The organism is Saccharibacillus sacchari DSM 19268, from assembly GCF_000585395.1.
Classification (GTDB): Bacteria; Bacillota; Bacilli; order Paenibacillales; family Paenibacillaceae; genus Saccharibacillus; species Saccharibacillus sacchari.
Map to the genome: position 1 here is coordinate 5,887,631 of NZ_KK073875.1, position 115,343 is coordinate 6,002,973.

Below are 115,343 nucleotides of genomic sequence, written 5' to 3' on the forward strand. Positions count from 1 at the left end.
CGTTTAAAAGAAAGCACGATGTGCTCGTTTAAAACGTTGGCGATTCTTGATTGCTCAAGAATCTTATATTCTCACGATGATCTTCATCATCGCGACTCACTTACTGTTCAGTTTTCAAGGAGCAAACCGTGTTGATTTGTTTCTTTCGTTCGGCGCCGTTTGTCTCAGCGGCGACTTTTATATCCTATCACAGTTTCAAGCAGTTCGTCAAGCACTTTTTTTAAAAGTTTTTTCGAAGCTTGTTTGCGATGTATTACTCTCAGCAACTTAGCACTGAGCGCCTTTGAAGGGCGAGATTTAATTTATCACATATTCGAACTTACCGTCAACCCTTTTTCGAAATTTCATCCGTTTTCATTTTTCATATGCTTGCTAAACCCGCATCAATTCGCGCTATAACGTATTTCTTCACTGTGCGGACTGCTTTTGCCTTCACGCGGCCATTGCTTGATCAGGGAACGATAAACCAGTTTACGCACTACCATCGGCAGCTCTTTTTTTACGTATTGCAGATCGGGGTGACGAACCAATTCTTCAATGGTCCACGGAATTCTGCGACTGCGAAGAACGCGAATCAGGAGTTCCGAGCATGCGGCCATTTTGGACATGACGGAGAATTCGCAGGCCAACAGCACCAATTCAACCCGTTCTTGCAATGTCTCTTGGCTGAATGCAAGTTGCTCATACAATTTGTAGACCTGGGCGCTATAGGCTCGAACCTGATTCCAAATCGTCTTTTCCGGATATACCGATTTTTGCACCAACTCGATACAAGCCCAATGATGCAGTGCTTTGAGCGTACTGTAATAAGCATCCATCTCGTGCCCTTCCGTCAAATGACGCTTGGCTTCTACGTAATTCCGAAGAAAACGCGAGAACTCGAAAAACAACCGTTGTTCCTGAAGCGGCTGTTCAAAATGTTCAACTTGTTGTCTCAAGTGCAGAATTTGCCCGTTCACGTCGTCTATCACTTCTCCCTGTAAAAAATAATGAACCAACGAACGGTTCTCGCCGGTCACGATCCATTTCTTCAATTCCTCAGCTTGCAGGCTCAAAAAGTGATAATGAACGCCGTTTTCTACACGATGATGCGTCTGAACGTCTTCGTGAGGGGAATCGAAAATCAGAAACACCAACACGTCAAAGTCCTGAAGCAGCGCGCCGTGAAACTTCCCTCCGGGCCGATAACAAGCGACAGCTCCCAGAGGAAGAGAATCTTTTTTTGTCCAATCGTTAAAAGTAAATGGGCTCAAGGTCAACTCCTCCTTGCATTTGGGCCGCCTGGACGTCCGGTTATTTAGAAAAAAGGCAATGCGTACCGATTATGGCCGTTACACCTTATTCTACGCCGGACGATCCATTCCTTCTTCAAGAGAGAGCCCGTAAAAAAATGCACGAAGTGCCCATGACAACCTCTTCTTACTTTTCATTGATCGTGCGCAGCACTTTCCAAGCTTCGGCCGAAGCAAAACTGCGGGTCCAACTGGCCACTCCGGCAAGCTCGTGCTTTTTCGCCAATTCAATCCGCCTTGCCAATGAGCCCCCGTCTTCCAGCCAAACACGCTTTTTCGTACCGTCCTCTTTATCTTCGTATTCCGCGTAATTTTGTCCGATGTCTTCAAGAAGTTCCTGTTTGGCACCATTCTCAGTGAGGAGTCGTTGCGAACTTTCCATCCCGATCGCAGAAGAGGAGACTTTAGTCTCGCCATTCTCTTCAGTCTCCGTCCATACGCGCGTGTACAGCGGAATACCGAGTACCAGCTTGGAAGCCGGAACGTTATCCTCTTCCAAAATCCGTGTAACAGAAGTCTCGACCCAAGGTAAAGAAGCCACAGAGCCCGCATTCGGACTGCTCGCCCAATGTTCGTCGTAAGCCATGACCATCATAAAGTCCACGGTTTCTCCCAGTGCTCGTCGATCCAGGAAGGCCGACCACATCTCGCTGTTCGACTTTGGCGTTACATCAACAGAAACGATCAATCCGGCTTGATGCGCCTGAACGGTAAATTCGCGCACGAATTCGACGAACGGCTCTTTATCTTCGGTGTATACATTTTCAAAATCGAGATTGATTCCGTCCAGCTTATATTCGGCGGCGTAATCCAGCACCTGACGTATCGCTACGGCACGCGTGCTGTAGTCGCTTAACATATCCCGCGTCCAATCCGCCTCGAAGCTGTTGCTGAACAGTCCCCATACCTGCTTATCGCGATTATGGGCACGTCCCACATAGGCGGAGTCGGCTTTGCTTTTCACATTGCCCGCGCTGTCTTTCAGCTCGAACCAGGTCGGACTGACGACATTGATGCCTTGCATTTCTTCGATCACGTCCGGACTCGGTTTACGCTCGTAGACCGCTTCCCAGGCGAGGTTAATCTTTTTGTCGGACCATTCTTTGGCTGCGGCAGTCTCGGCGACTTCGAGCACCGGTACCTTTTCCTCGCCGCCGATCTTCACTTCGTCTGCCGGGATATAGCCTGAGCGGCCTTCGTCGGTCTGCGCGTACAACCAGCCGTCTTGCTCGCTCCAAATTCGTAGCGGCGTGCCGTCTTCGAGATCGGCGACAGCCGGAGCTTTGATCGTGTGGTCGCTTCGAAGTTTCGGTGAGCTGAACAGCCCACCGTCTGTTGCCGATCCCGTACGAAACTCATTGCCGGCTTTAAGCACAATGACACTCCCGTCCGGACTTTCTTCCGCGATTTGAATGCCGTACAGCTGTTCGAGAGGTTCCACGGGTATGTATAGCATGCCGTCCGATTCCTCCAAGGAGGAGCCGAGTGCATAACTTTCCCCATTGAGCCTAGCCTGTTCATCTCCCTGAGTCATCACAAGAAGTTCGCTTGGCGTAGTCAAAATTGCGGTTTCTCCATCAGGATCGCCATAAGCGTAGGCATTGATTTGTTCACGCACTAACGGTAAAGGCAGCTTTAGCGTATCCCCGCTCCCGCGTGCCGTATAACCGCTCCATTGTCCTTCTATAAAAACAGGCTTTTTCTGCCCGATCCATTCCGGTTCTTCATGCGAGAAGTTCGGCAAGAACTGCCATGCCCCCCAACCTGCACCTACAAGCACAATACCGAGCAGAATTATTCTGCCCGGACGTTTCTTTTTACGAGTACGCGTGCGTTTTTGTCTGCTTCCTATCACTTCACAACCGCAACCCTTCTGCATGATCGCAAGAATACGCCATAAAAAAAAGCGCGGGAGCCTTCTCGGCTCCACACGCCCTATTGTAAGCAAACGTCAATGTTCACTGCAACCTTTGCATACTCCATACACTTCCAAACGATGTCCTTTGACTGTAAATCCTGTTGATTTCGCCGCAGCATGTTCAACTTCCGCCAAGTAAGGATGATGGAAATCTTCGATCTTGCCGCACTTCTCACAGATAATATGATAATGCTCGCTGACGTTCGCATCGAATCGGCTGGAGTTGTCTCCATACGTGAGTTCGTGTATCATTCCGGCTTCGATGAGCATCTTGAGATTGTTATAAACGGTAGCGACGCTCATGCTTGGAAACTGCGGACACAACGCGCGGTAGATCTCGTCCGCGGTCGGATGCCCCATGTTTTCCATCAGGTAGGTCAAAATGGCATGTCGTTGGGGAGTGATGCGCACACCGTTGATTTTCAACTGTTCCAAAGCATGCTGTACACGTGTCGTCATCCCGTTCTCCTCCTCGCCGTAATTCCTTAGATTACTCTCCATTGTAAGGTTTGTGAATATTTTTTGTCAACGTGTCAATCGATCAGCTCGCTATTCACTCGCTGCGAAAAATATTCAGGTCTCCGTTGCCGTCCACTTTTACCGTGAAATCTCCGTCTCCGTAAGTCCCGCTGAGCGTCCGGTCTTCAATCGCAAACGGCAGTTCGCTGCGAATGTCCCCATAGCCGTTCGAACCGTCCATCCGATAATCCCCCCGGTCAGGCAGAGTCAGATCGATTCGTCCTACTGCGCTATACACCGACCAATTCCCGCGCACGACACGAGAGTTGATGGCGATGTTGCCGTTGAGGCTTTGTGCGGATAGCCCAAAGTTGACGCCATTGATCTCGATGCTGCCGTTGCGGGTATCCGCGGCAATATCGCCAATGGTTCCGTTCGTTGTTATGTTGCCCAGAATCGTAGTGAGGTTGGCTGAACCGGAAATATTTGCGCTCTCGATATCTCCCTGTTGGGTCTCGGCTTTTACGTTGCCGGCGACGGTCGAGAGTTTGACGCTGCCTTTTGACGTCGATGCCGAAACATTTCCGCTCACATTGGTGAAATCCAGATTCCCTCCGCCGGTTTGCACAGCGATGGAGCGAAGAGCCTGAACGCCATTCAAAGTGACGGAACCTCCATTGGTGCGGATGTCCATATCAAAGCTTCGTTCGGGCGGGAGTAAAATTTCCAGATCGATCCGCGGCTGGCGGCGTCCCGAAGTCCCGTAAGACTGTGAATCGGTTGTGACCGCCAGCGTCTCGCCTTCTTTGATCTTCACGCCGGTTTTTTCGGCAATGGCCTTCGCTTCTTCGGGTTCGGCCTGATCGACCCAGACTGTACTCCGCACGCGAATTCGGTCGGAAAAACCGCGGCGAACGATAATATCTCCATTGATGCCTTCGACGGTCAAGCCGGTCATCTCCAGCGTTGCCGCGAGATCGACCGAAGGCTTGGCGAACTTATTGCCTTCCGCTTCGCTGAATTCGATGCCGGAGGTGGTCAGATCCATACTTACCCGATTCCATAGATGGAGATAATGATTTTGCTGGGTGACGATAAAGACGGAGGCGCTAAGCAGAGCAGCTACCAATATGCCGGCAAAATCGATGCGGAAGCGTCGTCCTCCGCCCCGGCGACGGAACACCAGCAGCATGACGACATACTCGATTCCCCAAACGACAAAGATCGCAGGCCACCAGCGAAGCAGCTCCAGCATATCGTCGCGTCCGCGCAGCTCGTCGCCAAGCAATAGCAGCCCGACGGAGACGAGCACGATCGCCGCCGTCCAGCGGCCGATACGGATTTTAGGATTCATGGCGTCTCCTCCCCTCTGTTACGGGCGACTGCTTGGGTTCGGCTGACGGGGAAGAAGCAGGCTGTTTGGCTGCTTGGCGTACGCCGAAAGCTTGAACGGTCGCAAAAATAAGGCCGATTGCAACAAGAGCAATGGCTGCCGTTTCTCTTCCGTAAAGCTCGATCAACTGCCGGAACCAGAGAGGACGACTATGCAGGATCAGCAATACCGCACCTTCGCCGACCAGAATCAAAGCAAACACCATGCTTTTTCGCCAATTCCGAAATTCATTCTCTACCGTGCGCCGACGTTCGTTGACCCGATCCGTCGCTTGCAGCACATCGTATAAATTATAGAAGTAAATGATCGGAATGGTCAGGCCGAGCAAAATCAAGAGAGGAACGTTTATTTGGATACCCGTAGCCGAAAAGTACAATAATGCTTCGATCACGAGCAGAATCGACAACATGAAAGAAACACCTTTTTGAATCAATCCCAGATAAAGATGTCCCGCACCGGGAATAACGGCGGATAAGATACAAGCAATGGTGGTTCTTTTTTGACGCAAAGTTTTGCTCTTCTTGTGCTTTTTATCGGTTTTGCCCATGATCCGGATCTCCTTTCGCCCAGCATGATCGGTAGCCTGAAAGTGAATTACTCGATCGCAACCGAATACACGCCTTCCATATTCAGCAGTTGGTGGGTCATCTCGGCCGGGTCCATTCGCTTTTCCGAGGTCAGGTGCATGGTGATTTCCGCTGCCGAACTACCTTCCGATTCGGAGACCGGAGCATCGCTTTTGACGTGGACTTCCATTTTGCGGATGCGCACTTCGCGTTCTTTCATGAAGTCGGAGACTTTCTCCATCAGACCGTTCCCTGTTCGCCCGCGCACGGTTACGACATGGGTATGGTGCCCTCGAATGTAACGCTGCTCTACGACGTTCAGTACAAGCAGGGTTAAAAATACGAATAACGTGGTGAGTATGGCGGCAAAATAAAATCCTGCGCCTACCGCCAAACCGATCGCGGCTACGACCCAAAGCGAAGCTGCGGTAGTCAGGCCCGTAATCGACTTGCCCGTAAACAAAATCGTTCCCGCTCCCAAAAAGCCGATACCCGAAATAACGGCGGTCGCCAAACGCGCCGGATCGACCCGCACGCTCGGCTGATCGACGAAAGCGACAAAGCCGTACATGGAAAGCAGCATAATGAGCGCCGAGCCGACGGAAACGAGAATATGGGTGCGAAGTCCGGCGGCATGGCTGGAGCGTTCGCGCTCCCAGCCGATCAGACCGCCGAGCAGCACCGCGGCTACAATGCGCAGAAAAATGTGTGTGTTGTCGATAATCCAAGGATCAGTCATGTGCTTCCTTACTCCTTCTTTTCGGAAATTGCGAGATCAGTGCGGTTCTATCGTTCCGTTTTGCGGCGCATCGTGGTTAATTCAACACCGGGGGCAACATATTCTTTTCGAAAAGGAACAAACCCAAAGCTTTGGTATAAACGCATTGCAGGTTCGTTCATGGAGCCCGTCGATACGATATAGGTTTTGAAGTCCGGATAATGCGCAAAGATGTACCGGATCAACTTTGTCGCGATTCCTTGCCTGAAAAAGTTGGGGTCCACCATCATTCTTGTCAGCGTCAATTCGCCCGGATACTCTTCTTCGACCGCGATGGCGCCTACCAGTTCTCCGGCTTCGGTCATATATCCGTAAAACGTATCGCTGCTGCGCTTCAAGCTATCGACGGTATCGGCCAAAGGCGGAATTTCATCAAACCCGATCCGTTTGGCCTCCAAACGATAAGCCGTCGTTTGCAACCGAAATAACGCTTCGACTAATGAATGATCTTCCATATTCAATTTATCGATCATCGCCATTCTCTTCGCATCTCCTTATCATTAACCGAATTTCCGACTTTCGCTCGGAACCTATTAGCTTGACCAAGCTACTTTAGATGAATATAGAAGAGAAAAGGACACGTTCGCAAGCGAACGTGTCCTTTTAACGGCTCCGGTACCTTGTCTACGTCCATTGTAGCATGACGCGGATGACAAGTTTGAACGGAGCCTGAAGAAGCCGTATTTTCGATCAGCCTTGCAGCAGTTCCACGAGCAGTTTGTTGACCAGTCCCGGATTAGCTTTGCCTTTACTCTGCTTCATGACTTGACCGACCAGGAACCCGATCGCTTTGTCCTTACCGGCACGATAATCCTCGACCGACTGCGGATTTGCAGCAACGACTTCGACGACGATCGCCTTGATCGCGCCTTCGTCGCTGATTTGAACCAGACCTTGTTCTTCAACGATTTGCTGCGGAAGCTTGCCGCTTTGCAGCATTTCTTTGAAGACGGTTTTGGCGATTTTGTTGCTGACGGTGCCTTTGCCGATCAAGCCGACCAGTTCGCCCAAGCCTTGACCCGTAATCGGAACGGCATTCAGCTCAAGTCCGCTTGTATTCAGATGGCCGAGCAGATCGCCCATGATCCAGTTGGAGACGGATTTGGCATCGTCGGTATGCTTCAGGCTTTCTTCGAACAAATCGGCCAGCGGTTTGGACGACGTAATGACCTGTGCATCATAAGCGGGCAGGCTGTAGTCCGCGCTGTAACGCGCTTTGCGCGCATCCGGCAGTTCGGGAATTCCGGCTTGAATCGTCGTTTTCCATTCTTCGCCAATTTCGACGGAAACCAGATCCGGGTCCGGGAAATAACGGTAGTCATGCGCTTCTTCTTTGCCGCGCATGGACAGCGTTACGCCTTTGGCTTCGTCCCAGCGGCGGGTTTCCTGAACAACGACGCCGCCTTCGTCCAGAATTTCGGCTTGACGGATTTCTTCGTACTCCAAACCGCGCTGCACGCCGCGGAAAGAGTTCATGTTTTTGAGTTCAGCGCGGATGCCGAATTCTTTTTGGCCTTTCGGACGAAGACTGATGTTGGCGTCGCAGCGCAGCGAGCCTTCTTCCATTTTCACGTCCGATACTTCGCAGTACTGCATGATCGCGCGCATTTTTTCCAGATAAGCACGAGCTTCTTCAGGCGAAGACAGTTCTGGCTCAGATACGATCTCGACTAGCGGCGTTCCAACGCGGTTAAAGTCAACCAACGAGCCGAAAGCGCCCGTGTGCGTCAGTTTACCCGCGTCTTCTTCGAGGTGAAGACGCGTGATGCCGATTCGTTTTGTTTTGCCGTCGACTTCGATATCAATCCAGCCGTGCTCGCCGATCGGACGGGCTGCCTGCGAAATCTGATAAGCTTTCGGCGAATCGGGATAGAAATAGTTTTTCCGGTCAAAGTGGCTGATATCCGCAATCTGGCAGTTCAGCGCCATCGCCGCTTTTACCGCATATTCAACGGCTTGGCGGTTCAGTACCGGCAGCACGCCGGGATGCCCCAAGCAAACCGGGCAAGTATGCGTATTGGGCGGAGCTCCGAATTCGGTAGAGCAACCGCAGAAGATCTTCGTATTCGTGTGCAGCTCGACGTGCACTTCGAGTCCGACGACCGTTTCGTATTGTACGGTGGACATAACAAGCGTTTCCTCCTTCTTAAGCACGCGGATTAAATCTGCGGGCGGCGTTTGTGATGATCGGTATTCTGCTCGAATGCGTGCGAGACGCGCAGTACGGTCTGTTCGTCGAACGGCTTGCCGATGATCTGAAGACCAACCGGCATTTCGTCCACGAAACCGCAAGGGATGCTGATTGCCGGCACGCCTGCAAGGCTGACCGGAATCGTCAAAATATCGTTCAGATACATCGTGAGCGGATCATCCGTTTGCGAACCGATCGCGAATGCCGTTGTCGGTGCCGTAGGACCTACGATGACATCGAATTTTTCGAACACTTGATCGAAGTCCTGCTTGATCAGCGTACGGACTTTTTGCGCCTTCAAGTAGTACGCATCGTAATAACCGGAACTGAGCGCATAAGTTCCCAGCATAATGCGGCGCTTCACTTCATCGCCGAAACCTTCGCTTCTCGATTTCAAATAGAGATCAAGCAGGTTATCCGGATTTTCGGCGCGGACGCCGTAACGAACGCCGTCGAAACGAGCCAGGTTGGACGAAGCTTCCGAAGAAGACAGCAGATAGTAAGCTGCCAATGCGTATTCCGTATGCGGCAGCGAAACTTCTTCCCATGTCGCGCCCAAAGCCTCAAGCTGCTTGATTGCGGCCAATACGGATTCCTTAACCTGCGGATCGACGCCTTCCCCCATATACTCTTTCGGTACGGCAATGCGAAGTCCCTTGATATCGCCTGTCAGTGCACACGCGTAGTCCGGCACATCCACGTTGGCCGATGTCGAATCGCGGTCATCATGCCCGGCGATCGCTTGAAGCACATAAGCCGAATCTTCGACGGTACGCGTAACCGGACCGATCTGATCCAGCGAGGATGCGAAAGCAACCAGGCCGAAGCGCGATACGAGACCGTAAGTCGGCTTCAAACCGACTACGCCGCAGTACGAAGCGGGCTGACGAATCGAACCGCCCGTATCCGAACCGAGCGTGAAGTAAACTTCGCCCGCTGCGACCGCTGCCGCCGAACCGCCGCTCGAACCGCCCGGAACGCGATCCAGGTTCCACGGATTACGTACCGGGTAGAAGCTGGAATTCTCGTTCGAGCCGCCCATCGCGAACTCGTCCATATTCAACTTGCCAATCGTTACGCTATCTTCCGAACGCAATTTTTTGACGACTGTGGCATCATAAACCGGATCAAAGTTACGCAGGAATTGGCTGGCACACGTAGTACGCAGACCTTCCGTCACGATATTGTCCTTGATTCCCGCAGGCAGACCGAATAGCAGTCCGCGCTTTTCGCCGGCTGCCAGCTTTTGATCCAGCTTTGCCGCAGAAGCAAGAGCGCCTTCTTCATCGACGGTCAAAAATGCTTTTACTTTCTCGTCCCGTTCCCCTACTTTTTGCAGGGAATCCTTGACCAGCTCGGTCACGGACAGTTCGCCGGCTTGCAGCCGACTTTGAATCTCCCGAAGTCCCAAATCGAACAATGTCACTATCGCACCTCCGCGTTGATCATTAGCTATTCGTTATTGCCGAGTCAGTCCAGCACAGCCGGTACAAGGAACTGCCCGTCTTCGTCTTCGGGCGCATTATGCAGCACCTTCTCGATCGGCAGACTTTCATGTACCTTGTCTTCGCGCATAACACTATGCAGCGGCAGCACATGCGTCGTCGGTTCCACGCCTTCCGTATCCAGCTCATCCAACTTTTCCGCATATTGCAGAATCGCGCTCAGCTGCTCGGCGAACATTCCTTTTTCTTCGTCGCTTACGTTCAACCGTGCCAACTTGGCCACGTGCTCGACCTGTTCCACCGTAATTTTCATGTTAAGTTCTCCTATCATTTAAAGGGTTAAAGTGCCGAAACTCCTCAACGTCCCCATTATAGGTTAGCAACCCGCAAAAATCTAGGGCGCGTACATCCTAGCAGTCTGTCGAGAAAGTCACGTGTGCGGGGGAAGCGAGAAGACTGCGAGAGAAATTCGTTCAAGACGCTGTCTCACTCGGAAACGTCGATTAAAATTTTAGTGGAATCTTTCCGAGTTCAAAGGCGTCTTTCACTGAATTTCTCTCTCCGTCTTCTCGCTTCCAGCTACGTTTGGCTTTCTCGACACTTTGAATCTGGGGCGTGTACGCTCTGTACCTTGTCGACACTAAAGGTAAGTTACTAGACCATCCCGAAGTCGGCAAAGCCGCTTCCCCAAGCTTTTCCGCTGTGCGAAACCAAGTTCGCACAGCCCTAATAAAGAAAAAAGCCGGCAGCAGCCGGCTTCATATGTAGGGAAAGTCAGGTTCGTATAAGGCTGCTCGGCAGAGGAGTCATTTCAGTGTAGGAGTTGCGGCGTATGCCGCAGCGTTCGCCTTTGAAATCGGGAAATCTCAAATGTAATCCAATTCAAATTTCCCGATTTCAACACGCGACCGAAACGAAATGACTCCGGCGCCCCTAAGCCTTACCTTACGAACAGGACCTTCCCGGCAATTAAAAGCCGGCAGCAGCCGACATCAAATCCATGCCCGCAAATTAATCCGCTTGATAAACTCCGCCTGCGTCATCGGCTCTGCCGACGCTTCAGCATCCGCTTCAAGCGTTTCTCCGCCTTCTTCTTCGCCGTTCATCACTTGATAAAACAGCTTCTCATTGTGCGTCGCCAACGCGTAATCAATCAATGCGGCGCGCTCGACCTGATCAGCCTCGAAACGCAACACACTTTCTTCCGGCTCGATGTCTTTTTCCGTTACGAAAAAGTTGCGGTTAGCCTGCGGGATTCGAACGATATAATCGAAAGCGTTATCCGGATTACGGTCATAAGCGATCAAGTAGCCGTATTCTCCCACAGGGAGATTCTGCTCGAAGACATCCGCGACGATCACGATTTTTTCTCCCAGATGAAGCATTGTTTCTCCCCCTCGGTCGTCATCTACAAAGCCTGGCCCTCCCGGGTCTTTCCGGCTCCATGGTTCACCCACTCATGAAAATGAATGTAATGCAAATGCTTAGCTTATATCGTACTAAAAAAAGGTTTTGCTGTCCACGCCAACGGCTCACTTTATGTAGGTTTTAAACAAAAATGTAGTCAAAATTTCCCGATTGGCCTTTATCTCGGGTCTTCTCCATTCCGAATCCGGCTCAAACGTTCATGCCAGGGCTGGTTTACACGCCCGTCTTGAAGCTTGGCCGAATTCCAGGCGCGCACAAAAACTCCACCGTCTTCATGTCGATACGTCGGCTTTTCTTCTCGAACCTCCATCCGTTTTGTCTCCACGATCGGTTCCGACTCTGTTCGCCGTTCCGGTACGAGTCTCGGCTTTTCCCTTTTCTCCGTGTCAAAAGGCTTGGCTCCGTCCACTTTGCTCATATCCCCCTTGAATGTTACCGGATGTACATCCATCCATATTGGATTAAACGCGCACTTCGGTCATCTGATTGCCAATTTAATCGTTAAAAAGCAAAAAAAAGAACGCAAACCGGGATTGAATCCTCAGCTTGCGTGCTTCGCAGGCATAATGCGTATAACGGATCTTAAATGGCCAACGGCCATGTCCGCAACGAACGCGTATTCACTTTGATCCTATCGAGAAACAAGGTACTGGTGAGTAGACCTTGAGAGCGTCTTCTCCAAGTATCTCGTGCCAGGACGGATGTTCAATAGCTGTATCTTACTACCGCTACATTGCCTTGTCCAGCTTTTTAGGCACAAGCCATCGAATTTACAAAGCGGGAACGAACGGGTTGTTCGCCTTCTCGTAACCGATTTTCGTACGGGGTCCGTGGCCTGGATAGACGACCGTTTCATCCGGCAGCTTGTACAGTTTCAAACGAATCGAATCGACCAAATCCCCTTGTCGACCGCCGTACAAATCCGTGCGGCCTACGCCTTCGCGGAACAGGACATCGCCGGCGAACAAGTCTTTGCCGCACAGGAAGCTTACGCTGCCCGGCGAGTGACCCGGTGTATGCAGCACTTTGAACTCGTTGCCGATCAGGCTCAACGTCTGTCCTTGGGCCAGCGCAAACTCGGCAGGGTCGGTGGTGATGGGACCGCCAAGATCGGACCACATGGCGGAACCGTTATGTTTGGCATCGGTCAACCAATCGGCTTCCAGATCATGCAGATAGACCGGGCAACCTTTCGCTTTGCGAAGCTCTTCGACGCCGCCCATATGATCGAAATGGGCATGGGTGAGCAGGATCGCTTCCACATGCAGATGTTCCACTCGGCGCATCAACGCGGCCGGGTTCATGCCGGGATCGATCACGACGGCTTTCAGATCATCTTCGCCGCGCAGCAGATAGGCATTCGTTTGCAGCGGTCCCAGATTGAATGTCTCGACTCTCAGCATCTTAGACCTCCGACAGAAGCGTGCGCAGTTCGTGCACGATCACTTCATGAATGGATGTGCCTTCCCCGTAACGCTCCATCATCTGCTCGCGGACGACTTTCATGTTATCCGCATAGTCCGCAGCTTCGCGGTCCGGATTCTCTGCTTTGAACTTGCGCATCAGCTCTTGAACTTTCTCCGGACGCGGTCCCCATTGCAGCAAAGGTTCGCCGTCTTCATTCGCAAAGATTACGATCGGCACGGAGCGGCCGCCCATCGTCAAATACTCGTCCATCAAGTCGAAGTTCTGTTCCAAAATCAAAACGTCGACAGGAATGTCGGCAGCCTCCAATACCCGGAACACGACAGGCACGTTGCGCGCGACATCGCCGCACCAGTCAGCTGCTAAAATAACGGTTCTCAGATCGGTACGCGAGCGCAAGCCTTCGAAGAAAACTCGGTCCTCGTCCTTTTTCCAAGTGAAATCGCGGTAGCCTGTTTCGAACGGTTCTTTGTTTTTTTCCATGGAGTCGATGAAGCCTTGCGGGGTCAAACCGGTTCCGAATCGGGATTTCAAATTGGATTTGCTCATGTTGTTCCCTCTTTTCTTCATTTGTATGGATGTTGACATAGACATTAATCAAGCTCTCGCTTTTTTGCGACGGGTCAGGACCGCTTTGACGATCAGATACACCAGCATCAGGAACACGGCTCCCAAAATGATCGGTACCACATAAGGCGCCGCTTTTTCATCGATATGCTCCCATTGTCCGCCAAGCTGATAACCGAGGAACACGAACAAGACAGACCATGGAATAACGGCCAATGTCGTCAGAACCGTAAAGCGCCAGGTAGGCATCTTGGCCAAGCCCGCGGGAATAGAGATCGCATGCCGAACAACCGGGATAAAACGACCGCTGAAAATAATGCCGGCTCCGTACTTATTAAACCATGACTCCGCATGGTCGATGTGCGATTCTTTGATGAAAATGTATTTGCCGAACCGATTCAGAACCGGACGACCGCCGTAGCGGCTGATCCAATAAATGAACAACTGGGCAAACACGCCGCCGATCGTCCCGAACAACACGGCTCCCCAGAAGTTGATATCCCCCGAGTAGACCAGAAATCCTCCGTAAGCCAAAACGATCTCGCTGGGAATGACTTCGACCATCAAGCCGAACATGATGCCGAAATAACCCAACCCTTGAATCCATGCAAAAAGCTGCGAAACGATATCCGTAATAAAATTCAACGTTTTCCCTCTTTCCTCCGCTTTACTGCGCCGACCCGAAAAAATACGAGAGGCGAACAGGCTTAGCTTTTACTGACTAGGTAACTTTCAGATCGTCGAAGGGGCAGGCAAACGGTCGCTTAGCGCTTTTTCCAAATACGGAGAAGCACCAAGGAAGCCGCGGAACGCTTCGTACTCGCGCCATAGGGCCGCCGTGTCCTGAGCGTCCGATTTGACCGCGCGGATCAGGATGTTTTTCGGCGTATGCTCCATATCGATGAATTCGAGCAGCTGCGTTTTGTACCCGACGATATCAAGCAGCTTGGCCCTGATCGCGTCGGTCGCGAGCGCCGAAAAACGTTCTTTCAGGATACCGTGCGAAAGCAGAGGCTCCAACAGATCGTTTTGTACCTGCGAAAAAAGTTCATGTTGGCAGCACGGGACGGACAGAATCGCCGAAGCGCCCCAACGTACCGCTTTTTCCAAAGCCGCGTCGGTTGCGGTGTCGCATGCATGCAGCGTGATCACCATATCCACGGCGTCGAATTCGTCATAGTCGGCGATATCGCCGATGCGGAAATGCAGCCCGTCATAGTTCAGCGTCCGGGCCAGAGATTCGCAATGCTCGATAACATCTGCTTTCAAATCAAGTCCCACTACGTTCAACTCGAATTTTTCCTGTACGGCCAGATAATGATACAGAGCGAAGGTCAGATACGATTTGCCGCAGCCGAAGTCGACGATCGTCAGTTTGCGGTCTTTGGGCAGAGCAGGCAAAATGTCCCGCACCATCTCCAGGAATCGATTGATCTGACGGAACTTGTCGTATTTGGCGGCCAACACGCGACCTTTGTCGTTCATGACGCCCAGCTCTACCAGAAAAGGAACAGGTTCGCCTTCCTCCAGCACATACGTTTTTTTGCGATTATGCGCCAGATTGGCAGCTTGTTTTTTGGTCGGCGCTTTTTTCAAAATGCCCAGCTTGCCTTTTTTGCTGACCAGCACCTGATAATCGGCTTCCAGCGTGCAGAACAATCCTTGTCGCATTTCCTCTTCCAACAGAAGAGAGATGCGCGGCAAAGCTTGTTCAAGCGTCAAGTTTTCATGCGTGACTTTTTTCTCGTAATGATAAGCCAGTTGGTAATGCAGTTCATTCTTCAGCATAAGCGGCTTGACGGCGACTTTACTGTACGTTTCGTCATCTTTTCGCCGCGGTTGGCTGAGGGTCGCCGTAATCAGTTTGCCTTCCGGCAGCACGGCGTTCAGCAGTTCGTTCATGTTTTGCATAGGTGGTTCTCATCCTCTCGGGCACGGCGCCTTTATTCATCCTGCAGCGCTTCAATGCCTTCTTCCAATTCTTCGCGAGTCAGTCCGCCAGCCTGAAGAATATCCGCTTCAAGCCCGGACAGTCTGGCGTAAAACATTCTTCCTTCTTCCAGCGCGTTCGTGTCGTTTTCGGGACTGGCGTTCAGCATGCGGTACATCGCGTCTTCGGCCTGTACATAGCGCCCTTCGCGTTCTTCGTACAGCATGACAAGACGCTCGGCATCCGCAGGCAAACGGTAACGTTCCAGCAGGGCAGACAGCTCCGTAATTCGTGTCGGATAATCGACGAGTTCCCGACTGCCCCCGTTAAGTGCCGCGTACATGTACAGATGCAGCGCTTTGATTCGGGAAGCCGCGGCCTCTTGTTCATCGCCCATATTTTCGCGAATTTCTCCGTTTTCTTGCAACATGCGCGCCACGAGCTGAAGACTCTCGGCATCCACGCCCTCGCGCTGACGGAACAACTGAATCAATTCCTCGGGCGGTAAGGAACGCAGCATTTGCTCGCTCATGCGAAAATTGCGCTTCAGCAATCCGTCGAGTTTTTCCAGCGCCTGTTCGTTCTTCTGCTCGCGGCGAAGGCCCAGCATGGCTCCGACAGCCTCGGTCATTTCCTCGATCATCCGGGTTAAATAATCTTTTCTTAACAATCCGATCCCACCTTTAGGTTAGACAAGGTCTACAAACTTTCGGCAAATGAAGCGATGTGGCGGGCCAACTCCTGCGGCGCTTCAAACAAGCTCATATGGCCGCAGCCTTCGATCACGAATTTGGAAGTATGCGCATTTTCGGCGGCAAACGCTTTTTCCGGCGGCGCGATCCCGTCTTCGCTGCCTGCAATCAGAAGGATCGGGAGCTTCGATTCGCGAATGACGTGTCCGCGATCCGGCCGTTCCCGCATCGCAAGCGCGGCACCGGCCGCACCTTCGGGCTTGGTGTCATAACCGATCTGCAGGACGCGATCCAGCTCGGCAGGCATGTGCGCCGCGGCGTTCGGAGCAAACCAATTAGGCGCGGATTGTTCGACGAAAGGTTTTGTCCCTTCACGCAGCACGCGTTCGGCAACCGCCGTACGCTTTTCTTTTCCGGCCTCGTCATCGGGTAACGGCATAGAGTGTACCAATCCGAAGGCCCGCAGCCGTTCCGGGTAACGCTCCGCGAACGATAATGCCGTGTAGCCGCCCATGGAATGGCCCAGCAATATTGCTTGTTCGATGTCGAGCACGTCGAGCAGCTGCAATACGCCGTCTGCCAACTGCTCAATCGTATAAGGGCCTGTCGGAGCTTCCGACTCGCCGTGGCCCAGCAAATCGGGCACGATGCAGCGAAAATGTCCTTCCAGCATCGGCACGACCCTCTCCCAATAATCCGCGTTGCCTACAAAACCGTGCAGCAGCACCAATACGGGGCCTTCTCCCCGATCCGCATAACGAATCGGAAGACCCGTCTGTTCCTTTCGTTGCATATTAACGCCTTCTTTCTTTATCGTTTATCCGCTTATGCTTCCGAAACTTCAATCCGCGGATTCATGCCGAATGATCGTTTCGCGGCCTCCGCGGTCTGTTCGACAAGCTGTAAAACCAGTCCCAGCGACGCCGTTTGCAACGCTTGATAAGGCTTGGGGCCATGACTGTTAACGACCGCCGCGATGCTGTAGTGGCCCACCGGAGCAAACGAGCCTTTCATCGCCCCTGCAGGTGTTAAAGCGCTTCGGGTCGCTATTATTTTCCCGATCGATCCAGGTTTCCCCAAACAGGCATCAAACGCGACAATGGTCAGTCCATCCGGTAGCGCAGATACAATCTTCTCCAGGTTAGTCGCATCGCAAGGATCTTCCAATGTGCCGACAACGCGCGGAAATCCTGCGGCTTGCAATCGGCTGCCCACGAGCGGACCAAAAGCATCGCCGCTTGAGCGGTCCGTGCCTATACATAAAAATAGAAGTTCGTCCGGGCGATAACTTGCCGCGACTTCCGCAAACAGTTCACGGAAATCCGCAAAGCGATCCGCCCGCCTCTCCTCGCCGGTCTTAGCCCATACCGATTCGCTTATACTCACTATTCATTCCCACCTCTTGCACTGTCTTCCCTTACATAAAGATCGCACTTCGATTTTATCGCACTTGTAGGGGTTTCTGCAAAAAAGGATGAGTCGGCAGTCGGTTCGTGCTACAATGAGGAATCATGAGCCGTCGAAGCCGCGCATTTTTTCCGATCTCCAAGGTGACGAAAGCGCATCAGTCTCCTCGACGAATTGCCTGCCGGAAGGAGATTATACATGGATTTGTCCAACAAAACCCAGGAAAATGTGGAGTACATGATCGAAGAAATCAAAAATAAGCTTCGAATGGCTTCCGGAGCGGCGATGCAGCCGTCTTCGTTTTCGGTCGACCAGTACGATGATATTTTTGACGTATACGATCTGATCATGAACAAACCTAACCTTAGCATTTCCGAAGTTGAAGCGATTGCCTCCGAACTGGGGCGTCTGCGCAGAAAATAAGCAGACAAGTGCCGTAGACCTCTTAGAACCCGCATCTTTCGTTAAGCCCGGCCTTTTATGCTCTTTTTTGAGCAAAAGGCCGGGCTTTTGCTTTTCCTTGCTTCCGAAATTCAAGCTTACGCCTGCTCTATACCGCACCGCTCTCCATGTTTCAGGGTGAAAGAGGACGTTTATATAGCAATTAAGAGCGGCTGCGCAACTGGACCAAGACCAGGCGCAAGCGAGAAAGCCGGGAGCGGAGGTGAGCCGGATGTGGGGAGTGGTGATTAGCCTGATTATGGCGATCGTCATCGGATTTATCGGAAATGCGTTGGCTGACAACAGGATGCCAGGTGGAATCATTGGGGCTGCCGTTGCCGGGCTTGCCGGAGCTTGGATTGGCAATCTGCTGTTTGGTAGTTTCGGTCCTAACATTGCAGGCTTCGCCATTATCCCGGCTATACTCGGAACGGCGATCTTCGTTTTGATTCTCGGTCTCATTGCTACACTGTTCAGGCGCGCAGCTTAGAAGGTTCAATCTACGGAAGCAGTTAAGCAGATTCAACCACAGCGATCCATGGCCGAACGGCCCATGACTACATTTGAGGAGTGATTTTAGATGAATGAAGCAGAGAGAGATTATCCGGTACAAAGCGGTTCGACTTTTGCAAAGGGTCTTTTGATCGGAGGTCTGATCGGCGCAGCAGCAGCTCTGCTGTTCGCTCCTAAGCCGGGACGTGACCTTCGCAGCGATATCTCCGATCAAATCGGTGTCGCTACGGACAAAACAAAAGGCGCGGCAAGCACAATTGGCCTGAAAGCCAAAGATACCGCTACGGTTGTAGGCGAAAAAGCAAAAACGGCAACCACGGTCGTCAGCGACAAAGCGAAAGCCGCAGCTGAAATCGTAAGCGATAAAGCGACTACATTGGCTCAATCGGTTTCCGAAAAAACATCCAACGTCGTTCAATCCGTACGCAAAAACAGCGCCGACGTTGCCGAATCCGTAAAAGAAGCTTCGGCCGATGTGGGCGAAACGGTAAAAGCCGCTTCTGCCGACGTTGCAAACGAAGCCGCAAAAGCGGACAAGGAAATCATGAAAGAAACGGCTGACAAGGCGGAAGAAACGAAGAATGAAATCAAATCGTTGAATTCCGGTTCGCCAACAGGCGAAAAACCTGTCCTGTAACTCTAAGGAATCTCACCAAAAGCCGGCTGATTCAGCCGGCTTTTTTTATCGAACTCCATTCTCTTTTTCTTCCGTAATTCGATCCTTTATTTCTTCCCAAGTGCCGCGAAGCTCAAGCCTATCCAGATTACTAACATACACGAAAGCGGGGGATTTCCATGTCACCAACCGAAACTCGGCCCAATTCGGGCGATCGTTTCGCTAGCGGCACGATCGAACAAAACGAACGAACAAATGACGGTACGCTCCGTCCGCAGGATTTGTCCAAAGATCATCCGTTTGAACTTCGTCATGAAGTGTCCCGTTTGAATAAGCAGCTGGAGGATATCTCGGTGGCTTTGAAAAAGGGAGACTTCAAAGACCTTGTCGAAAATTATACGGATTGGAAAAGGCGCATAATCTCCAACTTTACCGCCGGCATTGCCAGAGGTCTCGGCTTATCGGTCGGCACTGTAGTCGTGATCGCTTTATTGACCTGGATCGCTTCGGTGATGGCGAGCCTTGGCGTTCCTTACGTCAGCGACTTCTTCGACTATGTCGGAAGCTTGATCCAGCAAGGCCGCAATGGCGCATCTTAAGCGCTGTCGCCAATGTGTATAACAGACAAAAAAGAACGCAAAATGGCCATGTCGTCTTCTCCTTAAAGGGAATAGGACACGGCCATTTTATGATGAACTTGGATCGTTATTTTCATAACGAGGAAGAATTGGACATGATCTGCTTAAGCTTTTCTGTGGCCCGTTTTTGAATTCGGGACACGCTCATTTGGGAAACGCCAAGCTTTTGCGCAATGGCACGCTGCGACTGACCTTCCTGGAAGGCGAGCAGCAGCACTTTCTGCTCCTGCTCCTTCAACTGGCTAAGCGCCTGTTGAAGGTCCATGCGCCGTTCGACAGTATCATAGTCGTTGACGTCCGAACTAATCAACTCGCCGAGCGTTGCTGCGCTTTCCTCTTGAGAAAGCGGAGAATCGAGAGAAACGTAATGGTAGCATTCGCGTCCAGCCAACACTTCCACGGTTTCTTCGACGCTCAAATCAAGATATTGCGCGATTTCTTTGACATCGGGTGAACGCTCCAGACGAACCGTCAATTCGTCGATCGCCTGCTGAACAAGCGCTCCTTTTTCCTTGATTCGTCTCGGCACCTGTATGTACCATGATTTGTCTCGCAAAAAGTTCTTCATATGCCCGATCATACTTTTCATCGCATAGGGCTCAAAAGGAATCCCCAATTGAATGTCATACTGTTGAAGCAGGCGAATCAATGCCATTTGACCAACCTGATACAAGTCTTCGTAAAGATCAGGCCGATTTCTGGCAATCTTGCCTGCGGCCATCTTCACCATCGGTTCATACTTTTTGATCAGTACCGTGGCGATTTCGTTGTCCTTGGTCTGCTGATATTCCCAAATCAAGGACACCGCTTCGGACATGGATTCAGGCGGGGTCACTTTATCATTCATACTTTCTCCTCACTCCTGGTGAGACGCTTGGTCAAAACGACCTGCGTTCCTTTTCCGCTCTCGCTGGCAACGTTAACGTCGTCCATGAGAGCTTGCATCAGATAGAAACCAAGACCGCCGATTTCCACATCATGCAAATCTTTGTCGTGCAGCGTAGGGGCAGTATCGGAAGGTTCGTTGCCCGGCAACGAGAAGCTTACGCCTTCATCCTTGACTGTAATCGTAAGTTCTTCTCTGGTAACGCCAAAGACAACTTCCACTAATCCTCCTTCCTGTCCGTACGCATATAAAACTGAGTTATTGCAAGCTTCCGACACGGCAACTTTCATATCCTCGATGTCTTCATAGGAAAAGCCCATCTTGGACGCGATGCCGTACAGGTTCAGCCGTACAATATCCACGTAGTCGGCGGTAGCCGGTAAGTTGAGGGTAACGGTTTGATCTGCTTTCATGCGTTGTTCGATCCTTTCCTATTGGGAATTCTCTTGGGGTTCAAAAAATTTGGCGATGCCTGTCATGTCGAACAGCTTTTGAATTTGTGTCGGCACTTCTTCTACGCTGAACGAAGCGTTCACGGAATGCCGTGCTTTCAAAATGGACAACAGAATCCCAATCCCCGTACTGTCGATATACTTCAATTCTTTCAAATTGATGGCCAAGTCGACCTTGGAATCCCCTACAAGCGGCTCCATGACAAGACGAAAATCCGGTGCTACGGATAAATCGAGTTCCCCACTCAGGTATACCGTATTTTTTCCTTCTTCAGAAACCGTTCTAGCATTGAACTTGTCGTTTTTATTTGTGGTCATAGACATTCTCCCTAAAAAAATGTTTTCTAAGCTTATTAAACATAAACCAAGCGATTGAAACGAAAGCCGACAGATCCATTCCCGCAAGCCGCAGCCCGAAAAGACACTTGTACCGCTTTAATGAGCGGCTTTTTTTATCGGATAACCACGGTATGCGGACAAGTGACGCGCAATCACTTGCTTGATTCCGGCCATCTTGACCGGTTTGCTGATGTAATCGTCCATCCCGGCTTCAAGGCAGCGCGACTGAATGTCGTTCATCACGTTCGCCGTCATCGCTACGATCACGGGACCTGCTCCCGCCGGGAACCGTTCCCGAATTTTTCTCGTTGCTTCGATACCGTCCATCACAGGCATTTGCAAATCCATGAATACATAATCATAAGACTGGTCATCCAACATCTGAAGGGCCTGTTCTCCGTCTTCCGCGGCTGCGGCAGACACATCCATCTTGCCTAACATGCTGAGCATCAGCTTACGGTTAACGGGGTGGTCGTCCACAATCAATACGGATGCGGGAACCGCCATTTCCTCATGCAGTACGTTCAAGGCTTCGTTTCGAAACGGACTGGGCTCTTCGGGTTGAAAAGCTTGAACCTGGATCGTGAAGACGAAAGTAGCTCCTCCTTCGTCCATGGCCTCGACAGAAATATCGCCGCCCATCATTTCGACCAACGTTTTGCAAATGGCCAAGCCAAGTCCCGTACCGCCATACTTTCGAGTCATGGAAGAATCGAGCTGAGAGAACGGTTGGAACAAACGATGGACTTTTTCGGGCGAAATGCCGATTCCCGTGTCCTTAACCGCAAATTCCAACGTCAATCGGTCGTCTTCTTCTGCTCGTTTGGATACGACCAGGTAAATGCCGCCTTGATCGGTAAACTTCACGGCATTCGCCACTAGGTTAATCAGCACCTGCCGCAAACGGGTCATGTCGCCGTATAAGAGCTCCGGCACCGACTCCTCCGTAAAGTATACCATCTCTAAGTTCTTTCGAGTCGTTTCCATCGTAAACAGATTAAAAACTTCGCTAATGCATGTTTTCAGTTCAAAAGGATGCTCTTCAAGCTCCATCTTGCCGGATTCCATTTTGGTGAAGTCCAAGATATCGTTGATGACCGTTACGAGTGCATCCGCACTGCCGCGGATAATCTCCGTGTACTCCTTTTGTTCCGGCTTCAGTTCTGTCTCCATCAACAAGTCGATCATACCGATAACCCCATTCATCGGCGTGCGAATTTCATGGCTCATCATGGCCAGGAACTCCGTTTTCGCCTTGGCTGCGATCTCGGCCGCTTCTTTCGCCTTGACCAGCTCTTCGTTGATCTTCTCCAACTCTTGCGTCTTCTGATGCAGGAGCGTGGTCTGATCCTTCAGACGCTTATTGGCCAAATACATGCTAACGAACCCCTCAATTTTTGATTTCAAAATTTGGGGGATGAACGGTTTTACCATATAATCGATCGCGCCCGCGGAGTAGCCCGCAAACAAATGCTCGGATTCCTTGCTGTTGGCCGAGATAAAGATGATCGGAATATCTTTTGTTTTTTCTCTGGCCTTGACGAGCTTTGCAGTCTCGATGCCATCCATGCCCGGCATCTGCACATCGAGCACAATAACCGCAAATTCGTCTTTCAGCAGGCAGCGAAGCGCTTCTTCGCCCGAAGTCGCCTTCACAAGCGTATAGCGCTCACTCCCCAAAACGGCTTCCAAAGCGAGCAAGTTCTCCGGACGGTCGTCGACCAGCAGGATATGAATGGGCTCTTGAACCACCATGGAATCCCCCTACGCTTTCTATTTAATCTTCCGGTAGATCTTCTCGACCCGATCCAGCGGCTCATAACAGTCACTGAATTGAGTGAAATGAATAGACTCTTTCGAACCGAGAACCAAAATGCCGAAACGGCTGAGGCTCTCATAAAAAAGTCCATGTACCTGATCCCGGAGCGTATCATTGAAATAAATCATAACGTTCCGGCAAAAGATGACGTTAAATTCATTAAAGGAACGGTCGGTTGCCAGATTATGCTCGGCAAAGATGATGTTTTTACGCAGATAAGGTTGAAGCATGACCGAATTGTACTTGGCGGTGTAGTAGTCCGAAAAAGACTGCGTACCTCCGGCTTCCAAATAATTTTTCGTGTATAGCTTCATTTTCTCGATCCCGTAAATCCCTTCTTTGGCCTGCTTAAGCGAACGGTCGTTCATGTCAGTGGCATAAATGCGCGCCTTGTCGTACAATCCCTCTTCATGCAGCAGGATCGCCATGGAATAGACTTCTTCTCCCGTCGAACAACCGGCGTGCCAGATTCGGATGTACGGATAAGTTCGCAGGATCGGAACAACTTCGCGGCGAAACGTACGGAACAATTCAGGATCGCGAAACATTTCGGTGACCGGGATCGAAAGGCTCTGCACCATGCGCTCGAAACAGGATCGATCGTGCAGTACTTTATTTTGAAGCTGGGAGATCGTATCGAGGTTCTCCGCGTGTACATGATGCCAAATCCGACGCATGAGCGACGGCTTGGCGTAATTCCGAAAGTCGTATCCGTATAATCGGTGAACCCCTTCAAGCAGAAGATCCGCTTCAATGGTCTCGCGCTCGCTTAAGTCGGAACCGTTTTCCGGTATAGTCGTTTCCTGAAATCCATCGAATGTCATAGGTTCAACCTCAGCTTATCTAAAAATCGTGTTTAATCTTTGTTTATTACCCAAAATTTTCGTTTACGAATACAACCAAACGCGCATCAACGAAAGAAGCTGTTCCGTTTGTATCGGTTTTTTAACATAATCGGATGCTCCGGCCTCGATACACTTGCTTCGATCTTCTTTCATCGCCTTCGCCGTCAACGCAATGATCGGAATCCGCTCGAACTCGGGCAGCTGCCGAATTCGGCGCATCGCTTCGTAACCGTCCATCTCCGGCATCATCATATCCATCAAAATCAAGTCGAAATCTTGATGATTTTCGAGAATTTCAAGCGCCTCGCGCCCGTTCTCGGCAAAGGTCACATCCATTCGGTAACCTTCGAGCACGCTCGATAACGCGAATACGTTTCGCACGTCATCGTCGACGAGAAGAATTTTCTTTCCTTCGAACAGCGTTTCTTTGTTATGCAGCTTTTGAAGGATTTTCCGCTTGTCTTCCGGCAAGTCGGCTTCGACGCGATGCAGGAACAACGTGGTCTCGTCGAGCAAGCGTTCCGGAGATTTGACGTCTTTGACGATGATGGATTCCGCGTATTGCCGCAGTTTGGTTTCTTCTTTGGCATCGAGGTCTTTGCCGGTATAAATGATGATCGGCAGGTCGCGCAGGCGTTCGTCTTCGCGAATCCGATCCAGCATCTCGAACCCGGTCATATCGGACAGCATCAGGTCCAATACCATGCAGTCGTAATGATGACGCTGCAATTCTTCCAGCGCTTGCGTTCCGGTCGCTACGGCTTTGATCGCCACGTCGTCGTGTCCGATCAACTCGATGATGGCATGGCGCTGCACGTCGTCGTCCTCGACGATCAGCAGATGCTTGAGTCCTTTGTCCGCGTACGAACCGATGGAGGAAAAGGCCCGTTCCAGCCCTTCTTTGTCGGCCGGTTTTTTCAGATAGGCGATTGCGCCCATCATCAATCCCTGCTTCACGTCATCGACGACGGATACGACATGGACCGGAATATGACGCGTCTCGGAGCTGCTTTTCAGCTCGCTCAAGATCGTCCAACCGTCGATTACCGGAAGCTGGATATCAAGAATGATCGCATCCGGCATGCGGCTGCGCGCCGTTTCGAGACCGGTATCGCCTTGTACCTCGACAATCGCTTTGTAGCCGTTGCCGCGCGCCATGTCGCGCAGAATGACGGCGAATTTCGGATCGTCTTCGATGATCAGCAGCACTTTGTCATGCGGGTTCACGCTATCGCGATCGTCTTCGATCTCCGGACGGTGCGGTTTTGGCGCGATCGGTTCGACCGCCGCCGGCTTGCCGCGCTTCGATATCAATCGTTCGTCTGCATCCGGTTGAAGAACCTGCATTGCGGCGTTGGTTTTATCCACCGAATCTTCCCCGGACGCGTAAGTGGTCAACTTCGGCACGTAAAGCGTGAAGCGGCTGCCTCTGCCGTCTTCGCTTTCAAGCTCGATGCCGCCTCCGAGCAGCTTCGCCAGTTCGCGGCTGATCGAAAGTCCCAGGCCGGTGCCGCCGTATTTGCGGCTGGTCGTGCCGTCGACTTGTTGGAAAGCTTCGAATACGATATCCGTTTTATCCTGCGGAATGCCGATGCCGGTATCGATAACGGAAAATTCGATAAATTTCCGCTTTTTCTCCAAATGCTCCGGCAAATGTTCGGGCTTCGCTTCTTGAACCTGGAAGGTTACCGAGCCTTCTGAAGTGAATTTGAATGCGTTGGACAGCAAGTTGCGCAGCACTTGTTTGAGTCGATGCCCGTCGGTCAGCAGCGTGCTCGGCAAATGGGCCGTATCGACTTCGATGTTCAAATCGATGCCTTTTTTCTCCGCGACCGCCGAGAAATTGTTGGCGACGAACGTCGTGATTTCATCAAATTCTACCGGTTCGCGATTTAATTCCATCTTACCTGCGTCCACTTTGGACAAATCCAAAATTTCGTCGATCATTTTGAGCAAATCGGCACCGGACATGTAGATCGTCTGCGCGTATTCCACTTGCTTCGGTTCCAGGTTGCCTTGTTTATTTTCCGCAAGCAGCTGCGACAAAATCAGCAAACTATTTAGCGGCGTGCGAAGCTCATGCGACATATTGGCCAAAAACTCGGATTTGTATTTGCTTGATACCGCCAACTGCATCGTCTGGCGCTCCAGCTGTACCCGGGCATGCTCGACTTCGCGGTTTTTTTCTTCCGTCTCATGCACTTGTTCTTCCAAAGCGCGGGTCTTGGCGATCAACTCGGTATTGAAATGTTCGAGTTCTTCTTGCTGACGCTGGAGCAGTTCTTCGGATCGTTTAAGCGCGTCGGTTTGCGATTCGAGGCTTTCGTTCGAACGTTTGAGTTCTTCCTGCTGCGTCTGAAGTTCTTCCGATTGACATTGAAGTTCTTCGGTCAGCGCCTGCGACTCGCGCAGCAATTCTTCGACGCGCAGGCGTCCGTTGATGTTGTTCAAGATGACGCCCAGGTTGGTCATCAACTGATCAAGCAATTGGCGCTGAAGTTCGTTGAACGGCGTGAGGGAAGCGATTTCGAACACGCCGATGAGTTCGCCTTCCGCCAAAATCGGATGAATCAGGATTTGCGCGGAACGGCTTTCGCCGAGTGCGGAGTGAATATGAATGTACTGTTGGGACGCTTCTTCCAGCACGATGATCCGACGGTCCGCCGCGCTTTGCCCAAGCAGCCCTTCGCCTACTTCGAACGAAGATTTGGATTTGGACGTTTTTCTATCCGCAAAAGCGTACGTGCCGTACAAACTCATTTCGTTCGGATTTTTCACGTCGGCCAAATACAAAGCTCCGTACTCGGCTCCCAACACGGGCGTGAACTCGCTGACGAATGTTTGCGACACCTTTTCCAGAGACATGATTCCTTTCAATACATCGGTGATCCGGGCCATGTTCGAATTGATCCAGGCTTGATTGTTTTGCGCTTCCGCGTAAGCCCGTTCGATCGCCTGCTTTTCTTCGATATCCTCGGCCATCTGCTGGAACACGAGCGCTACGCTGCCGATCTCGTCCTTAGACTTGACTTTAATGCGGCGAATCGCTTTTAAACGACCTTTTCCGAAGCTTGAAATCATCATGGAAACGGTATTCAGCCCTCGGGTCACGCTAGGAACGATCCACATCATGATGCCTAATCCCAGAATGAGGCCTACCGCAAGAAATGCCGTCGTGATCTGCGTGGAACGCGTATAAGCTTCTTTGACCGCATCGACTTCCGACTCGACTTGCAGATCCTGATAGCTCGCCAGTTCGTTGATGGAACTCAATGCCGCACGCTGCAACTCGATGCCGGCGGAATTCCGATAAGCCAAAGCTTCCGCCGTTTCTCCGTTTTCGAGCAGTTGCATCAAATCAGCTTCGTACTTGGAGAAGTTTTCCCAACTTGTTCCCACGTTTTGCACGAGACGCCTTTCTTCCGCCGAGCCCGTCTCGGACGTAATCGAGTCCCAATAACGTTCCGCGCGTTCTTTGGAATTTTCGATAAACAGCCGGCTTTCCGAGAGATTCGATGACTGCCCGCCTAACAGCTGCCCCGCCAACTCTGTAGCAATGCCGTTAATCTCGCCTCTCATCCCGCTGCTATAACGAACTTTCAAATAACGCTCCTGATAAACACGGTCGATCTGATCGTTCATGTAGCTCATTCGGTCGTAGCTCGCTAACGACAACGACAACATAATGAGGAGGAGTGCGGAAAAACCGATGACCAGCTTGGCCTTTATTTTCATTTACTCAGCCGCTCCTTCTTTCAATGAAATCCATACCAGACATTTGTCGTCGTCTTGCTCGGCATCGGGTTCGCCCACGAAAAACGTCTCTTCCATGCGAGGTTTATCGAAGGCGTGTCCCCCTTTAAGGTGAGAAACAAGAAATGCCAACTGATCTTCCTGTTCGCCGTCCACTGCTTCAAGCAATCCGTCGGTGTAAAGGACCAGATGGCTTTCGTCTTCGTAAGAAACGGTTTGCGGTTCCGCATCGATTCGGTCAAACAATCCTACCGGGTGGGAAGAACGCTCCAACTTGACCACTTCTTCGCCGCGGAACAACAGTCCCGGAGGATGACCCGCGTTTACATAATCGATTCGCTTGAAACGAGTATCGACGACCATGTAAATGGCGGTGAAGTAATACTGAATCAATTGATTTTCGATATGCAATTGATTGAAGCGACGGTTCAGCTCCTGAATGACTTTTTCCGGGTCCACATAGGTCACGACCGTATCTTTCAGTACCGAAGCGATAAACATGGTAAACAACGACGAAGAGATGCCGTGTCCCATCATATCGAGCAAAATGATGCCGTAGCGCCCGTCTCCCAGCGGATACCACGCATACAAGTCTCCGGCCAACTCGAACGAAGGTTTGTACAGAGCATCGATTCCGATATTCTGGTCGTTGACGGGAAGGCTTAATACGGCGTTTTGAACCATTGCCGCAAGCTTGAGCTCGTCTTGAATACGCTGATCGCGCTCCTTGTGCCAGTCTTTTTCCTGCTTCAGACGCAAAGCAAGACGAATGCGGGCCATCAGCTCAACTTTATTGATGGGTTTGGTCACATAGTCGCCTGCCCCGGCATCGAGAGCTTCGGCCAACTTTTTGGAATCGCCTACGGCGGTCACCATAATAATAGGAATATCGCGCAAGTGCTCATACGTTTGAACAATACGGCAAGCTTCGATTCCGTCCATCTCCGGCATCATCATGTCCAGCAAAATCAGATCGATGTCCGAATGTTTCGTTTTCACTTGCGGGTCGAGATCGGCTACTCCAAGAATGGCGAACATTTCCCGGGCGGAAGCCGCAATCTCGATGTTTCGATATTCTTCTTTTTTCAAAATTTCGCGAATAATAATGACATTGGTAGGATTGTCGTCGACAACTAGAATCTTCATAATCCTCTCCCTCTTGCGTTAACCGCTTTATAATACTGGATCTCTAACCTTATCCAACCTGTTTATCAACATCTTGTAAAAGATTCCACAAACATAGATAAGGAATGGGACGCAAGGTTCCCATTCCTTATCTATACCTCGAATCCGCCAAAAGGCGGCAAATCGATAAGGGAGGCGCTCCCGTCCTTCAGATCGCCGGTGTCAGAGCGACAACCAAAACCTTCCCCGTCTCAAGTTGTTCTTCATAATACGCAGATTCCTCTTCGGAAAAACCCATGCCGGCAATGCGTTCACGCAATTCTTCTGCACTGGATCTGAAGATTTGCGTTCCTTTCAGATCAGGCTCGTTCGAATGGGAAAGAATAGGCTGGACTCCTGCGGCTTCAGCCGTCAGTTCCGTATGACCGTCGTCATACGCAAGGACAAACAATTGATCGCCGGTATAACCCGTCATTCGAAGTTCACGAATCGTTTCGACCGCTTGAATGCCGTTTTCTACAATTTTCGCATAAGCCTTGGCATTGGCAGCATCCATAATTTACGCGCGCTCCTTTGCAAATAGCCATAAAACGGGCACAAACAGTTATTTACCCGCATAGCCGGAGTTTGAATCATGTTATACCGAAGTATTATCAAATAAATCAACACTGCGAACTTCGCCGCTTAGAGGATCGATAAATACTTTGATTGCCTGTCCGTCATGTTCATAACCGAAGCCGTCATCTGCGGTGAAATCGGGCATGCCCAGTTGTTCCCGAATTTGATCCGCATCCATCGGCAGTTCGCGGCCGTTAAGATTAAAATGACCCGTACTGCCCGGCACCGATACGTAGTAAATCCAATCTTCATAAGCTCCGACTTTCACATTCCCGTAATTGTGTTCGTCTCCGGCCATATAGGCGGAAGTTTTGTCGGAAGCCTCGCCGTACAGGCGATCTGCATCTTGGATACGGTCTTGAAGAGTGAGTCCATTCAGCGTCTCCAAACCTGATTGGGACGGATAGGCAGAAACCGAAAGTGGTTCGGAAGCCGTAAAAGCGGATGTAACAATCGTCGGCGCGTTCACCGCAGCCGCGGCATGAGAAGGAGCAAGGTCCGGCGTCGAAAAAGAAGATAACATTCCGGTTAGCAGCATCATGATCGTAAACATTGTTCTCATCCTTTCGTTTCGCTTCAAGGACTCCGGCAGCCTAACTTTACGCGGTCCAGTGACGCACAAACGACGATTGTTCCTTTTTTAAATGGAATTACGCAAGCTTAACGGCGGAATTTCTGCCATACCGCGGCGCCTGTGTCGATCCATTTCACAACCTTTTGTACGCCTACGCCTTCTCCGCTGCGCCCTTCCGTTCCATAGGTCGCTTTATAGCTTTGGACTGCCGGGCTTTCTTCGGATTCCGGAAGCAATGCCGCGCCTCCGTTTTCCCGTTTTTGCTTTTCTTTGTTTTCGCGATGGTGTTTGGCTTTTTCGATCATGCGATGCGAATATTGTTGGCTGACCAGAGTAACTTCATTCAGAAGCTGCCCCAGGTTTTTAACCGATTCCATGACCGGATCCAACTGCTTCAGCTTGTGGTTCGCGTCCAACGTAATATCGTTGGTATGACGAATGATCTGCTTCACTTCGTAAGTCAACTCGTCCATCGTTTTCTGTACTTCTTTCAACGTCTGCGCCGTATTTTCCAGCGTCTTGGTTCCGGCCTGCAGTGTTTTGATCAAGAAAATGACAAGCACCGCAAAAGCCACCGCTACAATCACCAAAGCCCATTGCCAAACCACATGTAAAACCTCGCTTTCTCTACACCCATTATTTTGTTTGCCTTCGAAACTTCTCTTGCTTTACTGCATAGTTACCCTGAGCTTTTTTGCACGAAACAAAAGAGAAAATGCATGCGTTACCATACGAGTAAGCATTGTTTCAATATGAAAACGCCAGGTTAATTGGAGTCTACGAGACAACGGAAACGAAAGCCGAACACGTAACGAATTCCTTCTATTATTAATATAATGCCAAGGATATTCAAAACTTCTTTGCTCCTTTCGATCCCGTCGGGAAAGAAAGTTTGCTATGAAGGCGCGTAGGGTATTCGTTTCTGCATCGGCTTTAATTGATTCGTGGCGTTTCATGTTTTTAAAATTTGAAAAAGGAAGGTGACACTCATGTTGAAATGGTCTTTGGTGTTGCTTGTCATCGCGGTCGTGCTGGGAATTTTCGGATTCGTCGGCATTATCGAAGCGGCAGCAGCGATTTTCAAAGTTTTGTTCTGGGTATTTTTGGCTCTGTTCGTTATTTCTTTGTTCTTCGGCCGCGGACGATCTGGACGATCTACCCGGTAACCAACGAAAACAAGGTTTTGTTTCCTAGCCGCTCCTTCGGGGGCGGTTTTTTATTTTTATTTTCACTCCTTTTTTATGTAAGCTTGCGAATAATAGTTGCTTGAAAAAGAAGCGAGCAACCATTGCTGCTACAACGATTATAGCAACTTTACGTAGTTTGACCTAATCTCTTACTTCTATGAGACAAGTTACGATTCTGTTATTTTTTTTAGCAAGGTTGGTTCATTACTCAAACTAGGGTTTATTTTTATAGCAGGACGGAGCAAACAAGCTCCCAAACAAAGAGGAGGACTACCTTATGAAAAAATTATTCACTACACTTACGGCATCGGCTCTGCTGATGGGCAGCTTGGCAACAGCAGCTTCGGCAGCTGAAGTAACACCTGCACCGACAGAACCGGCACCAGGCACGACTACAGCGACAGAAACGACTCCTGACGCAGTTTCCGGTTCTGTAACTTCTACTGTAAGCGATTCGAATTTCATCGGAAACAACCGCGGATTTTCGATTCCTAGACCTACAGGCTGGGACGGTAGCGTAAACACTCAAGAATACACTGCAGCTCAACTGCAAACAATGGGCGAAAACGGCGTTTATCTCGTCAACTTTACATATACCCCTGAGACTGCCGATGCGAACGGCATGAAGACTCCGGTCACTTTCGCTTCGATTCGCGGGTATGACAAAGCGGCTTGGGACGCAATGCCGAACAAAGATCAAATGGGTACGCAACTGAACGATAACGGAAACGTTATTTATGTCTTGAAGCCGGTTACCGAAGCTCAATTCAGCAATGCTGCTGACTTGGAACGTTTCAACGCTCTGGCTCAAGGCCTGACGAACACAACGTCCGGTTTTACTACCAACGTTCCTACTGCTCCTTCGACTACAACGATTCAAGGCGGGATTCCAGTAACTAACGATCCAGCTAAAATCTCGACAAACCCGACTCCGAACATCGAGTTGACCAGCATGACGCCGTTCTACAAATCCCCAGGCGGCACGATGATCGGTTACCTCGGACCGCAAAAGCTTGATACGACGGGCAATGGTCAAACCGACCCTGCCAGCGGCCAATGGGTAGAAATCTACACTTGGATGGGTCTGGCTTGGATCGTAGTCGAGTAATCGATTTCTTTCCTAACAAAACTTCCACATCAAGAAGCTCTGGCATTTGCCAGAGCTTTTCTTTTTTTCATCTTGTCCCGTCGGGTGAAAGCGGATAATATAAAGAAGAAATCCGCAGTCGCACGGCATTCGTTTAGGGATGTCGGATCAGACTGCGCTAGCGAGGAGGAGTTCCGCATGACCGAAGAAAAAGGAACCCGTAAAGTCGATCTAGCCGAAGCGATTCGCAATAAGCTGGAGCAAAAGAAGCAACAAAACGGTTCAAACAAAGGCGGCTTCCATGGTAACGAAACCAAAAAGCTGACAACCCAAAACAACAAAAAAGTTAATAATCAACGCCGCCGTACCGGAGGATCTTAAACCGACCTTTCGCGTAAGCAGCAGCAAAAGCCCGATATCGGCATATGCCGATATCGGGCTTTTTCAGTATTCACGTCCAAGGCGTGTCTTCAACCCTCGATGGAAGCAGGTTTTACCGAATTTCAGCAGATTTGAAGACACGCCCTAAAGTCGAGAAAGTGCAGCCAATCCGACTTCTGCATTTTTTAATACGCGCGAAAACAAAAAAAGCCGCCCGGACGACAGGATATACTCCTTGTCCAAGGCAGCTTTCGACGTTATTGAAGTCAACAATTTATACTTGTACCGCGTACATACGATTGCGAAGCTCTTTCACTTCTTCGCTCTCCAGGTACTCGTCATACGTCATTACGCGATCGATCACGCCATTCGGCGTAATTTCGACGATGCGGTTCGCGATCGTTTGAATGAACTGATGGTCATGGGAAACGAACAGCAGCGTGCCGTCGAAATCGATCAGGCCGTTGTTCAGCGCCGTGATGGACTCCAGATCCAAGTGGTTGGTCGGTTCGTCCATGATGAGCGCGTTAGCGCCGTTCAGCATCATTTTAGCCAACATGCAGCGAACTTTCTCGCCGCCGGACAGAACGCTGGCTTTTTTCAGGCCTTCTTCGCCCGCAAAGAGCATGCGTCCAAGGAACCCGCGCAGGAACGTCTCGTCCTGATCGTTGGAATACTGACGCAACCATTCTACCAGGTTCAGATCCACGCCGTCGAAGTATTCGGAGTTGTCTTTCGGGAAATACGCTTGGGTCGTCGTTACGCCCCATGTGTATTCGCCGCCGTCCGCTTCCTGCTCGCCCATAACGATATCGAACAGCGTCGACTTCGGCAGGCCATGAGGACCAACGAAAGCAATCTTGTCGCCTTTGTTAACGACCAGATTGAAGTTATCCAATACTTTTTCGCCTTCGATCGACTTGCTCAGGTTTTCGACGGTCAGCAATTGCTTGCCTGCCTCGCGCTCCGGCTTGAAGTTGATGAACGGGTATTTGCGGTTCGAAGGACGGATATCGTCCAGCGAGATCTTTTCGAGCTGCTTTTTACGCGACGTCGCTTGCTTCGATTTCGAAGCATTCGCGGAGAAGCGTTGAATGAACGCTTGCAGTTCTTTGATCTTTTCTTCTTTTTTCTTGTTCTGGTCGCGAACGAGACGCAATGCCAGTTGGCTGGACTCGTACCAGAAGTCGTAGTTGCCGACATATAGCTGAATCTTGCCGAAGTCGATGTCCGCGATATGCGTGCAGACTTTGTTCAGGAAGTGACGGTCGTGAGATACGACGATGACGGTGCCTTCGTAGCCCATCAGGAAGTTCTCCAGCCAGTTGATCGATTCGATGTCCAAGTGGTTGGTAGGTTCGTCCAGCAGCAGGATCTGCGGATTGCCGAACAACGCTTGAGCCAACAGGACGCGGACTTTCTCGTTGCCGCTCAGCTCGTCCATTTTCTTGTCGTGCATATCGCGTACGATACCCAGACCGATCAGCAGCGCGGCAGCATCGGATTCGGCATCCCAGCCGTTCAATTCCGCAAAGTCGCCTTCGAGTTCGCCGGCACGGATGCCGTCGGCTTCGGAAAAGTCGCTTTTCGCATACAGCGCGTCTTTTTCCTTCATGATCGAATACAGACGGCTGTGACCCATAATTACGGTCTCCAGCACTTGATATTCATCGTATTCGAAGTGGTTCTGTTTCAGTACGGCCAGGCGTTCGCCCGGCGTGATCGACACTTCGCCTTGGTTGGCTTCGATTTCTCCGGAAAGAATCTTGAGGAAGGTCGATTTACCTGCGCCGTTGGCTCCGATCAAGCCATAACAGTTGCCCGGGTTGAATTGAATGTTGACGTCTTCGAAAAGTGGTCGCTTGCCGTAGCGAAGCGTAACGCCGCTTGTGCTAATCATGTGCATTCCCATCCTTTATTATAAACTTTTTGCTTAACGCCGATTACGCGCCGCAAAACCTGGTTCTTCTTGAAAGTCTGATGTTCTTTTCAAAAGCTTATTATAGCATAAAACGGGCATCTGTAAGGCGTTCTCTGACGGTTTTCCGGTAAAAATTCGTTCATCACGAACGTTAGCGCCAAAATCCGCCCCGGCATATACCAAGGCGGATCATTTCGGCTTATTCAGTAACTTACAGCGACTAGGATTCGATAACCTTCTGCTGCGCGTGGACAATCATCGTCTCGCCGTGGATCATCAGCTTGATGCAATCCCTGGATGTTCCGGTGCGCAGCCGCTCAGCTTCCAGACGCGCCAATGCTTCTTCGGCGGTGTCGTCGGAAAGCTTGAACGTCCCGTAATGCATCGGAATCATGATCTCGGCACCGACGTCGCGAAACGCTTGCAGCGCTTGCTCCGGATTCATGTGCTGCGGCCCCATAAACCACTCAGGCTCGTACGCACCGATCGGCATTAATGTGATATGCACGCGGAAACGCTCGCCGATCTCTCGAAATCCCGCGAAATAACCACTGTCTCCGGCAAAATAAACCGTCGGCGGAAGCGGATCTCCGTCCGAGGATACATTGGCGTTCAACGAGTCATTCCAACGCCCGCATTTGGCCTTGTCCGCAGATTCGATTGACGAGGGGTCTGCATGGCGTTCATACGTCAGGTTGTCGCTTTCTCCTACGACGGTTGCCGCCGTTTCCTTCACGGCATCGACGGGCTCAAGCACAAATCCGCCCCAATGCGACGTATTCGCGTCAAACAAAGTCCGACGCGTCCAATGCTGGGTCGGCACGAAAGTGATTCTCACGCCTTCGACCACGATTTCCTCCCACCAAGACAACTCGATGCATCGGGTAACCTGCTTGCGGGCCAGCTTTTTTTTCAGACCGACCGGCACAATGATTTGCGTCTTGGGACTTTGCAGTTTGCGAATCGAAGCGATGTGCATATGATCGTAATGGGAGTGCGAAATCAGAATCAGATCAATCGGCGGTACTTTTTCGATCGGAATCCCCGGCTCGGTCAACCGCTTGCCGATTCCCATCCGCTTGGCCCAGATCGGATCCGTCAAAATGTTCAGCCCGGCATATTGAATTAAAAAGGTTGAGTGCCCCACCCAGGTGATGGTCACATCGTCGCGATTATCCGTCAGGTAATCCAACTTAGCCGGCTGACTTGGAATAATATAAGAATAATCGCGCTTCTTCCGTCTGCGATGCAGATGCCGATCGCGATGTTCTTTGAGCGTTTTCCCCATCGGGGTATTGTTTGCGTTCAAGTATTTGACCTTGGGCATATCCGTTCCTCCTTCTCAAGACTGCCTCTCTATCCCATTACCCTCTCTTTCCTTATATCGACTAAGAAAGCGTAATTTTTTTGTAGACCTGTCTGCTCGCTATTGTGACATTTATTATTGCAGCGTGTAAAATAGAATAGAACCTTGTCAACACTAGGCGAACGTAAACCTCTGATTGAGTTGACAAAAGAGTCCAAGGAGGTCTGATTGCCCATGAAAATTAAATTGATCGAACCTACCCCTAGCCCAAACACGATGAAACTTCATCTGGACGAAACGCTGGAAGCGGGTATCCGAAAAACATACACGCTTGAAAATGAACGTTCCGCACCGCCGATCGTCGCGCGGCTGCTGCATATCGAAGGCGTGAAAAGCGTCTTCCACACGGCTGACTTTATGGCGATCGACCGCAAAGGCGGCGCCGATTGGCCCGCGATCCTTTCCGGCGTGCAGGAAGTATTCGGCACGCGCTTCGAGCAGCCGATCGATTCGGACATCGAAGATGCGGCCGGACACTTCGGCGAAGCTCAGGTTTTCGTCCAATTTTTCCGCGGCATTCCGATGCAAATTCGAGTCAAATCCGGTTTGCAGGAGGAACGGATCGGCCTTGCGAAGCGCTTCGTCGATGCGGTAACCGAAGTCGCAAGCGCCACGATGATCAAAGAGCGCAAATTGACCGACTACGGCGTGCGCTACGGCGACCTGCCGGACATCGCCCGCGAAGTAGAACAAGAACTCGAAGCCGCTTTCCCGCAGGAACGCCTCGAGCGCGTCATCAAGCAGGCGATCGCCCACGGAGCCAAAGCCGAGGAATTTGTGGAACAACGTCGCGAATGGTCGCAAGCCGAGATTGAGGAAACGTTGAAAAACGAAGACTGGCGCCGTCGCTACTCCGCACTGGAAGCGATGGAAGTCAGCATGGAGAACCTCCCGTTGATCGAACAAGCATTGAACGACGATAAAATGCAAATTCGCCGCCTTGCCGTCGTGTATCTCGGCGACCTGAAAACTCCGGAAGCGATGCAGTTGCTGTTCCGCGCCATGAAGGACGGTTCTCCGGCCGTGCGCCGCACCGCGGGCGATACGTTGTCGGACATCGGAGACGATTCCGCTACGCAAGTCATGCTGGAGTCATTGACCGACGGCAGCAAAATCGTGCGTTGGCGCGCTGCCCGCTTCTTGTACGAAGTCGGAACCGACGCGGCACGGGACGCTTTGGAGCAAGCCTCCAACGATCCCGAGTTCGAGGTCGGGCTTCAGGCACGCATGGCTTTGGAGCGGATCGATTCCGGCGAGGAAGCCGCAGGCACGATCTGGCAGCAGATGGCGAAAAGCCGTCAAAAACCGATCGAGTCTGTTTAAGAAGGACAATAAATTCCTGGTTTCCCTTAAATCATGCGCAGCTGTCAAAGGATTGTGCGAAATAGGGTTGCTCCATCATGGACAATCCCGTATACTGTGAAAGTTGTTCGCCCTGCGGATCGCAGGGCTTTTTCCCTTTAACCGAATAGTTTTCCCCTCATCGCACCGAGATCGAACTGGTGATGAGGTAGAGGTTGCGGTGGCGATCAGTACACCGGAGGAGGCGCAGCAGAGCGCCGATGATCCCGGCCGGAAAGGCGCACCCGCCGAAGCACGGCGTTCTCTGAACTGAACCCCGTGCTGGGACCGTCTCCGAAAGGAACGGAACTGTCACCTGCCGTAAGGCGGGTGTTGAGCTATCTTCACGAAACGAAGCGCGTTTGCGATGCGGAATTTGCCATGCCGGCGGACCCGCGTCTGTCGGCTTTTTGCCGTAGCCTTCTTTTCGTGATAACCAAACCACACGAGGAGAGTTGAATCATCATGAAAGCTTCACCGCAAAAAGTACCGCGCACGACCGAATTGAAAAAAGGCCTACAGGCCCGACATATGACCATGATCGCCCTCGGCGGCGCGATCGGCACCGGATTGTTCCTTGCCAGCGGCGGCGCGATCTCAAGCGCAGGCCCTGGCGGGGCACTGCTCGCTTATGCCGCAGTCGGCATCATGGTGTACTTCCTGATGACCAGCCTCGGCGAACTGGCGACCCATTCGCCGGAACCCGGATCATTCAGCGCCTATGCCGGACGCTATGTCGATCCGGCTTTCGGCTTCGCTATGGGCTGGAACTATTGGTACAACTGGGCCGTTACCATTGCGGCGGAACTCGCGGCTGCAACGCTGATTATCAAATACTGGTTCCCGGACAGTTCTTCGTTTCTATGGAGCGTATTGTTCCTGGCGATCCTGTTCCTGCTGAACGCGCTGTCCGTACGGGCTTACGGCGAAGCCGAATATTGGTTCGCCCTCATTAAAATCATCACCGTTATCGTCTTCCTGGTGATCGGCGTGGCCATGATTTTCGGCGTTATGGGCGGCGAAGCGGTCGGATTCAGCAACTTCACCGTCGCTTCCGCTCCTTTTAACGGCGGATTCTTCGCCTTCCTGGGCGTATTCATGGCCGCCGGCTTCTCGTTCCAGGGTACCGAGTTAATCGGCGTAGCGGCGGGCGAAAGCGAAAACCCGAAGCGCAATGTGCCTCGCGCGATCAAACAGGTATTCTGGCGCATCCTGATCTTTTATATCCTCGCGATCTTCGTCATCGGCCTGCTGATTCCGTATACCGATCCGAATCTGCTGAGCAGCGATCTGGATCAAATCGGAACGAGTCCGTTCACCTTGGTGTTCGAACGCGCCGGCTTTGCTTTCGCGGCAGCCGTCATGAACGCGATCATCCTGACTTCCGTCCTTTCCGCAGGCAACTCCGGCATGTACGCCTCGACCCGGATGCTGTACGCGCTGGCCGTCGAAGGCAAAGCGCCGAAATTCCTTGCCAAACTGACCCGCGGCGGCGTGCCGATCAACGCGCTGATCGTAACGGCGGCCGTCGGCATGCTGGCGTTCCTGGCTTCCTTCTTCGGCGATGGCGTCGTGTATACGTGGCTGCTGAACACTTCCGGCATGTGCGGCTTTATCACCTGGGTCGGCATCGCGATCAGCCATTACCGTTTCCGCCGCGCTTTTATCAAACAAGGACACAGCCTCGACGAATTGCCGTACCGCGCGCGCTGGTTCCCGTTCGGACCGTTGTTCGCTTTCGTGCTCTGTCTGTTCGTCATCGTCGGTCAAAGCTTGTCCACGATTGAAAACGGCACGGTCGACTGGATGGGCTTGATCGCGACGTACCTGAGCGTTCCGCTATTCTTGATTCTGTGGTTCGGCTACAAACGAGCGAAAGGTACCAAAGTCGTCCCACTGGACCAATGCGATGTCAGCGGTCGTGACGATCTGTAATCTTACTGTCCTTCTAACATTGCGCAAAAAGAGCCTTCGGTTCCGGATTTCCGGCCAAGGCTCTTTTTTTCAAACAAGGCGATTTCGATTATTTCCAATATAGCGTAACTTGCCAGTTGTTCGATCCGCTGAGCGATTTGCTCGTATACCCGATCGGCGATACTCCGTAGCCATACAGCGTCAACAAATCGTTTTTCAACTTCGTCTTCGTTCCTTGATAGCGGAAAGTCAGGCTGCTTTGTCCGTCTTGAGCCGCTTCCTGCACGATCTTCTGCAAGATAGCCGCCGTCGACACCACGCTGCTGGAAGATCCCGTATAGCCCAGCGTCGCACGCAGTTCTTTTGCACCGGTTACCCCTTTGGCGATCAGCAGATCCAATGTTTCGTTGTAGGGAGTCACGGCTTTGGGATAATTCGCTGTTTTCCACGTATGATCCTGCTTCAACTGCGTATCGGTAACGAGGTAATACGAGGTCGAGACGCGATCGCCGCGATCCGGTACCGGGTCATCCCAAGTCGTATCGATCTGATACCATTTGCCGTCCAGCTTCACCATGTTCCAGGCATGCGCTTCATCTCCGACATAGCCTTCAACGATGTTCGACTCGAACCCCGCCTGGGTCAGCATGTCGTACGTGAGCAGCGCGTATCCCTGACACACGGTGCTTCCCGTCTTGAGTCCTTCGTACGCCGTGAATTTGGAAAGCGTCGTATCGTATTTAAGCGTGCGCACGACCCAATCGTGAATCGCTTTGACCTTCAAATGATCGTTCATATCGTCCGTGACGATCTCTTTGAGCGCGGCCGCGACTTGTTTGTGCACATAAGCGCTTTGCTCCGCCGTCTCGCGATACGTCAGTTTGACCTCGGCCGCAGCCGAAGAGTTGTTGCCGCGAAGCGAATAGGCATAGCCTTTCATCGTGTAGTGAATATAAGGATCTTGAGCAATCGCCTCGTCCAACGCGGGTTCGATCGCTTTTTTGAGTTCATTAATGCCGCCCGCATAGGTTAGCTTCACGCTATCCTTATGAGCCGACAATGCTTCGAACAATTGCGCTTGCAATTGCTTCTGCGCCTGAGTTTGCGATACGGTTGCCGCGCTGACCGTAGGCGTGAGCGCCAGCGGCTGGAACCCTCCGAGCGTCCCCCCCGCCACCAGTGCGAGAGCGGTGCTCATCTTCAATAGCTGCCTTTTTGCGTTTCCCTTCATGTGCCTGCATTCTCCCCTTCATTGACGAAAGTTTCTATTTCCTTTATCGGCATCCGGACCGGAGAACTGTAACGGATCAGCGAACGGATTTACAAAAGATCAAAAAAAGCCCCTCTATTTATTATGAACGTCTTCCGTCAAAAAGCAACTTCCCCGCCTCTCCCCTTCAATCCTGCATGGACACGGCAAAAAGCCGATCTCCCCGTATCGGGAAATCGGCTTTTTGCATCGAATCAAGTATGCAGAAACTTGTTTCTTATAGATCGCCGCCGCGGAACGCCGCCAGCTTGCGGTTCAGTTCGGCGGTCTGACCGTATACGTCTTGGTAGACATCGAACAGCTTGCTGTACGTTTCGGCACGCTGCGCGTCCGGCGTATACGTTTTGGCTTCGCGAATGAATTCGCGCGCGCAGTCTTGAAGACTCTCGAACCAGCCGCTGCCGAATGCCGCCAGCATCGCTGCGCCCATTGCCGGGCCTTGTTCGCTTTCCAGCTTCACGACGTCCGCGCCGAAAACGTCTGCCTGCATTTGCAGCCATTCCCGGTTTTTCGCGCCGCCGCCGATCGATACGACTTTGTCGACGGTTTTGCCGGCTGCGCGCAGGATATCGATCGACTCGCGCAGCGAGAAGGTAATGCCTTCCATGACGGCACGCGCGAAGTGCGGAAGCTTGTGGCTGGCGTCGATGCCGATAAAGCTGCCGCGAATATCGGCATCCGGGTGCGGCGTGCGCTCGCCCACGATATAAGGCGTGAACAGCAAGCCGTTAGCCCCCGGCGATACTTCGCCGATTCCGGCAAGCAGCTCTTCGAACGAAGCTTCCCCGCCGAACGTCTCGCGGAACCATTGCATGCTGTAACCCGCCGCCAGCGTGACGCCCATAATATAGAAGGCATCTTTTTCGCTGTGGTTGAAGAAGTGGACTTTGCCTTCGAAATCCAGGTCGCGGCGCGTCTCGTACGACAGAACCACGCCGGACGTTCCGATGCTGCACATTGTCTGGCCTTCGTTCAGGATGCCCGCGCCGATCGCGCCGCAAGCATTGTCCGCGCCGCCCGCGTAGATGCGCGTTTTTTCCGTCAGTCCGGTTGCGCTCTGCATCTCGGGCAGCAGCGAGCCGGTGTCGTCGAACGACTCAACGAGTGCCGGGAACAAAGAAGGCTTAAGACCGAATGCTTCGCCGATCTCTTCGCTCCATTTTTTGCCGCCGACATCCAGCAGCAATGTGCCGGCCGCGTCGGAGTAGTCCATCGCGGCGTTCCCGGTCAGGCGAAGACGCACATAGTCTTTCGGCAATAGGAACAGCGAAGCTTGTTCCAAAATTTCGGGTTCGTGTTCTTGCACCCACAGGATTTTCGGCAGCGTGAAGCCTTCCAGTGCGCGGTTGCGTGCGACTTTGAGCAGCTTGTCGCCGAGTACCTGTTCGATCTTGCGGCACTGCGGCGTCGTGCGCGTGTCGTTCCAGAGGATGGCGCGGCGCAGCGCGCGGCCGTCTTCGCCGACCAGCACAAGGCCGTGCATTTGGCCGGAGAAGCTGATGCCTTCGATTTCTTCGGCTTTAACGCCGGACGAAGCCAACAGGTTTTTGAGAGAAAGGATCGTTTTCTCGACCCAGTCTTCCGCTTCCTGTTCGCTGTAGCCCGGTTTCGGTTGGTAAAGCGGGTAAGCTTCGGATTGTTCACTGACGACCGTACCGGTCTTGTCGACGAGTACGGATTTGACGGCGCTTGTGCCGAGGTCGATCCCGATAACGTAACTCATGATTTTCCTCCTTCGGATAGGGAAACTGAAAGGCGTGAAACCTTTTAAAACACGTGAAGCATGTAAAAGGACGGCTCCCCTCCCCGAAGGGAGCTTGCGGGAAGCCGTCCGATTTATGGTGCGGTGATCGCTTTGCGCGATTCTATTTTTGGTGAAACCCTGACTTGGAGCGGTTGTGGAAAGATAGAGATGTCGCTTGGCGCGATGAATGAGATTCATGTTCTGAAGAGATCAGTGAATCTCGGTCTGTAAAGATTCGCTTGGCGCGGGAACTGCGATTCACCTTGCCCGGAGGGGTCGGTGAATCTCGTTCCTTTAACCATAAATATACTGGTTAAGAATCGATTGAAGATGTTCTTGACGTCCGGATTTGTTCGCACGCGGAGTTTCGTTGTTCATTGCGTACTCAGCCAGGGAAGCCAGAGTCGTTTTACCGGCAACCACGTCGGCGCCGATGCCTTCGGAGAAGCTGCTGTAGCGTTCTTCGATGACTTTTTCGAACGCGCGGTCTTCGATCAGTTTCGCTGCGACTTTGAGGCCTTTTGCATATGTGTCCATGCCTGCGATATGAGCCAGGAACAGGTCGTCGGCTTCGAAGGAGTCACGGCGTACTTTGGCGTCGAAGTTGATGCCGCCTTTGCCCAGACCGTCGTTTTGCAGCACTTCGTACAATGTCAGCGTTGCATCGTAAACGTTAACCGGGAATTCGTCGGTATCCCAACCCAGCAGCATGTCGCCTTGGTTGGCATCCAGGGAACCCAGCATGCCGTTGATGCGGGCTACGCGCAGTTCATGCTCGAACGTGTGGCCGGCCAGTGTTGCGTGGTTAGCTTCCAGGTTGAGTTTGAAGTCTTTGTCGAGATCGTATTTTTGCAGGAACGCGATCGAAGTCGCCGCGTCGAAGTCGTATTGGTGTTTTGTAGGCTCTTTCGGTTTTGGCTCGATCAGGAATTGGGCGTCAAAGCCGATTTCCTTCGCGTAATCAACCGCCATGTGGAACATGCGGGCGATGTTGTCTTGCTCCAGTTTCATGTCCGTGTTCAGCAGGGACATGTAGCCTTCGCGTCCGCCCCAGAATACATAGTTCTCGCCGCCGAGACGTTTGCCGACTTCGAGGCCTTTTTTGATTTGAGCCGCTGCATGAGCGTATACGTCCGCATTGTTGGTGGATGCGGCGCCGTGTACAAAGCGCGGGTTCGTGAACATGTTCGCCGTGTTCCAGAGCAGTTTTTTTCCGCTGGATTTCATGTTCGATTCAATCAGATCCACGATCGTGTCGATGTTCGCGAAAAATTCTTTGAGCGAAGATCCTTCAGGCGTGATGTCGATATCGTGGAAACAGAAGTAGTCCAATCCCATTTTGTCCATGAACTCGAATCCGGCTTCGACGCGGGCTTTCGCCAGATCCATTCCTGTGTAGGAATGCCAAGGACGGATCGCCGTCGTTGCGCCGAACGGGTCGTTGCCTTCCGCTGTCAGCGTGTGCCAGTATGCCATCGAGAATTTCAGGTGCTCGGACATTTTTTTGCCTGCTACCACTTCGTCGGCATTGTAGAATTTAAAAGCGAATGGATTTTGCGACTGACTGCCTTCGTAAGCCACTTTACCGATGTTTTCAAAATAAGCCATGTAAGAAATGCCTCCTCGTTATTTCGCAGAAATCGTTTACATCGATATCCTAGCATATTCGAAAAACTTTGTCTATTGGATAAACTAAGTCTTTCGGGGAAAGTTTTTTCGGGGTAGAATTGGGGCAGGCGGCGCGGGGCTTAGGGTGCTCATCCCTTTGTGCGGAGGGCTCGATGTTTTCGTCAGGCGCTCCGGTTGTTTTCCCTTGCGGGAAAGCCAAAGGTCGCTTCTGCCGAAAACATCGAGCCGCGGCAGGTTGGTGCGGGGCCTCCTTCCCCATTTCTTGGGGGAGGCAGGGGTAGGACGGTAGGGCAGCGTCCCTGGATGCTCGGGACGCGAGTTGAGGAGGGCTGCCCGTTTCGGACTGTCGTCGAAACAGGGGCGCCAAAGGCAGGCAGAAGAACAAAAGAACAACATATAAAAAAATTTTAAAATTACAGGTCGCTCTTTTGCTTATGGGTGGATTGATTTAAGATAGTTAGACGTTCGAAGGCGCGGTTGAAATGTGTGGGCTTTCGAAAGAATGGGGCGAAGCGGTCAAAAGATTCGAGTTTGTTTTTATAGATGGATGTTAACGATCCGGAACGGCGATGGAAAATAGGTTTGAATGGAGTCGAAGATAAGGTACAGGTGCGGATGGAGGAACTGTAATGAGGGTGACCGGGGATCAGGCGTTGGTGAAAAAGTTGAACAAGTCGATCGTGCTCGACACGATTCGGCGGAGAGGACCTTTGTCCAGAACGGATGTGTCGGAGCGGACGGGATTGAATAAAGCGACGGTGTCGAATTTGACGTTGGAGCTGTTGGAGCAGAATTTAGTCGAGGAAACGGGGCTCGGGCAGTCCAGCGGCGGGCGGAAACCGTTGATGCTGCTGTTTAACGGCGCAGCCGGATGCGTGGTCGGCGTCGAACTGGGGGTTACATTGGTGAAGGCGGCGTTGACGGATTTGAACGGAGAGATTTTGTTCGAACGCAGCGCGCCGCTTGACGGACTTGATCCGGATACGGCTTTTGACGTGATCTGCGAGGTAGTGGAACCGTTATTGCAGAATGCACCGGAGACGCCTCACGGAACGGTCGGTATCGGAATCGGGGTGCCGGGCATGGTGGATGAATCCGGATTGATTCTGTATGCGCCCAACCTGGGTTGGGAAGGCGTGAATTTAAAATCGCGGATGGAAGAACGATTCGGCATATCTGTCGTGATCGATAACGAAGCCAATGCGGGCGCGGCGGGCGAGCGCGAGTACGGGGCCGGTCGGCATGTGCGGCATCTGGTTTATGTCAGCGCGGGCATGGGGATCGGCTCCGGCATGATTATCGACGGGCAGCTGTATAAAGGGGCTTGGGGATATGCGGGCGAAACCGGGCATATGTCGATTGAAAGCGACGGCCGGTTATGCAGCTGCGGCAGTCGGGGATGTTGGGAGTTGTATGCGTCGGAACGGGCTTATGCCTACGCTTCGCTGCCCGGTCAGCATGGGCCGCACCCTGAAGATGATAGGGTCGCAAATCGCTCGAAACCTTTGGATTCGGCAGAAGCTTTGAATCGTCTTCCCTCTTTCACAACAGCCGAGTTGATCGAATACGCTCGGCAGGGAGATGAGAAAACCCATGCCATGTACGCAGAAATCGGTCGACGCCTGGGGATCGGCATCACCAATCTGGTCAATGGCTTCAACCCCGAAAAAATCGTCGTCGGCGGTCCGTTGACCGAGGCTAAGCCATGGATCGAACCCGCTATGCTGGCTGCGATTGCGGAGCGCGCTCTTCCCTATCACCGGCGCGAGCTTGCGGTTGCATTCTCGGAGTTGGGCAGCCGATCCGCCGTGCTGGGCGCAGCTCACTTGGCCGTGTCGCAGTTCCTTGGTCGAGTACGGGTTTCGTTGTAAGAAAAAAAGGCGCAGCCGATACGGCGCGCCTTTTTCGTGCTTCTATGACAAATCCGAATTTACGCGTTCAGTGCTTTTTCCAGTTGCAGCTTGTTCATGCCTACGATTTTGGCTTCGCCGATTACGGTAACCGGTACGGCGCGCAGTCCCATATCCCAAACTTGCTGCGCGAAATCATCGCTTTGCTCGATGTTGCGTTCTTCATAAGCTACGCCTTTGCCATCCAGGTAACCTTTGACTTGTTTGCAGTGCGGACAGTTGGTGCTTGTATATACGATTGCTGTCGTCATATCGAATTCTCCACCTTTATCGTATTATTTTGAAACTAACTTTCTTTATTATATAACGTCAGGCCGGCTTCTACAAAACCTCGTCCGTGACGGAATTTAGTCGAATTTCTTACAACACAACTTCGGCAGCCGCTTGTGCGAACTCCAGGCTTTCGATAAAGCGTTCAGCGTCCATAGCAGCCGAGCATCCGCTGCCCGCAGCCGTGATCGCCTGACGATAGCGCGTATCTTGAACGTCGCCGCAAGCGAATACTCCGGGAATATTCGTTTCGGTCGTACCTGGCGTTACCACGATATAGCCGTTGGCATCCGTCGTGATTTGTCCATTCAGGAAACCCGTATTCGGATGGTGACCGATCGCGACGAACACGCCGCTGGCTTCGATCAATTGGTCTTCGCCTGTCTCATTGTTGCGAACGAGCAGTCCTTGCAGACCGTTTTCGCCTTTAACGACTTCGAGCGGAGTACGATCCAGCGCCCATTCGATCTTCGGATTCTGACGCGCGCGGTCCTGCATGATTTTCGAAGCGCGCATTTCGTTTCTGCGGTGAACCAGGGTGACCTTGGTCGCGAAGCGAGTCAAGAAGTTGGCTTCTTCAAGAGCCGAGTCGCCGCCGCCTACTACGATGATTTCTTTGCCGCGGAAAAAGAATCCGTCGCAAGTCGCGCAGGTGCTGACGCCCATGCCGACGTTTTCTTCTTCGCCCGGAATGCCGAGGTATTTAGCGCTTGCGCCCGTGGAGATGATCAGCGTATCGGTCACCAATTCGCCCATGCCCTCTACGTTCAGCTTGAACGGACGCTCGGACAGATCGACGTTCTCGACCCAGCCCGTACGGAATTCCGCACCGAAACGTTCCGCCTGCTTGCGCATGTTGTCCATCAATTCCGGACCCATGATGCCTTCCGGGAAACCGGGGAAGTTCTCGACTTCTGTTGTTGTCGTCAATTGTCCGCCTGGTTGCGGTCCTTCAATAACCAGTGGACTCATATTCGCGCGAGCCAGGTAGATCGCGGCCGTCAGTCCGGCAGGGCCGGTACCGATAATGATCGATTTATGCATGATAGGTCCTCCTCTTTCTCAGTCATTCCTAATTTATAATGATTACAATGTAGTTCTTATTATGGTGCTTCCAATTGATTGTGTCAAGTTGAATTTGTTGCCATGAAAATGAAGATTTAATGAACCTTCGGGTGGAAGGCAAGCAATCGAAGTCCGTTCAAAATGACCAGCAACGTGCTTCCTTCATGCCCCATTACACCGAAGGGCAGCGCCAGATCAAAGGAGAACGCGCTCGCAATCAACGATACGATCACAATGCAGGAAAAAATCAGATTTTGCCGAATGATTCGACTTGTTCGTTTGGCAAGCCGAAGAGTATCGGCGACGCCGCTGAGATCGTCTTTCATCAGCACAACGTCTGCCGTGCCCAACGCTGCTGCACTGCCCCGAATGCCCATTCCCATACCGACGTCAGCCGCGGCCATCGCCGGCGCATCGTTGACGCCGTCTCCGACCATCAACAAAGAACCGTACTTTTTCTTAAGTTGCCGAACACGGGCCACTTTTTCCGTAGGCAGCAGGCCGGCAAATACAAGCTCGATCCCGGCTTCAGCCGCAATCGCTCGGCCTGCTTCGACGGAATCCCCGGTCAACATTGCCACTTTCACGCCTTGTGCCTTTAACTTTTGGACGGCGCTTCTCGTTTCAGGGCGTATCTGATCTCTCAAAGCAAGCATACCGACGGTTTCGCCTTCGCAAATCACAAAAGAGACTGTTTGGCCTTTTTCGTTTAGACGCCGTAATTCCGATTCTTGCCACTCTTCGTTCAGGCTTGCCGATGCTGGATAACGGCCGACCGACCAACTCCGACCTTCGATAGCGGCCGCAATTCCGAAACCGGGTCTTTCTTCGGGAACCTCAGCCTCAGGCTGGACCAGACCGGCTTGTTCAGCCGCCCGTACGACAGCCTGGGCTAACGGATGCGAAGAATGCCGTTCTACCGAAGCCGCGAAGCGAAGCACTTCGTCCGAATGCCAACCGGGAGCTGCCGAGACTTCGGTTAACTCGGGTTCACCCAGCGTCAGCGTGCCTGTTTTATCAAAAGCGACGACATCGACTTCCGACAAGCGTTCCATCGGGACCCCGCCTTTAAACAGTACATTGCGGCGAGCCGCGCTCGACATCGCTGACAAGACGGCCGGCATGACGGAAGCAACGACCGCGCACGGCGAAGCGACAACTAAAAACAACATGCCTTTATAAAATGAAGTCTGCCAACCTCCCTCCCATATAAAAGGTCCGGCTGCAATCAGCATCAAAGCCGCAGCCAGTACCAACTTGACGTATAGCGCTTCGAAACGTTGAATAAAACGCTGCGAATTCGGCGAAGACTCCCTAGCCTGTTCGACCATTGCGATCATGCTCGCCAGCAAAGTCTCGGATGCTTTTCGCGTAACTTCGATCCGCAGCGTGCCTGCTCCGTTAAGGCTGCCCGCATAGACGTCTTCGCCCGCCTCGCGGTCGACCGGGAGGGATTCGCCCGTAATCGAAGACTGATTGATCGTGGATGCGCCCGCTACGATCCGACCGTCAGCCGGGATGTTTTCGCCGGCCCTGACCAGAATGAGATTTCCTTCCGCCAATTCCGAAACTTCCACTTCTTTGTACGCGTCGCCTTCGATTCGAATCGCCCGTTCCGGGCGCAGCGCGATCAATTCGGAAATATCCCGCCCGCTTCGATCGGAAGAAAATTCTTCCAAAGCCCCGCTTAAAGCAAAAATAAAAATCAGCAGCGCTCCTTCACTCCAGTATCCGATCGATGCCGCACCTACAGCGGCGGCTATCATCAATAGATTGACATCCAACGCCTTGTCTCGAAAAAGCTTGAGAGTCCCTTCCCGCGCTTTGCTCCACCCGCCTAATACATACGCCAAAACGTACAAAACGACGGAGAGGCTTTCGATGCCGACTTGCGACATCCCCCAACCGGCCAGCATCAACAATCCGCTTCCCAACGCTTTACGGACCTCAGCATGCACGACCAATTCTTTAAACAAATTTCGGCGTGGCGAAAGGACAGGCTCTTTTGACGGCGGATAGGCGGAATGATTATGGCGAACGACGCGAAATGCTTTTTCGAAAATCGGATGGTTTTGCATGGATTTTCCTCCTTTAGTCATACGGGTTTGGACTTCTGACGAACCGTTGCCCGAGTCCGTTAATGAGAATGAAAGTTATTTCTAATGCCCCTAAAACAGCACATGCTGCTTCGGAAGGTCCGAAGCAGCATGCGGGGAATGAGAATGATACTCATTTTTCCTATATTCAATTTTTTTGTGCGAAGGCAACTTTAATGTCATATTAGTCCTTCGCATTGAAAAAGTAAAGATCCGATTCGCTGTTTTTTTTGAATAAAAAACAACAAAAAGCACCGTTCGAATCTCGAACGGCGCCCTGCAATTATTGGGAATGGATAAGACTTACTTTCGCCAGCAAATGAGTTCTTTTACAAGTCGACTGTAGCTGTAATGGCTTGCTCCAGATCATGCAGAATATCGTCGATCGACTCCGTACCGATCGACAATCGAATCATGCCCGGCAGTACGCCCGAAGCTTCTTGCTCCTCCGGTCCGAGCTGCTGGTGCGTCGTGCTTGCCGGATGAATAATCAGACTCTTCGAGTCGCCGACATTCGCCAAGTGGGAGAACAATTTGACGCTTTCGATCAGCTTTTTGCCGGCTTCGATTCCGCCCTTGATTCCGAACGTCAGGATGGCTCCCTGCCCTTTCGGCAGGTACTTTTGGGCAAGTTCGTAAGAAGGATGGCTCGGCAGACCGGAATAATTGACCCATTCTACCCGCTCGTGTCCTTCGAGGAACCTCGCGACTGCTAGGGCATTCTGGCTATGCCGTTCCATGCGCAGGTGTAACGTTTCCAGTCCTTGAACAAGCAGCCAGGAGTTGAATGGAGAAATCGCCGCGCCCAGGTCACGCATCAGCTGCACGCGAGCTTTGATGATATACGCGATCGGGCCGAGCGCTTCGGCGTAGACCAGGCCGTGATAACTCGGATCGGGCTCGGTCAATCCCGGGAACTTGCCGCTGGCTGCCCAATCGAAGTTACCGCCGTCGACAATGATCCCGCCGATCGAGGTACCGTGCCCCCCGATGAACTTGGTTGCCGAATGAACCACGATATCCGCACCGTGTTCGATCGGACGAAGCAGATACGGACTTGGGAATGTGTTGTCCACGATCAACGGAAGACCGTTCTCGTGCGCAATGTCGGCTACGGCCCGAATGTCCAATACGTCGCCGCGCGGGTTACCGATCGTCTCGGCATAGACGGCCTTCGTATTTTCGTTGATCGCGCGGCGGAAGTTTTCCGGGTCGCTGGAATCGACGAAGCGTACCTTGATGCCCAATTTCGGAAGCGTTACCGCGAATAGATTATATGTACCGCCGTATAGGCTCGCGGACGAGACGATCTCATCGCCTGCTCCGGCAATATTAAGCAGAGAGTACGTGATAGCCGCTTGACCGGATGCCGTAGCAAGCGCCCCGGCGCCGCCCTCAAGCGCAGCGATCCGTTGTTCAAATACATCGCTTGTGGGATTCATCAGACGGGTATAGATATTGCCGAATTCCTTCAGGCCAAACAAATTAGCGGCATGTTCCGTATCCCGGAAGCCGTATGAAGTCGTCTGGTACAACGGTACGGCACGCGCTCCCGTCACCGGATCAATCTCTTGTCCCCCGTGTACGGCAAGTGTTTCAAAGGAAAGCTTTCTTTCTTCCGTCATGTCCGATTCCTCCCGAAATTCCGGCTTTTGCGCCGGATGGTTGATAGAACGGCATCCCTGCTCAAGCAAACTCTGGCTGTCAACGATTCGTCTCGGAATTCCGTTTTTTTGCGTAGTTTGGTGCTTGACTTGGCTCTTATTCTTACACAGATCGTCAGGAATGAAAAGAGGTAAAATTAAAATCCGATCAGGATAATGCGGTATTTGGGTGAATAGCAGATTTTTGGGGCGAGTAGGTCCTTTTCGTTTATTCATCCTCTATTCATCTTCTTTTGGCGGATAGACCTTTCCCCAGCCGTAGCCGGCTTCTTCGGACGTATCTTCGGGCATGCCGGGCAGGATCAGGCCGCCGTCGACGCGCAGGTTGATGCCGGTGATGTAGGCGGCTTGGTCGGATGCCAGCCAGGCTACGGCTTCCCCGATGTCGGACGGCGTGCCTAGACGGCCCAACGGGATTTTGCGGCCCAAAGGTTCCGTTCTGGCGTCTTGGTCCAAGTCGTTGACGGTTGCGCCGGGCGCGATGCAGTTGGTACGGATGCCGTACGGGGCCCATTCCAGCGCAAGGGAGCCGCAGGAACGGATCAGTGCAGCTTTCATTCCGCCGTAAATGCTGTCGCCCGGGTAGGCGCGTTCGCCGCGGGACGAGGTGATGAATTGGATGCTGCCTGCAATCTCGCGTTCGATCATCGACTGGGCAATGTATTTGGACAGGAGGATCGGCGCTCTGTAATCCAGATCGATCATCCAGCCGATGTCCTCTTCTTCAAGCTCTGTCAGAGGGCTCATGGTACTTTGCCCGGCGTTGTTGACGAGCAGGTCGATGCGGCCGAAATGCTCCAGCACGGCTTCGGCTACGCGCTTCGGTTCGCCGGGTTGGGTCAGATCGCTTTGGATGGCAAAAGGCTCCGCGCCGTAGATATGCTTCAGCTCCCGGGTCATCTCTTCCATATCGTCCGAGCTGGAATGGTAAGTCAAAGCAATACGGTAACCTTTTTGCGCCAGTACATGACAGATCCCGCGGCCGAGACCTTTGACTCCGCCGGTGACTAACGCGACGAGAAACTGTTCTGAGGAATGGGTGTTGCTGCTCATAGTCGGTTCGCTCCTTTTTCGACAAGTCTGGCATACACCCCATTACCCGACCGATGCCCGGTGTAAGCGCAGCCTATTTGGCGCAAGAAACAAGCCACGCTCGAAAGAACCTTTCCCGATGCAGCAAAAGGCTCCCTCGCTCAAGCTTCTGATCCGAATGCGCTGCATCCAGTCTTACGCCCGCGCATACAAGCGTCGCAGCTCGTCGGCCGAACGCTTCGCCTGATCAGCGGTAACGCCTTCGAGCGAGATGTCGATATGCGGCTTATGTTCTTTGAGCAAACGGTACAGCAGATCTTTGTTCAGCAGCCCGTCTCCGATCGGAAGATCCAGGCGAGGACGACCGCTGCCCGCGAAATGCCCGCCTTCTCCGAAATTCAAATCCTTGGCATGAATCAGCACCATCCGATCGGCCAGGGTCTCGAACGCGTCCTTTATTAATTCGTCCTGCTTCGGCAGACGTTCTTCGTTCAACAGGTTACAGGCGTCGAACAGCAGACCGATCGTAGACGAAGGCACTTCTTCGATCAAGCGGCGAACATGATCCAGCGAATTCAGCGTATGGCTTGCCACGGGTTCCATCGCCAGCTTCACGCCCCATTTTTCCGCTTCCTCCGCCAATTCCGTTACCGTTTCCCGCAGTACGCTCCAGCCGTGCTCTTCGTAATTCGACGGATGCGATTCCGCGTACGTGCGAATCGATCCGGTCTCCGTCGCAACCATGCCGCAGCCGAAATCCCGGGCCAAGCGCAGATGCTCTTTGAACCGATTGATTTCGGCGCGCCGAATGTCCGGGTCCGGGTGCACGGGATCAATATAGCAGCCGAGAACCGCGACTCGTACCCCTTCCCGCTGAAAGGCCTCGCCTATATGATTCGCAAGCCCCGGACTCAATTTGCCAGGGGAACAGTCGATATCGGCGATCGCTTTGAGTAGCGCCAACTGCACGGACGAAAACCCTTCCTCCGCTACTTTTCTTGCCAGTTCCGCCGCCGGAAGCTTGCCGTACGTATGTGCCAAAATTCCGAGTTTCATTTCCGATTCCTCCTTTTATATGCTTCGCATGGAAAAACCGCGAAGCGGCGAGGACGGGTTCATGCCCTCCATCGCCGTCCGCGGCCCGTATCGAAAATATGAGATGATAAGTGTATCTTCCGTTAACGAATCATCCAACCGCCGTCGACGCAGAGCACATGACCGTTGATATAATCCGCAGCCGACGAGGAAAGGAATACGGCGGGTCCGCCCACGTCTTCTCCCGTGCCCCAACGCGCTGCCGGAATCCGTACCGTGATCGAATCCGTCCGGTCTTTGTCCTCGCGGATCGGCGCCGTATTGTCGGTGGACATGTAACCCGGCGCGATCGCGTTGACCTGAACCCCTTTCGAAGCCCATTCGTTGGCAAAAGCTTTCGTCAAACCGGCTACGCCGTGCTTGCTCGCCGTGTAACCCGGAACGTTGATGCCGCCCTGGAACGACAGCATCGACGCAATATTGATCACTTTGCCGCTGCCGCGCTCGACCATATGGTTGCCGACGAGCTGGGTCAGGTAAAACACGGTTTTGAGGTTGATGTCCAGCACATCGTCGAAATCTTCCCAGCTGTGCTGAGAGATCGGCGTACGACGGATAATGCCCGCATTGTTGATCAGGATATCGATGCGTGCGGTAAACGCGAGCGCCTGCTTCACGACGTCTTCGAGGTCTTCTTTTTTGCTGAGATCCGCTTGAATCTCGTACGCCTGGCGTCCGAGCGCCTGTACCTTTTCCGCCGTATCGGAACAGGACGAAAATGAAACCGCGATGATATCGGCTCCCGCTTCCGCCAGCGCCAACGCCATTCCTTGACCCAATCCGCCGCTCGCCCCCGTTACCAGTGCCGTTTTGCCGCTAAGATCGAACATGCTCATCTTTTTTCCTCCTGATAATGTCCCGGACCAAACGCAGCTTTTATGCCTGATTCTCCCGCTCGCCGCTTCCGTCGTCCAGTCGTATGTTTTTCTGTGAAAAAAGTGCTTTCTGTTCGTCATCCAGCCCGCTGTCCGTAATGATTACGTCCAGTTCATCGCAATCCGCAAACGTCCATAAGGCGAACTTGCCGAACTTCTGATGCTCGACTACGCCGTACGCCTGCCGGGCCGTTTTGACCAATGCCTTTTTATAAGGAACCAAATCGCCCGTGTAGATCGAAGCGCCCAGTTCCGGATGCAGCGCCGTCGCGGACAAAAATGCTTTGCTAATATTCAGCCCTTCCACGAACGGCGCGCTGCCCGGACCGATCAGCACGTTGCGCACCCGCTCGCCGCCCGGCACGACAAGACGAATCTTGTCTTTGCGCGCCAGTTCGCTCAAGATGAACAAATCGTTCGTAATGACGGTCAGCGGCGCGTTGTCGAGCTGACGGGCCATCTCGAGCGTCGTTCCTCCGCCGTCGAGCGCGATAATGTCGCCCGGCTGGATATAACGCAGCGCTCGGGCGGCGATCTCCGCTTTTTCCGCCGCGTGCTTGTCTCCGGTGCCTTTGGACGATAAAATGCCGAATTGGTCGTTCTGAGCCAGCATCGCGCCGCCGTGCACGCGAACGAGCAGCCCTTTTTCCTCCAGGCGCGCCAGATCCTCGCGGATCGTTTTGCCTGTCACCTCGAGAAGAGAACTGAGTTCGCCGACGCCGATTTCTTTGCGCTCGATAAGGATTTCCATCAATTTTTCATGCCGTTTGAGTGCGTTCATGGTTGGACATAGCTCCTATTCCGAAAAAAGTCGTGTAGGGTCTATTTTAAGTCCTTCATATCCACGCCGTCCATATCGTCGAACAGTTGGTTTTCGCCGCCCATCGCCCAGCAGAAGGTGTAGTTGTTCGTGCCGACGCCGCTATGGATGGACCAGCTTGGCGACAAGATCGCTTGCTCGTTCCGCACGACCAAATGACGCGTCTCTTGCGGATCGCCCATGAAGTGGAAGACCGCGGCATTTTCCGGCATATTGAAGTACAGATACACTTCGGAGCGGCGGTTATGCGTATGGCAAGGCATCGTGTTCCACATGCTGCCCGGCGCCAGATGCGTGATGCCCATCACGAGCTGACAACTTTCGATTCCGCCCGGCAGGATATATTTGTTGATCGTGCGCTCGTTCGAGCTGTCGAGGCTGCCCAGATTGGCTTTGATCGCTTCGCCTTCGCCCGCTTTTTTCGTCGTATAGGCTTTGTGCGCCGGCGTGGACACCAGGTAGAACTTTGCCGGGCTGTCTCCGTTCGCGCTTTTGAAAAAGACGTCTTTTACGCCGAGTCCGATGTACAGGCATTCGTTCACGCCCATCTCGTGCGTGTCGCCGTCAACCGTGACCGAACCTTCGCCGCCCACGTTGATGATGCCCACTTCGCGCCGCTCCAGGAAATAATCCGCGCCGATCTGCTTGAAGTCGGCTTCCAGCTTCAGTTCTTTGGACACGGGTACGGCCGAACCGACGATATACCGATCGGTATGCGAGTAAACGGTTACAAGTTCATCCGGCGCAAACAACGTTTCGATCAAAAATTCCTCGCGCAGTCGGGTCGTATCGAAGCCTTTTACGTCTTTCGGATTGGAATCATAGCGGTTTTCCACAATAGTCATCCTTTCGATTTGGAGGATTTTAGCTAAAAAACAGTAAATGAACGTTTATATAGGTTCATATTAGTTCATTTAATTCGCTTTGTACATCCTTTTTTGCTAAAAAGAAAAATCCCGCTTTACCAGATCCGGCAAAGACGAGAACGTTCAGCTTTTTCTAAGCTTGCTTTCATTTCTTGTTCATGTTTTCGGGTTATCATAGATTGACTTAACTAAACGGAAACTCGACGGACCGGAGGGACTCTGACGTGAACGCGAAACGACTTAAAAAAACCGACCCCATTCCGGTAATCCTTGCACTGGCGGCGCTGTTTCTGTCGCTATATAATATTCAAAAATCCGGAAATCTAAATGCTTACTACACGGCTGCGGTCACGAGCATGACGCAAAGCTTCCACAACTTTTTCTACAATTCATTTGATCCCGGCGGCTTCATTTCGATCGATAAACCTCCGGTTGCTTTTTGGCTGCAAGCGATTAGCGTCAAACTATTGGGATTGCACTCGTGGACGCTTGCTCTTCCGTCGGCGCTGGCTTTTGCGGGTTCTGTCATCCTGCTCTATCTGATCGTTCGGGGTTCATTCGGTTTGGCGGCAGCGCGTTTGGCAGCTCTAATCCTGACTTTTACGCCGATTGCCGCTGCCGTCAGCCGGACCAACAACGTGGATAGCGTATTGGTGTTTTTCCTGCTGCTGGCTGTATACGTTTTAACCCGAGCCGTTCGAAACAGCAGTCTGCTCCAACTCTGTCTAGCTTTTGCGCTGGTCGGCGTAGGGTTCAATACCAAGATGCTCCAAGCCTATCTCGTGCTGCCCGCTCTCTTTTTATTCGTGTGGGCGGCTTATCGCATGCGCAAGAAGCATTGGAAAACAACACTCCGGCACCTGGCCGCGGCTACCGGAGTTCTTATCGCCGTCTCGCTGTCTTGGGCGGTTATCGTGGATGCCACGCCTGCCGATCAACGCCCTTATGTCGGCAGCAGTCAGCATAATTCGGTACTGGAGCTGGCACTCGGCTATAACGGCATCGGCCGCCTGACAGGCGACTTGAGCGGAAGCTTGGCTTCGGGTCAAAATAACGCGCGAATCGCGGCCCAAGATGCCAGCTTGATGCCGACTCTTCCATTGGGAATAGATTCTTCGCGATTAGAAAAGGCTGGCATTCCGACAAACGAAACTCCTCGCGAAATCCGCTCTTTCGCTCCGGCTTCTTCCTCGGGCGCGATGAGTTCGACCAGCGAAGACGGACCGTCCGGACTGCTGCGCCTGTTCGACGTGAAGCTCGCCGGACAGATCGCGTGGCTGCTTCCTTTTGCGCTGTTCGGCGCCGTTCTGCTGTGGCTGCGCCGCCCGGAGCGCCGCGTCGACGTGATGCTCTGGGCGGGTTGGCTGCTGCCGATGATCGTCGTGTTCAGTCTGGCCGGATACTTCCATCGTTACTATCTGATTATGCTGGCACCGGGCATCGCGGCGTTGGCAGGTGCGGCAATTGCCGAATTATGCCGTTCGCGCCAGGCTTCTTGGATCGTCCCCGGAGCGATTATTGCTTTTGGCACGGTGGCTTATATCGCTTACGACGACGGGTTTCCGATGATCGGACTGGCCTGCGCGGTGATCGGCACGCTCGCCCTGCCCGGGTTATGGTTCAAAACGCGTATCGCGCCGAAGCTCACGTTGATCTTCTCGCTCATTGCCTTGCTCGCCGCGCCCGCTTACTGGTCGCTTACTCCTTCGTTATACGGGGTGAGCGCTCGCCAACCTTATGCTTCTCCGCATCTGGCCGAAGGCGGCGGAAGCTGGAGTCGCGACGGCGAACCGCTCGATGCGGCATTGGTCGACTATCTCATCCGCAATCGCGGCAGCGCCAAATATTTGGCCGCCATGCCTTCATCCAACAGCGGTGCGGACTCTCTGATTATCCAGACCGGACTACCGGTACTCGCATGGGGCGGCTTTAAAGGCGTAGACCCGGCACTCGACATCGCAGGCCTGCAAAAACTGGTCAAATCCGGCGAACTGCGCTATGTATTGATCGGCGGCGCGCATAATACCCAGGACGCTCTTGCGCGCTGGGTTGAATTGAACGGAAGCCCCGTGCCGGAATCAGCCTGGAATGCCATGAAGAAGGGCAGCGTGCAAGCATTCGGCCCTTCTTCGCAAGATGCGCAGGGCATCACCGGCGCGATCGGGCAGGTCGTCGATACGCTCGGTCTGAATCGCAGCTATACGCTATACGATCTGAGCAGCCTATCCATTAAGGAGGATTGAATCCGTGCCGCAAAACAAAATGTCTGCCAGGCCGCTGCGCTTCGCCATTGTCGGCGTCTCCAATACGCTTGTCGATTTTATCGTCTTTTTCCTGCTTGAAGGATTGATCGGCCCGATCGCCCAAATCGCGGGTTATGCCGCCGGTACGGCCAACAGCTACTATTGGAACCGCCGCTGGACCTTCAAGACGGATCAACCCAAGCAAAAAGGCGAACTGACCCGTTTTCTGATCGTCAATCTGACCGTTGCCCTGTTGACCACCGCTCTGCTTACGCTGCTCAATCTGTTCATGCCCGTCTGGGCCGCAAAAGTGCTCGTGACCGTACCCGGCATGGCGCTGAATTATCTATTGAGCAAAGTCTGGGTGTTCCGCCCCGCGGCAAGCGAAACGCCAAACCGTTAATTCGCGGAAGAAGAAACGGACCCGAAGTTGGTCTGATTGAACTCGGGCAGCAGCTTTTGAATATGTCGGACCAGCTGTTCAGCGGCCTGACGATGCGTTTTTTGAGACGGATGGTAGTCGGCGGCGTAACCGTCTTCCGCCTGCTGAACATCGAATTTCAGAGTCGTTACCTTGAGGTCGCCTGTCGCTTCGATATATTGGCCTACCGCCTGCTCGACAAACGGATACAGCCGATCGCCCATAATTCCCAAAGCGCACAAGATCATCGCGTTAGCGTTCCTGCGGCGGACCGTTTTCAAAAACTCGGTATACCGCATCGCGAACTCCGTCTGTCTCTCCAGGTTATTCTGCGCATAGGAGTCGTCATTGGTGCCCAAATTGATGATGACCAGATCGGGAACGAATTGCGTAAAATCCCAAACAACCGAGAGCGGATCGAGCGTCCCGTCCGGTCTGCCTTCCGATTTGGCCCATTTTTCATAATAGTCCGGGACCAGATGGGTGAGCAGTTTGGCGTCATTATCCGTATAACCGGAGATGATGCCGTAGCCGCTGTACGACACGATGCTGTAATCGGCGCCGAGCGCCTGAACGGTTTGATACGAATACGCCTTAGTTACGTCTTCTGTCGCGGTAGAAAAGGAATGCTCGGCATGCTCATCGTCGATTCCGTATCCGCAAGTGATCGAATCGCCGATAATCTCGATCTTGTGCTTCTTTGCCGGAGTAGGTCGAATACCGCCTTCTGCGTCCACGGCAATCTGCTGTATTCCGACCGTCGACATTGCCGCTTCCGACAGCTTGACGACGCGCACGATGACCGTCTCTTCTATTTCGCTTTCGAACACGATGTATCTTTTCGTCGCCTGATCGATCTGTTCGTCTACTACCCGTTTTCCATTCACCCAAATTCCGACGCGCGCCCAATTATTCGTTCCCTGCGCCGTACTATCGCCCTGAAGCGTAATTTCCGCCTTTTTCCCGGTAAAAGAAAACTCGACCCCGCTGCCGGACAACCCCAGCCATAACGTCTCGTTATACCTATGCGTTCTGCCCAACTTTTTTACATAATCCGCCGTCGCTCTAAATTCTTTCATTTTCCATCCTCTTCTCCTCCATTTTGACGATCGCCGATATGCACGCGAATCACGATATCTTGGTCATGGTTGCCGAATCCCGCGCCGTAAAGCGTTAAGCCTCCCACATGCTCGGCCTGTTCATCCACCTGAAAACGCAGCGTCCAAAAGGGATCATCCAAACGCAAATCGGAAAGGGTGACGTCCGACATGCGTTCCCCGTCAATGGAAGCTCCTGAAGCGTCGATTCGAATCGTTTTGAGCAGTCCGTATTGGTTTACGTTACGGTGCCACCAAGACGGGGTGTATTTCCCCCTGGCGGCGCGACCGAAGTCTGCCGGGCTGGTCCAGTTGCCCAAGTAGATGCCGTTAAACACGAATCCGATGTCGGAAGGCCAGTCATCGCGAAGTCCCGGCGCTTCCGAAGCCAATTCCATCGAAAGCTCGATCGCTTCCGCCGTCTGTTCAGGGAGTAGATAATTCGGCGTTTTATACTCCACAAAGCCTCGCCCCATCCACAATATAGCTGCCTGCACCCGTTCCGGATCGAGAAAATAACGGGGATCGTCCCAAACGCCGATTTCTTTTTCCAAAGTACCGAGGCCGCAAGTGGGATGTACGTCGAAAGCCGTATAATGGCCGATCGCGATCGACTGTTCCCGAATCCGTGCTTCCTCGCTCGCCTGCGGCAAAAGAATCTCGATCTTGCTTTCTTTGATAAAACAGATCTTATGCGTGCCGCCGTTCAATCGTACTCTGCGGCTCCCAATCAATCCGGCTTCCTCCAGCTTTCGAATATGCATCGTGACGATGGAAGGGCTCAGACCGAGGCGCGTCGCCAGATCTTTGACGTTCATCTCGGCATCGGCCAGCAATCTCAGCATCTTCCATCTTACCTCGCTTGCCAAGGCTTCGTATAGCGGAATAAATCGTTCTTCGCCGTTCGCTTTGATCATTTGTCCCCCTGCTTCCGCTCATGTTGAAATCACATTTATATTTATTGAATAGATTTTCTCTTTGCGCCTTACTTTATCATATTGTAAGGGGTATCGGAATACGGTTTAATTTGCTTAGATTCAATAAAATATGCAATTCGCAAAGATGTGAATTCAAGAAGAGGTGCGGCATGAAATACAACAATCCCGTCATCAAAGGCTTTTACCCCGATCCCAGTGTATGCCGAGTAGGCGACACGTATTATCTGGTATGCAGTTCTTTTCAATTCTTCCCCGGCGTCCCGCTCTTCGAGAGCAAAGACCTGATTAACTGGACCCAAATCGGCCATTGCCTGACTCGCGAGAGCCAAGTTCAACTGAGTCGCGTCAACAGCTCCGGCGGCGTGTTCGCTCCGACGATCCGTCATTACGAAGGCCGTTTTTATATGACCACGACCAACGATACGACGCGTCAGAACTTCTATGTATGGACAGACGACATTTACGGCGAATGGTCGGAACCGGTATTCGTCGATCAAGGCGGCATCGATCCGGATTTGTATTTTGAAAACGGACGGGCTTTCTTCATGAGCAACGGCACGGACGATCAAGGCGTAGGCGGAGTGGTGCAATGCGAACTCAACATCGAGACCGGAGCGAAGCTGTCGCCGAGCCGTTCGATCTGGAAAGGCACGGGCGGTCGCTATCTGGAAAGCCCGCATATGTACAACATCGACGGGCGTTACTACCTGATGGCCGCCGAAGGCGGAACCGAATACGGCCATATGGTCATTTACGCGCGGAGCGAAGCGCTTTCGGGTCCGTTCGAATCGTACGCCGCCAACCCCGTGCTCACCAACCGCAACCTCGGCGGCTATGAGCTTCAGGGCGTAGGCCACGGCGATCTGATTCAAGACGGCGACGGCAACTGGTGGATGCTGCATCTGGGCTTCCGTCAGATCGGACGCTGGCTGACTTATCACCATCTGGGCCGCGAAGTGTTCCTGACCCCGGTCACGTTCGACGAAGACGGCTGGTTTACCGCGGGACATGACGGCATTACGCTGACCAGCTTTACCACGGACCGTATTCCCGATCATGTCGTGCAGCAGGAACAAAAGATCGTAACCTTTGAAAATACCGACTGGAACCTGGATTGGTGTTATCTGCGTCATCCGTCGACCGAAAATTATAAGCTTGAACCCAATCGAGCTGTACTGCGCGGCACCGACATCACCTTGGATGCCCCGGCTTCCCCGACCTTCATCGGTATTCGACAAAAAGATTTCGATGCAACCCTCTCCTGCGAAGTCCGACTTTCCGGCGAACAGGGCGAAGCCGGAATCACGTTATACATGGACGAAAACCACCGTTATGACCTCGCCGTCCGCAACGATCAAGACGGCTCCGTCAAAGTCATCGAACGATTGAACGTGGGCGACGTCAAATCGATCGAAAAAGAAATCCCGATCAACCACGAAAGCCCAGCCCGACTTCTTATCCGTTCCGGCCATGAACGCTATCACTTCTTCCTTGTGCAAGACAACGAAGAAATCGCCCTAGGCACAGCCCAAACCCGCTACCTCTCTTCCGAAGTCGCAGGCGGCTTCACCGGCGTCGTCATCGGTCTTTACGCCGCAGGCGAACACGCAGAAGCCGAATTCACGAATTTCAAATGCGAGTACTTATAAAAGGTTGGTTACCTTTCTCTATCCCCTTGACCTAAAAAGAGCTGTCCCTAAGCTAATCTAGGCCATGTACGCAAACTCAACGACGTGCATCTTGACCTGTCTTTTCGCCCTCTTCGGCGTCATTTTCCTTTGACGTGCCCCGGCACGCCTTCAGGAAAATTCCTTGCCGAGAACGAAAATCCAGCTCAATCTGCTCCCGGCGGAGTTTGCTTACACGCCCTAGCTTAGGACAGCCTCTTTTGTATCTTTTCCATGTCTTGAATTTGGCGGTCACATATCGCCTAATCCGACCTCTTGTCTTCTCTCACCCCAGCAGCCTGCTTCGGCGGGTTCTTGGGTTGGGATAGGTTCGATTTCTCCCGCAGCGTCTCCCCGCTCCAGCCCAGGAATTAAAACTCCCCAACAAAAAAAGAGCCCGCCGAAGCGAGCCCTTCCCTCATCCTACATTTTCATACCGATCGAGTTATTACCCATGATCCAGATCGAACCGACAACGACAGTCAACAGGATCAGAACCCCGAAGATCAGCGTAATCAGGTTCCAACGAGGTTGTTCTCCATCACGCACGTGCATGAAGAAGATCAACTGAACCAGGAATTGCAGGGTCGCCGTTACCATGATCACTGCAATCGTGGCTGTACGTCCCATCATATCGTTCAACACGACAACGAGCGGAATGATCGTCAGCACGATCGAAATGATATAACCGATGATGTAGGACTTAAGCGAGCCGTGCTCGTGACGTTCCCCACCGTGGCTGTTATGCGCGTTATTGTGATCCGCCATCTTACATCACCTCCATCAGGTACACGATCGAGAGCAGGAAGATCCAGACCGCGTCCAAGAAGTGCCAGTACAAGCTGAATACCGTAACTTTGCCCTTGGTATCGTCCGTAAGGCCGCGGCGAACGATCTGAATGATAATCGCGATCATCCAGAACAGGCCGACGGTAACGTGAACGCCGTGCGTGCCGACCAGCGTGAAGAATGCCGACCAGTATGCGCTTGTTTGCAGCGTCGCGCCTTCATGGATCAAGTGCAGGAACTCGTTGACTTCCAAGTACAGGAAGCCTGCGCCGAGCAGTCCGGTGATCACCAACCAGATAATCATCTGCTTGATCTTGTTTTGGTGCATCGCCAGAACGGCTACACCGCTTGTGAAGCTACTGGTCAAGAGCAGGAACGTCGAAATGATGATCCCGTTCATTTCCAACAGTTCCGCGCCGGTTACGTTGCCGTCTGTGCCGCCGCGAAGAACGATGAATGTCGCAAACAACGTTGCGAACATGATAACGTCGGTTACAAGGAAAATCCAGAAACCGAGCAGTTTCAGATCCTGAGGGTCGTGGTGACCCGCAGCGTGATGATCATGATGGTCCGAGCCATGCGCCGGAGACTGTGCCATTATACCGACCCCCTTAACGTCGCTTCAGTACGCTCAATTTCTTCAACCGGAATGTAGTATTCCGCTTTGTGAGCGCTGAACGAGCGAGCGAACATACAAATGAATACGCCGATCAGACCTGGAATTGCCATCCACAGCCAGTGGAAGACCAGACCGAAGCCGAGAACGAACCAGCAGGCGCCCATGATCGGACCAATTGCTGAGTTTTTCGGCATATGAATCGGTTCGATCGGTCCGTGCTGCCAAGGCTTCTCGCCTCTGGCACGGCGTTCTTTCTCTTCCCACCACTCGTCGCGGCTGTGAACTTGCGGAATAACCGCGAAGTTGTATTCCGGCGCCGGCGAAGGAATCGAGAATTCCAACGTGCGTCCATCCCAGATATCGCCTGTTGTATCTTTTTCATGACGGAAAATACTGTAACCGATCTGCGCTACCTGGAACAGGAAGGCAAGACCCATGATGTACGCGCCGATCGTCGAAGCCACGTTCAGACCCTGCCAATCCGGGTTGCTGAATACGCTGATCCGGCGCGTCATGCCGTCGAGGCCGACGAGGTATTGCGGCATGAAGCAGACATAGAAACCGATATTCCAGAGCCAGAATGCCCATTTGCCGAGATACTCGTTAAGCTTGAAGCCGAACATCTTCGGCCACCAGTAGTACAGACCCGCGAAGTAACCGAATACGACGCCTCCGATCAACACTTGGTGGAAGTGGGCAATCAGGAAGTAACTGTTGTGGAACTGGAAGTCCGCTGGTGCAACCGACAGCATAACCCCCGTCATCCCGCCGACAACGAATGCCGGTATGAACGCGATCGTCCACATCATCGGGGTCGGGAAGGTGATCCTGCCCTTGTACATGGTAAACAGCCAGTTGAATATCTTGACCCCGGTCGGAATCGCGATAATCATCGTCGTGACTGCGAAGAACGCATTAACGTTCGCGCCGGAGCCCATCGTGAAGAAGTGGTGAGCCCAAGTGAAGAACGAGATGATACTGATGATAACCATGGCGAATACCATGGAAGCGTAGCCGAACAGCCGTTTTCTCGCGAAGGTCGCAACCGTCTCGGAGAATACGCCGAAGGCTGGCAGAACGACGATATACACTTCCGGGTGACCCCACATCCAGATGAGGTTGATATACATCATCGGGTTGCCGCCGCCGTCAAGCGTGAAGAAATGGGCGCCGAAGAAGCGGTCCATAAAGAGCAGCAGCAGCGTGATCGTCAAGATCGGGAAGGCGAAAATGATCGTTGTCGAAGCAGCGAATACCGACCACGTAAACATCGGCATTTTCATCATCGTCATGCCCGGAGCACGCATTTTGAGGATTGTGACGATAAAGTTGATACCGGACGCAAGGGAACCGATACCCGATATCTGGATACCCCAAATGTAGAAGTTTTGTCCGACGCCCGGGTTAAATTGCGAACCGGAGAGCGGCGGGTAGGCAAGCCATCCGGCATCCGGAGAACCGCCGATGACGAACGACAGGTTGAACAGCATGGCGCCGGCGAAGAACAGCCAGAAGCTTAGCGAGTTCAGGAAAGGGAAAGCAACGTCTCGCGCGCCGATTTGAAGCGGCACGATGATGTTGAACAAACCGAACATGAGAGGCATAGCCATGAAGAAGATCATGACAACGCCGTGCGTCGTGAAGATTTGGTTATAGTGATCGGCTTCCAGGAAGTTCAAATCCGGGAAGGCTAACTGAGTCCGCATCATGACGGCATCGACGCCGCCGCGGAACAGCATCACGATCGCAGCAAGGATATACATGATCCCGATCTTTTTATGATCGACGGTCGTGAGCCAGCCTTTCCAGAGCCAACCCCATTTTTTGAAGTAGGTCAGTACGAATACGATCCCGAGTGTCGCCAGAACGATCGACACGTCCGCGCCGTAGATCAGCGGATCGCCCGTTACAAAAAACTCGGATGCGAACTCTTTGATATTATCGAGCATTAGGGAGCTCCTTTCGTTGCATTGATTGTTCAGGCTCTTTTACATCCGGTATGATCCGAATCTTAGTGGCCGTTGTGCGAAGAAGAATCTTCTTCCGAGTTCGCGGCGTCTGCCGATGTCGTACCTTCCGTCTCGTCAGCCGATGCGCTTCCGTGCTGGTGAAGCTCTGCACCGTCATGCATGTACTTGGTTACGATACGCTCGTAAATACCTTCGGGGAACGAAGAGTACAAGGTAGGCTCTTCTTTTTCCGTAGGCTTCGACATTTCTTCGTACGATTCGTCGGTGATCGTGTTCGGCGAGCTTTTCGCCTCTTGAATCCATTGCTCGTACTCGGCGTCGCTGGTCGCGTGAACGTCGAAGGTCATGTTTTCGAAATGTTCACCCGTGAAGTTAGCCGCTGTACCGAAGTACGTTCCCGGCTCGTCGGCTTGCAAATGCAGAGCCATGGACATGCCGGACATCGCATAAATCTGTCCGCCCAATTCCGGAATCCAGAACGAGTTCATCGGCGAATCGGCCGTCAACTCGAAGCGTACCGGACGGTCTTCCGGAATCGTGATCGTATTGACGGTCGCAATTCCTTCCTCCGGATACAGGAACAGCCATTTCCAGTTCAGCGATACGACCTGGATGGTTACCTCTTCCTTATCGGACTTGAGAGCTTTGGCCGGCTCCAGTTCGTGCGTATAACGCACGGTGATAACGGCCAGAACGATAATGATGACAATCGGAATTCCCCACCAGATCGTCTCTAGCAGGTTGCTGTGCGCCCATTCCGGCTTATAGTCGGCCTTCTTGTTGCTGGCCCGATAGCGCCATACAATGATGAACGTAATAATCAACACCGGCACGATAATAATCGAGCACAAAATAACGGTGATAATCATCAGGTCCAATTGCTTGGCTGCGATCGGTCCTTTCGGGTCGAGAACCATATAGTCCGCGCATCCCGAGAGCAACAGCATCGTCATTACGAGAACGACGGCCGAGAAAGCTGCGCGAACGAGCGATCTTCGTTTTTTGCCCATGTGGATCCCCTCTCTTTGTTGAACGCTCAATAAAATCCGATAAGCATTTCACACATTAAAACGCAACTTTGATTCTACACTTAAAGATACCAGAAATGAACAGCTTTTTCGAAAAGTTTTGACTTTGTTAACAAAGATGTCAAACTATTTGCTTCTTTTCGTGATATTGAGCCTTGAAAAGCCTTATTTCAGCATAGCCGCTTCCCTTCGATAAGTGACTAATCTTCTACTCCCCTCTCACTTTATTTCAAATTTTAATTTTCTCTTCCTTTATATACGCTCTAATCCCTTTTAACGTCTTCCGGTCCCTTGCTAAACATTTTTATGCGCGCTTCACTCCTTCATATGACTTTATTATCTTATCGGATACGACACCGGTTAACATCCTATTCAGTTGGCATTTTCTCTGACATTTTTGTGACATTTATCATAGATGAATTTCCGATTCCGCAAAAAAAACCTCGATCGGCTCTTTTGCGAGCTTTATCGAGGTTTTGACCGTATAGGTTTTTCGTTTTTAAGTTGGCTCGGAGGCTAAAGGATCGCATGTTCGTTAGAACGCTCATTTTCGGAATTTGCAACCCGTAACGGATCGTATGGACGCTTAGACAGGAAAAACGAACAAAATCGGCTCAGGAAGCTGCTTTTTTACCGCTAAGCTCCGTCTCGATCCGCTAAAAATCTCACAGCCCCAATTCGAGGTTCTAAGCGTCATGTCGATCCGTTGCAGGGCATCGTCTCCGGATTGCGCTTGCCGCTTACTCGCAAGACGTCCGCGTTTCGTTGCTACACTACTCCTTGCGGGTCTCCATCCAACCGTTTTTCACTACGTTTTGGTACCAGTAGAAGCTCTCTTTCGGCGTGCGCTTCAAGGAGCGGTAGTCCACGTGTACGAGGCCGAAGCGCATGCGGTAGCCTTCTGCCCACTCGAAGTTGTCCATCAGCGACCAGGCCATGTAGCCTTTGAGGTTGATGCCGTCTTGGATCACGCGGTGAACTTGAGCGATATGCTGCTGAAGATAGGAGATGCGACGCGAGTCGTTCACTTTGCCGTTCACGATGTCGTCGTTGATGCAAGCCCCGTTTTCGGTGATGTAGATATCGATGTTGCCGTATTTTTGCAGGTAATGGATCACTTCGTACAGACCTCTCGACTCCACCGGCCAGCCGATATCGGTCTTGACCAGGCCCATGTCGACCTCTTCCATTTGCAAATAGCCGCCGTCGGGATTGAAGCGGTTGACGCTCATCGCATAATAGTTGATTCCGATATGGTCGATCGGCTGCGCAATGGCTTCCATATCGCCTTCGTGGATCGGAGGCACATGGCCGGATTGCTCGAACCACGAGTAGAGCGATTGCGGGTAGCTTCCTTTGTAGATCGGATCAAGGAACCAGTCGGAAAAGACTTGGATGTTGCGGTCGGCTGCGCCTTGGTCCGCTTCGTTTTTGGAATACGGAACCGCCCATGCCACGTTCGGAGCGATGCCGATCTTGCCGTCTACGCCGACTTCGCGGAACTTGGATACCGATTTGCCGTGCGCAACGAGCAGATTGTGAGCAACGTCAAGTCCGGCTTGCAGATCCTGCTTGCCCGGGGCGTGCACGCCGATCACGTTCGACAGGAACGCGATGCACCAAGGCTCGTTGAACGTCAGCCAGTATCTGATTTTGCCGTTGAATTCACGATACATGACTTCGGAGAACTTGACGAAGGCATCGATGCTGCGACGGTTTTCCCAGCCGCCTACATCTTGAAGAGCCTGCGGCAGATCCCAATGATACAACGTGCAGAACGGCTCAATGCCGGCTTCCAGCAGCTTGTCGACGAAACGGTGGTAGTAGTCCAAGCCTTCTTGGTTGATCTCGCCGTCTCCGTCCGGAATGATGCGGGACCAGGAGATCGAGAAACGGTAGGTGTTGATGCCGAGTTCTTTCATCAGCTCAACGTCTTCTTCGTAGCGGTGGTAGCTGTCGCAAGCGACGTCGCCGTTATCTCCGTTAAAGACTCGACCCGGCGTATGGGAGAACGTATCCCAGATGGACGGACCGCGTCCGCCTTCCCGTGCGGCTCCTTCGATTTGATAGGCGGCCGTGGCCGTGCCCCATTTGAAGTCGTTCGGAAATTGAAAAATCGTCATGTTTGTTCCTCCATAGGCTTGTTAGGTTTTATTAAACCGTCGGCTGGGGACTCCGGGAAAGTTTCGCCAGCTTATGCTTACGATGTGCCTTTCTTCGAAAGGCTTTGGGTCGCGTGTTGAAATCGGGAAGCAGGATTGGACAACGATGAAGCTTCCCGATTTCAAAGGCGAACATTTCATTCCTCAGCTGAAACTTCCCAAAGCCTTAGGCCGGGTTAAATCAAAACTCCCACAACCCGTAAGTTGTTGGGCAGGGTAAAGCTGCGGCCTTTGTAGCTAAGGCCGCGCAATATAAAGTCGGAGCCATTGAATGCAGCGGCTCAATGGTAAAACAGGCATGAAAGGCAGAAAAGTTCGCCGCTCTAAAAGAGCCAGCATCAAACATCGCTAAGCTTTGCACAACACAAAAGTCTAAGCTTGGCTGGCGGCTATTTGAAAGTAACGGTGGTGCTTTCGCCGGCGACCAGATTCAGAACGCCTGTGAATTGAGCGGCTTCGTTTGTAGGTACAGGCGAAGATCCTTCAAAGGCGCGCTGCGCGCGCAGACGGATCGGGCCGGAGAAGTCGGCGGTGATTTCGGCGGATTGGATTTGGCCGTTTTGCCACTTCAGGGAGACGGTATAGCCGCCGCGGGCGCGAAGGCCGCGGACGGAGCCGTCGGGCCAGGCTGTCGGCAGTACCGGAAGCAGATGCAGCTCGTCCAGATGGCTCTGGAGCAGCAGCTCGGCAATGCCTGCCGTTCCGCCGAAGTTGCCGTCGATCTGGAACGGCGGATGATCGTCGAACAAGTTCGGGTGCGTCGAGCGTGCCAGCAGCGTATGCACGAAGTGATACGCGTTCTCGCCGTCGAACAGGCGGGCATACAAATTGATCAACCACGCACAACTCCAACCTGTATGCCCGCCGCCGTTGGCAATACGGGCTGCAAGAGAAGCTTTTGCCGCTTCCAGCAGTTCCGGCGTTTCTTCGCTGTTGATGGAGCGTCCCGGATATACGCCATACAGATGGGAGACGTGGCGGTGTCCCGGCTCGTGCTCCTTCAGTTCGGTGCCCCATTCAAGCAGGCGACCGTCCGAGCCGACCCGAAGCGGCTGCAAACGTTGCAGCGCAGAGCGGAACTCTGCCGCTTCGGCGCTGCTTAGACCCAAAAGACTTTCCGCTTCGATCACATGCTCCATGACATCCCGAACAAGAGTCAGATCCATCGCCGATCCGAACGCCGTGCTGCAAGGTTCTCCGTTTTCAGTGACGAAACGATTCTCCGGCGACGTCGACGGAGCCGTCGTCAGTCGGCCGTCCGGACCTTCGACGAGCCAATCCAACGCGAACAATGCCGCTTCGCGCAGAATCGGATAAGCTTCATTGCGCAAGAATGCTTGGTCTTTGGTAAACAAATAATGTTCCCATAGATGCGACGTCAACCATAAGCCGCCCATCGGCCAGAAAGCCCAGCTTGCATCGCCGCCGGACGGGGTCGACATCCGCCACAGATCCACATTATGGTGCGCGGCCCAGCCGCGGGTTCCGTAATGGATTTTGGCCGTGCGCCGACCCGCATGCGCCAATTCGCCGATCATTTTCAACATCGGCTCATGACATTCGCCCAGGTTCACGCTCTCGACCGGCCAGTAGTTCATCTGTACATTAATGTTCGACGTGTAGTTGCTGTTCCACGGCGGTTCGATCTGGTGATTCCAGATCCCTTGCAGGTTGGCAGGCTGAGTTCCCGGACGGGAGCTTCCCATCAGCAGATAACGGCCGTAATGGAAGTACAGAGCTTCCAGCGCCGGATCGACGGCTCCTTGCTTGTAGGCTTCAAGACGCTCGTCGGTCGGCAGCTCGGCACGTTCTTCCCCGCCGAGATTCAGCTCCACGCGTCCGAACAGTGCCGCATGATCGCGAACATGCCGCTCGCGCAAAGCTTGCTCGTCCCATGCCGAAGCCGCCTTCAACCAAGTTTCGCACAACCGGTCCGGACGACGAGAACCGCTTTCCGGCAGTTTGTCGTATGCTTCAAAGTTAGTCGCCGCCGCGAGCAGCAGCACCGCCCGGTCCGCGCGCCGAATCTCGACGCGTCCTTCTACGGCACGAACGTTCCCGCCTTCGGCGCGCGTCTTCAATTGAGCTTCAAAACGCATCCCCAGGCCGTCTTCGAACAGAATCGCTTCCGGGTGGTCGCGGAAGTAATTCGTCTCCACATGGCTCGGCGCCATGCCCTTGATCGCCAGGCGACCGTCCGTATACGCCGCTGTCTCATAAGGAAGCAGGCTCTCCAGCGACACGTCAACATCGATCGAACCTGCTTGATCTGCGCTTAACACCACAGCCAGCACCTGATCCGGCTCGCTGATCCATACTTCGCGGGTAAAACGAACTCCGTCAGCCGTAAAAGTCGTCGTCAGCACACCGTTGGTCAGATCCAGTTCGCGCTCATAGCCCGTCGCTTCTCCGCCGCCGATCCGGTCAACATACAAGTCGCCGAGAGGCTGATACGCTTCCGTATTCCAGCCCAGCATGCGCAGATTGATGATTTTCTCCGCTTCATCGTACTTCCCCGCAAAAATCAACTCTCGCACCTGCTTTAAATAACGCTGTGCATCATAGTTGACCTTATCCCGCGGAAATCCCGACCACAACGTATCCTCGTTCAGCTGCAACCGTTCCCGGCGATCCCCGCCGAATACCATCGCGCCCAATCGTCCATTCCCTGCCGGCAGCGCTTCTTCCCACCGCTGCGCAGGCTGCTTATACCATAATTTATACGTTTGATTCCTCTTCATTCCGACTAACCCCCGTTTTCAGAAAACGTTTTAGGTCGATCCCGGCCTTCTCCGCTGAAAATGCTTACACATCCGTTTTCAGTATAAGACAGCCGCCAAACAGCGTCAATCTTCTTCCTTTAAATTCTCCCTATATTTTTCGACATTTTTCTTTATGCTCTTTCACTTGCCTTTGCCTTTGCCTTTGCCTTTGCCTTTGCTTTTCCTTGCCTTTGAATATTTTTCCCCATCAAAAAAAGGCGGAGCTTAACCCGCCTTTTTTGTGGGAATATTCAATTCGCGCAAGCCCGGCCCAGCGAATTTCTCCCGCAGCGTCCAACCGGGCTTCCCAAGCGAATAGGATTTTCCCGGCAAAAACCGTGCCGGCTTTACTCCGCCGGAGTCCCCCATGTTTCCACGGTATCTTTGATCAGCTGCGTGTACAAAGCCTCCATCTCCGGAATGCCGGACCCGTTCAGATCGGTCAGCATTTGATCGTAAATAGCGTCGAATTGCTCCGGCGTCGCCACGATTGCGGCCGGAATCGCTTTGCGCACGATATCCTGCGATTTTTGGAACGGAACCGTGAAGTCCGGCGAACTAGGTGCCGGCAGGTTGTACGCCGCTCCCCAGGCTTTGACCGGGAAATCTTCTTTGCCCGGGAACAGGTCTTTCCAAGTGGTCGCGTCGTAAGCCGCGAGCGCTTTTTTCTCGGGTTCGCTGTAGCTGTTGGTGATTTGTTCCGGATAGTTCGTGGTGTAATAGTTGTCGGTCGAGTCTTTTACCCCGTCGCCGTAACGAACCGTGAATGGCGTGTACAGCCCGATGCCGGTTTGTTTTTGGAATGCGGAGTTGTCGTTGATCTTCTGATCCAGCACGTCTGCCGGAATGACCCGTTTGCCGTCTTCGACGTTGTAATGCTTGCCTTCGATGCCCCAGTTCACGAGCAGCTGCCCTTCGTCGGATGCCATCCAGTCCAGGAACTTGATCGCGCGGATCTGTTTTTCTTCGCTCATGGTCGTCGAGAAGGACAAGCCGTAGCCGGAAGCGTTGCCGATATCGACGAAGGAATGGTCTTGATATTCTTCCGTCAGCGTAACCGGGAAATGGCCGTACAGCTTATCGTACTTGCCTGCGGCTTTCAAAGAGTTCTCGGCTTCTTGGAAGTCCCAATCCTGGTCGATCAGGCCGAGTACGCGTCCGCTGGAGATTTTAGCCAAGTACTGGTCGTTTTTCTGCGTGAACGCTTCGGGATCGATCAAGCCTTCGTTATACATATGGTTCAGCCAACGGAAGTATTCTTTTTCAGCCGGACGTTTGTAATGCAGCTGCGCTTCGTACGTGTCCGGATCGATATAAAACTCGCCGTCGTCGGGAGCGCCAGTCGCCAAGAAAGCCGGGTTGGTGACGGTGATCATAATTTTCCAATCATCTGCGTTCAGCGTAAGCGGAATGGTCGGCTGACCGTCGATCGTCGGGTGCTTGGCGTAATATTCTTTTAAAACCTTTTCGAAGTCTTCGACGGTGCGAATCTCCGGGTAGCCCAATTCTTCAAGCACGGCAAGCTGCACTTCAAAGCCGCCTCCGGCTTCGAAAGCGGTATTATCGACAGCGGTGTTGGTCGGGATCGTGTATATGGAAGGATCGTCTTTGCTGTACTTGAGACGATTCATGTAAGGACCGTACAGCTTTTTGATATTCGGGGCATACTGCTCGATCAGATCGGTCAGGTCCACCAGCGCGCCGGCTTCCACCAGTTTGCTCGTTTCGCCTTTGGGATACAAGAGTTCGGGATATTCGCCGGAAGCGATCATCAGGGCAATTTTTTGTTGGTCGGTTCCGCTGACAGCGAATTCGCCTTCGATCGTGACGCCGGTTTTCTCCGTGATGACTTTGCCGGTCTCGTCCTGCATGCGCGCCCAGTTCGGACTGGCGTCGCCGCCGAAGAAGCTGAACGTGACAGGCGAGGTGTCGTCGCCGCCGGAGTCGCTTTTTGCCGGAGTCGTTTGCGCCGCCTGATCAGCAGAATTCGTCGTCGTTCCTCCGCCGCCCGAACATCCTGCCGCCGCAACCGATACTGCCGTCAACAACATTGCCGTTTTCCACTTTTTACTCGTTTCCATCTTATCCCACCCTTCTTTGAATGGCCTTGCCCCCATATATTTAAGCGCTTACATTTTTGTTCAAGCCGAAACGGCTCTTGTTTATTATAGCTTACTTATCGCATTTTTAAAACGCTTACATTTTAACAAAAATAAATTTTTTTTCGAAAAAGACCTTTATCCGAGAAGGATAAAGGTCCGGATTCCGAACACCATCAACATTCCGTTCGTTTACTTGCCGGTTCCCCATGTTTCTACCGTATCTTTGACCACTTGCGTGTACAAAGCTTCCATCTCCGGAATGCCGTTGCCTTCCAAATCGGTCAGCATTTGATCGTAGATCGCGTCGAATTGCTCCGGTGTTGCCACGATCGCGGCTGGAATAGCTTTACGTACGATATCCTGAGATTTTTGGAAAGGTACCGTGTAATCGGAACCGCCCGGTCCGGGCAGGTTGTACGCGGCGCCCCAAGCTTTAACCGGGAATTCGTCTTTGCCCGGGAACAGGTCTTTCCATGTCGTTGCATCGTAGGCCGCCAGCGCTTTCTTCATCGGTTCGCTGTAGTTCGCCGTGATTTGCTCCGGATAGTTCGTGGTGTAGTAGTTGTCCGTCTCATCCTTCACGCCGTCGCCGTAACGAACGGATACCGCGTTGTACAAACCGATTCCGGACTCTTTGGTGAAAGCGGCATTGTCGTTCGTCTTGCGATCCTGCACGTCGGCCGGAATCACGCGCTTGCCGTCTTCGATATTGTAATGCTCGCCTTCGATGCCCCAGTTGTTGAGGATTTGCGCTTCGTCGGAAGCCATCCAATCCAGGAACTCAATCGCGCGGATCTGCTCTTCCTCGCTCAGCGCCGTCGTGAGACTGACACCCCATCCGGAGCCGTTACCGATATCGACGAAAGAGTTGTCTTTGTATTCTTCGGTCAGCGTAACCGGGAAATGGCCGTACGTACGCTCATGCTTGCCGGCGCTTTTCAGGGAGTTCTCGGCTTCTTGATAGTCCCAGTTCTGATCGATCAGACCGAGCACGCGGCCGCTGGCGATCTTGGCCAAGTATTGATCGTTTTTTTGCGTAAAAGACTCTTTATCCAACAGGCCCGTATTGTACATATGGTTCAGCCAGCGGAAGTATTCTTTTTCCTCGGGACGCTTGTAGTGCAGCTTGGCTTCGTAGGTTTCCGGATCGATGTAGAACTCTCCGTCGTCAGGCGCTCCGGTTGCCAAAAAGGCCGGGTTGGTGACGGTAATCATAATCTTCCAATCGTCGGCATTCAGCGTGAGCGGAATAGTCGGCTGACCGTCGATCGTCGGGTTCTTTTCGTAATAGTCGCGCAGCACCTTCTCGTAATCTTCGACCGTACGAATTTCCGGGTAGCCCAGTTCTTCCAAAACGGCAAGCTGAACTTCGAACCCGCCGCCTGCATCGAACGGGGTATGATCGACGGTTGTGTTGGTCGGAATCGTATAGATGGACTGATCATCTTTGCTGTACTTCATCCGATTCATGTAAGGACCGTAAATTTTCTTGATGTTAGGCGCATGCTTGTCGATCAGATCGGTAAGGTCGACCAGTGCTCCGGCTTCGACCAATTTGCTTGTTTCGCCTTTTGGAAAAATGATTTGCGGATATTCGCCGGATGCGATCATGAGGGCGACTTTCTGCTGATCGGTGCCGCTTACCGCAAACTCCGCAGTCAAGGATACGCCCGTTTTCTCGGTAATCGCTTTGCCGACTTTGTCTTGCATCGTATTCCAGTTCGGGCTCGCATCACCGCCGAAGAAAGTGAACGTTACCGGCTCCGTGCTCGGTGCAGCCTCGGTCGTGCTTCCGGGTTCCGTATTCGCCGGTGCATTTGCATTGCTTGCCGTCTCGCCTCCGCCGCCGCATCCTGCCGCCACAACCAGCGTGCTCGTCATCAACAGAGCCGCCATTTTCTTCGTTTTCGCCTTCATGAATCTTCATCCCCCTCTAAGAACTCTTTTTTTAAACCGCTTACATTCTTTCTCTAAAAAAATTTCTTCATTTAATAAAGTATGCGCTTACAGTTAAAAATATAAGATGCGTACCTACTGTTGTCAACGGATTCGACGCAGATTTACGCCTGAAGAAAAAGAACTCTTCGCAGGATTCTTTTCCTTATGAATTCAGCATCCGGTTTCGATAGATACGCAAAAAAAGAGCCTTCATCCCTAAGGGAGAAGGCTGCTTTTTTTTAACGATATGACACAAATCAAGCGATATTATTCAGCGTTCCAAGCTTCTACCGTATCTTTGATCAGTTGCGTATACGTAGCTTCCATCTCCGGAATGCCGCTGCCTTCGAGATCCGTCAGCATTTGATCGTAGATGCCGTCGAACTGTTCAGGCGTTGCCACGATTGCCGCCGGGATCGCTTTACGCACGATATCTTGCGACTTTTGGAAAGCAACCGTGTAGTCCGAACCGCTTGGAGCCGGCAGGTTGTACGCTGCGCCCCATGCTTTTACAGGGAAATCTTCTTTGCCCGGGAACAGGTCTTTCCAAGTTGTAGCATCATAAGCAGCCAGCGCTTTTTTCATCTCATCGCTGTAGTTTGCCGTGATTTGCTCAGGGTAGTTCGTTGTGTAGTAGTTGTCGGTCGAGTCTTTTACGCCGTCGCCGTAACGCACGGACAGCGGAGCGTACAGGCCGATGCCGGATTCTTTCGTGAAGGCTGCATTGTCGTTTGTTTTGCGGTCCTGCACGTCAGCCGGAATCGTGCGTTTGCCGTCCTCCAGCGTGTAGTGCTCGCCTTCAATACCCCAGTTGTTGAGGATTTGCGCTTCGTCGGAAGCCATCCAGTCGATGAACTGAATCGCGCGGATTTGCTCTTCTTCGCTCAGCGCCGTTGTCAGACCTACGCCATAACCGGAGCCGTTACCGATGTCGACGAAAGAATGATCTTCGTACTCTTCAGTCAACGTAACCGGGAAGTGACCGTAAGTGCGCTCGTGCTTGCCTGCGCCTTTGAGGGAGTTCTCGGCTTCTTGATAGTTCCAGTTTTGGTCGATCAGTCCGAGTACGCGGCCGCTTGCGATCTTGGCCAGGTATTGGTCGTTCTTTTGCGTAAAGGATTCTTTGTCCAGCAGGCCCGTGTTGTACATATGGTTCAGCCAACGGAAGTATTCTTTTTCTTCTGGGCGTTTGTAGTGCAGTTTCGCTTCATAGGTTTCCGGATTGATGTAGTATTCGCCGTCATCCGGTCCGCCTGTCGCATATACGGCCGGGTTTGTTACGGTGATCATGATCTTCCAGTCGTCCGCGTTCAATGTCAACGGAATCGTAGGTTGTCCGTCGATCGTCGGGTTTTTCGCATAGTAATCTTTCAGCGCTTTTTCGAAGTCTTCAACGGTCCGGATTTCAGGATAGCCGAGTTCTTCCAACACCGCGAGTTGCACTTCGAAACCGCCGCCCGCGTCGAACGATGTTTGGTCGACCATCGCGTTTGTAGGAATCGTGTAGATCGAAGGATCTTCTTTGCTGAATTTCAGGCGGTTCATGTACGGACCGTAGATCTTCTTGATGTTCGGCGCATACTTGTCGATCAGATCGGTCAAGTCTACCATAGCACCTGCATCAACCAGCTTGCTGGTCTCGCCTTTAGGGAAAATGATTTGCGGGTACTCGCCGGAAGCGATCATCAGTGCGATTTTTTGCTGGTCGGTGCCGCTGACCGCGAATTCGGCTTTCAACGATACGCCGGTTTTTTCCGTGATGACTTTGCCTACCGCGTCCTGCATGCCGGTCCAGTTCGGGCTGGCATCGCCGCCGAAGAACGAAAATTCTACCGGTTCCGTGCTAGGCGTTGCGTCAGTTGCTGCCGTTTCCGTTTTGGTACCTGAATCCGTGCTTGCAGGCGTCTGGGTCGCGGTTTCGCCACCGCCGCCGCATCCTGCCGTCACTACAGCCAAAGCACTCAACAAAGCTACCGCTTTCAACCCTTTTTTCTGTACCATCACTTGCACCCCTTTGAGTTTGAAATTGTGCAATCATTTATTTTTGATGAAGCTATTGATGCCTGATGATTACTGCGCGGTGTCGCTTCCCCACAATTCGACGGTATCTTTGATCATTTGCGTGTATAAGGCTTCCATTTCGGGAATTCCGCTTCCGTCGAGATCCGTGATCATCTGATCGTAAATGCCGTCGAATTGTTCAGGCGTTGCTACGATCGCGGCCGGGATTGCTTTGCGCACGATATCTTGCGACTTTTGGAACGGCACTGTGAAATCCGGAGTGCTCGGAGACGGCAGGTTGTACGCTGCGCCCCATTTTTTAACCGGGAATTCGTCTTTGGCCGGGAACAGGTCTTTCCAAGTCGTAGCGTCATAAGCAGCCAGCGCTTTTTTCATCGGCTCGCTGTAATTTGCCGTGATTTGCTCAGGGTAGTTCGTTGTGTAGTAGTTGTCGGTCGAGTCTTTTACGCCGTCGCCGTAACGCACGGACAGCGGAGCGTACAGGCCGATGCCGGATTCTTTCGTGAAGGCTGCATTGTCGTTCGTTTTGCGGTCTTGCACGTCAGCCGGGATCGTGCGTTTGCCGTCCTCCAGCGTGTAGTGTTCGCCTTCAATACCCCAGTTGTTGAGGATTTGCGCTTCGTCGGAAGCCATCCAATCCAAGAATTGAATCGCGCGGACCTGCTCTTCTTCGCTGAGAGCCGTCGTCAAACCGACGCCGTAACCGGAACCGTTGCCGATATCGGTAAACGAAGGGTCTTTATACTCTTCCGTGAGCGTAACAGGGAAATGGCCGTAAGTCCGCTCGTACTTGCCTGCGCTTTTCAGGGAGTTTTCGGCTTCGCCGTATCCCCAGCTTTGATCGATCAGACCGAGTACGCGTCCGCTTGCGATTTTGGCTTTGTATTGGTCGTCTTTTTGCGTGAAGGATTCTTTATCCAACAGGCCTGTGTTGTACATATGGTTCAGCCAGCGGAAGTATTCCTTTTCCTCGGGACGCTTGTAGTGCAGCTTGGCTTCGTAGGTCTCGGGATCGATATAGAATTCGCCGTCGTCGCCCCCGCCAGTCGTGAACACGGCCGGATTGGTAACGGTAATCATGATTTTCCAGTCGTCGGCGTTCAGCGTCAGAGGAATGGTAGGCTGGCCGTCGATCGTCGGGTGTTTCGCATAATATTCTTTCAGCACGTTTTCGAAATCTTCGACCGTACGAATTTCCGGGTAGCCGAGTTCTTCCAACACCGCGAGCTGCACTTCGAAACCGCCGCCTGCATCGAATGCCGTGTTGTCGACCATCGTATTCGTCGGAATCGTGTAGATCGAAGGATCTTCTTTGCTGAATTTCAAACGGTTCATGTATGGACCGTAGATTTTCTTGATGTTCGGCGCATGCTTGTCGATCAGGTCGGTCAAGTCCACCATGGCACCCGCACTGACCAACTTGCTGGTTTCGCCTTTAGGGAAGATAATTTGAGGATATTCGCCGGAAGCGATCATGAGCGCGACTTTTTGTTGGTCGGTACCGCTAACCGCGAATTCGGCCTTCAACGAAACGCCTGTTTTTTCGGTAATCTTTTTGCCCACGGCATCCTGCATGCCGGTCCAGTTCGGACTGGCGTCGCCGCCGAAGAACGAGAATTCTACCGGTTCCGTGCTTGGTGCTGCATCAGCCGCCGTTGTACCTTTATCGTTGCTTGCAGGCGTAGTCGTTGCCGTCTCAGTGCCGCCACCGCACCCTGCTGCTACAACAAGCGTACTTGTCATGAGCAGAGCCGCTATTTTTTTTGTATTCCCTTTCATAAATCTACATCCCCCTTTAGGACGGATTTTATATATGTGTATAACAGGCAATGCCTATTTATACCGATGTAAGTCGACATTCAGATGCTTCCGTTGACATTCTGAGTGCCTCAGTTCTTGTGTTACTTGTCATATAAAGCGTTTACATTATTAATAAATAATTTAGCTTCGCTCGGCTGCTTTTTTAACCCGTTTTTATTAGTTAGGGAAATGAAATAAAAAGCGTTTTCGAACAAAGCTTGAATAATTGCTTCATTTAATAATGTAAGTGCTTACAGTAAGAATATAATACTCCGAAAACGTTTTGTCAACACAAATGTTTATTCTTGTACGAAAAAGAAAAAGAACCCTTAAAAGGGTCCTTTTTCTTTAAATTCTATGTTGTTTCAGGCCGTTAATTACTTGCCTGTTCCCCACAGTTCAACCGTATCTTTGATTTGCTGCGTGAAGATCTTTTCCATTTCCACGATGTCCGCGGAATTCAGTTCTTCGATCATGCCGTCGTAGATGCCGTCGAACTGTGCGGCCGGAGCCAGAATAGCTTCCGGAATGCGTTTACGCACGATGTCCTGCGATTTTTGGAAAGCTACCGTATAAGCAGAGTCGGTAGGTGCAGGCAGGTTGTACGCTGCGCCCCAAGCGCTTGTTCCCAGTTCGTCAGCCGCCGGGAACAGGTCTTTCCAAGTCGTCGCGCCGTATTCTTTCAGAGCGTCTTTTTCCGGTTGCGTATACGCGTTCTGGATCTGCTCAGGGAAGTTTGTCGTGTAGTAGTTGCCCGTCGCGTCTTGTACGCCGTCGCCGTAGTGAGGAGACATGGTGGTGTACATGCCGATCCCTGTTTCTTTCGTGAACGCGACGTTGTCATTCGTTTTGCGGTCTTGAATTTCTTGCGGAATAACGCGCTTGCCGTCTTCCACGTTGTAATGTTCGCCTTCGATGCCCCATTGTACCAGCACTTGACCTTCGTCGGATGCCAGCCAGTCGAGGAATTTGATTGCGCGAATTTGCTCGGCTTCGCTCAGATTGGTCGTGAGACCGATTCCGTAGCCGCCCGGGAAACCGACATCCATGAAGGAGTGGTCTTTGTATTCTTCGCTAAGGGTAACCGGGAAGTGACCGAAGATACGGTTTTGCGTGACCGGATCGCTCGAACCTTTGAGCGCGTTCTCCGCTTCGGAGTAATCCCACTCTTGGTTGATCGTTCCCAGAACGCGTCCGCTGGAAATCTTCGCCAGATATTGGTCGCTTTTTTGCGTGAAGGTTTCTTTATCAAGCAGACCTTCGTTGTACATTTTGTTCAACCAACGGAAGTATTCTTTCTCTTCCGGACGTTTGTAGTGCAGTTGGGATTCGTACGTTTCCGGGTTGATGTAGAATTCGCCGTTATCCGGCAGGCCCGTTGCTTGGAATGCAGGGTTCGTTACGCCGATCATGATTTTCCAGTCGTCAGCGTTCAGCGTCAATGGAATAGTCGGCTGTCCGTTGATGGTCGGGTTCTTGGCATAATATTCTTTGATGGCTTTCTCGTAATCGTCAAGCGTGCGAATTTCCGGATAGCCGAGTTCTTTCAGTACTTCCAGCTGCAATTCGAAACCGCCGCCTGCATCAAACGAAGTTTGGCCTACGCCTGTGTAAGTCGGAATGATATAGATGGACTGATCTTCTTTGCTGTATTTCAGACGGTTCATGTCGTCAGCGTACATTTTCTTGATGTTCGGAGCATAGTTTTCAATGAGGTCCGTCAAATCGACCAGCGCGCCCGCTTCGACGAGTTTGCTTGTGTCGCCTTTCGGCATGATCAGGTCCGGGTACTCGCCCGAAGCGACCATCAGGGATACTTTTTGCGTGTCGCCGCCGATTGCGTATTCGGCTGCCAGCGTCACTCCTGTTTTTTCGGTAATAGCTGCGCCTACTTTGTCTTTCATGCCTACCCAGTTGCTGTTCGAATCCGCGCTGAACATGCTGAATTCGATCGGACCCGATTCAACGTCCGCTGCTGCGGAGCTGCTATCGCCGGAACCGCCGCCACATGCTGTCAGACCTACGATGGATGCCAGTGCAACCGGTGCTACCCATTTTGCTTTTTTGCTTACCACTTTAAAAAAACCTCCCTTTTCAATCACCCTGAAATATTCTTTTTTCTCTATATGGATCACTTCATCGAAATTCTCAAGAATAGGCTTATAGCGAATTTCGCAAAGCGCCCTTTGTATATCGGGAGGCCGAAGCCTCCCGTAAATACCTAACGCATTACAACAACAATCTTACGATTTTACCGCACCCAGCGTCATGCCGCTAACAAAGTATCTTTGCAGGAACGGATACACGATCAGGATCGGCACGGTAACGACGATGGTGATCGCCATTTTAATCGATTCCGGCGAGATTTGCGTCATCTTGGAAGCCATGTCGTTCGCATTGACCATTTGACCGCTGCCGCCCTGTTGGGTACTTTGCAGGACCTTCATCAGTTCGAATTGCAGAGTGGTCAGCTCCGGATGGCTGCCGTTGTAGAGATACGTATCGAACCAGGAATTCCATTGTCCGACCGCCAGGAACAATGCGATTGTCGCAAGTACCGGCTTACACAGAGGCAAGATGATTCGGAAGAAGATGGTCAGATCGTTTGCGCCGTCCAGCTTCGCCGATTCTTGCAGCGCATACGGCAGACCGTCCATGAAGGAGCGAATGACGATAACGTTGAAGGCGCTGACGATACCCGGCAGGATGTAGACCCAGAACGAGCCCAGCAGGCCCAGGTCGCGGAACAGGATGTAGACCGGAATCATGCCGCCGCTGACATACATCGTGACAACCAGGAAAGTCGAAGTGAACTTACGGGCCTGGAAGTCGGGACGGCTGAGCGTGTAGGCCAACATCGATGCGCTGATCAGGCCGAACACGGTACCGATCACGGTACGAAGAATCGAGTTCCACAGACCGCGGATCAGTCCTTCGTATTGGAAGATCTGCTGATAGTTCTCGAAAGTGAAGGCTCTCGGAATGATCGTGATGCCGCCTCTTACCGTATCGTTCGATTCGTTGAGCGAGATCGCCAATACGTTGAGGAACGGATACAGCGTAACGATCAGAACCAGCGACATCAGAATGATATTGACGACGTCGAATACTTTATCGCCGCGTGTGGCGTTGAATGCTTTAGGTGCTGCCATGACTGTTCCCCCCTTACATGATGCTTTCTTTGGATACTTTTTTGAAGATGCCGTTTACCGTGAACAGCAGGATTACGCTGACGACGGAGTTGAAGATACTGATGGCGGTACCGTACGAGAAGCGTCCCATTTGGAGCCCGTACTGCAACGCGTACAGTTCAAGCACCTGCGAGTATTCCAGCACCAAGTTGTTGCCGAGGAGCATTTGTTTCTCGAAACCGATCTGCATCAAGTGACCGATCTGCATGATGAACAGTACGGAGATCGTGGTCCGGATGCCCGGCAGCGTGATATGCCACATTTGTCTGTAACGGCTTGCTCCGTCGACGCGGGAAGCTTCGTACAGCTCGGGGTCGATACCCGTGATGGCAGCCAGATAGATGATCGTGTTCCAGCCCATTTCTTTCCAAACGTCGGAAGCGGTTACAATGTACCAGAACCACTCGCCCTTGGCCATAAACTGGATAGGCTCGTTAATGATATGAAGCCCGACCAGCAAATCGTTGATTGCGCCGCCTTGTGTCGAAAGCATTTTCGTAACAAGACCTGCTACAACGACCCAAGATACAAAGTGGGGGAGGTAAGAGACCGTTTGCACGAAACGTTTGAACATCATGCCGCGAAGTTCGTTAAGCAGGATTGCGAAGATGATCGGGATTACGAAGCCTACAACCAGGCCCATAACGCTCATCGCCAGCGTATTTCGAAGTGCGAGATAGAAGCGGTCATCCGAGAACAGTTCGACGAAGTGCTCAAATCCGACCCATTTTTGTTCGAAGAATCCTTTGGCCGGCTTGAAGTCTTGGAAGGCCATCGTCCATCCCCATAGAGGCAGATAACTGAAGATAAATGCCCAGATGATGAAAGGCAATGACATTAAATACAGGTACCTTTGCTGAAGAGCCGTTCGCCAGAAGCCTTGTGTTTTAAAGCGCTTACCAGCGAGTGGGTCCTTGGCAGGAGTACCCGGGTTGTTGTTGGAATTACCGCCTGGTGTGAGCGTTCCCATTTCTATAACCCCTCCTGATTTCCTTTATGTTTTTATGATAAGCGTTTTCTTTGAAAGCGCATACCCTATGAATTTTAGACAAAATCATGCGAAAATTAGACATGGAAAACGCCCACCCCCAAAATTCGCAAAAAAATAGGGTGAAAATCAGAGATTGTTCCTCCGATCATTCACCCTGTCCCCTGAAAATTAGAGATTGCCTTTGCATAACGACTCAGCTTTTTTCGAAATTTGTCAGATCGGCTCGAAGCCCGCTTCGCCCCCGATCATACTCAAGATTCGCCGCTTTGCTGCTCTCCGTGCGCCTCGCTGCGGTACGCGGAAGGCGACGTGCCTACGTATTTCCGGAATTTCGAGTGGAAATAATCCGCGTTGGAATAGCCGACGCGCGCCGCCACTTGATGCACTTTCAGGCCTTGCGCCAACAATTCTTTCGCTTTTTCGACCCTAACCTTGTCAACGAAAGCATTAAAATACTCGCCCGTGTAATTTTTGAACAACTTGCCGAGGTAGCCGCTGTTGTAACCGAACATTTCGGCCAACAGCTCAAGCTTCAAATTTTCGCTGTAATTGCGACGAATGAAATCGATCATCTGCTTCAGCACCGTGTCCTTGTTCGCGCCGCCGAAACGGTCGATCAACTCGCCGAAACGGGTATGCACCTGCTGCTTGAGCGCCCCGTAGCTTTGTGCCTGATTGACGTCCGAGAGCAGCAGGCTGTGATAGTTTTGAGCCAATTCCGCCGCCGAAGAGCTTCCGGAGGACAATTTCCCCATTGCCAGCGACAGCGTCCGGGAATATTCCCCCCGTACCGCAGCCTCGTCCATTCTCCGGCTTACCGCTTCTTGTTCGAGCTCGGCCAGTACCTTTTCCACGGCATCGCGGCTGCGAATGTCCAGCGCATAGTAGAGCTTGTCTCCGAGCTGCGGGCCGTCTTCGGATTCCGAGTCGAGTTCATCCGCGTTCCCGGTTGCAAACAGAGCCTGATAGGCGGCCGGATCGATAACCGAGCCATTTTCGAAAAAGAAACGGGCATGCAGCAAATGCTCGGCTTCCCGGAAAGAGGCGGAGAGCTCAAGCAGATGATCCACAGCCGGCCCGCAGGAAGCATGGAATTCCAGTTCTCCTGCCGCTTCCGTCAACTGATTGCGCAGTTTGTCCCCGCACTCCGCATGATTCTGGCGAACAAGCAGAAGTCCGATATGCGAACCTGCCGAGAACAGGATATCCCCGTTTTTTTCTTCAAAAGATTCCTTCAGGCGTTGACGGAATACCGCATGTTGGCGCGACTCCGTCTCCGCGCCGCCATGCGCGTCAAGCAGGACGATCCGGTAGGCCGGAGCCGAAAGTCCGAGCGCGTTCACCAGCTTTTCCCGATGTTCCTCGTCTTGCGGATCATCCTCGAACAGCAGCTCTTCGACCAGCTGCGCCTTCGGAAGAGCCGCCTCCTGCTCCATACGGGCGCTGCGGGCTTCCTTTTCCCGTTGCAGCAGCTCGTGCACCCGACGCAGCTCGTCGAGCAGTTCCGCTTCGTCAACCGGCTTCAGCAGATATCCGCTGACGCCGCTGACGATTGCCCGCTTCGCGTAATCGAATTCCGCATAGCCGCTCAGAATGAGGAAGTGCGCGGTCGAGTTTTCTTTCCGCACGCGCTCGATCAGGTCAAGGCCTGTCATCCCCGGCATTCGAATGTCGACGATGGTCAGGTCCGGCTCGATTCGACCGAATTTTTCGAGCCCTTCTTTGCCGTTGGATGCGGTGTCGACGATCTCGAATCCTTCCGACCCCCAATCGACGATCGTACGCAGTCCTTCCCGAATCATCGGCTCGTCGTCTACGATTAGCACTTTATACATCATTCGTCCCTCCCGGCGGGTATCTTGAAATAAATTTGCGTTCCTTTGCCCAGCTCGCTCGAAATGCGCAATCCGCACTCTTCCCCGTAAGTCATGACCAGCCGCTGATGCACGTTGCGAAGCCCGATGCGGCTGTCTTCGCTCTCTTCCTTTTCGCGGATCGATTCCTCGACCTGCCTGAGCCGCTCCGGCGTCATGCCGGCTCCGTTATCCACCACGTCGATCAGCACTTCTTCGCCCACCCGGACCGCGTGCAGGATCACGGCGCCTTCTGTTTCCTTGTTTTCCAAGCCGTGGACGATAGCGTTTTCGACTAGCGGTTGTACGATAAGCGGCGGCAGCATCACGTCAAGCGTATCTTCCCCTGCGGATAGCTCGTAATGCAGACGGTCGCCGTGACGGAATTTCTGGATATCCAGATAAGAGCGGACCATGTCCAGCTCGTTTTTGAGCGACGTATGGCGGTTGCCCAGCTCCAGATTCCGGCGGATCAGCTTGCCGAGCAGTTGAACGGCTCTCGCAATATCCTTTTCCCCTTGAATATGAGCACGCATTCGTATCGATTCCAACGCGTTAAAAAGAAAGTGCGGATTAATCTGACTGGCGAGCATCTTGAGCTTGATCTCACGCTGCATCACTTCCAGACGGTTGTTCGCTTCGCTTGCTTCATAGACTTGATTCATCAGTTCCTTGATATTGACGACCATGTAATTGAATTGCTCCGACAGTTGGCCGATCTCGTCATGCCCGTCGATTCGGGATACCGTATCCAGATCGCCTTCCGCCACCCGATTGAGATTGCGGTTCAATTTATTCAGACGCGAGCTGATCAGGCGAGAATTGAAGTACACCGCAAGCAACGCCATTAATAGAATAAAAGCGATCAAACCCGTTCCGATCAAACCAATCCGATTCGCGTCATGCACGATGCTCGCCGACGAGAACGCCGATATGATGGTCAGTCCGCTCTTGCTGGAATCGGGAATGAGTGTGTTGATCGAGACCTGATAATCCACGCCTTCGATCGCACGGTCAAACGTCTGCTCCTGCTCGGTATCACCCACCACAACCTCGAATCCCATATCGCGCAGCGTTTTCCCGATCGACGTCCGGTCTTTGGCCGCCACGATGTATCCGTCCTTATCGGCGACCATCGTATCGAACGGCTCTTGGCTCAGCAGTTCATTCAGATAGTTCGTATCCACTTGAATAACAAGCACGCTGCGTTTGCCCGTATTGGGGAAAAAAATTTGCCGGACCAGGCTCAACTGCTTCGTTGCCGACATGCTCGGATCATTCATGTCATTGATGTACATCCAGTAAATCGTACGTTCCTTCATAGCCTGCTCGTACCAAGTCGTGGCGCGGACTTCGCTATTGGCATTCATGAATTGCAGATTATCGAGCAAGGTCGGATTGTCCGTGAACAACTGGATGCTCTGAATCTCGCTATAGGCCCGGACATAATTCGTAAAGTCGGTATAGTTGCGATAAGCATTCACCAATTCGATCGGATTGTCTTCGGAATAAATAGTCGTCGCGACACGCTCCATATCCCGATCCAATAAAAGTTGGTTGGATACGCTGATCGGCACGTTGAGCTGGTTCTCGATCTGGGTCTTGATTCGCTGCACGTTGTTCTCGGTCTGCTCGGTGGCCTTCTCTAACGCATCTTGCCTGAAATATTGAATAACGATAAGACCCACTATTAATACCGGGATCATGACAACGATTACATAAAAAAAGATCAACTTATTGCGGATTTTCATGTCGTTCAACCATCTGACAAAGGGTTTCGTCACACTTCTCATCACATGCTTCATCCTCCGCGCATCAGGCGATTCTCGATGCTTCTCGCCTTACCGGTCGCCTTGCGGCCCTCTCTCATCATAACACAGAACGCGGCGGCTGTTCATGCGCATGCAAGCTTGTCTTCCATTGCGAATTCGGCCAAAGCGGACTATACTGACAACAGTGCTATCCTTTCAAGGAGGGTTTATGTATTATTTAGCCGCTTTTGTATTATCGCTGACGGTCGCTTTGATTTTGATTCCCGTTTTGCGCAGATGGGCGGTGCAACTCGATTTTGTCGACAAGCCGCGCCCGGATAACGAACGTAAACTGCACCGTGAACCGATTCCGCTGATGGCGGGAATTGCTTTGTTCGCCGGATTTGCTGCCACTTACATATTGTTTACTGACATGACGCCTACAGAATCCGCTGCCGTACTCGGCGGTTCGCTGCTCATTCTATTGATTGGCCTAGTCGATGACTGGTATAAGGTCAGTCAACGCGAATTTCCCGCATTGCCCAAATTGATCGTGCAGCTGCTTGCCGCATTGCTCGTCTACTTGGCAGGTATTCGATTCTCCGGCTTCTCCAATCCGTTCACGGATAGTTATGTCGTGCTGCCGGAATGGCTTCAGCTGGTGCTGACCTTGCTCTGGATTTTCGGCGTTACGACCGTTATCAACTTCACGGACGGCTTGGACGGTCTTGCAGGCAGCTTGGCAACGATCTCGGCAGGTACGCTGTTCGTAGTCGCTATTGCCCAGCAGCGCGGCGATTCCGCGATCATGGCGATCAGCCTCGTCGGCGTGGGTCTGGCTTATCTGAAGTATAACAAGCCTCCGGCCAAGGTCTACATGGGAGACTCGGGAGCCACGTTCCTCGGTTTCATTTTGGCGATTATCGCTCTGGACGGCGCTTTCAAGCAGGCTACGATGCTCTCGCTGCTCGTACCGATCCTGGCGCTTGGCGTGCCGATCTTCGATAACATCTTCGTGGTATTGAAACGTCTGAAGAACGGCAAAAAAATCTACGAAGCCGATGCTTCGCAGATCCACTACAGACTGCTCTCAACCGGTCTGAACCCCAAGCAGGTTTTGTTCGTTCTGTGCTTGGTCAGCGTGTGCCTGAGCTTGTCTTCGATCATTCTGGTACTGCTGCCCGTTTAAAAGGCCGTGCACGCGTATCGTGCAGGCCGTGTAACCCAACTAAAAAGCCCCGAATTCGATCTTGGGATCGAATTCGGGGCTTTTGACTCGGCAGGGATGCTTGGTCTGCATAGAAGACGCAAAACAAGTTCCAGCTTTCTTGAATCGCCTGTCTCGCGAGGCCTTCTACTTCCGGTTCATCCGATAATGCAGCAGCACCTGAGCGCCGACAGGGCCGGACTTCCGATGTCCCCGGTCTTCGAAGCCAGCTTGCTCGTATACGCGCAATGCCGCTTCATTATGCTGATTGACCACCAGCACGATCTCGTTCATATCCGGGAAGTAGTCGCTGACGAATTTAGGCAGCAAAGTCATCGCCTGCTTGGCGTAGCCGTTCCCCTGCTCCGGCAAATTCACCGACATGGAACGCACCAGCATGGCGCGCGGCGATTCCGTAATGCTGCGTATCCGATCCCCACGATGAAGAACAAAGAACCCGACCGGCTTTTTTTCCACAAGAATAACGATCGGATGGCGGTCCCGATCTTCACGGCAAAGTTGGATAGCCCTAATCGGCAATGCCGTATATTTCTCCTGTTCTTCGGACACTTGGTAGTCCTCGAACAGAGCCTTTTCATACTCCGGGCGGAAAAACTTCAACTCGACCTTCAATTCCGTTCCCTCAGGCATACTGCTCATCCTGTGTTCCTCCTGTCTTCCCTCCCGGTACCACGTTCGCCGTAGCTCGGCAGGAAGTTGTGAAGATGACGTCTACCCTACTATTAAACGCGAATATTCCCTCTCTAACCGCCGACTCTGGCCGAATCGAAATCATTCAATGATCTGTTTGACCCGTCCAACCTGTCCGTCCTGCAAACGAACCTTGATCCCGTGCGGGTGCGTAGCGGAATTGGTCAACAGATCTTTGACGACGCCTCTGGTCAGCGCCCCCGTCGACTGATCTTTTTTGAGCACGATATCGACAGTCAGACCTGGTCGAATCGCGGATCGATTATTTCCGTTCATAAATGTCTCTCCTTCTCTATGTGCAATCATTTCCTTAATCATAGCATAAGCCCGCACGTTGTCCCATTTTAAACAAGAAACGCCGCGGTTCGCTGAAAAAGCGAACCGCGGCGCATATCTATACAACTTTTTTCTATTCGTTCAATGCAGCTTGCAAAGCCGCCAGATTGGCACGCATGATCGACAAATAATCCTCGCCCGCGGCGATCTCTTCCTCTGTCAGACCTTCAAGGGGATTTAATACGGCCGTCTTGGCTCCGATCTCCGATGCAATCGCTTCAGCGACCTTGGAGGATACAAGCGTCTCGAAGAAGATGGTCTTCACATCGTGTTCTTTGGCAAACTCGACGATCTCGGCCATCTCCTGCGCGGACGGTTCCTGCTCAGGCGATAATCCGGCGATAGGTACCTGCGTCAGGCCGTACTCACGTGCCAGATAACCGAAAGCCGCGTGTTGCGTGATGAAATCCGTACGTTTCGTGCCGGACAGTCCGTCTTTGAATTCAGTATCCAATGCTTCCAATTTGGCAACATAGGCATCTGCGTTACTTTTATATTGATCGGCATTAGCCGGGTCCTTTTCCGCAAAAGCTTTCTCGATGCCGCGAACTTCTTCGACCGCCAGCGCAGGCGACAACCACACGTGCGGATCTAATCCGCCGTGATCGTGACTGTGCGCATGGCCCGCTTCTTCTGCGTGGTCATGGTCGTGTTCTTCCGTTACGGCTTCATCATGGGAATGGTCGTGCTCTTCTTCTGCCGCGGCATCATGGTCGTGATCATGGTCATGGCCTTCTTCAGCAGCTTCGTCGTGTCCGTGATCGTGTCCTTCTTCGGAACCTTCCATAATATCGATGCCTTTGCTGGCTTCGACCGCCAACAAGTCGCCGTTAGCCGAAGCATCCAGCACCTGGTCGACCCAGCTTTCCATACCCGCTCCGTTATAAACAAGCAGGTCGGCTTCCTCGATCTTGGCAATATCCTGCGGCGTCGGCTCCCAATCATGCGGCTCCGTTCCGGCAGGTACGAGAAGCTCGACATCCGCCAAATCGCCGCCTACGTTACGAGCAAATTCATACATCGGATAAAAGCTCGTTTCGACTTTGAGCTTTTCGGCCGGAGTTGCAGCCTCTTCCGTTGTACCGGATGCTTGTGCATTAGTTTCGGCAGTCGAAGCTGGAGTCGTCGCGACTTCAGACGCATTCGAGCCGCAACCTCCCAAGATCAGCATTAAGCTAAGGAACGAAGCTCCTACACCTACTTGAATTGTATTTCGTCTATTTTTCATACCGTTTCGATTCCTTCCTTTCCACTCGTGTTGTCATCGGATTGATGAGTCATCTCTGTTTTTGTATAAGAAATTCCCTGCCTGCCACGAATTTTCCGCTTCCCTAGTAAAAGAAGCTTTTGCAAAGCCATGCCCAGCAGCAGAAAAAGGAGCAAAATAAGCGCAATCGTACCGCCCGGAGGCGTATTCGCGACATAAGATGCGGTCAGTCCGCCGAAGATCCCGGTTAGCCCGATTCCGACAGCCATGATAACCGCCGAGAAAAAACCTCCCGCGATGCGTAAAGCCAAAGCGGCCGGCAGTACGAGCAACGCAGACACCAACAGCACGCCTACGACCGGCATCGCCGCGGCTACCGTCATCCCTGTCAACACAGAGAAGGCTGTCGACAACGTACGGACTTGAACGCCGCTGATTCCCGCTGTTTCTTCATCGAACGTCAACGCATAAAGCGGACGCCTGAACACAATAAAAAAGATCAAACCCAGCACGGTAGCTCCGCCGATCAGCCAAAGCTGCGTCGAACTGACCGCCACGATCGATCCGAACAAATACGAGCTAAAGCTCTGCGACAGCGTTCGGCCGAAACTCATCAGAACGACTGCCGTCGCCAAGCCGCCCGTCATCATAATCGCAACCGGAACTTCCGCGTATGTACGGTAAAGCCCTCTCAGCCTTTCTATCAACAGTGCAGCCGCTACCGCCGCAATAAAGCCGCCGATCGACGGATTTCCGCCGAGCAGCGACCCTGCCGCCACGCCTGCCAAAGACACGTGCGACAGCGTATCCGCCATCAACACCTGTCTGCGCAGCATCAGGTAGACACCCAGAACAGGCGCGACTAATCCAATCAGCGCGCCTGCCAAAAAAGCACGTTGCATAAATTCGTAAGCCAGCATCTGCGTCACTCCATTTCCCAGCGGTCGCCGGCCAATCCAGGTTCCGGCTGGCTCTCGGCCACGTCCGGCGCAATCTGCGGATGCCCGGCTTCAAGCCGTTCCAACGTCACGATCCGATCCAGATAACGCCCCGCTTCTTCCAAGCCGTGCGTCACCATAACCACCGTCACGCCATGATGCCGAACCTGATGCCGCATCAGCCGATACAATTCGGTGCGGCTGCGAATATCCATCCCCGTTGTCGGTTCGTCGAGAATGAGCACATCCGGGCATTGCACAAGCGCTCTGGCAATGCAGACGCGCTGCTTTTGCCCGCCGGATAATTCTCCGATGCGGCGGCGGCGCAAATCCCACATGCCCACCTGCTCCAGACTATCCCGAACGAGGCGCTCTTCTTCTGCACCGAAGCGTCCGAACAATCCGACACGCGAATGACAACCGGAACGCACTAGCTCGATCACCCGGCTCGGAAAGCCCGCATTGAACGAGGACGCCTGCTGCGGAACATAACCGATCACCGGCTTGCCGCCGCCAAAGGCTTCCTTATTCAATTCGACAGCGCCGCTCCACGGCTTAAGCAGACCGAGCAGCAGCTTCAGCACGGTCGTCTTGGCTGTTCCGTTAGGTCCGGTAATGCCGAGGAATTCGCCTTTATGCACATCCAACGACACATGGTGCACGACCGGCTCGTCTCCGTAACCGAATACGACGTCCCGCATGGAAGATAGAATCACGTTTACCGCCCCTTACGTAATCATTACGATTAAAAAAGAATAAAAAATTTTGTACCTTGCTTGGCCGAACGTTATCTTAACGAGTTTCCCGGTGAATCGTCATCTTTTTCAAACGCGGGCTGTATTTCTTCAACTCCAAGCGTTCCGGATGATTACGTTTGTTCTTCGTTGTCGTGTAGTTGCGGTCTCCGCATTCGGTGCAAGCCAGTGTCACGATGACTCTCATGGTTAAAACCCTCCTGTAAAGTAAAAGTATAAGGACGATCACACGTACCGCGCACGATGTTTCGACCTTTTAATAGTTATCGTAATTTTTACGAATAAAACAAAGTATAACGAAGCCTCTCAGCTATGTCAACATGAACAGTCGCTTTTGATTCTTTCATCCACCGGACAACCATTCTTGCATCCGCTTGGTTTACCAGCTCGATTTCGTTACGCCGGGGATCTGTCCTTTATGCGCCAACTCGCGAAACGCGATACGGGAAACTTTGAATTTACGCAGATAACCGCGGGGACGTCCCGTGATCTCGCAGCGGTTTTTCAGACGGGTCGGCGACGAATCGCGCGGCAATTTTTGCAAAGCGGCATAGTCGCCTTTGGCTTTCAATTCACGGCGCAGATCCGCGTACTTCGCTACCATTTCCTGACGTTTTTTCTCGCGTACCACTTTCGACTTTTTAGCCATATTGAATGTCTCCTTTTTCTATCTTATTTTTGCTGTTTTAAAAGGTGCAGGTCACACGTTTACTGCCTCCGCGGTCGTCCACGGCAGCGGGTTCGCGAAGGTCGACCAGTCCGCCCGCATCTCTTGCTCGTTCAACAGACAAGCATCCAGCTCGGATTCAAGCTCTTCCCGCTCCATTTCGATTCCGATCAGCACGAATTCGTTGATCCGATCGCCGACGTCGGCGTCCCAACCTTCCGCAAGCTCCGGCTGATCCGCAAACAGTTCTTCGCGCTCCTGCTCCGGCAGCCCGGCAATCCAGCTTCCTGCGGGTCCGAATTGGATCGAAGGCCCGGCCTGACTGAAGCTCGCGGCCCAGTCTTCCTTCACGGCGATCCACATCAATCCTTTGGCGCGCACGACTTCCATCGGCCATTCGGCTAGCAAATTCGCCAAACGCTCCGGATGAAAAGGCGTTCTGCGACGATACACGAACGAGCCGATCCCGTACTCTTCCGTTTCCGGCGTATGTTCTTCCTTCTGCAATTCGCGCAGCCATCCCGGTGCCAGGCTCGCTTTTTCAAAATCGAACAGTCCCGTATTCAAAATCTCGGACAACTCCACTTCGCCGCGAACCGTACGAATGATTTTCGCCGACGGTTGAAGCTTGCGCAGCACGCCTTCCAGACGACGCAGTTCGCTTTCTTCGACCAGATCGCACTTGTTCAAGAGCAGCACGTCGCAGGTCTCCACCTGATCGATCAGCAAATCCGTCACGTCGCGCGTATCGTCTTCGGCGGTCGCTTGGCCTCGTGCCAGCAGACTTTCGCCGGATTCGAAATCATGCCAGAACCGATACGCATCTACCACCGTCACCATGCAGTCCAACCGCGCAAGCGACGTCAGATCCACGCCTGTCTCGTCATCCGCATACGTAAACGTCTGCGCGATCGGCACCGGCTCGCTGATCCCCGTCGATTCGATAAGGATATAGTCGAAACGCCCTTCCGACGCCAGCCGCTCCACTTCGCGCAGCAAATCTTCCCGCAGCGTGCAGCAGATACAGCCGTTGGACATCTCCACCAGCTTCTCTTCGGTACGCGACAACCCCGCTTCGCCCGCAACCAATCCCGCGTCCACGTTGATCTCGCTCATATCGTTGACGATGACCGCCACTTTCAAGCCCTGACGGTTATGAAGAATATGATTCAAAAGAGTCGTTTTCCCCGATCCCAAATACCCGCACAGGACGGTAACCGGAATCTTCTTTGTTTCCATATCTACCGCTCCTCAAATAAATAGTAATTATTACGATTAACGAAGAATACTATACTCCTATTCCTCAAAAGCTGTCAACGGTTATAAAAAAAGAAACCCGATTGGATTCGGGCTTCTCTGATTTTGTCGATAAAGTCACGTGGGTGCGGGAAGCGAGCAGACTGCGAGAGAAATTCGTTCCGGTCGCGTGTTGAATTCTGGAAAAAAGATTGAAGTTTTATTTGTATTTTCCCGAGTTCAAAGGCGAACGCTATCGCTCCTTCACTGAATTTCTCTCTCCGTCTGCTCGCTTCCAGCTACGTTTGTTTTCACCACAAAAAAAGAAATCCGATCGAAGTCGGATTTCTTTTTTTTTAATCTTTCCGCTTTTTTCTTTCCTTCCCTTCAAACAAAACGACTTAGCGCTAGCGGAGGGAGAAATTCAGTGAGGGACGCCTTTGAACTCGGAAAGATTCCGCTAAAAATTCCAATCGAACTTTCCGGGTGAGACAGCGGCCCGAACGAATTTCTCCCGCAGCGCCCCCCGCTCAGTCGTATTTGTTTATCTTCTTTCCTTCGCTTTGTCCGAGCAGATATTCGAAATCGTTCTCCAAGCGCTTGCGTTCCGCTTTTTTCGCTTCGGCGGCCTGACGTTGTTCTTCGTCGCGGCGCTCCTGTTCGGTGGCTTTCAGTTCGTTCGCTTGCGCTTGCAGCTTGGCCAAAACTTCCGGGTTCAACATATCTTTGAGCGTTGCCGGCTTGTCCGATGCGGCCGGACGAGCAGCAGGCTGTTTTTTCTTTGCGGCCATTCGTGTTTCCTCCCTGTAGTTACAGTCTTCTTTTTATTATACGGCGACCGGAATGGGAAAGGAACCCTGGCTATTTGTTGCCAATGCAAGAAAAGACCTGTGTATAAATCGGACTTTACCCACAGGTTATTCTACCCTTATACACAAGTTTATCCCCAAAAATCGACATCTTATCCCCAACCTGTTGAAATCTTTCACAATTTCTTCATCATTTTGGGTTTTTCTATCCACAATTCTCCTGTCGCTCCTATATCGTCCACTGATCGCTGATGATGCCCGACAACTTCCATTCCCCCTGTTTTTGTTCGAAAACAAAACGAAGGCTTCCCCAGTCCATGCCTCCGACATTCCCTATTCCGCTTCGACCGCCTTTAACGTAAAATTCGACGAATTGGGCATCCGGGTAGACTTCTTTCAAATTGCTGACGGTATTGCCGCTGCCTATGATCCGGTTATATCCGACGCCGTCCGGAGCGGTGTACGGCAGATTGTTCAGGAATCGATCGTAATAACCGCGAAAATCAAGCCGGATGACTTCGCCGCTTCCGTCGTACAATCCCCAGATATAAGGCTTCCGATTCTCCCAGGCTTCGCGAATCTGCTGCGGCGTCAGCACAAGATCCGCTCCGACGCCGACATACGCGTACGGGGAAAAACGAATACCGCTCGGCGCCGCCATATCGGCCAACGTCTCGAAGTCCCGGTCCTTGAGCGCACGAAGTGCCAGGTTCGCTTCGCGCGTAATTTTCTTTTTCAACGCTGCCGACGGATTGCTGCTCACTGACGAAACGATTCGTTCGTTTGTTACGGAATCCATGGCCGCTGCGGCCTGAACAGGTACAGCCGAACATTCTGCCAAAAAAGCTGCCGTTACAAGAAAACTCGTTGCTCCGATACGCCAGTTTCTGCTTTTGTCCATTGTGCTTCGCTCCTTATTCGGGCTTCAGCCCGCATAGTCGTTAGCTGCCCCTTCAGATCAGGCTTGGTTCGCGTTCCTTTTTTGCGCTGCGAACGGCTTCGATCTGTCGAATGCGTCCGTCTTCCATCACAGCGATCGTCCACTCCCAACCTTCTTCGTTCAACGTATCGCCCTGCTTGAGATCGAACTTTTCCGACAATAACCAGCCGCCGATCGTATACACTTCTTCCGAATCGATATCGGTACCCAGCTTGCGGTTGACATCATGCAGCAGCGCGTTCGAGCTGAGCAGGAAACGGTCTTGCCCGTCCGGGCGAATCAGCGGCGTCGGCGCGGTTACGCCTGCGGGGGAAGAGCTGGACGGGATATCGCCCACGATTTCTTCAAGCAGATCCTCGAGCGTGACCAGCCCCGACGTTCCGCCGTATTCGTCCATCAGCACCGCCATATGAATGCCTTCCTTTTGCATCCGGCCGAGTAGATCGCGCGCCCGCACGGTCTCGATGACTTGAATAACGGGACGGATATACGGAGCAATCGACTGCGGCTGGGCGTTTCCTTTTCTCACGTAATCGCTCAGCACTTGCTTTACATTGACCATGCCGACAATATGATCCTTATCCCCGTCTACGGAGACCGGCACCAGGCTGTATGTTTTCGGTTCGATCAGCTTCAGCAGGGCTTGCACGTCCGCGTTCTGCGAAATATGGCGAATCTCCGTGCGCGGCACCATGATCTCTTGGGCGTCGCGCTCGTCGAAATCGAACACATTGTTGAGATAGCGGTATTCGGTCGGGGTGATTTCTCCGCTTTTGAAGCCTTCGGACAGCGCCAGGCGCAGTTCCGCTTCGCTTTGCGCCGCTTCGCCTTCAGTCAACGGCTTAAGCCCGAACAATCCGGTGATGATGCGGGACGAGCGGCTTAAAATCCAGTTGAACGGGTACGTAATCCGGTAAAAAATGATCAGCGGACGTGCCAGTGCGAGCGCCAACGGTTCGGCCACCTGGATCGCGACGGTCTTCGGCACAAGCTCCCCGATCAACACCTCGAAGAACGTCAGAATGAGGAACGCCAACAGGAACGACAGGACGCCTGTGATCGAGGTCGGAATATGCAGCCAGACAAATACGGGCGCCAACAGCTCCTCGACCGTCGATTCGCCCAGCCAACCGAGCGCCAATGACGTGAGCGTCGTGCCGAGCTGACTGGCGGACAGAAACTCGTCAAGACGCGATAAGATTCGTTTAACCGCCTGCGCGTTTTTGTTGCCGTCTTCCGCCAGTTGATTGATCCGCGAGACGCGTACCCGAATGATCGAATATTCGGACGCTACGAAAAACGCGGTGAGCAAAATAAGAACGATAACCAGGATCACGTTTACGATTTCCACATCGACTCTCCGTTTCCGGTGTATTGCCGGGGAAACGGAGAACACCCCCTTCGCAACTTCGTCGATTCCGGCGTTTGCCGAAACCGTAACTTTGTGATACCTATATACCCATTTTTACACATCCGGCTTCGTCGATATGAACCTGCAACCTGCCTGGATCGCGTCTTACGTTCTGCGTTCCGATATCAAAAAAGCCGCGGTGCCGCAGCGAATTCCATTCAGAATGCGAAAGGATTTTCTACTGCGTATTCCGCGGCTGATCGCCTTGAAGAATTTCGGTTGAATATGGCGTACCTTAACGGCTTAACCCGTTAACGTTACTGCTTTCGGTTTGATTTTCCGATTGACCAGATAGACGCCGCTTCCGATCAGCACGAGCCCGAGCAGCAAGAAACGGCTGAACGGTTCATGCAAAGCAAGCGTACCGACGAGCACCGACAGCAGCGGCACCATGAAGGTATAGGATGCGACTTGGCTCGCCTCTCCCGATCGGGTCAGCGTGATGTAAATGATCCAGGACAGCGCGATACCGACGAAAATGCCGAATAACAGCCCGATCCAATAGGCGCCGTTCCATACGATATCGCTCCAGCTCTCGGTCAGCGAACCGGACAACGTCAGCAGAATGCCCCCGAACGTACATTGGAAAGCGACCAACCAGAGCGAATCGACGTCGGCGGCGGACTTTTTGATAAACACGGTGCCCAGCGCCCAGCTGAGTGCCGATCCGAGTGCCAAAACAACGCCGATCGCGGCAATATGCCCCGAGAATCCGCCGACGCTGACCGCGATCACGCCGAGGAAGCCCAGCAGCAGACCTGTCGCTTTCGGCAGCGTCATGCGTTCGTTCAGCCACAGCGCCGCGAACAAGCCGACCAACACGGGTTGCAAGTATACGAGAACGGTGAACAAGCCGGACGGCATATAGATCAGTCCTACCGTTTGCAGACCGTAGAATAACGCCACGTTCAACAGCCCGGAGATCAGATAGACCTTCCAGTTCTTTTTCCACTGGATGCGATCGCGCTTGGGCAGTAAAAAGATCACTAACAATAAGCCCCCGATCAGCGTGCGCATTCCTGCGAACAACAGCGGCGGCGTATAGTCGAGCGCGACTTTGTAGATGGACCAGGACACGCCCCAGATCAGAACGAGCGCCACGATCAAGATCATGCGCTGCATTCCGGATAATGTTTTCATGTTGATATTCTCCTCTATGCTGTAATAACGACAATCTCGATCATACGCCTGACCCAACATAGTTTCAATAAAATTGCGGCTAAATATTTTAAAAGGCAGGAAGTTAGCATTTATTTAACGAATGTATGTATATAGAAATAGAGTGAATCTAAGGGATTTTTGCTGATGAAACAAATAAAACGCAACCTGCCGCGAATCCTGCTGTTTGCGACTTCGCTAGTGCTGATCGGCATCTGCCCGTTTAGTTCGGCTTTAAGTGTGGAGACTGATATTTTGCCCGGAATCGGGAATGCGCTATCGCTCACGGAAAAGCGGCGGCAATCCGAGTCTGGACCCCGCCGTAATTAAAGCACTGGAGCCGAACGAAGAGTAATCGCTAAGAATCAACCCTTTTAAAAGGATCAAAAAAGAAGCACGCCGCGCAGGCGCGCTTCTTTTCGTTATCGATAAATCATAAGCCCGGCATTCAGCTCGGCTGTTTATTCTGATCCAGGCGCTGCAATCCCGTCTCTAAATTGTTCATCGCGAGCACCAGACGGTCGGCCAGCTCGTTGAGGTCTTTTTTGCCTTCTCCCGGTTCGTCGGATACGGTCGCGATCGGGTCTCCGATCACGAGCCGGGTCTTCGTTCCGCGCAGCAGTCCTTTGAACGTGGTAGGACCGGAGAACGCCGCGGGCACGACCGGGACTTTGGCCATTTTGGCGATCGTGACCGCGCCGCGCTTCAGCGGCGCGTCTTCCGAAGAACGGGTGCCCGACGGGAAGATCCCGATCGTTTTGCCCTGCTTGAGCAATTGAATCGGAATTTTCAGGCTGCTCGGTCCCGGATTTTCGCGATCGACCGGGAATGCGTTGATATCGCGCAGAAATTTATCGGCAATCTTTTTTTGGAACAATTCTTTTTTGGCCATAAAATGAACTTCGGTCGGCAGCAGCGAGCTTCCGAGCGCGATGACGTCGATCCAACCCCTATGCGTGCAGGTGATCACGTAGCCGCCTTCCTTCGGCAGCTTGTCTGCTCCGATAACCTCGAACTTCCCGAATCCACGCAGTATAAGTCTGGCTAATTTGGCGAGGGGTTGATACAACACGTCGACTGCTCCTTCCGCTTTCCGTTTCTCGATAACTTTAGGATCTGGTCCTAAATTTAAGCAACAGCACAGTTCCTTATAAAAAAATGTACGACACGCTGTTAGTGTACCATGCGCATTCTCTTCTGAACAGCGCCCGGCTTGAAAAATCATGGGTCTTTCGCAACGATGGTGGTAGCAAGGCGAGGCGTAATGACCTATAATGACGGTAAGCCTATGCTTTTGCGTTAAGGGTTACTCACTTGGCGTAAAAGGATTCTATCCGTAAACGAAGGAGACCGGCGCATACCATGAACGATTTTATTTTATTTAAATTGGCAGACAAAACGTACGGTATTCCGTTCCATGAAATCGATGAAATCCAGAACTCCAAACCGGGTACGTCGATTCCTTTCTCCTCCAATTGGCATGAAGGCGTGGTCAAGATCCGCGAAGAGATCTACACCATCCTCAATCTGCGTAAAAAGCTGAATATCTCCCATGAAGATCAAAACGACACTGATAAGTTTATTCTGCTGCGTCGCGAGAAGGTCGCCTTGCTTGTCGACTCTCTTGACGATACAGCTTCGGTACCGGATTCCGCGTTGGCCGACAACGAAGAAGTGGCGAGCCGTCGCTTCCTGCCGTCCGTGTTCGAACACGGGGATCGGTTGGTGTTGGTGCTGAACGTGGACACGTTGTTAGCTTCGACAACAGGCGGAGGCGCTTAGATTCCTTTTCGGATAGGGCAAGCGCTGCGAGAGAAATTCGTTCGAGACGCTGTCTCACTTGGAAAAACGGATTGAAATTTATAATGGTGTTTTCCAAGTTCAAAGGCGTCTTTCACTGAATTTCTCTCTCCGCTTAAGCTTTCCTTGGAAAGGATCTTTAGCTTTTATTTAATCAAGAGATGGATAACAAAAGATAAGATAAGATAAATCACGTAACAAAAGGCCCCGATGTAGATTCGATGTCATTGAAGTGCAACTTCATGACATTGAATTAGGATCGGGGCCTTTTGTCGTTTCCGCGACTGCGGCGTGTGGAGTGATTGCTGCGAATAAAGTAGGTATATGGGATCGTCGCCGTGCAATGGGTTCATGTTGATTGCTGCTCATGCTGACTGACAAGTTGCGAATGTAGAAGGTCTGCATCATTGTATCGCGGAAAACGAGAGCGCCAACCGATGTTGTAAAAAACTCAAGCGGGCGATGGGGCCGTTCCTGATGTCTAGTCTGTGGCGCTCTCATCCCATGAAACGCAGGCAGTTTGAAGTTGGATCACTTTTTTCGAACTTTTTTCGAAAAATATGAAAAAAGAATTTTGTTATATGAATGTGTCGCGGGTTTTAAAACATGCTTTAGCTGCGCCATAGAGACGAAACTTGGACAATTTGCTCAGGCGTGGTTCGACAGCAGCCGCCGATCAAACGCGCGCCGGCTTCATGCCAGGCAAGCGCCGAATCGGCAAAACTGCCGCAACCGTTCGACTCTCCGGCATGCCAGGTTTTTGTGGACGCCTCGTAAGTCTCTCCGGAGTTCGGATAGATCAGAAGCGGTTTATCCGTAAAGGCAGCAAGATGCTGGATCGCCTCGGTCGCAAAGGATGCCGGAGCGCAGTTAACGCCGATCGCGGCAATCGCAGCATAGTCTTCCAGCGCTCGCGCGCACTCTTCGAGCGAAGTGCCTTCGCTGATTCGGCCTCCGTCTTGCAGAGAGAACGACATCCAGGCGTACGCGTCGGGGAATTCGTTTTTCAACAATTCCGCCAGCACCAAAGCCTCTTGTAGCGAAGGAATCGTCTCGAAAGCAAGAATATCGGCTCCGGCTTCGATCAATGCTTGGATACGCAAGCGATGAAACTCGGTCAGACGTCGATCGTCGACACCATAATGGCCGACGTATTCCGATCCGTCTGCCAGATAAGCGCCGTAAGGACCGACGGAACCGGCGACAATCGGCTTCGGGCGACTTTGATGTTGGACTTCCGCCCACACGGTATCCCGTGCCTCTACCGCTAGTTTTACGGTACTCCGGATCAATTCAAGTGCCTGTTCTTCCTTAATTCCCTTCGCGGCAAAACCTTCTACCGTCGCCTGGTAACTCGCCGTAATGGCACAATCGGCTCCGGCGCGGAAATAATCCTCGTGCACGCGGCGGATTTTCTCCGGTTGTTCCAGCAGCACGCGCGCCGACCATAACGGATCGTCCAGATCGCAGCCGTGCTGCTCCAGCTCGGTCGCCATCGCTCCGTCCAGAACCAACACCGGATGCTCCGCCAATATGGCCGCAATCGGATCTCCAGCCTTTTTCAGCTTCGAATTCATGCTTGCATGTCTCCCTTCCCCGCCCGTTTCCGGGCTGTCGCATAATACGTAATATAACAAACCGCGATAAACGGAATTCCGCAGTATAAAGCGATACGCTGCGTCGGATCGAACGCGATCCCGATGCAAGATAACAAACACAACAAGAACGAAGCGATCGGCACAAACGGATACCACGGTGTACGGAAACCGAGATCGTTAACGGAATTTCCGGCTTTGACGTAAGCGCGTCGGAACATCAGCTGCGACAAACTGATGCTCATCCATACGACAACGACGGCAAGTCCCGAGATCGACACCAGCGCAATATAGACGGTTCCCGGCGCCACGATGCTCGATAGCAACGCTAATGCGCCGCCTGCCATGCTGAGAGTCAACGCATTCATCGGAACGCCGCGTCTGTTGATTGCGGACAATGAGCGCGGGATCGTGCCTTTGTCCGCCAGCGACCACAACATGCGCGAAGACGCGTAAAGGCCGGAGTTGGCTGCCGACAGAATCGCCGTCAAAATAACGAAGTTCATCACGTCCGCCGCATAAGGAATGCCTACGCGGTCAAGGACGGCAACGAACGGACTTTCCAGCACACCCGCATCATTCATAGGCAGGAGTGCTGACAGAATGACAATCGTCCCGATGAAAAACAGCACCAGACGCAGCAGCGTAGTTTTGATCGCTTTCGGAATCGTGCGCGCCGGATCGACCGTTTCACCCGCGGCGATTCCGATTAGCTCCGTGCCGGAAAAAGCAAAGTTCACCGCCAGCATCGTCATGAGAATCGCGCCTGCGCCGTTCGGGAACCAACCGTCTACAGTCAAATTCGAGAATAACGGTGCCGACTCATGTCCTTGCATCGGGACGATACCGAATACGGCTGCGGCCCCAATCACGATAAACGCGACGATTGTCAGCACTTTGACCAACGAGAACCAAAATTCTGATTCCGCAAAAAAGCGTACGCTGCTCGCATTCAAAACGAAAATCAAAGCCGCGAACAACGCGCTCCAAATCCAGACATTGACTTCCGGGAACCAACGCTGCATCAACAGTCCCGCTGCCGTAAATTCGGAGCCGAGCGCTACCGTCCACGTGAGCCAGTACAGCCAAGCAACCGTGTAACCGGTGGCCGGACCGAGATATTTGGCAGCGTAACTGTGAAAAGCTCCCGTTTCCGGCATCTGCACAGAAAGCTCGCCCAAACACAACATGACCAGATACACGGCGACCGCTCCGACCAGATACGAAAGAATCGCGCCGATCGGCCCCGCCTGCTGAATCGTATACCCCGAACTCAGAAACAATCCTGTACCGATCACGCCGCCGAGCGACAACATGACGACGTGCCGGACCTGCATTTTACGCTGAAAATCACCGCTGTTCTCCTGCTCCATCCAACTTCCCCACTTCCGGTCCGCACGCAAAAAGACGCCTTCGCACTCAAGACGCCTCGGAAACACATTCCTGCCGGGTCCAACGATTTTCAACCCAATATACCGGGACTCCCATCACGTGTCAACGATTTTCTGTGTATTCCTTCACCGCATTGAATCGGCAGTTTAGCGAAGCTGAGGAAGTTTTGGAATCTGGTGATTTCCGGAAGCGCTCGGAGAGTGACCATTACTGTGTGTCTTCTGCTGGGCCTCCCGATACGTTTCAATCCATACTCTCGCACGGAGAGTGACTGCACCTCTTCTAGCTCCTTGCCCCGTACGGCTTTGGATGCTCAAAAGTGCGAACCTCGAAATTAGCCTAACCAAAACTAGGGCGTGTACGCAAACTTCGAAGGAAGCAGATTTAGACGAATTTTCGTTCTCAACAAGGAAGTATTCCGAAGGCGTGCCGAGGCACGTCAAGGGATACTGACGCAGTGGAGGGCGAAAAGTCGGCTAAAGATGCACGTCGTTAAGTTTGCGTACACGCCCTAGACAAAAAGACAAGCGAAACCCTGCAATCCTTTATTCCGCGCGGGGTGCGAACCTCCCGGGGATTTCATGGGAGCTTGAGGTTCGCGCTTTTTCAAGCCTTGATCTCAACATGTACAGAAAAGAGGACTCACCACTATGGGTCAGTCCTCCCTACACGATATCTACTTTCACTTTCCGCTATCTTGCGCAATCCAGTTCAGACCTTCAGCCAAACGAATCGAAAAATCGTCGGGATAATCGTGTCCAAGGTCTTCGACGACTTTCAATCGAGCTTTCCGTCCACGTTCCTGCAAAGCCTGCGTCAAAACTCTAGACGACTCGCGTCCTTCGTCATCTTCTGCGCCAGCAATCCATAAACTGCGCGGCTTCCGTTCTTCCAGTCGATCCAGTGCCTCTGCCCATTCAGCTGCATCGTCCAACCACGACGATACAAAGATCAAGCCGTCCGCCGGAAATTCATCGTGCAGCACGGCATTCAGCGCTACTTCGGCTCCGGTCGAAAAAGCGCCTAACACGATAAACGCTTCTTCCCCCGCAATTCCGCGTAACGTCTCCAGATGCTCCCGCAGTTCGGCCGCACCCAGATCGATGTCGTCCCAACCGTACGCATCCGAGAACCGAATCTGCGACGAACGAATCAAGCCCACATTCCAGCCCAACTCCTGCGCAGATTTCCAAAACGCCTCGGTATCCCGTTCGTTTTCCTGGTCACCGTGCAGCACAAGCAACGTCGGACGCACAGACGTCGCTGTCTCAGGCTGTCCTGCCGCTACTCCAGACGCATCCTTGCTTTGCTCTAGCACCGTAAGCCCCGGAGCCGCATTCGCCAACGCCGCTTCCTCGCGCTTGCCGCACAGATCCGCAAGCTCGGCAAAGCCTTCGCGCCCGCGCAGCGATTCCAGATCCTCGTCCTCCAGCAAATACTCGGCCGGGTACCAGAAGCCCTTTTCCGTCACGGCTTCGCTCAGCAGCGCAAACGCCTCGTCTGCCCGTCCTGCCGCAGCGGTAAGCGCGTAGAGCAGGTTCATCTGCCGTGCATCATTCGGATCTCCATGCTCTTGCACGAAGCTCAAAGCCTGTTCCACGCCCAATTTCTCCCGCCGTTCCAACGCTTCGTTGAACAGCCGGGTTGCCGTCATGTTTGTCATATCGAACTCCTATTTGGTCAGGATGATCGGCGCGCCTTTGGTAATAATCATCGTATGCTCATATTGGGCAACCAGGCTTCCGTCGTCCGCTCGAAGGGTCCAACCGTCGTTCGCGTCTTCCACCACCTCGCGCGCATTGGTGGATACAAATGGTTCGAACGCGATCACGGAGCCTTCTTTCCAAAGGTCGGTATCGGTCGGATCGTAATAGCTCAAAATGTACTCCGGCTCGTCGTGCAGCGCCGTGCCGATTCCATGTCCCGTCAGCGTCTCGATGATATTAAAGCCATGACGGCGCGCGACGTTGTAAGCCGCTTTGCCCGCGTTGTTGCGCTTCGATCCGGCTTTGATCTTGGCTGCGCCCGCTTCGAAGGCTTCGACAGCCGCTTCGCACAGCTCGATCAGACGCGGATCGCCTTTTCCGACAACGAACGATACGCCCGTATCCGCAAAATAACCGTCGCAGGAAGCAGATACGTCCACATTTACGAGATCGCCTTCTTGAATGACGCGTTCGCTCGGAATGCCGTGCGCCACTTCTTCATTCACGCTGATGCAAGTATAGCCAGGGAAGTCGTACGTCGACTTGGGAGCCGATACCGCGCCGTGTTCTTTGAAAAGCTCAGCCGCGCGCAGATCCAGATCGATCGTGCGTACGCCTGGTTTCGCCATTTCTTTCAAATCATCGCGGATCAAGGCCACGATTCGTCCGATTTTTTTCAAGCCTTCGATTTCTTGTTCTGTTTTCGCTATCATGCTTGTTCTCCTTTTTGTCGGTTAAATAGTAAGTTTCAAAGCTTCCCGGTAATTGTTCTCGGATAAGACCCGTATGCCATGTCGGCGCAGCAGCGCTGAGGTTACGCCGCGTCCGTCCACTTTAATGCCTGCAAAGTCCCCGTTGTAAATCGCCAGGCTCCCGCACGATGGACTGTTTTCCTTCAAAATGACCGTATCCGCCCCGGTTTCGCGCGCTTGTTCGAGCGTCAACTGCGCACCTCGCAGATACAACTCGGTCACGTCGGCGCCGGAGCGCTCGATCACTCGGGCAAAGCCGTCCAACACATCGTCTCCGTTGCCGCCGACAATCTCGGCCGGCTCGCGCGGCGTGACGAATCCGCCCATCAGTTCGGGACAAACAGCGATCGCTTCCCCGCGTTCCAACAGCGTGCGAACATTGTCTTCCAAGCTGTCCGTGCCGTTATAGCGGACAGCAAATCCCGCCAGGCAGGAACTGACCAATATCATAGGTTCCCTCCCTTGCCGTTATCCGCTATTATACCACTGCACGCCGCATCTTTTCTTCCCCGCTCGCAAAAAAGACTTCGGGAATTCTCCCAAAGTCGTCTTTTTCCCAACCTATTACCAACCCAAAGTCTCCCGCAATTCTTCTGCAAGCCGACTCGCCATCTTCGCGTTACCCTGCGCGGAAGGATGCAGCGTATCGGTATAGTCGCCGTCCCGCTCGGATAACCACCCGTCCGTTGCGATCACATGCAGCTTCGTATCGCCCGCCGAATGCCGATTCTCGGCCGCTGCCCGGCTCTCCTCGTTCATATATCCGTTCAAAGGCAGCAAAACGACCAATTCCGTATCCGGGTAGGCTTGCCGAAGTCGTTCCAGAAAACGCGCATAAGCATCCCGGAACGTCCCCCCGTCGATCTCCGCACGGGCATCGTTCGTTCCCAAATTGATGACGACGGCATCCGGTGCTTCCTGATCCATCTGCCAGTCCGGCGAGCCTGCATAGTCGAGCGGCTGCAACTTGAAATACTGCTCGCTCATCCCCGATGGCGGAAGTCCGTTGCAGGACACGCCGTCTACAAGGCAAATCCCGGTATAGGCAATCTGCGTATGATCGGCGTTCAGCCGTTCTCCGGTCAGCCAAGCATACGATTCGATCGACACGTTCGGCGTTTTGTAACCGACCGTGATCGAATCGCCCACGAACTCAATCGAGCGCCGGCGTTCCGGCGGAGGAATCGTTTGGGCGCCTTCGTCCAGCAACAACCCTTTGAACACGGCGACGTCCCTTATATTTCGCGTGACCACGGTCAACGTATGCTCGCCGGGTATCAAACGTTCGGGAGTCAGATTCACGATACCCGAGGCATTTTTATACAAATGAAAAGGCCCGCCGTCCACGGATGCGTACAGATCGGAACCGGCAGGCGGCGCAGCATCACCCAATCTTAATCGTACGCTGCCCCCGGTAAAAGCCGTCGTGAACGACGTTCCCGCCCAATATCCCCGATACGTATCCGGCGCGGAGGTATCCCATCTGCCGACGTAATGGATATAAGGATCGTCCGGGCCGACGGCTGCCATATCCGCATTCACGCGATGGATCGAAGGCGCAGCAAGAATGACCGTCGCCGTCAACAACAAGAAAACCAACAAGACGCGCGTGCGCGGAAGTGATGTACGCAGATCGAAGGGTTTGCGGATTTTCAATCGGTTCGCTCCTTTTTTGTAAAAGAAAGATCGCTTTGATTATATCGTCTTTCGATAGGGAATCCAGCAGGCATTTATAAAAAAAACGGCCCGCCGTTTTCCGGCAGGCCGATCCAAGTAAACAGTGACGGTACAAAGGCGGACTTCAAAAACGGCGGAGCTTAAGCGTTCAACGGCTCGTAGTCGAACCAATCGAAAAATGCGGAAGTCGCTTGTTCAGCGTCCCGGCCGGATACGGCGTACATCGCGGCGATGACGCCCGTGAATCCGCCCGCAATCTCGGTCGACAGGAAATGCGTTTCGCCCCAGCCGGCTTCGATCTCCGAGCCGTTTGCTTCGCGGAAGAAGAATACGAATCGTTGACTTTCCGCACGCACGCGCAGCTCGACGGGACCGACCCTGCAGTCGAAAACTTGCTCGGTGCGCATCGATCCTACCGTCCGTCGAAGGATCAAGACTTTGCGGCCTTCGCGCTGCGTGACGGCCAGATCGTAATGATGCTTGCCGTTCATGAACAATGTGATTCCGGCTTCTTCTGCCGCGCTGCCGGGTTCAAAATCAAGCCGCGTCGCCAAACGGCAATCGAAATGGGACAATCTGCGACCGACGAAGGCCGGAGAAGCGATCTCGTCCAGCGTCGCTTCGCTGCCTCGCAGCGCCAGAGCTCCGGGACGTTCTTCAAGCGACCAACTGCCCGGTGCAGGATTGCGCAGGAAAATCCATTCGCCGTTCAGTTCCGCCGCATCGAAATCATCGCGTACCGTCGGAATCGGCCATGGATGCGGCGCAAGCGAAGGAGCATCCATATGCTCGCGGACCCGCCCTTCGTCTCCGATGATCGGCCAACCGTCCTCCGTCCAAGTCACGGGAGCCAGGAAGGTCTCCCGTCCCAAATGATGCCTTCTCGGATACGTCGGCGGACGAATGCCCAACAGCACGGCCCACCAGCTTCCGTCCTGCGTCTCGACAAGATCCGCATGTCCGGCTGCCTGAATCGGCAGATCGGTGCTGCGATGCGTCAGAATCGGATTGTGCGGACATACCTCGAACGGACCGAAAGGGTTTTCGCTTCGGGCAATCGTCTCCATGTGCCCAAGCTCGGTTCCCCCTTCGGCAATCATCAAGTAATATTGACCTTTGATCTTGTACAAGTGCGGAGCCTCGGGATTGTTGCCTCCGGTTCCCTGCCAGATCAAACGGCTTTCCGTCAGCATTTCACCGGTTTCGATACGGATCACGCATTGGTAAATCCCTTCGCCTTGAGGCCCGTTTTGAACGGATTGGAAGTAGACTTTTCCGTCATCGTCGAACAGCAGCGAAGGATCGATTCCGCCTTGCGCCACGCTGATCGGCTCCGACCACGGTCCTTCGGCCTTACGGCTGCGCACGTAAAAGTTGCCTACTCCGCTGACATTGGTCGTCACCATGTAGAACCAGCCGTCATGGTGCCGGATCGTCGGCGCATAAATGCCCGCCGAGCTGCCGGCTTGGTGCAGCGGGAGTTGGCTTTCTCTAGTCAGGCAGTGTCCGATCCGGCGCCAATTCACCAGATCCTTGCTGTGAAACACGGGCACGCCCGGAAAATACTCGAACGTGCTCGTGACCAGATAATAATCGTCTTCTACCCGGCATATGCTCGGATCGGGATGAAACCCGGAAATGACGGGGTTCGCGTACTTCATTATTGATCGCTCCTATTCCAAAGTTAATCGTTCCAGAGCTTTACGAGGTCTTGCACGTATCCCGTAAATCCCTCTTCCATTTCTTCGACGCCGTTATCCAATAATTCCTGCTGGTAAGCTTCCCATAGACGGTCGAAATCAGCCGGATCGGAAACGACGATTTCCGGGATTCGTTTCCACGTAATGTCTTTGACGCGGCTCGACAGCAAGGTGACTTTATCGCTGCTCGGAACCGCGATGTTCCAAGCGGCCCCCCACGGCTTCACCGGGAATTCGTCTTCGTTCGGGAACAAGTCCATCCATGTAGTCGCGTTGTACGCTGCAAGCGTCTCTTTATCCACTTCGGTATAGTTGGAAGCGATCATTTCCGGAGAGTTCTTCGTGTAATAGTTGCCTGTGGAATCTTCGACCCCGTCGCCGTAGCGAGCGCTCATCAGCGAGTAGAAACCGATACCGGACTCCCGGCTGAAGGCCGCGTTATCGTTCGTGATGCGGTCCTGAACATCTGCGGGTACGACTCTTTTTCCATCTTCGACGTTATAGTGTTCGCCCTCGATGCCCCAATTATTCATGATCTGTGCCTCTTCGGAAGCCAGATAGTCGAGGAATTTAATCGCGCGCACCGGATCTTTGGCCGACGTCGTGATGCCTACGCCCCAACCGGACATGAAGCCTGTGGACTGCATGCGGTTATCCTTGTATTCATCGGATAGCGTAACCGAATAGTGACCGTACGTATCTTCGTATTTGCCCGCGCTTTTCAAAGAGTTCTCCGCTTCCGCATAGCCCCAGTCCGCATCGATCATCCCGATCACGCGACCGGAAGCGATTTTGGCGAGATACTGGTCGTTTTTTTGCACGAACGTATCTTTGTCCAGCAGGCCGATGTCGTACATATGATTCAACCATTTGAAGTATTCTTTCTCGCCGTCCGTACGGAAGTGATACGTCGCCTCATACGTCTCGGGATCGATATAATATTCGCCGTCGCCCGACTTTCCCGTCACTTCCGCTGCCGGGTTGGTGACGGTTATCGACATATGCCAGTCATCCGCGTTCAGCGTCATGCCGATGTTCGGGTTGCCGTCGGCGTCTGTCGGATTTTTGTCGATATACGCTTGAATGACGTCCTCGTAATCTTGCAAAGTTTTGATTTCCGGGTACCCGGCTTCTTTCACGGCTTTATGCTGAAGCTCAAAACCGCCGCCTGCCACGAGATTTTTGGTGCCTACAGCCGAATATGTCGGAATGACGTAGATCGATTGGTCCTCATTGCTGTAACGCAGGCGCTTGATCTGGTCGCCGTATACTTTTTTGATATTCGGTGCATGCTTGTCGATTAATTCGGTCAGGTCCAGCATAGCGCCTGCCTCGACGAATTTGTCCACGTCGCCTTTCGCGCTGAGCAGCTCCGGATATTCGCCGCTTGCCACGATCAGGGACAGCTTCTGCGACGGATCGGCTACCGCGAATTCCGCGTTCAGCGTAACCCCCGTGTCTTCCGTGATTTTTTTGCCCACCGCATCCTGCATATTGTTCCAGTTCGAGTTCGGGTCCGCGCTGAAAAAGCTGAAGCTGATCGGCGCCGTCCCGTCGCCTTCGACAGTCGGCGTAACGTTCTTGTCGCTCGAACCTCCGCATCCGGCAAGCAGTCCCATTGTCAGAGCCGCCGTTGTACCCATCGCCGCAAACTTGCGTGTGTTCATCCCTGTATCCCCCTATGTCTATGATTGGATCGAAGTCTCGTTCATTCAAGTCCGCTTGCTCTCATCTTGAATACGTTTGCATTTTCTTTTATGAAAGCAGAACTTCATGTCGTCTTCCCTTCGAATTTTACGGAAGAAACATAGGGGCAGCCTTGATTTTCCGGCCTTGAACTAGCATGATATAGACATTCGGCCGGGCACGGAACGGAGTTTGGAGGATTCAAGATGAGCAATGCGTATCTGGGATGGTTTACGACGGATAAGACCTTCCCTTTTTTTATTCAATACGGCGGGCATGACGAAGACACCGATCTGCATCGGCATGTCGATTTCTCGGAATTGGTCATCGTGCTGAGCGGGAATGCCAAGCATATCGTCAACAACGAGGAATCTTTTATTAAAAAAGGCAATACGTTCGTCATTAACGGGACGACCGAGCATGGCTACAGGGAACCGCATGATTTTAAAATCTGCAATATTATGTATCGCCCCGAAATGCTCGAAGCGATCGGACCGGACTTGCGGACTTCTAACGGCTTTCAGGCTTTATTCGTTCTGCAACCGCTTTATTCGGATAGGCGAGCGCAATCGGACAAATTGAGCCTCCCTATCGCCGGAGTCGAACATGCGGCTGCGCTGGTATCGACCATGGTCAATGAATACGAGAGCAAACAGCAAGGCCGGCAAACGATGCTGATCGCGCGTTTTATGGAACTGGTCGTCTATCTATGCCGTCATTACGAAACCCAAAGCCGCGAGGCTCCCGATTCGCTGTCGCATCTCGCCAATGCCGTCTCGTATATGGAGGACCATTATCTGGAAGCCTTGTCCCTGGAACAGATCGCGGTACGCTCCGGCGTGTCGGTACGGCATTTGAACCGGATGTTCAAAGCTTATTATCAGACGACACCTGTCGCCTATCTGCAAAGCCTGCGGCTGGAACGTTCGCGCATGTTATTGAAGCACAGCGATCTTCCCGTAACGCAAATCTCGTACGAGTGCGGGTTCAATGACAGCAACTATTTTACGCGGCAGTTCACGAAAGCTTACGGAATGTCGCCGAAGGTTTACAGACAACAGCAGTAAAAGACGATGCATCTAGGAAAAAGGTTCAAAAAACAGACCCTGCTCAGATGCATAAGGTCTGTTTGATGTCTTTTGTTTACTTTTTGTATCGACTGATTGTTACAGCGTCGCGATATCGATCACGAAGCGATATTTCACGTCGGACTTCATCACGCGCTCCCAAGCTTCGTCGATGCGATCCGCCGAGATCACTTCGATCTCCGGCGTGATGTTATGCTCGGCGCAGAAGTCGAGCATTTCCTGCGTTTCGCGAATGCCGCCGATCGACGAGCCTGCGAACGAACGGCGTTTGCCGATCAACGAGAAGACTTGAACCGGCAGCGGCTCCGCAGGAGCGCCGACGTTCACCAGCGTACCGTCTACGGCCAACAGCGACAGATACGCATTCATGTCGATCTGTGCGCTGACCGTGTTGATAATCAGGTCGAACGTTCCGGCCAGTTGTTTGAATGTTTCCGGATCGCTTGTCGCGTAGTAAGCACTCGCTCCGAGCTTCAATCCGTCTTCTTTTTTCTTCAACGATTGCGACAACACGGTCACTTCCGAACCCATCGCATGCGCGAATTTGACTGCCATATGGCCGAGACCGCCCAAGCCGACGACCGCAATCTTTTTACCCGGCGCCGCTCCCCAGTGGCGCAGCGGGGAATACGTGGTAATCCCTGCGCACAGCAGCGGAGCTGCCGCATCCAAAGCGATATTGTCCGGAATTTTCACGACGAACTCTTCCGTTACGACGATATGGCTGGAATAACCGCCTTGCGTATATTGACCGTAGCGGTCAACCGACCCGTAAGTTCCCGTCATGCCTTCCAGGCAGTATTGCTCTTCCCCATCATGGCAGTGTACGCATTTGCCGCACGAATCGACCATGCAACCCACGCCTACGCGATCTCCGATATTGTGCTTGGTTACAGCCGAACCGACTGCCGCAATGATGCCTGCGATTTCATGGCCGGGTACGAATGGATATTGCACAGGTCCCCACTCGCCGCGTGCGCTGTGAATATCGGAGTGGCAGATGCCCGCATATTTGATCTCGATCAGTACGTCATGCGGCTGAAGTTCCCGGCGTTGAATCTCGGCAGATTGGAACGATTGATCCGCTCCATAGACTACTTTCGCTTGAGCTGTCGACATAGTAAGTACCTCCAAGAATAGTTGATGTATAATTGCTCACCTGTTCATCCTACGCCTTACAGTTAACTCTAAGTCAAGGGGGGGTTAGAGTTTTCGGCGTCTTTGACATCCGGCCGGTCCGATGGTAAAATCGCATTCACCATACCGGGAAGAGGAGAATGGCAATGAAGACATACTCAATCGGCGAAGCGGCCAAAGCCTTGAATCTGACGCCTTACACGCTGCGCTATTACGATAAAGAAGGTTTGCTTCCTCGAATCGAACGAACCTCCGGCGGCATCCGTTCTTTTAAAGAATCCGACCTGGAAGCTTTGAAAATCATCGAGTGCCTCAAGAAGACGGGGATGCCGATCAAAGAGATCAAAACGTTTATCGACTGGTGTTCGGACGGCGACAATAGCTTGCAGCAGCGATACGACATGTTCCAAGAACGCAAAGCGGTCGTTCAAGCTCAGATGCAGGAACTATTGAACACCATGAGCGTAATCGAGCATAAATGCGAGTATTATCAGACCGCGCTGGATGCAGGTACGGAAGCCGTACACAAGCACACCCATGCCAAGCAAACCTCTCCGGCCTAATTGTTTGTATACGAAAAAAAGGATTGGCCCGCAGTAATGGGGCCAATCCTTTTTTGTTGCTCGAGTCCCTTTTGCATCGACAAGGTACTCGTACATTATAAGTTCGGCCCGGTTATGGTACCCGCCGCCAAACTTTTCAATTGATCTTACTCTACGGTTACGCTCTTCGCCAAGTTACGCGGCTTGTCTACGTCCAGGCCCAGAGCCAGGGAAGCGTAGTACGACAGCAGTTGCAGCGCAACTACGGACAAAGAAGCTGTCAGCAGCGGCAGAGTCTTCGGAATCGTGAATACGGAATCGACCGATTTCAGCAATTCTTGCGCGTCTTCTTCGTAGCAGATCGTCAGGACAACGCCGCCGCGAGCTTTGACTTCCTTGATGTTGCTGACGGTTTTCTCGATCAGCGCCTGTTCGGTCGCCAGCGCGATAACCGGTACGCCGTCTTCGATCAACGCCAGCGTGCCGTGCTTCAACTCGCCCGCCGCATAAGCTTCGGAGTGAATGTACGAGATCTCTTTCAGCTTCAGCGAACCTTCTTGAGCAGCTGCATAGTCCAGACCGCGTCCGATGAAGAACAGGTGCTTTTGCGAAGAGAATTCTTCAGCATGAGCCTTAGCTTCCAGTTCGCGTGCCAGAATCGATTCAACCTGTTCCGGCAGTGCCTGCATAGCCGCCAGCGTTTCCGCGACTTGAGCTTCGGTTTGCGTTCCGCGAACCTGCGCGAAGTACAGACCCAGCAGGTAGAATGCGATCAGCTGCGATGTATACGCTTTTGTCGAAGCTACCGCGATTTCCGGTCCGGCCAATGTCGCGATGACGTCGTTCGCGTCACGCGCGATCGAGCTGCCTACCACGTTCGTGATTGCCAGAACGTGAGCGCCGTTCGCTTGGGCTTCGCGCAGAGCTGCCAGCGTATCCGCTGTTTCGCCCGATTGGCTAACTACGATCACAAGCGTCTCAGGCGTTACGATCGGGGAACGGTAACGATATTCGGAAGCCACATCCGTTTCAACCGGAATGCGTACGAGACGTTCGATAACCGTACGTCCAACGAGACCTGCATGGTACGCCGTACCGCAAGCAATGATCTGTACATTACGGATGTTTTTGATCTGCTCGTCCGTCATGTGGAAGTCCGGCAGAACCACTTTCTTGCCGCTCTCGTCCACGCGTCCACGCATCGTATCTTGGTACGCTCTAGGCTGCTCGTGAATTTCTTTGTGCATGAAATGCTCGTAGCCGCCTTTTTCCGCCGTAATGGCATCCCATTCGATGTACGTCATTTCCCGGGCAATTTCGTTGCCTTCGATCGTCATCAGCTTCACGCTGTCGCGAGTCAACAACGCCATCTCGCCATCGTTCAGGATGAACACGTTGCGCGTATACTTCAGAATGGCCGGAATGTCCGAACCGATGAAGTTTTCGTTTTCGCCGATGCCGATGATCAGCGGGCTTGCATGACGTACCGCTACGATACGATCCGGTTCGTACTCGGTAAGTACGCCCAGCGCGAACGCGCCGCGCAGGTGCTTGATCACTTTTTGCACGGCTTCCACGATGTCGCCGTTATACTCGCGAGCAACCAGATGGGAAATGACTTCCGTATCGGTTTCCGAAACGAACTCGACGCCGCTTGCCATCAGTTCGTCTTTCAGTTCCAGATAGTTTTCGATGATGCCGTTGTGCACGACCGAGAACTTCTGCGTAGCGTCCGTGTGCGGGTGCGAGTTCACGTCAGATGGCTTGCCGTGCGTCGCCCAACGCGTATGACCAATGCCGACCGAACCGACCAACGGAGCACTTTCCAGCTTGTTTTCCAGGTTGACCAGACGTCCCAATGCTTTGGAGACTTTAAGACCTCCGTCCGTATACACAGCGATCCCCG

The 115,343-nt window shown here is 52.6% G+C and carries 101 protein-coding genes and 1 riboswitch (1 of these 102 cut by a window edge); of the genes, 18 read left to right on the forward strand and 83 right to left on the reverse strand.

Features of this window, described 5'->3' with window-relative positions; all coding sequences use genetic code 11:
• Positions 1-383: 383 nt before the first annotated feature.
• The 19 genes from SACSAC_RS25665 to yyaC form a co-directional block, all read right to left on the reverse strand.
• Positions 384-1,253 (reverse strand): nucleotidyltransferase-like protein, encoded by an 870-nt coding sequence (locus SACSAC_RS25665; protein WP_051507417.1) that lies wholly within the window; start codon positions 1,251-1,253, stop codon positions 384-386.
• Positions 1,254-1,419: 166 nt separating this feature from the next.
• Positions 1,420-3,036, reverse strand: a complete 1,617-nt coding sequence (locus SACSAC_RS25670) for a glycosyl hydrolase family 18 protein (RefSeq protein ID WP_245608705.1) — start codon at positions 3,034-3,036, stop codon at positions 1,420-1,422.
• A gap of 207 nt (positions 3,037-3,243) precedes the next feature.
• Positions 3,244-3,669 (reverse strand): peroxide-responsive transcriptional repressor PerR, encoded by a 426-nt coding sequence (gene perR / locus SACSAC_RS25675; protein WP_037291330.1) that lies wholly within the window; start codon positions 3,667-3,669, stop codon positions 3,244-3,246.
• Between the two features lie 94 nt (positions 3,670-3,763).
• Positions 3,764-5,023 (reverse strand): DUF4097 family beta strand repeat-containing protein, encoded by a 1,260-nt coding sequence (locus tag SACSAC_RS25680; RefSeq protein WP_051507419.1) that lies wholly within the window; start codon positions 5,021-5,023, stop codon positions 3,764-3,766.
• Positions 5,013-5,609, reverse strand: a complete 597-nt coding sequence (locus tag SACSAC_RS25685; protein ID WP_051507420.1) for a DUF6677 family protein — start codon at positions 5,607-5,609, stop codon at positions 5,013-5,015. Before SACSAC_RS25685 ends, SACSAC_RS25680 begins: the two co-directional genes overlap by 11 nt.
• A 47-nt stretch (positions 5,610-5,656) precedes the next feature.
• The gene (locus SACSAC_RS25690; protein ID WP_037291333.1) at positions 5,657-6,367 is read right to left on the reverse strand and encodes an MgtC/SapB family protein; all 711 of its coding nucleotides are present in this window, start codon (positions 6,365-6,367) and stop codon (positions 5,657-5,659) included.
• 47 nt (positions 6,368-6,414) lie between these two features.
• On the reverse strand, positions 6,415-6,885 hold the full coding sequence (locus SACSAC_RS25695; protein WP_308809941.1) for a GNAT family N-acetyltransferase: 471 nt from the start codon (positions 6,883-6,885) through the stop codon (positions 6,415-6,417).
• Positions 6,886-7,096: 211 nt separating this feature from the next.
• Positions 7,097-8,533, reverse strand: a complete 1,437-nt coding sequence (gene gatB, locus SACSAC_RS25700) for an Asp-tRNA(Asn)/Glu-tRNA(Gln) amidotransferase subunit GatB (protein ID WP_037291337.1) — start codon at positions 8,531-8,533, stop codon at positions 7,097-7,099.
• Between the two features lie 32 nt (positions 8,534-8,565).
• Positions 8,566-10,023, reverse strand: coding sequence for an Asp-tRNA(Asn)/Glu-tRNA(Gln) amidotransferase subunit GatA (gene gatA / locus SACSAC_RS25705; protein ID WP_037291340.1), 1,458 nt, complete (start codon positions 10,021-10,023; stop codon positions 8,566-8,568).
• 44 nt (positions 10,024-10,067) lie between these two features.
• On the reverse strand, positions 10,068-10,355 hold the full coding sequence (gene gatC, locus SACSAC_RS25710) for an Asp-tRNA(Asn)/Glu-tRNA(Gln) amidotransferase subunit GatC (protein ID WP_037291345.1): 288 nt from the start codon (positions 10,353-10,355) through the stop codon (positions 10,068-10,070).
• A 679-nt stretch (positions 10,356-11,034) separates the two neighbouring features.
• Positions 11,035-11,427 carry a hypothetical protein gene (locus SACSAC_RS25715; protein ID WP_037291348.1) on the reverse strand — a complete coding sequence of 131 codons (393 nt, stop codon included), beginning with the start codon at positions 11,425-11,427 and terminating at the stop codon, positions 11,035-11,037.
• Between the two features lie 200 nt (positions 11,428-11,627).
• Complete coding sequence (locus SACSAC_RS25720; protein WP_037291350.1) at positions 11,628-11,888, reverse strand: hypothetical protein; 261 nt, start codon at positions 11,886-11,888, stop codon at positions 11,628-11,630.
• Positions 11,889-12,240: 352 nt separating this feature from the next.
• Positions 12,241-12,873 (reverse strand): MBL fold metallo-hydrolase, encoded by a 633-nt coding sequence (locus tag SACSAC_RS25725; RefSeq protein WP_037291351.1) that lies wholly within the window; start codon positions 12,871-12,873, stop codon positions 12,241-12,243.
• Between the two features lies 1 nt (position 12,874).
• Positions 12,875-13,444: a thioredoxin family protein gene (locus SACSAC_RS25730; protein ID WP_037291353.1), complete on the reverse strand. Its 570-nt coding sequence runs from the start codon at positions 13,442-13,444 to the stop codon at positions 12,875-12,877.
• 48 nt (positions 13,445-13,492) lie between these two features.
• Positions 13,493-14,107, reverse strand: a complete 615-nt coding sequence (gene uptA / locus SACSAC_RS25735) for an undecaprenyl phosphate transporter UptA (RefSeq protein ID WP_037291356.1) — start codon at positions 14,105-14,107, stop codon at positions 13,493-13,495.
• Positions 14,108-14,194: 87 nt separating this feature from the next.
• Positions 14,195-15,373: a class I SAM-dependent methyltransferase gene (locus SACSAC_RS25740; RefSeq protein WP_037291359.1), complete on the reverse strand. Its 1,179-nt coding sequence runs from the start codon at positions 15,371-15,373 to the stop codon at positions 14,195-14,197.
• Positions 15,374-15,405: 32 nt separating this feature from the next.
• Positions 15,406-16,062: a DUF6483 family protein gene (locus SACSAC_RS25745; protein ID WP_037291362.1), complete on the reverse strand. Its 657-nt coding sequence runs from the start codon at positions 16,060-16,062 to the stop codon at positions 15,406-15,408.
• A gap of 29 nt (positions 16,063-16,091) precedes the next feature.
• A complete protein-coding gene (locus tag SACSAC_RS25750; protein WP_037291365.1) occupies positions 16,092-16,877 on the reverse strand; it encodes an alpha/beta fold hydrolase in 786 nt (261 codons plus the stop codon).
• A 32-nt stretch (positions 16,878-16,909) separates the two neighbouring features.
• Positions 16,910-17,470, reverse strand: coding sequence for a spore protease YyaC (gene yyaC, locus SACSAC_RS25755; protein WP_037291367.1), 561 nt, complete (start codon positions 17,468-17,470; stop codon positions 16,910-16,912).
• A gap of 219 nt (positions 17,471-17,689) precedes the next feature.
• Between yyaC and SACSAC_RS25760 the strand changes: the two genes are divergently transcribed.
• The 4 genes from SACSAC_RS25760 to SACSAC_RS25775 all read left to right on the forward strand — a co-directional run bounded on the left by SACSAC_RS25760 (position 17,690) and on the right by SACSAC_RS25775 (position 19,660).
• Entirely contained in the window at positions 17,690-17,914 is a 225-nt protein-coding gene (locus tag SACSAC_RS25760) for a DUF1128 domain-containing protein (RefSeq protein WP_037291369.1), read from the forward strand.
• A 250-nt stretch (positions 17,915-18,164) separates the two neighbouring features.
• A complete protein-coding gene (locus SACSAC_RS25765) occupies positions 18,165-18,422 on the forward strand; it encodes a GlsB/YeaQ/YmgE family stress response membrane protein (protein WP_037291371.1) in 258 nt (85 codons plus the stop codon).
• A gap of 90 nt (positions 18,423-18,512) precedes the next feature.
• Complete coding sequence (locus SACSAC_RS25770) at positions 18,513-19,082, forward strand: YtxH domain-containing protein (RefSeq protein WP_037291372.1); 570 nt, start codon at positions 18,513-18,515, stop codon at positions 19,080-19,082.
• A 158-nt stretch (positions 19,083-19,240) separates the two neighbouring features.
• Complete coding sequence (locus tag SACSAC_RS25775; RefSeq protein WP_245608706.1) at positions 19,241-19,660, forward strand: DUF5665 domain-containing protein; 420 nt, start codon at positions 19,241-19,243, stop codon at positions 19,658-19,660.
• 112 nt (positions 19,661-19,772) lie between these two features.
• Here SACSAC_RS25775 and SACSAC_RS25780 read toward each other — a convergent pair whose 3' ends face one another.
• The 10 genes from SACSAC_RS25780 to SACSAC_RS25825 form a co-directional block, all read right to left on the reverse strand.
• Positions 19,773-20,546, reverse strand: coding sequence for a sigma-70 family RNA polymerase sigma factor (locus SACSAC_RS25780; RefSeq protein ID WP_037291373.1), 774 nt, complete (start codon positions 20,544-20,546; stop codon positions 19,773-19,775).
• Positions 20,543-20,998: an anti-sigma B factor RsbW gene (gene rsbW / locus SACSAC_RS25785; RefSeq protein ID WP_037291374.1), complete on the reverse strand. Its 456-nt coding sequence runs from the start codon at positions 20,996-20,998 to the stop codon at positions 20,543-20,545. The genes SACSAC_RS25780 and rsbW overlap by 4 nt, the downstream gene beginning before the upstream one ends.
• Before the next feature lie 18 nt (positions 20,999-21,016).
• A complete protein-coding gene (locus tag SACSAC_RS25790; protein ID WP_037291375.1) occupies positions 21,017-21,355 on the reverse strand; it encodes an STAS domain-containing protein in 339 nt (112 codons plus the stop codon).
• Positions 21,356-21,472: 117 nt separating this feature from the next.
• Complete coding sequence (locus tag SACSAC_RS25795; protein WP_037291377.1) at positions 21,473-23,131, reverse strand: response regulator; 1,659 nt, start codon at positions 23,129-23,131, stop codon at positions 21,473-21,475.
• Between the two features lie 18 nt (positions 23,132-23,149).
• Positions 23,150-24,019, reverse strand: a complete 870-nt coding sequence (locus tag SACSAC_RS25800; protein ID WP_051507421.1) for a CheR family methyltransferase — start codon at positions 24,017-24,019, stop codon at positions 23,150-23,152.
• Positions 24,020-24,082: 63 nt separating this feature from the next.
• Positions 24,083-27,775: a response regulator gene (locus SACSAC_RS25805; protein WP_037291378.1), complete on the reverse strand. Its 3,693-nt coding sequence runs from the start codon at positions 27,773-27,775 to the stop codon at positions 24,083-24,085.
• Positions 27,776-28,939 (reverse strand): PP2C family protein-serine/threonine phosphatase, encoded by a 1,164-nt coding sequence (locus SACSAC_RS25810; RefSeq protein WP_037291381.1) that lies wholly within the window; start codon positions 28,937-28,939, stop codon positions 27,776-27,778.
• Positions 28,940-29,126: 187 nt separating this feature from the next.
• Positions 29,127-29,474, reverse strand: a complete 348-nt coding sequence (locus SACSAC_RS25815; RefSeq protein ID WP_037291384.1) for a YflT domain-containing protein — start codon at positions 29,472-29,474, stop codon at positions 29,127-29,129.
• 81 nt (positions 29,475-29,555) lie between these two features.
• Entirely contained in the window at positions 29,556-30,089 is a 534-nt protein-coding gene (locus SACSAC_RS25820; protein ID WP_037291385.1) for a hypothetical protein, read from the reverse strand.
• A 107-nt stretch (positions 30,090-30,196) separates the two neighbouring features.
• The gene (locus tag SACSAC_RS25825; RefSeq protein WP_037291387.1) at positions 30,197-30,718 is read right to left on the reverse strand and encodes a DUF948 domain-containing protein; all 522 of its coding nucleotides are present in this window, start codon (positions 30,716-30,718) and stop codon (positions 30,197-30,199) included.
• A 381-nt stretch (positions 30,719-31,099) separates the two neighbouring features.
• Between SACSAC_RS25825 and SACSAC_RS27830 the strand changes: the two genes are divergently transcribed.
• From SACSAC_RS27830 to SACSAC_RS25840, 3 genes are all read left to right on the forward strand, one after another.
• Positions 31,100-31,276: a DUF1328 domain-containing protein gene (locus tag SACSAC_RS27830; protein WP_037291388.1), complete on the forward strand. Its 177-nt coding sequence runs from the start codon at positions 31,100-31,102 to the stop codon at positions 31,274-31,276.
• 298 nt (positions 31,277-31,574) lie between these two features.
• Positions 31,575-32,405: a hypothetical protein gene (locus SACSAC_RS27445; protein WP_051507422.1), complete on the forward strand. Its 831-nt coding sequence runs from the start codon at positions 31,575-31,577 to the stop codon at positions 32,403-32,405.
• A gap of 177 nt (positions 32,406-32,582) precedes the next feature.
• Positions 32,583-32,765, forward strand: coding sequence for a hypothetical protein (locus tag SACSAC_RS25840; protein ID WP_037291389.1), 183 nt, complete (start codon positions 32,583-32,585; stop codon positions 32,763-32,765).
• Between the two features lie 274 nt (positions 32,766-33,039).
• Here the strand turns inward: SACSAC_RS25840 and SACSAC_RS25845 are convergent, their stop codons facing one another.
• Together SACSAC_RS25845 and SACSAC_RS25850 are read right to left on the reverse strand one after the other, a co-directional pair.
• Entirely contained in the window at positions 33,040-34,665 is a 1,626-nt protein-coding gene (locus tag SACSAC_RS25845) for an ABC-F family ATP-binding cassette domain-containing protein (RefSeq protein WP_037291390.1), read from the reverse strand.
• 241 nt (positions 34,666-34,906) lie between these two features.
• On the reverse strand, positions 34,907-36,013 hold the full coding sequence (locus SACSAC_RS25850) for an MBL fold metallo-hydrolase (protein WP_037291391.1): 1,107 nt from the start codon (positions 36,011-36,013) through the stop codon (positions 34,907-34,909).
• A gap of 213 nt (positions 36,014-36,226) precedes the next feature.
• Between SACSAC_RS25850 and SACSAC_RS25855 the strand changes: the two genes are divergently transcribed.
• On the forward strand, positions 36,227-37,375 hold the full coding sequence (locus SACSAC_RS25855; protein WP_037291394.1) for a conserved virulence factor C family protein: 1,149 nt from the start codon (positions 36,227-36,229) through the stop codon (positions 37,373-37,375).
• A gap of 180 nt (positions 37,376-37,555) precedes the next feature.
• Positions 37,556-37,742: riboswitch (Lysine riboswitch) on the forward strand.
• Positions 37,743-37,858: 116 nt separating this feature from the next.
• Positions 37,859-39,328 (forward strand): amino acid permease, encoded by a 1,470-nt coding sequence (locus SACSAC_RS25860; protein WP_051507423.1) that lies wholly within the window; start codon positions 37,859-37,861, stop codon positions 39,326-39,328.
• Positions 39,329-39,416: 88 nt separating this feature from the next.
• On the opposite strand, the gene SACSAC_RS25865 is transcribed toward SACSAC_RS25860, so the two are convergent.
• The 3 genes from SACSAC_RS25865 to xylA all read right to left on the reverse strand — a co-directional run bounded on the left by SACSAC_RS25865 (position 39,417) and on the right by xylA (position 43,929).
• On the reverse strand, positions 39,417-40,538 hold the full coding sequence (locus SACSAC_RS25865; RefSeq protein WP_051507424.1) for a transglutaminase domain-containing protein: 1,122 nt from the start codon (positions 40,536-40,538) through the stop codon (positions 39,417-39,419).
• A gap of 256 nt (positions 40,539-40,794) precedes the next feature.
• Entirely contained in the window at positions 40,795-42,300 is a 1,506-nt protein-coding gene (gene xylB, locus SACSAC_RS25870) for a xylulokinase (protein ID WP_037291396.1), read from the reverse strand.
• 315 nt (positions 42,301-42,615) lie between these two features.
• On the reverse strand, positions 42,616-43,929 hold the full coding sequence (gene xylA, locus SACSAC_RS25875) for a xylose isomerase (RefSeq protein ID WP_037291397.1): 1,314 nt from the start codon (positions 43,927-43,929) through the stop codon (positions 42,616-42,618).
• Between the two features lie 650 nt (positions 43,930-44,579).
• Between xylA and SACSAC_RS25880 the strand changes: the two genes are divergently transcribed.
• The gene (locus SACSAC_RS25880) at positions 44,580-45,821 is read left to right on the forward strand and encodes an ROK family transcriptional regulator (RefSeq protein WP_037291400.1); all 1,242 of its coding nucleotides are present in this window, start codon (positions 44,580-44,582) and stop codon (positions 45,819-45,821) included.
• Between the two features lie 59 nt (positions 45,822-45,880).
• On the opposite strand, the gene SACSAC_RS25885 is transcribed toward SACSAC_RS25880, so the two are convergent.
• From SACSAC_RS25885 to kduI, 9 genes are all read right to left on the reverse strand, one after another.
• A complete protein-coding gene (locus SACSAC_RS25885) occupies positions 45,881-46,111 on the reverse strand; it encodes a glutaredoxin family protein (RefSeq protein ID WP_037291402.1) in 231 nt (76 codons plus the stop codon).
• Between the two features lie 109 nt (positions 46,112-46,220).
• The gene (gene trxB / locus SACSAC_RS25890) at positions 46,221-47,174 is read right to left on the reverse strand and encodes a thioredoxin-disulfide reductase (protein ID WP_037291405.1); all 954 of its coding nucleotides are present in this window, start codon (positions 47,172-47,174) and stop codon (positions 46,221-46,223) included.
• Positions 47,175-47,290: 116 nt separating this feature from the next.
• On the reverse strand, positions 47,291-49,273 hold the full coding sequence (locus SACSAC_RS25895; protein ID WP_037291410.1) for a heavy metal translocating P-type ATPase: 1,983 nt from the start codon (positions 49,271-49,273) through the stop codon (positions 47,291-47,293).
• Between the two features lie 347 nt (positions 49,274-49,620).
• The gene (locus SACSAC_RS25900) at positions 49,621-50,916 is read right to left on the reverse strand and encodes a homocysteine synthase (protein WP_037291411.1); all 1,296 of its coding nucleotides are present in this window, start codon (positions 50,914-50,916) and stop codon (positions 49,621-49,623) included.
• Between the two features lie 258 nt (positions 50,917-51,174).
• Entirely contained in the window at positions 51,175-52,008 is an 834-nt protein-coding gene (locus tag SACSAC_RS25905) for an SDR family NAD(P)-dependent oxidoreductase (RefSeq protein WP_037291413.1), read from the reverse strand.
• Positions 52,009-52,182: 174 nt separating this feature from the next.
• On the reverse strand, positions 52,183-53,043 hold the full coding sequence (locus SACSAC_RS25910; RefSeq protein WP_037291415.1) for a sugar phosphate isomerase/epimerase family protein: 861 nt from the start codon (positions 53,041-53,043) through the stop codon (positions 52,183-52,185).
• Positions 53,044-53,165: 122 nt separating this feature from the next.
• The gene (gene kduD, locus SACSAC_RS25915; protein WP_037291417.1) at positions 53,166-53,918 is read right to left on the reverse strand and encodes a 2-dehydro-3-deoxy-D-gluconate 5-dehydrogenase KduD; all 753 of its coding nucleotides are present in this window, start codon (positions 53,916-53,918) and stop codon (positions 53,166-53,168) included.
• 40 nt (positions 53,919-53,958) lie between these two features.
• Positions 53,959-54,738, reverse strand: coding sequence for a DeoR/GlpR family DNA-binding transcription regulator (locus SACSAC_RS25920; RefSeq protein WP_037291419.1), 780 nt, complete (start codon positions 54,736-54,738; stop codon positions 53,959-53,961).
• A 41-nt stretch (positions 54,739-54,779) separates the two neighbouring features.
• Positions 54,780-55,613 carry a 5-dehydro-4-deoxy-D-glucuronate isomerase gene (gene kduI / locus SACSAC_RS25925; RefSeq protein ID WP_037291421.1) on the reverse strand — a complete coding sequence of 278 codons (834 nt, stop codon included), beginning with the start codon at positions 55,611-55,613 and terminating at the stop codon, positions 54,780-54,782.
• Between the two features lie 254 nt (positions 55,614-55,867).
• Between kduI and SACSAC_RS25930 the strand changes: the two genes are divergently transcribed.
• Both SACSAC_RS25930 and SACSAC_RS25935 read left to right on the forward strand, forming a co-directional pair.
• Positions 55,868-57,886 (forward strand): glycosyltransferase family 39 protein, encoded by a 2,019-nt coding sequence (locus SACSAC_RS25930; protein ID WP_051507425.1) that lies wholly within the window; start codon positions 55,868-55,870, stop codon positions 57,884-57,886.
• Between the two features lie 4 nt (positions 57,887-57,890).
• Positions 57,891-58,289: a GtrA family protein gene (locus SACSAC_RS25935; protein WP_245608707.1), complete on the forward strand. Its 399-nt coding sequence runs from the start codon at positions 57,891-57,893 to the stop codon at positions 58,287-58,289.
• Here the strand turns inward: SACSAC_RS25935 and SACSAC_RS25940 are convergent.
• Both SACSAC_RS25940 and SACSAC_RS25945 read right to left on the reverse strand, forming a co-directional pair.
• Positions 58,286-59,386: an SGNH/GDSL hydrolase family protein gene (locus SACSAC_RS25940; protein ID WP_051507426.1), complete on the reverse strand. Its 1,101-nt coding sequence runs from the start codon at positions 59,384-59,386 to the stop codon at positions 58,286-58,288. The genes SACSAC_RS25935 and SACSAC_RS25940 overlap by 4 nt on opposite strands.
• Entirely contained in the window at positions 59,383-60,321 is a 939-nt protein-coding gene (locus SACSAC_RS25945) for an ArsR/SmtB family transcription factor (protein ID WP_037291423.1), read from the reverse strand. Before SACSAC_RS25945 ends, SACSAC_RS25940 begins: the two co-directional genes overlap by 4 nt.
• A 170-nt stretch (positions 60,322-60,491) precedes the next feature.
• Between SACSAC_RS25945 and SACSAC_RS25950 the strand changes: the two genes are divergently transcribed.
• Positions 60,492-61,991, forward strand: a complete 1,500-nt coding sequence (locus SACSAC_RS25950) for a glycoside hydrolase family 43 protein (protein ID WP_037291426.1) — start codon at positions 60,492-60,494, stop codon at positions 61,989-61,991.
• Positions 61,992-62,432: 441 nt separating this feature from the next.
• Here the strand turns inward: SACSAC_RS25950 and cyoD are convergent, their stop codons facing one another.
• The 15 genes from cyoD to SACSAC_RS26025 form a co-directional block, all read right to left on the reverse strand.
• A complete protein-coding gene (gene cyoD, locus SACSAC_RS25955) occupies positions 62,433-62,777 on the reverse strand; it encodes a cytochrome o ubiquinol oxidase subunit IV (protein ID WP_037291429.1) in 345 nt (114 codons plus the stop codon).
• Between the two features lies 1 nt (position 62,778).
• Positions 62,779-63,396 (reverse strand): cytochrome (ubi)quinol oxidase subunit III, encoded by a 618-nt coding sequence (locus tag SACSAC_RS25960; RefSeq protein ID WP_037291430.1) that lies wholly within the window; start codon positions 63,394-63,396, stop codon positions 62,779-62,781.
• Positions 63,396-65,366 carry a cbb3-type cytochrome c oxidase subunit I gene (locus SACSAC_RS25965; RefSeq protein ID WP_037291434.1) on the reverse strand — a complete coding sequence of 657 codons (1,971 nt, stop codon included), beginning with the start codon at positions 65,364-65,366 and terminating at the stop codon, positions 63,396-63,398. Before SACSAC_RS25965 ends, SACSAC_RS25960 begins: the two co-directional genes overlap by 1 nt.
• 62 nt (positions 65,367-65,428) lie before the next feature.
• Positions 65,429-66,397 (reverse strand): ubiquinol oxidase subunit II, encoded by a 969-nt coding sequence (gene cyoA / locus SACSAC_RS25970; RefSeq protein ID WP_037291436.1) that lies wholly within the window; start codon positions 66,395-66,397, stop codon positions 65,429-65,431.
• Between the two features lie 791 nt (positions 66,398-67,188).
• Positions 67,189-68,538, reverse strand: a complete 1,350-nt coding sequence (locus SACSAC_RS25975) for a GH1 family beta-glucosidase (protein ID WP_037291438.1) — start codon at positions 68,536-68,538, stop codon at positions 67,189-67,191.
• A 428-nt stretch (positions 68,539-68,966) separates the two neighbouring features.
• Complete coding sequence (locus SACSAC_RS25980) at positions 68,967-71,318, reverse strand: glycoside hydrolase family 95 protein (RefSeq protein ID WP_037291441.1); 2,352 nt, start codon at positions 71,316-71,318, stop codon at positions 68,967-68,969.
• 368 nt (positions 71,319-71,686) lie between these two features.
• Entirely contained in the window at positions 71,687-73,420 is a 1,734-nt protein-coding gene (locus SACSAC_RS25985) for an ABC transporter substrate-binding protein (protein ID WP_037291444.1), read from the reverse strand.
• Between the two features lie 210 nt (positions 73,421-73,630).
• A complete protein-coding gene (locus SACSAC_RS25990) occupies positions 73,631-75,358 on the reverse strand; it encodes an ABC transporter substrate-binding protein (RefSeq protein ID WP_037291445.1) in 1,728 nt (575 codons plus the stop codon).
• 288 nt (positions 75,359-75,646) lie between these two features.
• A complete protein-coding gene (locus tag SACSAC_RS25995) occupies positions 75,647-77,380 on the reverse strand; it encodes an ABC transporter substrate-binding protein (protein WP_037291446.1) in 1,734 nt (577 codons plus the stop codon).
• Between the two features lie 69 nt (positions 77,381-77,449).
• Entirely contained in the window at positions 77,450-79,180 is a 1,731-nt protein-coding gene (locus SACSAC_RS26000) for an ABC transporter substrate-binding protein (protein ID WP_037291447.1), read from the reverse strand.
• Between the two features lie 398 nt (positions 79,181-79,578).
• Complete coding sequence (locus tag SACSAC_RS26005) at positions 79,579-81,276, reverse strand: ABC transporter substrate-binding protein (protein ID WP_037293810.1); 1,698 nt, start codon at positions 81,274-81,276, stop codon at positions 79,579-79,581.
• Between the two features lie 168 nt (positions 81,277-81,444).
• Positions 81,445-82,353, reverse strand: coding sequence for a carbohydrate ABC transporter permease (locus SACSAC_RS26010; protein ID WP_037291449.1), 909 nt, complete (start codon positions 82,351-82,353; stop codon positions 81,445-81,447).
• A gap of 13 nt (positions 82,354-82,366) precedes the next feature.
• A complete protein-coding gene (locus tag SACSAC_RS26015; RefSeq protein WP_037291452.1) occupies positions 82,367-83,362 on the reverse strand; it encodes an ABC transporter permease in 996 nt (331 codons plus the stop codon).
• A gap of 272 nt (positions 83,363-83,634) precedes the next feature.
• Entirely contained in the window at positions 83,635-85,218 is a 1,584-nt protein-coding gene (locus SACSAC_RS26020) for a response regulator (protein ID WP_037291453.1), read from the reverse strand.
• Entirely contained in the window at positions 85,218-87,029 is a 1,812-nt protein-coding gene (locus tag SACSAC_RS26025) for a sensor histidine kinase (RefSeq protein ID WP_037291459.1), read from the reverse strand. The genes SACSAC_RS26020 and SACSAC_RS26025 overlap by 1 nt, the downstream gene beginning before the upstream one ends.
• 187 nt (positions 87,030-87,216) lie before the next feature.
• On the opposite strand from SACSAC_RS26025, the gene SACSAC_RS26030 reads away from it, so the two are divergent.
• A complete protein-coding gene (locus SACSAC_RS26030; RefSeq protein ID WP_037291460.1) occupies positions 87,217-88,176 on the forward strand; it encodes a glycosyltransferase family 4 protein in 960 nt (319 codons plus the stop codon).
• 165 nt (positions 88,177-88,341) lie between these two features.
• On the opposite strand, the gene SACSAC_RS26035 is transcribed toward SACSAC_RS26030, so the two are convergent.
• From SACSAC_RS26035 to SACSAC_RS26090, 12 genes are all read right to left on the reverse strand, one after another.
• Positions 88,342-88,854 carry a GNAT family N-acetyltransferase gene (locus SACSAC_RS26035; protein ID WP_037291462.1) on the reverse strand — a complete coding sequence of 171 codons (513 nt, stop codon included), beginning with the start codon at positions 88,852-88,854 and terminating at the stop codon, positions 88,342-88,344.
• Positions 88,855-88,986: 132 nt separating this feature from the next.
• The gene (locus SACSAC_RS26040) at positions 88,987-89,181 is read right to left on the reverse strand and encodes a YwbE family protein (RefSeq protein WP_037291463.1); all 195 of its coding nucleotides are present in this window, start codon (positions 89,179-89,181) and stop codon (positions 88,987-88,989) included.
• 133 nt (positions 89,182-89,314) lie between these two features.
• Positions 89,315-90,469, reverse strand: coding sequence for a metal ABC transporter substrate-binding protein (locus tag SACSAC_RS26045; RefSeq protein WP_037291465.1), 1,155 nt, complete (start codon positions 90,467-90,469; stop codon positions 89,315-89,317).
• Positions 90,466-91,368 (reverse strand): metal ABC transporter permease, encoded by a 903-nt coding sequence (locus SACSAC_RS26050; protein ID WP_051507428.1) that lies wholly within the window; start codon positions 91,366-91,368, stop codon positions 90,466-90,468. Before SACSAC_RS26050 ends, SACSAC_RS26045 begins: the two co-directional genes overlap by 4 nt.
• Positions 91,369-91,373: 5 nt before the next feature.
• Positions 91,374-92,102 carry a metal ABC transporter ATP-binding protein gene (locus SACSAC_RS26055; RefSeq protein ID WP_084778370.1) on the reverse strand — a complete coding sequence of 243 codons (729 nt, stop codon included), beginning with the start codon at positions 92,100-92,102 and terminating at the stop codon, positions 91,374-91,376.
• 76 nt (positions 92,103-92,178) lie between these two features.
• Positions 92,179-92,328 carry a 50S ribosomal protein L33 gene (gene rpmG / locus SACSAC_RS26060; RefSeq protein WP_037291467.1) on the reverse strand — a complete coding sequence of 50 codons (150 nt, stop codon included), beginning with the start codon at positions 92,326-92,328 and terminating at the stop codon, positions 92,179-92,181.
• A 192-nt stretch (positions 92,329-92,520) separates the two neighbouring features.
• Entirely contained in the window at positions 92,521-92,790 is a 270-nt protein-coding gene (gene rpsN, locus SACSAC_RS26065; RefSeq protein ID WP_037291468.1) for a 30S ribosomal protein S14, read from the reverse strand.
• Between the two features lie 51 nt (positions 92,791-92,841).
• A complete protein-coding gene (locus SACSAC_RS26070) occupies positions 92,842-94,047 on the reverse strand; it encodes a GTP-binding protein (protein ID WP_037291469.1) in 1,206 nt (401 codons plus the stop codon).
• A 527-nt stretch (positions 94,048-94,574) separates the two neighbouring features.
• Positions 94,575-94,835 (reverse strand): YqkE family protein, encoded by a 261-nt coding sequence (locus tag SACSAC_RS26075; protein WP_037291471.1) that lies wholly within the window; start codon positions 94,833-94,835, stop codon positions 94,575-94,577.
• 247 nt (positions 94,836-95,082) lie between these two features.
• On the reverse strand, positions 95,083-95,754 hold the full coding sequence (locus tag SACSAC_RS26080) for a hypothetical protein (protein WP_051507429.1): 672 nt from the start codon (positions 95,752-95,754) through the stop codon (positions 95,083-95,085).
• A gap of 52 nt (positions 95,755-95,806) precedes the next feature.
• Complete coding sequence (locus SACSAC_RS26085) at positions 95,807-97,144, reverse strand: hemolysin family protein (RefSeq protein ID WP_037291473.1); 1,338 nt, start codon at positions 97,142-97,144, stop codon at positions 95,807-95,809.
• 303 nt (positions 97,145-97,447) lie between these two features.
• Positions 97,448-98,344: a DMT family transporter gene (locus tag SACSAC_RS26090; protein WP_037291475.1), complete on the reverse strand. Its 897-nt coding sequence runs from the start codon at positions 98,342-98,344 to the stop codon at positions 97,448-97,450.
• 165 nt (positions 98,345-98,509) lie between these two features.
• On the opposite strand from SACSAC_RS26090, the gene SACSAC_RS26095 reads away from it, so the two are divergent.
• Positions 98,510-98,692, forward strand: a complete 183-nt coding sequence (locus SACSAC_RS26095) for a hypothetical protein (RefSeq protein WP_037291477.1) — start codon at positions 98,510-98,512, stop codon at positions 98,690-98,692.
• Positions 98,693-98,810: 118 nt separating this feature from the next.
• Here SACSAC_RS26095 and SACSAC_RS26100 read toward each other — a convergent pair whose 3' ends face one another.
• Complete coding sequence (locus SACSAC_RS26100; RefSeq protein ID WP_037293818.1) at positions 98,811-99,431, reverse strand: lysophospholipid acyltransferase family protein; 621 nt, start codon at positions 99,429-99,431, stop codon at positions 98,811-98,813.
• A gap of 293 nt (positions 99,432-99,724) precedes the next feature.
• Between SACSAC_RS26100 and SACSAC_RS26105 the strand changes: the two genes are divergently transcribed.
• Positions 99,725-100,144: a chemotaxis protein CheW gene (locus SACSAC_RS26105; RefSeq protein ID WP_037291479.1), complete on the forward strand. Its 420-nt coding sequence runs from the start codon at positions 99,725-99,727 to the stop codon at positions 100,142-100,144.
• 629 nt (positions 100,145-100,773) lie between these two features.
• On the opposite strand, the gene mmuM is transcribed toward SACSAC_RS26105, so the two are convergent.
• The 8 genes from mmuM to SACSAC_RS26145 form a co-directional block, all read right to left on the reverse strand.
• Positions 100,774-101,727: a homocysteine S-methyltransferase gene (gene mmuM, locus SACSAC_RS26110; protein ID WP_425414841.1), complete on the reverse strand. Its 954-nt coding sequence runs from the start codon at positions 101,725-101,727 to the stop codon at positions 100,774-100,776.
• 8 nt (positions 101,728-101,735) lie between these two features.
• Positions 101,736-103,130 carry an S-methylmethionine permease gene (gene mmuP, locus SACSAC_RS26115; RefSeq protein ID WP_037291482.1) on the reverse strand — a complete coding sequence of 465 codons (1,395 nt, stop codon included), beginning with the start codon at positions 103,128-103,130 and terminating at the stop codon, positions 101,736-101,738.
• A 701-nt stretch (positions 103,131-103,831) separates the two neighbouring features.
• Positions 103,832-104,812, reverse strand: a complete 981-nt coding sequence (locus SACSAC_RS26120; protein ID WP_037291483.1) for an alpha/beta hydrolase — start codon at positions 104,810-104,812, stop codon at positions 103,832-103,834.
• 9 nt (positions 104,813-104,821) lie between these two features.
• Positions 104,822-105,568, reverse strand: coding sequence for a type I methionyl aminopeptidase (map, locus tag SACSAC_RS26125; protein ID WP_037291484.1), 747 nt, complete (start codon positions 105,566-105,568; stop codon positions 104,822-104,824).
• Positions 105,569-105,589: 21 nt separating this feature from the next.
• Entirely contained in the window at positions 105,590-106,057 is a 468-nt protein-coding gene (locus tag SACSAC_RS26130) for a 2-thiouracil desulfurase family protein (RefSeq protein WP_037291486.1), read from the reverse strand.
• A gap of 114 nt (positions 106,058-106,171) precedes the next feature.
• Complete coding sequence (locus SACSAC_RS26135) at positions 106,172-107,263, reverse strand: SGNH/GDSL hydrolase family protein (protein ID WP_051507430.1); 1,092 nt, start codon at positions 107,261-107,263, stop codon at positions 106,172-106,174.
• Between the two features lie 161 nt (positions 107,264-107,424).
• Positions 107,425-108,945, reverse strand: coding sequence for a glycoside hydrolase family 43 protein (locus SACSAC_RS26140; RefSeq protein WP_037291488.1), 1,521 nt, complete (start codon positions 108,943-108,945; stop codon positions 107,425-107,427).
• 23 nt (positions 108,946-108,968) lie between these two features.
• On the reverse strand, positions 108,969-110,651 hold the full coding sequence (locus SACSAC_RS26145) for an ABC transporter substrate-binding protein (protein WP_051507431.1): 1,683 nt from the start codon (positions 110,649-110,651) through the stop codon (positions 108,969-108,971).
• 225 nt (positions 110,652-110,876) lie between these two features.
• Between SACSAC_RS26145 and SACSAC_RS26150 the strand changes: the two genes are divergently transcribed.
• Positions 110,877-111,737: a helix-turn-helix domain-containing protein gene (locus SACSAC_RS26150; protein WP_037291489.1), complete on the forward strand. Its 861-nt coding sequence runs from the start codon at positions 110,877-110,879 to the stop codon at positions 111,735-111,737.
• 99 nt (positions 111,738-111,836) lie between these two features.
• Here SACSAC_RS26150 and SACSAC_RS26155 read toward each other — a convergent pair whose 3' ends face one another.
• Positions 111,837-112,877: an NAD(P)-dependent alcohol dehydrogenase gene (locus SACSAC_RS26155; RefSeq protein WP_037291491.1), complete on the reverse strand. Its 1,041-nt coding sequence runs from the start codon at positions 112,875-112,877 to the stop codon at positions 111,837-111,839.
• Between the two features lie 164 nt (positions 112,878-113,041).
• Here SACSAC_RS26155 and SACSAC_RS26160 point away from each other — a divergent pair, with 164 nt between their 5' ends.
• The gene (locus tag SACSAC_RS26160) at positions 113,042-113,458 is read left to right on the forward strand and encodes a MerR family transcriptional regulator (protein ID WP_037291493.1); all 417 of its coding nucleotides are present in this window, start codon (positions 113,042-113,044) and stop codon (positions 113,456-113,458) included.
• A 146-nt stretch (positions 113,459-113,604) separates the two neighbouring features.
• Here the strand turns inward: SACSAC_RS26160 and glmS are convergent, their stop codons facing one another.
• Positions 113,605-115,343, reverse strand: the 3' portion of a protein-coding gene (gene glmS / locus SACSAC_RS26165) for a glutamine--fructose-6-phosphate transaminase (isomerizing) (RefSeq protein WP_037291495.1). The gene runs 94 nt beyond the window's last position; only the last 1,739 of its 1,833 coding nucleotides appear in the window; the start codon falls outside the window, past its right edge — the gene reads right to left on this strand; it ends in the stop codon at positions 113,605-113,607.

Excerpts from the sequence above, each read along its gene's own strand:
- perR (WP_037291330.1), bottom strand. The coding sequence starts at position 3,669 with ATGACGACACGTGTACAGCATGCTTTGGAACAGTTGAAAATCAACGGT.
- SACSAC_RS25680 (WP_051507419.1), bottom strand. The coding sequence starts at position 5,023 with ATGAATCCTAAAATCCGTATCGGCCGCTGGACGGCGGCGATCGTGCTC.
- SACSAC_RS25685 (WP_051507420.1), bottom strand. The coding sequence starts at position 5,609 with ATGGGCAAAACCGATAAAAAGCACAAGAAGAGCAAAACTTTGCGTCAA.
- SACSAC_RS25690 (WP_037291333.1), bottom strand. The coding sequence starts at position 6,367 with ATGACTGATCCTTGGATTATCGACAACACACACATTTTTCTGCGCATT.
- SACSAC_RS25695 (WP_308809941.1), bottom strand. The coding sequence starts at position 6,885 with ATGGCGATGATCGATAAATTGAATATGGAAGATCATTCATTAGTCGAA.
- gatB (WP_037291337.1), bottom strand. The coding sequence starts at position 8,533 with ATGTCCACCGTACAATACGAAACGGTCGTCGGACTCGAAGTGCACGTC.
- gatC (WP_037291345.1), bottom strand. The coding sequence starts at position 10,355 with ATGAAAATTACGGTGGAACAGGTCGAGCACGTGGCCAAGTTGGCACGG.
- SACSAC_RS25715 (WP_037291348.1), bottom strand. The coding sequence starts at position 11,427 with ATGCTTCATCTGGGAGAAAAAATCGTGATCGTCGCGGATGTCTTCGAG.
- SACSAC_RS25720 (WP_037291350.1), bottom strand. The coding sequence starts at position 11,888 with ATGAGCAAAGTGGACGGAGCCAAGCCTTTTGACACGGAGAAAAGGGAA.
- SACSAC_RS25725 (WP_037291351.1), bottom strand. The coding sequence starts at position 12,873 with ATGCTGAGAGTCGAGACATTCAATCTGGGACCGCTGCAAACGAATGCC.
- SACSAC_RS25730 (WP_037291353.1), bottom strand. The coding sequence starts at position 13,444 with ATGAGCAAATCCAATTTGAAATCCCGATTCGGAACCGGTTTGACCCCG.
- SACSAC_RS25740 (WP_037291359.1), bottom strand. The coding sequence starts at position 15,373 with ATGCAAAACATGAACGAACTGCTGAACGCCGTGCTGCCGGAAGGCAAA.
- SACSAC_RS25750 (WP_037291365.1), bottom strand. The coding sequence starts at position 16,877 with ATGCAACGAAAGGAACAGACGGGTCTTCCGATTCGTTATGCGGATCGG.
- SACSAC_RS25760 (WP_037291369.1), top strand. The coding sequence starts at position 17,690 with ATGGATTTGTCCAACAAAACCCAGGAAAATGTGGAGTACATGATCGAA.
- SACSAC_RS25765 (WP_037291371.1), top strand. The coding sequence starts at position 18,165 with ATGTGGGGAGTGGTGATTAGCCTGATTATGGCGATCGTCATCGGATTT.
- SACSAC_RS25770 (WP_037291372.1), top strand. The coding sequence starts at position 18,513 with ATGAATGAAGCAGAGAGAGATTATCCGGTACAAAGCGGTTCGACTTTT.
- SACSAC_RS25775 (WP_245608706.1), top strand. The coding sequence starts at position 19,241 with ATGTCACCAACCGAAACTCGGCCCAATTCGGGCGATCGTTTCGCTAGC.
- SACSAC_RS25780 (WP_037291373.1), bottom strand. The coding sequence starts at position 20,546 with ATGAATGATAAAGTGACCCCGCCTGAATCCATGTCCGAAGCGGTGTCC.
- rsbW (WP_037291374.1), bottom strand. The coding sequence starts at position 20,998 with ATGAAAGCAGATCAAACCGTTACCCTCAACTTACCGGCTACCGCCGAC.
- SACSAC_RS25790 (WP_037291375.1), bottom strand. The coding sequence starts at position 21,355 with ATGACCACAAATAAAAACGACAAGTTCAATGCTAGAACGGTTTCTGAA.
- SACSAC_RS25795 (WP_037291377.1), bottom strand. The coding sequence starts at position 23,131 with ATGGTGGTTCAAGAGCCCATTCATATCCTGCTGGTCGACGACCGTCCG.
- SACSAC_RS25800 (WP_051507421.1), bottom strand. The coding sequence starts at position 24,019 with ATGACATTCGATGGATTTCAGGAAACGACTATACCGGAAAACGGTTCC.
- SACSAC_RS25805 (WP_037291378.1), bottom strand. The coding sequence starts at position 27,775 with ATGAAAATAAAGGCCAAGCTGGTCATCGGTTTTTCCGCACTCCTCCTC.
- SACSAC_RS25810 (WP_037291381.1), bottom strand. The coding sequence starts at position 28,939 with ATGAAGATTCTAGTTGTCGACGACAATCCTACCAATGTCATTATTATT.
- SACSAC_RS25815 (WP_037291384.1), bottom strand. The coding sequence starts at position 29,474 with ATGGATGCTGCCAATGCCAAGGCTTATGCGAAAATTGTAGAAAACGGC.
- SACSAC_RS25820 (WP_037291385.1), bottom strand. The coding sequence starts at position 30,089 with ATGTTTACGATCATGATGCTGCTAACCGGAATGTTATCTTCTTTTTCG.
- SACSAC_RS27830 (WP_037291388.1), top strand. The coding sequence starts at position 31,100 with ATGTTGAAATGGTCTTTGGTGTTGCTTGTCATCGCGGTCGTGCTGGGA.
- SACSAC_RS27445 (WP_051507422.1), top strand. The coding sequence starts at position 31,575 with ATGAAAAAATTATTCACTACACTTACGGCATCGGCTCTGCTGATGGGC.
- SACSAC_RS25840 (WP_037291389.1), top strand. The coding sequence starts at position 32,583 with ATGACCGAAGAAAAAGGAACCCGTAAAGTCGATCTAGCCGAAGCGATT.
- SACSAC_RS25845 (WP_037291390.1), bottom strand. The coding sequence starts at position 34,665 with ATGATTAGCACAAGCGGCGTTACGCTTCGCTACGGCAAGCGACCACTT.
- SACSAC_RS25850 (WP_037291391.1), bottom strand. The coding sequence starts at position 36,013 with ATGCCCAAGGTCAAATACTTGAACGCAAACAATACCCCGATGGGGAAA.
- SACSAC_RS25855 (WP_037291394.1), top strand. The coding sequence starts at position 36,227 with ATGAAAATTAAATTGATCGAACCTACCCCTAGCCCAAACACGATGAAA.
- SACSAC_RS25860 (WP_051507423.1), top strand. The coding sequence starts at position 37,859 with ATGAAAGCTTCACCGCAAAAAGTACCGCGCACGACCGAATTGAAAAAA.
- SACSAC_RS25865 (WP_051507424.1), bottom strand. The coding sequence starts at position 40,538 with ATGAAGGGAAACGCAAAAAGGCAGCTATTGAAGATGAGCACCGCTCTC.
- xylB (WP_037291396.1), bottom strand. The coding sequence starts at position 42,300 with ATGAGTTACGTTATCGGGATCGACCTCGGCACAAGCGCCGTCAAATCC.
- xylA (WP_037291397.1), bottom strand. The coding sequence starts at position 43,929 with ATGGCTTATTTTGAAAACATCGGTAAAGTGGCTTACGAAGGCAGTCAG.
- SACSAC_RS25880 (WP_037291400.1), top strand. The coding sequence starts at position 44,580 with ATGAGGGTGACCGGGGATCAGGCGTTGGTGAAAAAGTTGAACAAGTCG.
- SACSAC_RS25885 (WP_037291402.1), bottom strand. The coding sequence starts at position 46,111 with ATGACGACAGCAATCGTATATACAAGCACCAACTGTCCGCACTGCAAA.
- trxB (WP_037291405.1), bottom strand. The coding sequence starts at position 47,174 with ATGCATAAATCGATCATTATCGGTACCGGCCCTGCCGGACTGACGGCC.
- SACSAC_RS25895 (WP_037291410.1), bottom strand. The coding sequence starts at position 49,273 with ATGCAAAACCATCCGATTTTCGAAAAAGCATTTCGCGTCGTTCGCCAT.
- SACSAC_RS25900 (WP_037291411.1), bottom strand. The coding sequence starts at position 50,916 with ATGACGGAAGAAAGAAAGCTTTCCTTTGAAACACTTGCCGTACACGGG.
- SACSAC_RS25905 (WP_037291413.1), bottom strand. The coding sequence starts at position 52,008 with ATGAGCAGCAACACCCATTCCTCAGAACAGTTTCTCGTCGCGTTAGTC.
- SACSAC_RS25910 (WP_037291415.1), bottom strand. The coding sequence starts at position 53,043 with ATGAAACTCGGAATTTTGGCACATACGTACGGCAAGCTTCCGGCGGCG.
- kduD (WP_037291417.1), bottom strand. The coding sequence starts at position 53,918 with ATGAGCATGTTCGATCTTAGCGGCAAAACGGCACTGGTAACGGGGGCG.
- SACSAC_RS25920 (WP_037291419.1), bottom strand. The coding sequence starts at position 54,738 with ATGAACGCACTCAAACGGCATGAAAAATTGATGGAAATCCTTATCGAG.
- SACSAC_RS25940 (WP_051507426.1), bottom strand. The coding sequence starts at position 59,386 with ATGAAAGAATTTAGAGCGACGGCGGATTATGTAAAAAAGTTGGGCAGA.
- SACSAC_RS25945 (WP_037291423.1), bottom strand. The coding sequence starts at position 60,321 with ATGATCAAAGCGAACGGCGAAGAACGATTTATTCCGCTATACGAAGCC.
- SACSAC_RS25950 (WP_037291426.1), top strand. The coding sequence starts at position 60,492 with ATGAAATACAACAATCCCGTCATCAAAGGCTTTTACCCCGATCCCAGT.
- cyoD (WP_037291429.1), bottom strand. The coding sequence starts at position 62,777 with ATGGCGGATCACAATAACGCGCATAACAGCCACGGTGGGGAACGTCAC.
- SACSAC_RS25960 (WP_037291430.1), bottom strand. The coding sequence starts at position 63,396 with ATGGCACAGTCTCCGGCGCATGGCTCGGACCATCATGATCATCACGCT.
- SACSAC_RS25965 (WP_037291434.1), bottom strand. The coding sequence starts at position 65,366 with ATGCTCGATAATATCAAAGAGTTCGCATCCGAGTTTTTTGTAACGGGC.
- cyoA (WP_037291436.1), bottom strand. The coding sequence starts at position 66,397 with ATGGGCAAAAAACGAAGATCGCTCGTTCGCGCAGCTTTCTCGGCCGTC.
- SACSAC_RS25975 (WP_037291438.1), bottom strand. The coding sequence starts at position 68,538 with ATGACGATTTTTCAATTTCCGAACGACTTCAAATGGGGCACGGCCACG.
- SACSAC_RS25980 (WP_037291441.1), bottom strand. The coding sequence starts at position 71,318 with ATGAAGAGGAATCAAACGTATAAATTATGGTATAAGCAGCCTGCGCAG.
- SACSAC_RS25985 (WP_037291444.1), bottom strand. The coding sequence starts at position 73,420 with ATGGAAACGAGTAAAAAGTGGAAAACGGCAATGTTGTTGACGGCAGTA.
- SACSAC_RS25990 (WP_037291445.1), bottom strand. The coding sequence starts at position 75,358 with ATGAAGGCGAAAACGAAGAAAATGGCGGCTCTGTTGATGACGAGCACG.
- SACSAC_RS25995 (WP_037291446.1), bottom strand. The coding sequence starts at position 77,380 with ATGGTACAGAAAAAAGGGTTGAAAGCGGTAGCTTTGTTGAGTGCTTTG.
- SACSAC_RS26000 (WP_037291447.1), bottom strand. The coding sequence starts at position 79,180 with ATGAAAGGGAATACAAAAAAAATAGCGGCTCTGCTCATGACAAGTACG.
- SACSAC_RS26010 (WP_037291449.1), bottom strand. The coding sequence starts at position 82,353 with ATGGCAGCACCTAAAGCATTCAACGCCACACGCGGCGATAAAGTATTC.
- SACSAC_RS26015 (WP_037291452.1), bottom strand. The coding sequence starts at position 83,362 with ATGGGAACGCTCACACCAGGCGGTAATTCCAACAACAACCCGGGTACT.
- SACSAC_RS26020 (WP_037291453.1), bottom strand. The coding sequence starts at position 85,218 with ATGTATAAAGTGCTAATCGTAGACGACGAGCCGATGATTCGGGAAGGA.
- SACSAC_RS26025 (WP_037291459.1), bottom strand. The coding sequence starts at position 87,029 with ATGAGAAGTGTGACGAAACCCTTTGTCAGATGGTTGAACGACATGAAA.
- SACSAC_RS26030 (WP_037291460.1), top strand. The coding sequence starts at position 87,217 with ATGTATTATTTAGCCGCTTTTGTATTATCGCTGACGGTCGCTTTGATT.
- SACSAC_RS26035 (WP_037291462.1), bottom strand. The coding sequence starts at position 88,854 with ATGAGCAGTATGCCTGAGGGAACGGAATTGAAGGTCGAGTTGAAGTTT.
- SACSAC_RS26040 (WP_037291463.1), bottom strand. The coding sequence starts at position 89,181 with ATGAACGGAAATAATCGATCCGCGATTCGACCAGGTCTGACTGTCGAT.
- SACSAC_RS26045 (WP_037291465.1), bottom strand. The coding sequence starts at position 90,469 with ATGAAAAATAGACGAAATACAATTCAAGTAGGTGTAGGAGCTTCGTTC.
- SACSAC_RS26050 (WP_051507428.1), bottom strand. The coding sequence starts at position 91,368 with ATGCTGGCTTACGAATTTATGCAACGTGCTTTTTTGGCAGGCGCGCTG.
- rpmG (WP_037291467.1), bottom strand. The coding sequence starts at position 92,328 with ATGAGAGTCATCGTGACACTGGCTTGCACCGAATGCGGAGACCGCAAC.
- rpsN (WP_037291468.1), bottom strand. The coding sequence starts at position 92,790 with ATGGCTAAAAAGTCGAAAGTGGTACGCGAGAAAAAACGTCAGGAAATG.
- SACSAC_RS26070 (WP_037291469.1), bottom strand. The coding sequence starts at position 94,047 with ATGGAAACAAAGAAGATTCCGGTTACCGTCCTGTGCGGGTATTTGGGA.
- SACSAC_RS26075 (WP_037291471.1), bottom strand. The coding sequence starts at position 94,835 with ATGGCCGCAAAGAAAAAACAGCCTGCTGCTCGTCCGGCCGCATCGGAC.
- SACSAC_RS26080 (WP_051507429.1), bottom strand. The coding sequence starts at position 95,754 with ATGGACAAAAGCAGAAACTGGCGTATCGGAGCAACGAGTTTTCTTGTA.
- SACSAC_RS26090 (WP_037291475.1), bottom strand. The coding sequence starts at position 98,344 with ATGAAAACATTATCCGGAATGCAGCGCATGATCTTGATCGTGGCGCTC.
- SACSAC_RS26095 (WP_037291477.1), top strand. The coding sequence starts at position 98,510 with ATGAAACAAATAAAACGCAACCTGCCGCGAATCCTGCTGTTTGCGACT.
- SACSAC_RS26105 (WP_037291479.1), top strand. The coding sequence starts at position 99,725 with ATGAACGATTTTATTTTATTTAAATTGGCAGACAAAACGTACGGTATT.
- mmuP (WP_037291482.1), bottom strand. The coding sequence starts at position 103,130 with ATGGAGCAGGAGAACAGCGGTGATTTTCAGCGTAAAATGCAGGTCCGG.
- SACSAC_RS26120 (WP_037291483.1), bottom strand. The coding sequence starts at position 104,812 with ATGACAAACATGACGGCAACCCGGCTGTTCAACGAAGCGTTGGAACGG.
- map (WP_037291484.1), bottom strand. The coding sequence starts at position 105,568 with ATGATAGCGAAAACAGAACAAGAAATCGAAGGCTTGAAAAAAATCGGA.
- SACSAC_RS26130 (WP_037291486.1), bottom strand. The coding sequence starts at position 106,057 with ATGATATTGGTCAGTTCCTGCCTGGCGGGATTTGCTGTCCGCTATAAC.
- SACSAC_RS26140 (WP_037291488.1), bottom strand. The coding sequence starts at position 108,945 with ATGAAGTACGCGAACCCCGTCATTTCCGGGTTTCATCCCGATCCGAGC.
- SACSAC_RS26145 (WP_051507431.1), bottom strand. The coding sequence starts at position 110,651 with ATGAACACACGCAAGTTTGCGGCGATGGGTACAACGGCGGCTCTGACA.
- SACSAC_RS26150 (WP_037291489.1), top strand. The coding sequence starts at position 110,877 with ATGAGCAATGCGTATCTGGGATGGTTTACGACGGATAAGACCTTCCCT.
- SACSAC_RS26155 (WP_037291491.1), bottom strand. The coding sequence starts at position 112,877 with ATGTCGACAGCTCAAGCGAAAGTAGTCTATGGAGCGGATCAATCGTTC.
- SACSAC_RS26160 (WP_037291493.1), top strand. The coding sequence starts at position 113,042 with ATGAAGACATACTCAATCGGCGAAGCGGCCAAAGCCTTGAATCTGACG.